This is a genomic window from Spiroplasma endosymbiont of Halictus nicosiae, from assembly GCF_978018445.1.
The window spans coordinates 346,029-461,371 of sequence record NZ_OZ389573.1 but is presented as its reverse complement, the minus strand read 5'-3'; the positions used below and the strand labels follow the sequence as shown (position 1 = coordinate 461,371).

Genomic DNA, 115,343 nt, shown 5'->3' with positions numbered 1-115,343 from the left:
TAATTCACCAAAAATTAAAACAGTTAAACCAATAACTCCTGTTGCTACTCATGTTGCTGTTTCAGCATTGATAATCAAAGACGCAAAAAATAAAGTTCTAATTGTTGCTAAAGCCGTATTAACTAAAGTATTTGCAATTAAAATAGTTGCTGAAGTAACACAGCTAATGCGGTGGTCATATCCATCATCATTTACTCTCCTTTAAAATCTGTATTATTTTTTATCATTATATACTTTTCTCTCATAATTATCTACTAAATAACACCATAAAAATATTTAGATTTAACTTTAAAAATATAAAAAATAATGTATAGTTATAGATAGACAATTATAAAAAATAATTCTTGGGGAGGAATAGAAATGAAAAAACTGCTAAATACAATGGCAGCAATGACACTCGCAACAACAACAGCAACAGCAACAATCGCTTGTTCAGATCAAAATATGGCTTATTACAACCAATTCATCAATGGTATAAACAATAAAGAAAGTTTTATTTTTATGGTTTCAGCAAAGAATTGCATTCATTGTCAAAATACAACAGATACAACAATTCCAGATTTATATAATAAAAATGGCTATGGTAATGATAAATATGACAAGTATTTAGCAGGTAATTTTGGTGCCCAATATGCTTTAAAAACATATCCGATTAGTTCTGATGAACAAGAAAAAATTAAAAACACTCGTTTAATTATTACTGATAACATTAAAGATTATAATGGTATTTGAAAAGAAAAATGAGCAAAAAAAATTGCTGATTGAATTCTAACACAAGAGCGAAATGCTCATAAAATTAATGGTAAAATTGACAAAACAATTACTGCTGCTTCATTAGGATTAACTCTAACGCCAACTTACGTCTATATTAAAAATGGAAATTATGTTGGATTCGAAACTGGTGACGTTTGAAACTTACAAACGGGGGCCAATTCTGACTTATGAATGAATCGTTTTATTAAACATATGGTCTTAGAAGATTGAGATATTGATCATAATAAATCATAATAAAAAATACTCAGACAACTTGCTGGGTATTTTTTTAATTAATCATTGTTAAAATTGCATTAAAAATAATAAATAAATGATTATAAATAATTTGGTGAGTATACATTTTGCGCTGATCATTAATAATAATCGGTGTTTTTGTTGTTAAATTAGTTTCTATAATCGGTTAATTTTCTTTTAAAATAAATTTAATATTATCTAACGGTAAAGTTTTATCAGTATGTTTTAAAACATTAAATAAATAAGTTTGATCTGTATCAATAATAATTCAAATTACAAGATCATCATCTCTTAATCGTTCTAAAAATTTTTTAGCAATAAATTCATGTGTTGTTACACTTACATCAAAACCAATTCCTAACAATTGATGATAAAAATTAATTAATAAATCTAAATGTGTATGTTCACCAATCAAATAAATTTTTTTTGTTGTTTTTAGCATTGTTTTTAATTCTAAAATTGATGATAAATTTTCATTTAATAAATTTGTCATCATTGCACTATGGTTTGATACTAAATCATTAACAGTATTTTTTGATGGATTAAGACGATAAAACTGATTAAGTTTTTTTAAATTTTCTAATTCATAGCGAAAAAAAATATAAAATTCTTTTCATCCTGTAAAACCTAAACTTTTACAAAACTTTGTCACCGCTAAAACACTTGTATGTGATGTTTCTGCAACATCATTAATGATAAAATTTTCATTTGATACTTTAGCAAAAATTAAAATAGTTTGTGCAATAATACCATTAACAGTATCATCATTACGATTAATAATTTCCTCTAACTTCTCAAGAATATTAGTTTTTAATTGCATATTACCCACCTATTCATTCCATGGTTTAATCCCTTCAGATTTCAATTAGATTTTAATAAAATTTAGATAACAATGGAATGAAAAAAATTGAGAGTTTAATGAAAATATTTTCCTAATCTACCTCATCGGTACGGTCTTTTACTACTTCCTCAATTTTTGCTAGCACAGTAAATAATTCTTCAAATTCAAACTTTTCAATTTGGTTACATACATGTTGGACATTATTTAAATCCATTTTAACCTCCTTTCAAGCAAAAAATTACCATCCTAAGTTAACTTTTCCTTGTAAATAAAAAACTTTGTTGTTAAACAAAGTTTTATATTACTTTAACATTAAAATCATATTGTTTCATAACTTCTGGTTTGTCCGTTACTAAATATGAAACATCTTTAACGTCATAAAATTTAAAAAACCCAATTTTATCAAATTTTGTACTATCAGCTAATAAAATTTTAACTTGAACCCGTGCTAAGGCTGCTAATTCAACCCGCGCTTCTTCTTCATTACTTTTGAAAACAGCGCCAGTTTTATCAATTGTATTTGCTGAAAAAATAACTTTTGAAAATTGAATTAATGATAAACTTTCCTCACAAAATGAACCATAAAAAGCTTGTGATTTTTCACGTAATTTGCCTCCAAATAAGACATTATATTGAACATTAGGATTATCTTTTGCCAATTGTAAAATTCGAAATGAATTAGTGACAATTTTTATTGGTTTATCAATTAAAGTAACAAAAATTTCACAAGTTGATCCTGCTCCGACAAAAATAACATCATTTTTTTCTAACAAATTTGTTAACTTTTTTCCGATAATCATTTTTTTATCAAAATTAATACTACTTGTTCGAACATTAATATTACATGTTTTATTATGAACTCCTAAAAAATTAATACCACCATAATACATTGTAATAATTCCTTCATTTTCAAGTTCTTTTAAATCACGGCGCGCAGTTGTTGCTGAAATATTATATTTTCGAACATATTCAAGAACATGATTCATTTCGTGAAAAAGTTTTTGACACAAATATGCTAATAATAAATCTTTTCGTTGGACTCGATGGATAATTCTCTACTCCTTTCATTGTTTAATTCTGTACTTAATTATTATACCGAAAAAAAGTTATTTACCAAAATGTTCCAAAAATTTTCTTAAATTTTCAATAAGTTTTTTATTATGCAATAATTGATATAATTCAGCATCACTTGCTTTTTGAATTGCACCAATACTTTTAAAATGGTGATTTAATAATTTAATTCGTTGTTTTCCAAACCCTGGGATTGTTTTTAGAATACTTGTTGTCAAAGCTTTTGTTTGCCGGCGGCGAAAACTAGTAATTGCAAAATTATGAACATCATCTTGCATTCTTGTTAAAAATAAAAATAAACGGCTACTTTTATCCAAATATACTTTCTCTTTTTTAAAATTAAATAAATGGTCAGTTTTATGATGATCATTTTTAACTAAACCAATCACGGGAATTGATAAATCTAATTTTGCTAGTTCTTTTAAACAAGCATTAACTTGTTGAATCCCACCATCCATAATAATTAAATTAGGAAGGGCTTGTTCTTCTTGAATAATCTTTTGATAACGACGAGCAACAACCGCCGCAATACGGTGCGTATCATCTTGATATGGAATTTCTAAATTATACTTACGATAATCATTTCGTGATGGACGACCATTTTTATAAACAATAACCGCACCAGTCACAAACTCATTATTAATATTAGTAATATCAATCATTTCAATTAAATATGGTAATTCTGATAAACCTAATAGCATTTGTAACTCTTTTAAAACTTCAGCATTATTTAATTCTCGTTGGGCAGTTGTCTGGTATTGGACATAAGATTCATAACTATTTTCAGTGGCTAATTTCATAATTGTTTTTTCAATTGATGTTTTAGGATGAAAAACACGATTATCAAATAACAAGTTTAATTCTGGTAATGCAATTGCCTCGTTAACAATTATTTTTGTGGGTAAAATATTTTTTTGATAAATATTTTGCAAGTATAAGCGGTATAATTCTTGGTAATCTTCAGCAAAATCAAGATGATAATATTCATAATCTTTATAGCTTAATTTTCCAGAACGATAAAATAAAGTTGTTAACACTAAATGCTCAGTAGTTTGATATAAACTAATCACATCTAAATTATCATTTTGATTTAACATTTCAACTGTTTGTGATGATAAAGTTCAATCTAAGTTTCGAATTAAAACTTTTAATTTATGTGCTTCTTTAAATTGTAAGTTATCTGCGGCTTGAAACATTCGTTTCTCTAGTAGTTTTTTTGTTTCAGTAAAATTACCTTTAAAAAAATTATGAACTTTTTTAATCATTTTTGTATAATACTCTGAAGGAACTGATTTAAAACAAGCACCTGAACATTGATTAATATGATAATAAAGGCAAGGTTTTTCAAGATTTCCTTTGCAACGACGTAAAGGATATAATCGTTCTAAGACTTTAATAATTTCCTGCGCATGACTCCCTTCTGGGAATGGTCCATAATAGCGAGCATATTTTTGATGAACATTACGAACATACAAATATTGAGGGTCTTTTTCTTTTGTAATTACAATATAAGGATAATGTTTATCATCATTTAACAAAATATTGTATTTTGGTTTGTACTGCTTAATTAAATTATGTTCTAAAATTAGTGCTTCTTTTTCAGTTTTCGTAATAATTGTTTCTAAACGAACTATTTCTTGAACTAAGCGGGTTGTTTTATAATTATACACTTTGTTAAAATAAGAACTAACACGACTTCGTAAGTTTTTTGCCTTTCCAACATATAATACTTGATGATAATTATTGTAAAATAAATAGCATCCTGGTTTAGTTGGTAAAATCTCAACTTGCTCTTTTAACGATAATTTTTCTGACATTTTTCATTCTTTCCCTTATGTTTGTTAATATTTTATGCTTAATTAAAACAATTAGCAACTCATCATAAAAAATCCAAGATAAGAAAACGGACTTAATATTAAAATAAAAAACTACTTTTCAGAAAAGTAGTTTTGTTAATTTTTTAACGCTTGTTTTGATTTTTCTACTAACACTTTAAATTCACTTGGATTATGAATTGCTAATTCTGATAACATCTTACGATTTACTTCAATGTTAGTTTTATTTAAACCATTCATAAATTGTGAATACGACATATCATGTTCACGTACTGCAGCATTAATTCTTTGGATTCATAATGAACGAAAATCTCTTTTACGTTGCTTACGATCACGAAAAGCATACGCTCATGATTTCATTACTTGTTCTTTTGCTTTTTTATAATGCGTTGATTTTGTTCCAAAATATCCTTTTGCTTCTTTAATAATTTTTTTACGACGTTTTCTTGTTGTTGGTCCGCCTTTAACTCTTGCCATTTGTTAATACTCCCTTCTCTTTCTTTATCCTTGTAATAGTTGTTTTAATCGACTCTGATCAGTTTGATCCATTAAACCAGCTTTACGTAAATGACGTTTTTGTTTTGTTGTTTTATTTTGGGCTAAATGTGAAGTATATGCATGCGCAATCTTTCATTTTCCTGTTCCTGTTATTTTAACTCTTTTTGTTAAAGATTTTTTCGTTTTCATTTTTGGCATAAATTTTCCTCCTTGTCTTTTCTTTTAAAAGTTAATTTAATTAATTATTTTTTTGGTACAACATACATATCTAAAAACAAGCCATTTAACTGGGGTTCTTTTTCAATCTTTGCCAAATCTTCAATATAACTAAAAAATTTATCTAATGTTTCTTTGCCATATTCAGGTCTTGCAACTTCTCGACCACGAAACTTTAAAGAAATTTTAACACGGTTTCCATCAGTTAGAAATTCACGCACTTTTTTTGCCTTAAATTCCAAATCATGTTCACCAATTCCTGTTCGTAAACGCATCTCTTTATTTTCAATTACATGTTGATTTTTCTTATTTTCTTTTTCTTTTTTCTTTTGTTCGTATTTATATTTTCCATAATCAACCAATTTTGCTACCGGTGGATTTGAAGCAACTGATACTAACAATAAATCTAAACCTTTTTCTTCAGCAAAACGAACTGCTTCATTTCGCCCTAAAGGGCCAACTTTATTACCATCATCTAAAATAATTAAAACTTCACGTGCTCTAATATCATAATTTACTTGCTCGATATTTTTATTGTTTTTAGTGGGTTGATTCATCCAATACCTCCATTTTAATTAATTAAAAAAACGATCAAAAATAGCGCTTTCATTAACAAGAATTATCTTCTTAAATGATTAAAATATAATCATTAAAAACTTTAATTTTATCTTGTAAAACCTATTAACCACACTAAAGGGCATAGGTGAGCATTAGCTACTTTAACATTTTTCATTATTGATTATATGATGTTTTTTTAATTTAGTCAATAATATTAATAAGATATTTTAAATTAACTTACTAATCCAAATCATTGTATTCTTCTACTCTAATTGTTGCTGAAACTCTTTTAAAATTTGTTATTCTGCTTTTGACAACAAACCATTAGTTATTACTAAACTTTCAAAATTAGTTAATGTATAAAAAGGAACTTGTAAACTTTCAAAAGCAATAATAGCTTTTTTTAATTGATAACTAAAAATTGCTAATACCGCAACAACTTCCAAACCTGCCGCTTGTAAAGTTTTCACAACTTCAATAACTGACCCACCGGTAGAAATTAAATTTTCAATGACCACAACCTTTTGTCCCCTTTCATAAACTTCTTCAATTTGATTTTGTTTTCCGTGACCTTTTTTACTACTACGAACATACCCAAATGGTAATTGTAATAAATGGCCTAATAGAGCAGCATGGGGAATTCCTGCTGTTGCTGTTCCAAAAATATTATCAATTTTATCTTGTCCGAAATTAGTATTAATAAATTCAGCAAACCTTTCAGCAATTGTTCACCGCAAATTAGGATAACCCATCGTTAATCGATTATCAATATAAATTGATGCTTTAATTCCCAATGCTCAAGTAAATAATTCAGTAGTATTAATACTAATTGCTTTAATTCTAATTAATTCCGTAATAATGTTTTTCATCTTCATTCGTCCTTTCTAATCTGCCAATGTTGTTACAATTTGTTGATAAACGGCTACCGGATCAGCAGCGCTTGTAATTGCATGACCAATTACTAAATAATCAGCTCCTAATTCTTTTGCAAGAACTGGTGTTGCCACCCGTTTTTGATCAGTTTGTTTAGTTACTAATTGAATTCCAGGGGTAATTGTTTGTAACGATGGAAACTGTGTTTTAATCATCTTTGCTTCTCAAGGGGAACAAATCACACCATAAAAATGATTACCTACTGCTAATTTTGCTAAATTTTGTACTAATCGCTCCGTTGTTAATGTTGAAAATAAAAATAAAGTTTGAAGATCATCATTATCAAGACTAGTTAATACTGTTACACCTAATAATTTAATTGAAGTATCTTGCACAATCTGATGCGCTAATTATAATGTTTTTTCACCACTTGTTAAATGAATTGTAACAAAGTCAACTTGATATTGTTTAAATGCTTGTAAAGCCTTTTCAACTGTAATTGGAATATCATTTAATTTTAAATCAAGAAAAACAATATGACCGTGCTGTTTTAATTTATTAATAATTTCAAAACCAACAGCATAAATTAATTCCATCCCAACTTTTAAAAATAATGATTGTGGCCGAAACTTGTTTAAAAAAGTTCATAATTGTTCTTCTGTATTAAAATAACACGCAATAAATATTTTTGGCATAATTATTTCTACTTCTGGTGCGCGATTCCCACAATATGGCTTAAAAGTTGTAAATTTTGTTCTTTACAATATGCTAACAAATCTCTTTTAATCTCTAAAACAAGGTTTGGATTAGTAAATAAACTAGTACCAATTGCAACAATACTTGCTCCAGCCATTAAAAATTCAAGAACATCCATCATTGGCATAACTAACTCCCCTCATGCCAATAATTGGGATTTTAACTACCTTAGCAACTTCATAAACCATCCGAATTGCGATTGGTTTAATACAAGGTCCACTTAACCCTCCTATAATGTTACCTAAGGCCGGTTTTTTCGTTTTAAGATTAATCTGCATTGCAGGAATAGTATTAATTAGACTAATTGCATCTGCTCTTTCTTCTTGACAAATAATCGCAAATTTCTTAATATCACTAACTGATGGTGATAATTTCACAATTAATTTCTTTTTTGTTAAAACACGGCGAACTCTTTTAACTACTTGTCGTGTTACCACCGGATCAGTTCCAAATAAAATACCGCCTTCTTTAACATTTGGACAAGAAATATTTAATTCAACAAAAGCAATTGCATCAATTTCATTAATAGCAGTGGCTAATATTTCGTATTCTTCAATTGTTTTTCCATTTAAGTTCACAATAATTGGAATCTGAAACGCAGCAAAGGTGGACACAATCTTCGCTGTAAAATAATCTAACTCTGGGTTTTCTAAACCAATAGAATTAATTAATCTCGCTGTAACTTCAGCTAACCGCTGTGCACTATTGCCTAATCGTGGCTCTAAAGTAATTCCTTTTGTTATTAGCATTCCCAACTCATTAACAGAAAAAAAGTCTTGGTAACATTCACCATAACCAAATGTCCCACTTGCTGTTGTTAAAGGACAATTTGTAAATTGTACTATGAAGTGTAGCACCCTACTTAATTTTATTTTAGAGTTTATTATATTAGCAACTTCTTGATAATAATTTCTTGAATAAATACTTAAATCAATTCCTTTGGAAAATCAATGTCTAAAATCACGAATTGCTCTTTCAACTTTGGGTTTTTGAGTTGGAGTTCCAGCATCACAAAAATATACTTTAGCATTTGTTATTTTTTCAATTTTTTCTCAATCAGCAAATTCTTTGCCTTGATCTGTTATTGTTCCTTTGCATCTATCTTTAAAAAATCTGTTAGAAAAAATTCGTTTTAATGCGTTTGTAACTTCTTTTGTTGTTTTTTCTTTTAATGGTTCAATAATTTTAAATTGGGTTAATTCTTCGATTAAAACTAAACAAACACTATTATTTTTACCAACCATAGTATACATTTGAAATCAACCAAATTCATTTTTATCATGTTTTGCTTCTTCAATAGTTCTAAAATTTCTTTTTTTTCCACAGTTATCAATTCTATTTTTTGCTTTATATTTTCTACCATGAAAATATAAATTATCTTTCTTGAAATTTAAAAATCCCAAATGAATATATTTATATAAAGTTTTAAAACATACCGGAAATTTAATACCAAACTCTTTTTCATATTTTTTACAGATTTGTTCTGGTGAATCATGAAATTTGTTATATTCTTCATCTAGTCATTCTAAAATATTTAGCAATAATGATGATTTTTTAAAACATTTTTGTCGTTTTTGTAAATAATCTTCGTGTGCTAATTTAGCGTCATATTCATTATCTTTTAACCTTTTTATTTCTTGTCTAATTGTATTGCGATTTTTATGCAATATTTTTTCTATTTTAGATATATTGGATTTACCATTTTTTAAAAGAATCAAATTCTAATAAATCTTTTAACATTACTCTTTCTTTAAAAGTAAAATGATGCTTTGTTTTATCCATTTTAAAAAATCCTTTCTTTTATATACAAAGCTAATTATATAGTTTTTTGAGGTTTTGGGCGAGCGGTTGATTTTCTTAAATTTTTGTGATAAAATAATTTATAAGTTAAAAAAGATTTTGAGGTTCTTTCAAACAAATTTGGGAACCTTTATAAAATTCTTCGCTTAACGCTTAGAATTTTTCCCAAGTATTTTGAAAAGCGCGGCAAAAGTTTTTTAAACTTTAAGGCATTTTTCACAAACTTATGAAAATTCTGCGAGCCCAGATTTAGTACAGTATAATCACAATAATAATCATTTTAAATAATTGCCTTTCTCCAATATGCTTTAAAAGTGCTTATATATAATGTCAATAGATCTTGAAAAAAAGTTTCAAGATAAGAAAGGAAATTATAAAAAATGAAAAAACTTTTAAATTTATTAAGTGTATTAACAGTTAGTGGAACTGCTGTACCAACAACAATTGCAGCTAGTCCTTATCAAAAAGAAGAAAAATTAAATAAATTAGAAAATAGTGGGTTTGATTATACTGTTTTATCACATTTAGAAAATAATAACTATTCTTTGTGAGATTATGCTTTTTCTCTTTGAAAAATAGGAACTAAAAAAATTGAAGAAACTAAAGATTATATTACAGAAAATTATGATAAAATTAAAAATAATATATTAGAAAAAGTTGACAATTTAAAAAATAATATTATTAATTCTATTAAATTAAATTTTTTAATAAAAGAAATTAACATAGAATTTGAAGAATTTAAAAACAATCTTTATTTTTTAACTAGAAAAACTAATAATTTATATAAAATTACAGAAAAGGGAAATTTACAATTAATACATCAAGGTGATGAGTCCGGAAGAGATGGAAATATTCATGGTTTTTCATTATATAAAAATATAAACAGAAATATTTATATTTTTACTAATAAAAAACTTTATAAAAATAATATTTATAATATAAAAGATGTAATTAGTAATTTTCGTTTTAACCATTTTTATTTAGATAATGAAAATAATATTATTCTTAAAGTCCATAGTTATGATGAAAATATAGATTTTTTAAATTTAATCAAGCATAATGAAGAAGATATTCCAAAAAATATTGATGATATTAAAAAATTAAGAAAAATTTATATTCCAAATATTGTTGATATTAATTCTTTTAATTTCGATGAATATAATAATATTTATATAAAAGTTAGAGATGAATTATATTTACTTAGAAAATATGATATTAATCCCATTAAAATAAGTGGAAAATTTAGTTATGATAATTATACGGGATTTAAATTTTATGCTATAAAAGATAATATTTTTATATTTTCTGATAAAAAATTTTATCATCTTAAATCTGGACAAACTTCAATTGAAGAAATTTCAATTCCAAATATTAATGATCATTATTTAGATAATAAACAAGAAAATTTTTATATTGCAACTGAAAAAGGAATTTATAGATTTAACATTATTGATCAAGAAAGTGATAAATTTAGTAGTCTAATTAGCACAAAAATATCTATTTATAAAAGTAATAATATATTTATTAAGACCAATAATGAGTATTGATATAATCAATTATTAGTTTTATTGAAAAAAGATGATGAAAATTATGAAGAATATAAAATTTTAAATAACCTAAAAATAGGAACGTTTGAAAAATATTTAGTATTAATAAAAAATTTATTTATTTGCAAATACAAATAGTACATTTAAAGTATTTTATTTTGATAGATTAAATGAGTGAATTAGTAACGAAGAAAAAGAAAAAAATGAGATAGAAAAAAAGCAAATAGATTAGAACAAGAAAGATTAGATAAAGAAAGACAAGAATGAATCGGCTAAGAAGGAGAAAGAAAAGCAAAAAAATGAAAAATAAATAAACTAAAAGAAGTGGAAGAATATTTAAAAAAACAAAAAGAGCAAGGAAAATTAAGTTCTTTTAAAGAAAAAATTCTTTCTTGTTTGTCTAAGCATATTTCTGATGGATTTGCATTAGGATTTGGTGTTTTGGGTGGCGCAATAGGAACTGCTATAGCTCCTGGTTCGGGTACAATTTCTAGATCTACAATAGGAACTGCATAGCCAAGAACAATTGAAAGAACAAAAAGAGAACCATAAAATAAATAGAAAAGATGGTATTTTAAAATGAATAGTACCACAAGAAAAACCATTTAAAGAAATTGATAATAAATGATATTTTGTCGTATGAAGATATGATGAAAATAAAGATTGAAATCTTGTAAAATTTAAAAACAACACCAATGAAAATTTTGTTAATGCCATAACACTTGAAAAAGTAGATAAATATTATTTATATTTAGGAAATTATTTTAAACCATCTCTAGATATAGGTGCCGGTTTAACTTATACTAACTTGTATATATATAAACCAGCAACTTTTCCTTATGTATATCATTGAGATAAAAATGATAATTATTTTAAATCAGTTTATCGTTGAAATTTAGATACACAAGAACCTAATTTAATAGTTGATAAAGGACGGTATGGTAAAAGTTAATGAATAATAAAAAGTCATTTTAATAAATGACTTTTTATATTTCTAATGTAATTAATGATAATTTTTCATTATTTCTATTAAATAATTGTAAATTATTAATATTAATTTGTTCTTTTGTTGGTGGATAGGAAAATATTACACTATTTGATTGTTTTATTAAAAAATCAACAACCGCTTTATTTAAATAAGAGTTTTGATCTTCAATACCATTTTTATATAAATATCATGTATCATCTTCGATTAATTGCAAATATGTATTTCTATCTTTTCCACTGATTTTAGTTCCAATAGGAGAATTTTTTATTAATTCTAAGTTAATATCTTTTCCTTCAATAATTTTTTCATTTGGTTTTTCAATAAAAATATTTATATCATAATTACCATAACCCCATATTCCAGATATTTTAATTTGATTTAAAATAAATACTTTTTTATCATAAGTTATTTTAATAGTATCTTCAACTAAATCTTTAGTCATATTTGCTCAAATTCCCTTAGAATAAAGTAATTTATATCATTGAGAAAAATAGTTTAAATAGTTTTCTATTTTGTCATTAGAAACAATTAAATTAGTTAAATATTTACCATATTCACCATCTGATAATTTAATTTTAGCAGTAATAAGAGAAGGGATATTATTTGTTTCTAATTCATTTGTTATTGATAATCAATTAAAATAATTTGTTTCTAATTGATAAATAGGGTTTTCTGAAATATCTTTGTTTTTAATAGTTAATTTAATTTCATCATTACTATTAATATTATTTTGTTGTTTTAAATTTTAATCTGTAATTTGTCCAGTTTTAAGTGATATAAATGGCGTATTTGGTTCACTGTGATTATTTCAACGATAAACTGATTTAAAATAATTATCATTTTTATCTCAATGATATACATAAGGAAAAGTTGCTGGTTTATATATATACAAGTTAGTATAAGTTAAACCGGCACCTATATCTAGAGGTGGTTTAAAATAATTTCCTAAATATAAATAATATTTATCTACTTTTTCAAGTGTTATGGCATTAACAAAATTTACATTGGTGTTGTTTTTAAATTTTGCAAGATTTCAATCTTTATTTTCATCATATCGTCACACGACAAAATATCATTTATTATCAACTTCTTTAAATGGTTTATCATATGTATAAACCTCTTCTCAATAGTTTATTGGAGTTGGTGGCGTGAGGCCACCAATAAAATTAAAATATGATGAATTTAATTTAACTTTACAATCTTCAAATTCTCAATATCCAGTTTCTACCTCTCTTGGATTAGATATTAATTCAAAATAATAAGGGGCAAATAATTTAACATCATCATTATAGCCTTTATTAATTGCATTTTTACTATATGTATAATTTGATAAGATGTATATCACTTGTTTAATTCTTTTTACATATCTTTTATATAATTCACTTGGATTGTCTAATTTTCAATTTTCAAATAAACCATCAATAACATCTTCTGGTTTTTGTCCTTCGAATTTTTGACGTAATTCAGCCGCTTTATTTGTAGGATTGCATTTTTCATCGTATTTTGCCCCTTGAAATTTTCGATCATAATTATAATGATAAGTTAAATAATTTAATAAAACTTTTTCTAAACCATTATTTTTTATTAAACTTAAAATATCATCTGGTTGAATATATATTTTTGCAATAAACCACGGTAAAAAACTTTCGGTAAATCAATATTGAAATACTCTTAAATTAGGTTCTGTTTCAATGGGCATAGATAGCAACGATACTAAACTAACATTTTCAACTATTGATGAAGGATAAGAATAAACACCATTAATATTACCTCAACATTTAATATTTCCAAATAACATTGATTTAGGGTATTTAATCTCAATCCCAGTAAATACTGTATCTTCGGGTAATGATTTTTGTAATACTAAATGAATACTATTTTGGTTTTTTCATTTAAAATCAGTTACCTTAACTAAATGAGTAGATTTAATAATATCAACACCATCAGATGAATAAGGTCTTTTATATTCTTCGATAATATAACATTCATTTTTATTGTCTTCGGTAATTAATTCATTAATAGATACTATTTTTAAGTCATAGGATTCTAAAAATTCTTTATCTTTTTTTGAAATATCATTAATTAAAATATCTTTTTCATCAATCATTACATAACTTGTGCTATTATCTTGGACTGTGATATTTTGTTGAATTTGTAATTTAAAATTAAAATCACTAATTTCATAACCAGTTATTTTAATATATTCATCTTTGTCAATAAAACCTATTTTAACGCTATTTTGAGAGTAGTTTAAGATTGGTTTTTGCTTTGTCTTAACAAGATTTTTATTAATTTTATAAATATATAAGGTTCTAGCACGGTCTTCAGTAAATAATTGTTCTAAATCAGGGTCGCTGTACTGCGATTGACTAGCAAAATCTAATGGAATACTATCAATTGAATAGTCAATTGGTTCATCATTTTCTGCTAATTGTGCTAACATTTTTTCAGATGGTTTTAACATTATTCTTGTTCTCCTTCTTCATTAGGCATATTTATAATAGTTTCATTGTTATTTAATTGTCTGTTTAAAGTAGCATTTACACTGGTAAGCGAACATAAATAATTAAATCATCAATATTTTTAATATTAAATGTTCTACTGTTTAAAATAGCATTATCATATTTAATTAATTTAATTTCTCTAATATATATCATTTGTTCGTATGATGCGTTTGTTTGAATATTTACTCCCCCAACTTCTGCTTGTGTTTGTTGGGCTCCCTTGGCAATTGCGGGAACATGGTGGCGATTTATTTTATAGTAATTAGTTAATAATTAATCATATATTTTGGTTAATTGTTCACCTTTAAAATTACCAGCAATATAGTCTACTGGTTGAAAATTACTATCAGGGTCTCCTTCAACTAATAACAAGTCATTTTCAATAAATGAAGCCAACATTTTACTAATTTCTTGGTCAACCACACCAGTAACACCATTAGTATTAATGGTAAATTTACCACTATTTAATAATGGATCTAACATTATCTTTTCAGCAATAATATCTAAAATACTAGCAAATTATTTACCATAACGAGCAGAAGGATCAAAATTAGGGTTATTAGGAATAATTTCAATTGATATAAAATTAAGTGGTAATATTTCTTTTCTTTGTAAAGTTGTATAGTTATTTCATTTAGCATCATCAATATATAAGTCGGTAATAGTGCTGTATAATCGTGTTTTTAACTTTCTAATAACTTTTACTTGTTTAGTTACATAATCAATTTCTAATTTTTCAGTAATAAAAACACTCTGGTCATTTTTAATATAAGGGTCATAATCAAATGTACAAGATACTAAATTACCTAATTCGTCATATTGGTTATTATAAAAATCAATAGTAATAAAATTAAGTTTTAAATTATTAGCAAAAATAAAATATGCACCTTTACCATTCTTATTAATTTTATATTCGTTATATCAATTCTTATTAGTAAAGTCTTGCATTTTTAAAAAGTTATTAATTAATTTAGTATCTATCTGTTTATTATTAATTGGATTATAAATGCTAATTTCTAAATCTCGTGGATTTAAAAAATTAGCATTATCTTCACAAATTCTTTTTTCTAAAATCTCCTTATGTTTTTGAACAGTAACATTTTTACGATTAGTAATCGTTGATGCTAAATTAAGATAATAACTATCAATATCATATTCTTTTTTTAATTTCTTTTTTGCTGGTAACAATACCATTTATATCACCTCTTTATTTCATATCTTCTTTTTTAATAACATCTTCAATACTATCTTGTTTTTGTTGTTTGTTATGAGTTTTGATAAATCTAATAGTTTCAATAATTAAAACTATAATTCCTGCTCCTATAAGCATTGCTGAAACAATAACATATGCTGGTCAAGAAATACCCAATGTTTTTTCTCCGATAAAACAAATAATAATTCCGGCAATAAAAAACAATGATGAAACTCCAAAGATTTTCAAAAACATAATCATATCTTTAATAGTTACTTTTGGCATAATACCATCTCCTTCCTAACTTACTTTTTTTTCTTTCAATATACAATCCTTTAATTTCAACACTATTTGATATTGATGATAATTTAAACTCACCGTCGCAAAATAATTGAATGGTAATTCAACGACTTGGATTATTTCCATATGATATTCCACTTGCTAATTGACCTTTAAAGTTTATATGCGTAATTATATATAGTTCTATCTCAAGCGTTGTATAACACCATAAACGATAATAATATTCTGACTTATTAAAATTTTTAATTTTATATCCTTTAGAATCTTGAACAAAATGACTAGTATCAACAACTTTTCAATCATTTGATATTTTAGGTAAATCTTTTTTCTGTAAATAAAATTTATTTAAATATTTAGTAGTACCAAATGTATCATCAGTACTTTCAATTCCCGCAACTGTACTATCAATAATCATATAATCAGCAGTATTTTTACCACCTTCAAAACTAGGGTTTCAAATTCTTAATTCCTCGTTTTCAGCATTAAAATCAGCATTAACACGACCACTACTATTAGGTAATAAAGTTATTTTATTTTGTTTTAAATCTCAAACCATTAATTCATCAGCAGTATTTTTAATAATTGTTTTATTATCAATTTTAATATCATTACCGCCACTTTGTTTTGCTTTTCAGACACCATTTTTTTCATAAATAGTATCATTATCAAAGGGAACATTTATTTCATTATTGTTATTTTTAACAATAGTTTTATTGTCAATCTTAGTTTTTTCTTTTTCTATTAAAGCATCAACTTCTAATTGAGTATAATATGATTCTAAATCAATCATTGTTAAATCAATACCTTCTTCTTGAAAAGTACGAAACATTTTCTTTAAAGTTGTTAAATTAGCCAATAATTTTGCATAGGTAGGCAATAGACCTTGTCAAGTAATCATAGGGTCATTTTGCGATGAATAATTAATATCACCAACACTCATATTTGCCGAAGCAAAAAACTCAATTGGAATGCGGTTAAATGTTCAATGCTCAATCGTAATAAACACCATATTAATACAAATTTTCTTTAATAATGGATCTTTAAATGTTTCAAACTTTAGTTTTGAAAATGGATAGTTTAAGTAAGAATTAATCATATTTTGGGCTCTTAAAGCAAATGTTTTAAATCATAATTCTACATCACCTTTAAAGAACTTATTATAACGAACTGGAACTTGTGTAATTTTACCTGTCATTGGAATAAAATTATTATAATTTTCCAAAGTAACATTTTGTCATAATTCATTTAACATTTAATCATCTCCTTATCATTTACTTTTTTTAGAATATATTTTCTTTAATATAAATTTTTTACTATTTAGTAATGTTTTTGTTTTAATTGTTTTGTTTAAATCTTGTTTTGTTCTGAGTTGTTTATATGCTTGAAATACTAGTCCATTACCTAACAAACTAGTAACCGCACTATCTTCTAGCGTATTTAACAATTTATCTTTATTAAAGTTATTTTTAAATTGTTCTTGCATTTTTAATATCTTAGCAATTGTCCGATATATTTTAAAACTATCTTTTACTACTTGCTGATAAGCAAGTGGGACAAAAGAAACTAAATTAAACAAACTTGTTTTTTTAAATCCCCAACCAATAAACCATTCACTGTTCATATAAAATTTAAACGGTTCAGGAGCCAAAACAAACTGTTCTGCTTTGATTAAAGTTGTCATAACGACAATAGGGGCATATTTAGGATTTTTATAATATCTTGTTAAAGCAACTTCACCCGCAACTGATAATGGAACAATTTTAACTGCTAAAAAAACATCAGAACCATAAGCAAAAGGTAATAATTGACCTTTTTAATAGCCTTAGTTTCAAATTTAGATAATATTTTTTTAGTTTTATCAGTAATTTTACTAATTACTTTTTGTTTAATAGTAATTATTTGTTTTTCAATTGGGGCTAATATTTTTTTAGTTACTTTTTGAATATAAAAATTTGGGTTTAAATGATTTAAAATTTTATTTAATTTAATTGGTGTTTGATGAAAAATATTTAATAATTTATTATTATATATTTTACTGCCCCGCATTAAATTAGCATTTAATATTAGGTTTTTACCAACACCTTTTTTATGAAGATTAGTCATTATGTTATATCACTCATTAGTATTAATTTTGCTTATTTTATCAATATTTAATCTATATTCAGACAATCATTTATTAGCATTTATTTCATTTATGCGTGGTATTTTTTGAACTAATGTAGGACTTATTTTTTGAATATTTTTTTCAATTTTTAATAAATTATTAATTGTTTCTAATTTAGAAACTTTAAAACCCTTATAAAAATCATTTCGGGATAATTTTCCAATTGTATATAATAAAGTTTCATTATTAGCTTGTTTTGTAAAATCAAATATTAATTTATCAGATAAAATCTTTTTACCTCTAACTTGTCTTACAACATCTTCTAAATTATTAGCAGTTATTACACCTAATTTTTCAAGTAGTTTAGTTTCTTTCGCTAATTTTAAAATTCTAGTTGTTCGAACAGCACGCGTTAATTTACCAATTCCACCAATTGCTGGTAACAAATTTAAGGGGGTACTTTTTGCTGTTACTTCTGATGTTAATTTATCGTATATTTGATTTACGGCAAAATCGGTTGCTGTTTCTACTCCAAACAAGATAAATGCTGCGGTAAAATTAGATAATCCCGCATCAAGACCAACAGCCGAAGCAATACCACCAGTTAAAACTGATAAACCAAGAGCTAAAACTTGAATTCCTAAAAATTCTAATAACTGTAAACCAAAATTTTTTTCTTGTTGTTGGATTGACAATCTAGTTGGATTTTTTTAACAGCATAAATAAGGGCTGTTTTAGATGTTCCAATTGGCATATATATCAAACAAAAAAGTACTATTTTTTAGTACTATTAAGAATTTTTAATTTTAACATCAATCGAATTTGTTTGACCAGTAGCGTTGTTTTTACCTTCAATTTTAACTTCAACAGTTTTATCATTTGTAATATTAATTGGTCAGTCTTCACCTTTACTTTCAATAAAGTAATCAAAATCACTTTCAGTTAAAGAACTATTTACTGCTTTTACTGCTTTTAAAACAACATCTTTAAATTGTGATTTTAACTGTTCGGCTGTTGCTTTTGTTGGGTCTGCAACATGAATATTTGCTTTATCTATTTTATTAATTTTACTAATATCAATTTTTGAAACAATATGTTTAATAATTCCCTTAGGTTCAACTACTGCCCCACCTAAATATAAAACTCTTTCCATAATCAAAGTATTACCCATTCCAGTACCTAATGCAGCTGCACCAACTCTTAATGGAGTATGGTCTTTTTTACGTAAGATAAGAGGGTCATACTTTTTACTAAATTTAAAGACAATTGCATTAACACACCATCTGGTAATAGAGTAATTGTTCCTTCTGAACCATCTTTATTAATAATAATTGGTAATTTTTTAGGAACCATATAATATGTTGTTCCTTCAACAGTTTTCATTGCTCCGCTTGTTTCAATTACATTGTTTATTTGGTCATTTGCTCCAAGTTGTAACTGTAATTTATTACGAATTCCACGAATAAAATCAGCCGAACCCAAGACAACTGTTTCTGATGGGGTAAATCCATTTTTATATATTTTATCCATAATTTCATCGTGAATTTGTAAAGCATTAGTATCATCTGCTTTTTGGCCTTGAATGGTTGTAACTACTCCTTTATTAATAATTTCTAAAATTTTATTACGTTTATAAGCAACCTCAGTATCCATTGCTTGTTCAATATCAGCAGCCCAAAGATTAGGGTTAAAATCACTTTTTACAGGGTCTAATTTACGAGCAAAAGTTAAAATTGTATCTAATTCAACAATTCCATCATCAAATTCTACTTCTGAATAATTTAATAATTTATCATCAGTATTAAATACTTTCCCATCTTTACCAGAACCTTCATTATATTTAATATTTTTCTTTCTTTTATATGCTAAACTAAATTTACTTGCATCTTTTCATGCAAATAATGCTTCTCAACTAAATTTTTGTTGATAAGTTTGTAAATATCATTGTTCAAATGTTTCTCGATCTCGTTTTGTTGCTTGATTAGCAATATCTCCGAAAATTCTTTGTGGGTTTTGTGCCATAATTTACTTCCTTCTTTCTATTTATTAAATACATTGTCTGTATCTAAAATATTTTTTTCTTTGTTTACTACTTTTGGTACGCCCCCAGTATTAACTGTTTGTACCTTAATTAATTCATCATAAACACTTTGCAATTGTGTTTTAATGATTTCAATATCATCAGTAATATCATAAGATTTTAATAAAACATTTTTAAATTCTTCATTATCAGTTAAAGAATTAATAAAGTCAATTACTTCAATTTGTTTTAATTGAATTGTTTGTTGTTCAATTTGTGAAGTTAATTCAGTATTTTTTGTTTGTAGTTCGTTGATTTGCTGATTACTATTTTCTAAATTAATTGCATTAAATTCTTCAACTTCAGCAGTATCTTCTAAAATAATTTCAGCAGTTTTAATATCTAAACTACCATCTTCATTTTTAATAGGTTCACTATTTTCATTAATAAGAACATATTTTACATTTTTTAATGCCATTGTTTTTCCTCCTATTTTTTAATATTTGTATTTGTTCTTTTTCTAATCGCTTTTTGTATAATTTCAAAACTATCTACTCTAAAAGACAAAAAATAGCGTTTAATTTTTATATTTAACTGATTAAATACTGAGCCTTTAATTTTTATCTCATCATCTTTTTTTAATTTCAAAAACTCAGTTAAAATAGATGGGTTATATATTGATAATGTTGAGTAATTTAATCCTTCTCACTGACATTTAGCCGAACAAGAATCAACTTCAACACCACCAGCAACCAGTGCCTTAATCTTAGTTTTAATCGGATTTTTATGTAATCTAACAGTTAATTCTAACTTATTAATTTTTTTATTTTTTATTTTAGGTTTATTAGTTATTGTTTTTTTAGGTAAATTACTTTTTGTTTGTGCCATTTTTATCAACTCCTTTTGCTAAAAATACCGTAAATGTTTTCAAGCATCGTGGTTCGTGCTTTGACATTTTAATATTTCCTTTATAAATATAATTTTTCTTAATGACTGGTGATTGTAAAATATATTTTAAATTAAATAGATATTTGCATAAAACTTTTAAATTACCAATAAATTTAGGAGTAGATAATGGATTTTTTATTTTTAAACACTTATGAAGTTGATAATCTTCAATTATTACAATAACTTTATTTAAATAAGAACAAATTTTATTTTTAAACTCATTTAATATTAAATACATATTATTTATTGCTTCTTCTTCATTTTTGGAATTAAAAGTAATATTATTAATTATTTTCTTTTGCAAAACATTATAAATAATAATACCAGTTTGTCCAATTCCAGCAGGGTCAATTGCAATAATATATTTTAATTTATTTGTTTTATTTTTTTGTCAATTTGTAATATTTTTCATTTATCGGATGCTAAATCTAAAATATCGTTAATTTTATAATATTGCGTATATGAAACAATAACATCTCACTTGTCTTTAAATAAATTTAAGTACATTTTGGCTCATTCTAAACATTGCAAATCATAATGCTTTTTATGATGTGAAATACGACAATTAATAGGTTGACAATTAACTCAATCAAATGATGTTGTTATTTCATTTCAAGTTTCATTAATATATTTACTTTTATATTCTGTCATTTATCTATACTCCTTAATTCTTTTTATTTGTTGCTCAAATTTCATCATTAATATCATTTACTGTTACCAGATAAGCTTGTATCATTAATTCTTGTAATTTATTTTTAATTTTTTTATTTCATTTTTTTATCAAATATTTTCCTTTCTGTAAAAAAACATAATATTCCTTTATTGGTTAATATTTTGATATTTAGTAAATAATTTATTTTAATATTTAATTACTTCGCCGCCCGCTCAACTTTGAAGGTGGGCGGGGGCGGATAGGATATTTTGATAGAGTTTACCCCATACGGAAATAAACAAAAAACAGTTTACCCAGTTATTAATTACGCTTCATTTATCCCTACACAACTTTATATAAAGAAAATAACCTTTTGGAGTTCCAACCCTCTTGTTTTTTAGTGTCCGATATTGTTTTTTTCGGTTTAACAACACTCTTTTTATGAAAACAAATCAAAAAACACATTCTCTGACATTTCGCAAGTGATTAATCTTGCCGAGAATTAAAGAAATAAATAGGAGTAGTAAATGCAATCGCTTTCACACTTTCTTTAAGGCTTCGTGCCATAGATGAGTTATCCATCTTTAAGCATCAAAAAATATTAAGTTTTAAAGATTGAATTTTGGATTAATCGTTAGATAGTATCTTTTTTTTATCTCATTATCTTTTTTAATTCTTTGTTTATTAAATATATTTTTTAGTAATTATATTTAACAATTAACTAACAACTAAATAAAGCAATTATTCAAAATTTTTTAAGAAAAGAAAGGATGGATTTTTCTGAAAAAACATATTTTGTTAAGTGTAAAAGATACTATCTAACGATTAATCCAATAAATATAAGTATTTTTTACAAAATAAAAAGCACTTTATTTTTTTCAATAAAGTGCTACATTTGCATTTACAATTTACATTAATAAAGAAAAATATAATTAAAATATATTATTTGTTATTTAAAACAAATAATATATAAATGATTATTATTAAAAATCATTTTTAAACAAAAATTTTCAATATAGATATTTTTTTAATACATTTGATTTAAAATATTAATTTCAAAAAAACTGGTGAAGATGACATAATTTGACTAATACTTGCGATACAACGTATAATCATTTTTCCCTGAGGTTTTAATTTACAAAGAACCTTAATTTTGTTTGTTAAAGCAAAATTTAAATTTAAACAAAGATTAAAAACTTCTGTTGCGACAGTCGGATTAACAATTTTAAGTTTAAATGAATCTCATTCTTTTTCTAATTGTCTTTGATGATAATTAACCCGTAATTTATAAACTTGGATTTCATTTTGATATAAAATAATATCTGTCATTTCTGATTGTTTAATATAATTTGAACCTAAATAAGAAAAAAATAATTGTAAATAATCAATTTCAAAAAGATTAACTGCCATTTCTTCACCAATTTTCCTCATATTATTCTAACCTTATCATAAATACAATAAACTAGCAAATATCTTGTGTTAAAAATAAAGTTAAAATTATGTTATCAAATAGAGGGTAATTGTTTTTCTTAAAATTAATTAATACAACAAAATACTTATTTTTGATTAATTGTAAATTTATAACAATTAAAGTAGTAATCCTTTTTAGTTAAACGACCTAACATCATAATCCTAGTTTTGTTTTATAATATTTATTACGAAAATTAAACATAAATATTAGCAAATATTTATCCATTAAAAAATTTTTTCCACTTTTAGTTTATCATAATTTTAGGGGTTAAAAAAAGGAAATATAATTTTCCTGAAAAAAATATTTTTTTAAACTTTATTAACAATTTGTTCATTAATTAAAATAATAAACTTATCAAAAGTAGTAGTAATTTGGTCTTCTTGTCCATAAATTCGATAAGTAATCATTTTTTTATCTCGTTCTTGGTCACCAATCACAATTTGATATGGAATTTTAGCAACTTGTGCTTCTCGAATTTTATAACTTAAACGCTCATCACGATCATCAATCATTGTACGTAATTTTAACTTTTTAAATTGCTGATGTAATTCATTAACATATTCCAAATAATGCTCATTATTAACTGGGATTATGACAATTTGTTTTGGAACTAATCAAAATGGTAAAACCCCTTTTGTTTGTTCTAATAAAATTGCGATAAAACGTTCATAAGTTCCAATTAAACCACGATGTAACATTACTGGTCTTGCTTTTGCTCCTGTTGCATGAATATAACTTAAATTAAATTTTTTTGGTAATAAAAAATCAAATTGTAGAGTTGAAACAGTAATTTCATGGTTTAATGCTGTTTTAATTTGAATGTCTAACTTTGGCCCATAAAACGCTGCTTCACCAATCATTGGTACATATGGAATTTTTAAATCATCTAATGCTTCTTGTAGCATTTGTTCAGCATGATTTCACATTTGATCATCATCATAATATTTTTCCTTATTTGCTGGATCACGTAATGATAATGAATAATAATCAACATTAATTTTTAAATCTGTTAAAACTTCATTAATTAATTTAAAACAACGTTTAAATTCTTCTTTTAACTGGTCATGACGTAAAAAGATGTGTGAATCAGTTAATTGCATCATTCGTACTCGCTCGAGTCCTGTTAAGCTTCCCGATGTCTCATAACGATGTAAAATGGCATGCTCAGCAATCCGTAATGGTAATTCACGATAACTACGTTGTTTATAATTATAGACAGCAATATGGTGCGGACATGCCATTGGCCGTAAAACACTAATTTCATTATCTTGTGCCATTGGTGCAAACATATTTTCTTGATAATGATCCCAATGACCAGAAATTTTATACATTTCACTAGTTCCAATAACTGGTGTATCAACCTCAATAAAATCATATTCTCATTCTTTTTCTCGGATATATTCTTGTAGTACTTTTTTTAATGCCATTCCATTTGGTAACCAAATTGGTAAACCAGGTCCAACTAATTTATCAAAAGTAAAGATTTCTAAATCCTTTCCAATTTTACGATGATCGCGTTCTTTTCGCTCTTCATATGCTAATAATATTTGTTCAAATAATTCACGCGAAAAATGTGAACTTCCAGTTAATCGTTGCAACATTTTATTTTTAGCATCATCTTGTCAATAGGCTCCTGCTAGACTTCAAAGTTTTAATACTTTAATATGTTTTAAAGTTGTAACTGGATAAGTATTAGGTAAATATAATTCATTACCAATTAAGTATCCGGCTTGTTCTGCCCCTGTTTCTAGACAAAAAGTTAATAAATAAGGATTATTCCTATATCATTTTTTTGCATCGGTCAGGGTCCCTAAAACAGGTGTAATAGCAAGATTATTATTAATTAATTTTGTTACTTCCTGTTCTAAAGCACTAAGATCGGTTTCTTTTAAATGTGGTTCAACATCAAAGTCAATTAAAAAGGTATCATCTTTTACCACAATTTTAGCAATTTTAGCGGTTGGATGTAAATTAGTAATTGCTTTTGCTGCTATTAATGCTGTTGTATTATGCAAAATTGATAAGGCTAGTGGTGATTTATCAGTAATAATTTCTAATGGCCCATCAATTGTTACTAAATATTCTAAACTATGAATTTGACCAGCAAAAACCCCACCAAAGGCAGCTTTCCCTAGACTTGATGAAATACTACTGGCAATAGCATGAATTGTTTGTGGACTTTTAAATTCACGAACTTGCCCATCTGGTAATGTAATTTTAATCATTTGTAATCTTCCTTTCCTAAAAATAAAACTCGCTCCCAATATTATTAAAACAATAATACTAGGAGCGAGGTCTTCGCGGTACCATCCTAATTAAATTAGGATTTAACCTAATTTATCTTTCACACTTAATAACGAAAAGTGCTTAAACGTAAACTAACCGTTGTTACTAGTAATCTAATCGTTCTTTTATTAAGCTTCCATCATCCTTAACTTGCTGAGAAAAGAGGAAGATTAGACCATGCGTAACTAATTTAATTATTTAATTTTAATTTCTTTAATTTCTTCGTTGCGCGCAAATAAAATTGTTGAACCAATTTTTGCTCCTCATTTTTTTGCAACTTCATAAATTGCTTTTTCATCTGTTTTAAATGCTTCATAATTATCAACTTTATTCATAAAAATTGAATGCCATGATCCAAAGGCAGTATACAATTCTGGCAGTGGACTAACTCCTAAAATTACTACATTCGGACGGAATTTTGAAATTGTTTTTAATAATTCTCCGGTGTTTGAAACAACAACAGCATATTCATATTTTCCATCTTTACATTTATTTGCTAATTTTTTAGCAATATCAGCGCGTGGTCCTGTTGTTGAATTCATAGCATCTTCTAATTGCTTTTCATAATATAATTTTGAATAAAATTCATGCTCTGCTCGTTTATTAATCATTGCCATCGTATGAACAGTAATAAATGGATAGTCACCATTTGCTGATTCACCTGATAACATTGTTGCATCAGATCCTAATTCTGTTGCAAAATAAACATCAGTAACTTCTGCTCGTGTTGGCGATGGATTTTCTGTCATTGTTTCTAACATTTGTGTTGCAACAATAATAATTTTTCCTGCTTCACGACATTTACGAATAATAATTTTTTCTCAATATGGAACATCATAATAAGGAATTTCTAAACCTAAATCTCCCCGCGCAACCATAATTCCATCCGATGCGGCAATAATTTCATCAATATTATTAATTCCAATTTGTGATTCAATTTTAGCAATAATTTGAACATGTTCAGCTTTACACTCTTTTAATAATTTTTGAATTTCTTTGATATTACCAGCTGTGTTAACAAATGATGCTGCAATATAATCAATTCCTTGTTCAACTCCAAATTTAATATCATTAATATCTTTTTCAGCTAAAAATGGTAATGTAAAGTCGACCCCCGGTAAATTAATTCGTTTATTTGTTTTAACAATATGATGATTGAAAGCTTTTGTTTCAATAATTCCTGGCTTAACACCAGTAACATTTAACTGTAATTTCCCATCATCAACTAATACTACGTCACCAACTTTTAAGTCTTGTGACATATCATATGAAACAGTAATTTCCGTTCCAGTTCCTTCACGGCTTTGATATTCCTTTGGAAATGAATAAATCGTAACTGTTGCATCAGCAACAATTTCTTGTTTCCCATCTTTCATTATTCCAACACGAATTTCTGGACCTTTCGTATCTAATAATACTGAAATTGGTTTACCAATTTTAGCACTAACTTCTCGTGCTCACACAATTCGTGCTCCTTGTTCAGCATGATCTCCATGTGAAAAGTTTAAGCGAATTGTGGTCATTCCTGCTTTAAACAGTTCTTCAAGGGCACCTGCTGAATGCGTACTTGGCCCAATTGTTGTAATAATTTTTGTTCTTTTCATTTTCTCGTTAATATTAAAGTTATCCATTCTCTTAACAATCTCCTTCTAAAAATATTTTACCACTTTATTTTATCGTAAAATTATGATTTTTGATAAATATTCTGATTTAATTCATCAAATTTAGCTCAAATTTCTTTCCGTGATGGTCGTGGAATACTTAATGCTTCCATAATTGGACGAGCAATAATTTGATCGCCGTGATTGCCAATTGCTAAACCATCTGCTCCCGCAATAATTTGTTCAACAGCAAATTGTGCCATTTGAAAAGCACGATAACGCTCCATTGCCGTTGGATTACCACCTCGTTGGGTATGTCCTAAAACTGTCGCACGGGTAATATAACCACTTTTACTTTCAACTAATTTTGCTAATTTATGCACATCGGGATAAATCATTTCACTAACAACAACAATAACACTTCGTTTTTGTGCTTGATGTAATGTTGCAACCCGCTCAGCAATTTCTGTCTCAGATAAAGCAGCTTCGTTAATTGAAATAATATCTGCTCCACCAGCAATCCCAGCATATAAAGCAATATCACCACAAGCATGACCCATTACTTCCACAATTGAACATCGATTATGTGATTGCATTGTATCACGCAAGCGGTCAATTGCTTCAACAACAATATTAATGGCAGTATCAAAACCAATCGTATAATCTGATGAAGTGATATCATTATCAATTGTTCCTGGTAAAGCAATACAATTAATTCCCATCTCTGTTAACCGTTGCGCTCCTTGATAACTGCCATCACCACCAATAACTACTAATGCTGCAATTCCTTGTTTTCTTAAATTAGCAACAGCTTTTTCTCGTACCTTTGGGTCTTTAAATTCCGGTAAGCGTGCACTACCAATCACAGTCCCCCCTAAACGCATAATACTATCCGCAAAATTATTATCAACAACTTCCATTCAATTATTAATTAATCCTAAATAACCATCACGAATAATATATGTTTCTAATCCTTTAGCATGTGCTGTTTTAATAACCCCTGCAATTGCCGCATTCATTCCTTGTGAATCACCACCAGATGTTAAAATTCCAATTTTTTTAAGCATGCTTTTTCTCCTTCTCTTTTGTTTTTTTCATCTTGTTTATATTAATTTTAGTTGATATTCTACGATTGTAAAGATTTTTTTAACTAAAAAGCATAAAAAAACACTTTGTAAGTGTTTTTTTTATTTTGTTACAAATAAGAAAAAGTAATTCTTATTAAGCTTTTGTAGCTGTTACTTTTGCATTGAATTTAAATTAACCAGTAATTTTTCCTGAACTATCCTTTGCTTTAACTTTTACTTCAACAGGTTTCTCTGCTGAATAGTATCCGGTTGCACCACTATTTGTAATTTCAAATTCACTTGCTTCTCCACCTGGTACTTTCGCTTTTTTATCATCTAAAACAGCTTTTGCAAGAGCTGTATCTTTATTAACTGTTTCTAATTCAGTTTTTGTAACGTTTTGTGGATCGTTTGCTTTAATTCCTACAGTTTGATCAGGCACTGTTACATCTGAAATATCTGCTTTTGTTACTTCACCATTTTTGATAAAGTTACTTTAATATATTCTGATTTACCAATAACAACGGTTTTATCTTTTGCTGGAGTAATTTGAACATATACATCAACTACTTTACCTTCTTCTAAATTAACAGTTTCTAACGCTTTACCGTTGTTGTCTGCATAAACTTCATATACAAAGTCAGTTGCTTGTGCTGTTTTTACAACGCCTTGTACTGCTTTTAAAACATTAGGATCTAATGCTTTTTTAATTTCATCTTTTATAACTTTTGTTACATCTTTTGCCGCTACAGCTGCAGGTGCTGCAATTGTTTTAACTCTTGATAAGTTGTTACTTTCAGTTTTGTTACATGCGATTACTGATGTTGTCCCTACAGCTGATACACCAAAAACTGCTAAAATCGATAAAAGTCTCTTCATTTCTTATATTTCCTTTCTCTATTAAGTAGTGTTTTTATAAAAGCAAATGTAATTAAAATTACATTGAATATATAAGAGAAAAATAACATTAATAATAATTATTAATTGCTTCTAACCCTACTTTATACAATTTATATTTTTCTTTTTTTCCCTTATAGAAGCAATTATACAATAAATATTTCTTAAAAAAAAGATTTTTCAAATAAATTGTTTAATCTTTTTCTGTATTTTTAGCTTCTTTTGATTCAGAAACCGGTTCTTTGCTTACTTGTTGTTCACTAACTTTTAATTCTGGTTTGGTCTATTCTGGAACAAATGGCATAATTTCTTGATTTAATAAATTAACATTATTAATCATAAATTGTCCTGCTTGACTTGCTAATGAAAAACAACATTTCTTTTTACTACGGGTTCCTTCGGTATGATAAATTACTAATTGATTTGTTTTATCATTGCGTTCAACACGAGTAATTTTTCGAATTAAAATTCGCTCCCCTAAAAAAGCAATTTCCTTTTCATCAATTCCAACAGCAATTAGTTGTAAAAATAAGAAAATATAAACTCCTACCCCAACTGTCAAGCCAAAAGCTGACACAATCATAATAATTAATGGTGCAGTTGTTGAGAAATCAATAACAAATTGGAATAAAAATCCAAGAATAACAACTGGTAAATTAATTCCTAACACTGTAAATAAAATAATTAAAATTTTTTTATTAATAAAACGTGATTTAAATTCTCGTTTTGTAAAACTAATTAAATAACCAATAATTGATAAACTAACTGCAACAAATAAAAATGCTGCCATCGAGATTGCAATTATTGTTCCTTTTTCAGTATTTTCCATTTTTAGGCTTTCCTTTCTATCACAATGATTCTTATTTGCGAACTTGTGCCATTACTTCTGAAGCAAAATCAATTTCTTCTTTTTCAATTCCTTCGCCAACTTCATAACGAATCATATCAACAACATGAACATTATTTGCTTTTATAACATCACTAATTTTTTGATCAGGATTAACAACAAAAACTTGGTCTAAAAATGATATTTCTGCTAATTGTTTATTTAAACGCCCTTCAACCATTTTTTCTAAAATATTATCTGGTTTTTCAGCATTTTTTGGATCATTTTTTGCTTCAGCCGTTAAAATTGCTTTTTCACTATTTAAAAAATCCGTTGAAATATCATCACGTGAAATAAATTGTGGACGCATTGCCGAAACATGCATTGCTAATTGTTTTCCAATTGTTTCATCAATTTTACCACTAAAAGTTAAAACAGTTGCAATGCGATTATTAGAATGTAAATAAACTCCCATTGATTGATTTGCTTTTAAATGAATTATTTTAAAACGACGTAAGGTAATCTTTTCACCAATTGTTGCAATAGCATGAACAATAACAGTTTCTAATGGTTCACCATTAACTGATATTTTTAATGCATCTTCCACAGTTTTTGGTTCATTATTAATTAAAGTTTCTCCTACAGTTGCCATTAAATCTAAAAATTGCTTATTTTTTGCAACAAAATCGGTTTCTGAATTAACTTCGAAAATAACTGTTTTATCACCTTTAGTTACTAAACCAACTAATCCTTCAGCAGCAACTCGATCAGATTTTTTGGCCGCTTTGGTAATTCCTTTTTCACGCAACCATGTAATTGCTTCTTCAATCTTTCCATCAGTAGCTTCTAATGCTTTTTTACAATCTAGCATTCCGGCTCCTGTTCTATCTCTTAATTTTTTTACTAATTGTGCAGTAACTGCCATTCTAATTCTCCTTTCAAATTTAAGGGTGCTTGTATTGAAACTAACCAATTAATACAATTTAATTTTATGTTATTTTTTTACTATTTTATTATCAACAATTGTTAAATGTTTACTTAATTCACTAACCATTTCAGCTTTTTTTGCTTTTGGTAAGGCAAATCCTTCACTAAGAATTTCTAATTCATCAACTTTTAATTTTGATAATGATTTAGAAAAAACATTATCAACTACATTAATTGTATCGAAATTAAAACTTGGTGGGGGAACTGGAACTGGTTCTTCTTTAACTGCGACAGATTCTGCTACAGCAGATGCCTCTTCTTTTCTTGAAGGTTGTACTTTTTGTGCAGAATATGTTTCTTTTGCACGTTCATTTCTTCCACCCATTCTTCGATTATCATATTGCCCACCACGTGAATTACGATTGTCATCACCATCACGGCGCGTAAATTCATTTGGTTTAAATTGAGGTTCTGGCATTTTAATTCCCATTGCATCACCATATAAATCAGCAATATGATGAGTAATAATTGCAATTGAGCGTGAAGTATCATCATTTGCTGGAATAATATAGTCAATTGGGTCAGGGTCAATATTTGTATCACAAATAGCAATCACTGGAATTCGTAATTTGCGTGCTTCCCGAACGGCAATATGTTCCTCTTTTGGATCAACCACAAATAATGCTTGTGGTAATTCTTTCATTCCTTTAATTCCACCTAAGAATTTTTCTAATTTGTCTTTTTCTTTTTTAATTAACATTTGTTCTTTTTTTGGTAATAATTTTAATTCTCCATTTTTTTCTTGGCGTTCAATATTTCATAATCTTTTAACACGTAAATGAATTGTTTTTAAGTTTGTTAATGTTCCACCTAATCAACGTTGATTAACATAAAAACATTCGCAACGTTCCGCTGCATCCTTAACAATCCACTTGGCTTGTTTTTTTGTTCCAACAAATAAGATTTTTCCCTTACGTGCAGCAATACTTGCCATTAATTTTTTAACATCTTCTAATCTTCATAATGTTTGTTGTAGATCAATAATGTGAATCTTATTCTTTTCACCATAAATGTATGGTTTCATTTTTGGATTTCATCGTTTTGTTTGATGCCCAAATTGAGCACCAGCTTCTCATAACATTTCTCTTGTTAATTCTTTTGCCATATTTCTATTTAATTCTCCTTTTCGTTAAAACATCCATTTATTTCTAACATTTACCACTATCTTATTAAAACAAATAGCACTGGGCAAATGAATCCATAAATGTGTATTGTATATCATTAATTTTATTGAATACAAGCAATAAGATTATAACATATTTTGTTTTAAACAAATAAATAAAAATGTTATTTTTCAAAGATAAATAACATTTTTGGCTGTTCATTTGAATTCTGTTCATTTTTCTATGTATTGTGTTTTAATTAAAAATTGTTTGTTTTTCAAGGTTTCATAATTTTTAATAAATTAAAAATAAGTAAATCAAAAACAAATATTTTTAATTTAACATTTTTAATGTCCAATGGTTTGGATTAATTTCTTCCTTTGAAAAATTAATTAATGGTAAATTTGGATTAAGTTGTTGCAATGTTAAAATTTTAATTAAATCTAAATTTTCAATTTTATGAATTTCATCTCTTGAGCGAGTTAACATTTGCTGCAAATATAATATCAAAATAAATAAGGCAAATAAATCGACAATTAATGTTGTAATAGAATAAATTTGTTGGAACAATTGACGCAATTTAATATTTTCTTCTAATATCATTGGAATTGATAATTTTGAAGTATTATTAATAATATTGAAAAGAATCAAAATAATAGCAAAACGAATAACATTGTTTTTTTCATCTTGACGGGTTAAAAGACCACATAATTGTAAACTAGCAATAAAAATCGTTATTACTAAAATAGTTAAAATAATAAATAATTCTTTATCATAACGAAGATTTACATCATTAAAATTATTAAGAATAACTGGTCCAATAATAACAAATGGTGAAGCATAAACAATATATAACAAAAGTGAAACTAAACGCCGACTATTGAAAATCATAGCTAGGGTAATCGTTAATTGTACATATGAATATCCTGTTAATAATATTCGATAATAACTTAGATCAATTGAATAATCTGGTACTAACACTAAATTTCAAATTAATTTACTAAAGAAAAAGGTACTAATTCCTCCAATAATTGAAATACAATTTAGTAAACTACGCGAAGCACTAATTTTTTTACTTTTATAATGTAAAAAAGTTCATTATGAAAGAATTGTAAATAAAAAAGGAAGCAAAAATAAACATTCATAAAAAGAACTTAAAGACACTATCACTGACATATCTATTTTCAAGAATTCATTGACGAATAAAAGGGTTGCTACAAAAGTCTTTAAATAAAATATCATCAAATGAATAATTCATTAATGTTTTCTCCCCCTTTTTGTAAATTTCTCCACTATCATTATACTCTACTTTTGCAGAAAAAAAGAAAAACAATTATTAAAAAATTGAAAAAATGGCAAAGCCAACGCTATACTCTCGTTCATGACTAATTGAAACATGAACAAGTTCATTTTGTTTTAATGAAAGTCCTTCAACATGAAGGTTATTATCATCTTTTAAACAAATTGTTACTTGGTTTAAAATTAACTTACTTTCTAATGCTTTAACTAAAGCTTCTTTTGCCGCTCATCGTCCTGCTAAAAATTGTCGTTGAGCATTTTTATCAAAAAAAGTTGCATATTGTTTTCTTTCAACTGGGCTTAATACTTTTTGAATGAATTCTGTCGATAATTTAATTCGTTTATTTTGAATAATATCAATACCAACATTTTTAATCATAATTTTTTTCTCCGTTTTGATAACTTATTAATATTTTAACAAAAAAGGTTGAAAAACGATATAATAATTGTATAAAAGAAAATAATGAGGGCCATCATATGAATAATATCAGTTTTAAGAAAGTTGATTCCACAATTATTAAAGCAATTATTACTACTTATCAAAATTATGCAATTCATAATACAGATTCCAATAAAACTAATGTTTTTAATAAAAATGGGATTATTATTACAATTTATAAAACAAATAGTGTTTTGTTTCAAGGCTATCAAGCTGAAAAAGAAGCAAAACGTTTTTTTCCAACCTTAATGAGTCCTTTACCAAATAAAAATGTTTCTATTCCAATGACATATTTTCAAAAAGATGTGATTGGTAACGATGAAGTTGGTGTTGGCGATATTTTTGGCCCGCTAGTTGTTACCGCTTCTTATCTTCCGCTTGCAACTTTTAATGAATTAGCAAAGTTACCAATTAAGGATAGTAAAAAGATGACAAAACAGCAGATTTTAAGTTTAGCCCCAATAATTAAAAAAATGGTCAAAAGTGTTACTATTATTATTAATAATGAACTTTATAACAAATGATATGCTAAATATCAAAACGCCCATATTATTAAAACCTTAGCGCATAATCAAGCTTTAGTCCAATTATTAGCAAAACATCAGTTGAATAATAAAACAATTTTTATTGACCAATTTGTTAACCAAACAAAATATTTTGAATATTTACAAAAAACTAAAACAAGTACAATTATCAAAGATAACCTTGTTTTTATTACTAAAGGAGAAGAAAAATCATTAGTCATTGCTTGTAGCGCGATTTTAAGTCGTGCCGCCTTTCTAATTAAAATTAATGAACTTGAAACAAAATATCATTTATCGTTTTCCTTAGGGGCTAGTGAAGATGTTAAAGCGCTAGCACGTAAATATAAAGAACTGCTACCAGCAACTACTTACACTCAATTTTTAAAAGAACATTTTAATTTAACAAAAAAATAATCCTTTTAGAAGGATTATTTTTCATCTTCATCAAAAGCAATTATTTCATTAAGAATTATTTTTGCTTTATATTTTAATGGTTGCTAATGTGTTGCTAAATAAGCATCCAAATCTGCTTTCGAATATTTATGATTATTTAAACATAATTTTGCAATTACAATATCAAACACAGGACCAAAAATTCAAATTCAATTAAAACATACTAAAGCAATTGAACAAAAGCCAACCACAATTCGAGCTCAATAAAGATTTTTTAATCCTAAGATGGCAAAAACTAAGGTAATAATACTAAAAATGCTAATAATAATACTAAAAGCTAAGACAAGTTCTTTTTGATAAGGATAATTTAAGATTTTTGACCACATATCACGATAAACATAATATAAAACGGAAAAAATAATATTAAAAATAGCAACTACATCGCTAGAATCATAGCAATTTTACCTTTTTGATCTAATTGGCGATGTTGTTTAATATTTATCATAATTTTAATTTGATCAACTTTGGTAATATTATTTTCTTTAATTTGCTTACGAAAATAAAATAAGTTATTAATTAAAATATAAAAATATTGAAATGAAGTACATAAGATAAAAATTAACATTGAACCAACAGCAGCTTCAATTCCGGTTGGTGATCACTATGACGAATATAACCACGAATTAAAATACAAATTAAATATAGGGTTGGATATAAACAAATTAATCAATAATTAGTTTTATGATGGGTTTCAAATTTGTAAAATGTATCATCAGCGGTAACAATATAACTTAAAATCATTGCAATAGGAATAATGGTATGCAAAATAAATGTCGAAATTTATTTATAAACACTCATATTTGTTACTATATCACCTTGCACTACTAATCCTAATCAAAATACTAGCATTGTCATTGTAATATAAACTGTTACCATTAACCGAATAATAAAATCTGGTTTTGTATTTTTAAATTTTTTTTGAAATAAACAAAAAACAAAATAAACAAAAACTAGATAATTTGTTTGCGTTGTAAAATATGAATAATAATGGCTTAAGTGCTCTCCATAACTTGGTAACTGCCCATAAATTCCACTTTTTGTTTTTAACGCTAAAATAAAATCACAAACTAAAAAAGCAAAAATTAACATAATACCAATAATACGATAAATTAATAATTTCCCATCTGTAAAAAATGCTTCATCTTAAAAACCTTTCTTTCTCCAATATTTTATAAAAATAAGTTAATAAAGGATTTTGATTTTATTTGATAATTTATAGTTTTATTTGTAAATTTAATTATTTTTCCTCTTGTCGTTTAACTATAACATTAATAACTGGTAAACAGCGATAATGCACTTGTGCTTGATTAAACATTCGCTTTGCTGCTTGATTATCATTGCTGCCTTCATATTTGTCATCATCATAAATAACTTCTTTAATCCCGGCCTGAATAATGATTTTTGTACATTCTGTACAAGGAAATAACGTTGTATAAATTCGACAATTTTCCAAATTTGTTCGTGCACTTAAAATGGCATTTAATTCAGCATGAGCAACATAAGGATATTTTGTTTCTAAATATTCCCCTTCCCGTGCTCATGGAAAATCATCATCATTTAAACCACGGGGTAAACCGTTATAACCTGTCGCAATAATTTGCCCAATTTGGTTAACAACACAACTCCCAACTTGTGTATGTGGATCTTTGCTTCGCATTGCACAAACATGCGCAACACTTAAGAAGAAATCATCTCATGATAAATAATCATTACGTTTTTTCCCTGTTACTGTTGTCATAAATTAAAGATTCCTCCTTTAAAATTGGAAAAGATATCACTAAAACTAGACTGACTTTGTAATAAAAAGATTGGTCAATTTGCTCTTGGATAAAAATAATAATTATTTAACATTTCCTCAATTGCACTCTTTTCCATTAAACCTGCACATCAATAACTTAATAATGCATCAATTACAGCACGATTATAGGGTGGAACATAACGTATTCATAATAATGCAATTGTACTAACCACTATCATTGTTACAATAATAAAAATTGGATATAATATTGTTCAATTAACACGATGTGAACGGTTAAATTCTAAACCATAACCAAGTGCATTACCAACAAAAAAACCAACAAAATTAATTAAATAAAATGAATAACCTAAAAAGATTGGCATTATTAGCAACCACAGCATAATAATTAAAGTTCGTTGGTTTGCAATTAACGCCCCTAAATCCTCTTTACCATAGTTATAACTAAGCAAACTTCCCCATAAAATAGCTAATAAAATAGTTGACCCGCCAAAAATTCAATTTGGTAATACGGCTGCTAAAAATACTCCGGCTAAGGGGATCCCAACTACTAAAATGACTGATAATCGTCAACGCCCTAACAAAGCTTCTACATAACGAGCAACACTAAAAATCATAAATAAATTTAAAACTACTAACAATGGGTTACTTGAAAATAAAACATATGTTCATAATCGCCATCATTGATTATTTCAAATTAATAAATCACGAGTAACACCACCATAAACTAATTGCATTGCTCCTTCGCTTAAGCCTTGAGTATTAAAAATTTGTGCACCAAAAAAGATTCCAAGAATTGGAATAATTAATAATAAAGCAATTAAAACTCACGTAACACCTAGGTTATTGACACTTAATTTATCACTTAGTTGCTTTAAATTTTTTGTTAATTTACTATTAGGGTCTTTAATCCCATCTAAAATTTCCTCAGTTGTCATACCCGCCATTGAAGTATCATTTTCATTATTTTCTTGCAACATTGTAATGTTCGGATAATAAGTACTTAAACGGTCAAGATAATTATTTTTGTCAACAAATAATGTTACATCGCCACTATCATCTTTATAAATCTGCGAACGATTTTCAATTAAAATAATTGATAAAATAGTAAGTTTTGCGCGTTGAAATTTTTTATTTAAAAAAGTCTTTAACGTTTGCACAACCTCATCATTAATGATGAAGTCATTAAATTTACCACTAAAATTATCAATAATTTTAATAATTTGAAATTCTTTACTATCAACTTTATATAAATAAACATTATTATTATTGCGTGGTTTACTTTTATAAACATTGTATTTTTCTTGTTTTAAAAAATAATCAACTAGAGATAATTTATCTTTATCAAAACTCATTGTTTTCTATCCTTTCGCGCCTAATATTGCTAATCTTTGTTCAAATTCTTGTGGTAAGGCTGCTGTAATGGTCAGAGCTTCTTTAGTAACTGGATGAATAAATCTTAATTGATACGCATGCAGATATTGTCCAAAACTTTCTTTTTTATCAGCGACTGTGCCATATAACGGATCACCAACAATAGGATGATTAATGTATTTTAGATGGATTCGAATTTGATGAGTTCGCCCGCTTTCCAATTCACACTCTATATAAGTATAATCATTAAAGCGTTCAATTACAAGAATATTAGTTACTGCTTTTTTAGAATTTTTTGCTGTAACTGTCATTTTCTTGCGATTATTAGGAACACGGCCAATTGGCGCATCAATTTTAGCTCGATTCTCAATAATTTGACCATGAACAAGTGCTAAATAGCGGCGTTGTAATTGCTTTGTTTGAATTTGTTGTTGTAGTTGATGATGAACAACATCATTTTTAGCAATAATTAAAGTTCCTGTCGTTTGGCGATCAATGCGATGGACAATTCCCGGGCGTTGCTCACCACTAGCAGTTGACCATTGCACTCCTCGTACTAATAAGGCATTAACTAAAGTATCATTCTGGTGTCCTGGTGCTGGATGAACAACTAAATTATTTGGTTTATCAATCACCATTAAATAACTATCTTCATACAAAATTGTTAATGGGATTGGCATTGGTGTTAATTCACTTGCTTTAGGATTTGGAAATTCAATGCGAACATGGTCTCCAATTTGACTAACATAATTTGCCAGCACAACTTGTCCATTAACTTGAACTTTCTCTTGCTTAATTAATGCTTGGATTTTAGTTCGCGAAAAAGGAGTCGGATTTGTTTTAAAATAATCAGTTAAAATTTTATCAATTCGAGCTGATGAAGAAACAATAAAGGTAATCTTAGTCATTTGGTTCAGAATGCTCTTCGCGTTTGCTTCGTGCTCGCTCACGATAAAACTGAATAATTTCAATAATAATAGCAAAAATTAAGACAATAACACCAAAGGTTACTCAAGTATCAGCTAAATTAAACACACTATAAGGGGGAAAAAAAATTCATGCTAGAAAATCAATAACCCCACCATGGTTTCACATACGGTCAATTAAATTACCAAACCCACCAGTTGTAATCATCATTAAACCAACAGCAGCAGTTTTATTATTAATATATAAAAAAATACTAAATGCAAGCAAAGTAATAAAAACTGCACCAATAATAACAAGCGGAAGATTATCAGCATTTGTTCCAAAAGCAATTCCTTTATTAACCATAAATTTAAAATTAATAAATCCATCCAAAAATTTAACTTCGGGAGCTGCTGGATCATGGGACAATAAATGAAAAGCTAATTGCTTCGTAATAATATCTAATATTAATAACGAAATAAAAATTGGTAGACAAACTTGGAGTTTATATCTTCAAATATAATCTCGATTTTTAAAATGGTCTTTAAAATCATATCAAAATTGTTTTGTTCGTTCTTTCATTTGCTTTTGACTCCTTTTTCGTTTTATACATTATCGCACATTTTTTTCCGATAAAACATTAAAACAACGATCACAAATTTCATTATTTTGGACATTTAAATAATTATAAATCATTCAACAACGTTGACATTTTAAACCAGTTTTTTCTTGAACTTTTAAAAAACTAGTTTCATATTCTGTTAAGTTCTGATGGTCAGTAGTAAAAATAATTTCACTAACAATAAAAATTTGATATAAATTCTTAATTGTTGCTAAACTTGCATAGACTGGTTTTAAAGCAATCGTTACTTGACATTCTAATGATTTTTTAATTTCTTTTTGTTCACGACGACGTTCTAATTCTTTATTAAGATCATCTCGTAATTTTAACACTTGGCCTCATTTTGCAATTAATTTATCATTAATAGCCATTGTTAAGACAAAATTTTCTTCTAAATGAACCGAGCTTTGTTGGTCGGGATATGTAATAAAGCGATGACTTTCTTCAACTGTATGCGGAATAATTGGTTTTAAAACATCAACTAAAATACGATATAAATAATATAATGTTGTTTGTACCGCACGACGACGTGGTGATTTCATTTCCTCAATATATAAAATATCTTTTGTAAAATCTAAATAAAATTTTGATAATGTTGTGGTAACAAAATTTTTAATTAAAGTATAAACATTATTAAAATTAAATTCTTCATAACTTTTATTTACTTTTTGTTGAAATTCCTGCGCTAAATGTAACACATAATAATCAACCTCTCCTAATTTTGATTGTAAATCAGTTGCTGGATTAAAATCATTTAAATTTGCTAATAAAAACCGTAATGTATTACGAATTTTTCGATAAGCTTCCGCAATTTGTTTTAAAATTTCTGGCCCAATTTTAACATCATCACGATAATCAACCGAAGCTACTCACATTCGTAAAATATCAGCTCCATACTGGTCAGTAATTGCTAATGGTGAGATAACATTTCCCAATGATTTACTCATTTTGCGGCCTTTTTCATCATTAGCAAAACCATGTGATAAAACAACTTGGTAAGGAGCATGACCTGTCGCCACAACCGAAGTAATTAATGATGAATTAAATCATCCTCGAAATTGGTCAATTCCTTCCAAAAAAACATTAACAGGATGGGGTAAATGATATTCTTTTGTTACTGTTAAATTACTAACACCACTATCAAATCAAACATCCATAATATCTTGCTCTTTTCGTCAATTGCGATTTTGATAAGCTGGTAGCAATAATTGATCAGCACTTCATTCAAATCAAATGTCAGTTGTTTTTGCTTTGGCAAATAAATTAATTACATGTTCAATTAATTCTGTTGTAAATTGTGGTTGATTATTTTCATCGTAAAAGGCAATAATTGGTACACCCCATAATCTTTGACGAGAAATACATCAATCTTGACGATTTTCAATCATTGTTTCCATTCTTTTTGCTGCTCATTGTGGATTTCATTGTACTTGTTTAATTTCTTTTAATAATTCTGGTTTAATTTTTTCAATTGAAACAAATCATTGTGCTGTTGCACGATAAATAACTGGTTTTTTTGTTCGTCAATCAATTGGATAACGATGTTTTGTAAATTTTAATTTTAACAAAGCGCCAGTTTGTTTTAATCGTTGACCAATCATTTTATTTGCATCTTCATAATAAACACCAACTAAACTATCATCTGCTACTTCTGGAGTATATTTTCCAGTATCATCTAATGGTGCAAAGATTGGAACATTGTTCGTACGGGCAATCAAATAATCATCTTCACCAAATCCCGATGCGACATGGACAATTCCTGTCCCAGCTTCAACAGTAACATGGTGGCCAAGAACAACAGAATTATCGCGGTCATATAACGGATGTTTTGTAATAATTCCAACTAATTTAGCACCAACCACTTCTTGTACAATTTTAACTTTTTTCCAATTTAATAATGTTTGCAACTCGTCAAATAAAGCCTTAGCAAATAAGTATTTTTCACCTTCAACAAGAACTTCAACATAAACAACATCTTTTCCAACCGCTAACAATTGATTCATTGGAATTGTTCATGGTGTTGTTGTTCAAATTAAAAATTTTGTTCCTGGTTTAATCACCTTATTTCCTATTGTTACTGTAAAAGTTACATAAATTGATGGTGATGTTAAATCAGCATATTCAATTTCTGCCTCCGCTAAAGCTGATTCACTTGAAGGTGATCAATAAATTGGTTTTAATTGCCGATAAATTAATTTTTTTTGAACCATTGTTTGAAATAATCTTAATTGTTCTAATTCATATGGCAAATCTAATGTTACATATTTTTGCTGAAAATCACTAAACAAACCTAACCGACTAAATTGCGTAATTTGTTTTTCAATTTGGTCTAAAGCATATTGACGACAAATTTGGCGAAAGGCAACTGGTGGAGTTGTTTTCCGATCAACCCCGCTTTTAACAACAGCAGTTTCAATTGGCAAACCATGCGTATCTCAGCCACAAATTCATGGACTATAAAATCCTTTTTGATTATAATAACGAACAATAAAATCTTTTAAAATTTTGTTTAATGCATGACCAACATGTAAATCCCCATTTGCATAAGGAGGGCCATCATGTAAAATAAAGGGTTGGTTGTTAGTATTATGTTGATAGCGTTCTGAAACAACATTTGTTTTAAGTCACTCTAACTGAATTTGCGGTTCTTTTCTTGCCAAGTTAGCTTTCATCTCAAATAAGGTATTGGGAGTTAATAATGTATCTTTATAATTCATCAGTGTTTTTTCCTTTCTGTCATAAAAAAAGTAAGACTATAAGAGCGCAAATGCACGGTACCATCTTACTTTATAAATATTGTAATAATATTTACCTTTTTTCTTTATTCTTAAATTGTAAAAACAAGAGATAATTATTTGTCTTTTATGATTAGCTCACATCATCCTAATCTTGCTGTAATAAAACAAGCAAATAATTGTGGTTTGTTTTCTTATAAATAAATATTACACTATTTATTTAATTTTATTAATAATTTCTTTTTTAATCAATTCTGTAATTCGTTCACCATCATTAATGGAAAAGGCATAAATACGCTTATTTCGTTCTAAAAAATCATCAATTACTTTTAGCACATTCTGGGGATTATGCCGATTATGATCAATGTCATCAAGTAATACTGCAATTTCTTCTTTAAAAGCATAAGAAAAATCAATTGCTTTCATAATAATCCGTCCTGCATTATGACTTGCAACTTCAAATGCTTCGCGTGATTTTTCAATATTATACCGTGAAATATGCTCTAAATGTTGTAATTCTTGTAAACGCAACATTAATTGGCGATTATCGTATGTTAATTTTTCTATAATTTCATTTTGTTCATAAATAATTATCCGTAAATCTTTCTCTTGTTCTGCCATATTTTCCCCTACTTTATGCAAACTTTGCAATTGTAATCCGATAATGTTGATTTTTTGATGGTAAAATTGCATTAATTTTAAAACAACCATACCGTTTTATTGATATCATAATATCACAAGCAACTTGAAAAGTCTTATTATTTACCACTGAAAAATTAACATAAACATAATTTTGTTCAACATAATTTTGTGCTTGTTGACGTGAAACATTGCAAAGGGCACTTACGACAGCATCTAAGCGTAAACTTTTTAATGTTTTTGTAAAAACAGTAAATTGATATTCAATAACAACAGGGGGCAGGGTTAATAGTTCAAGTTAATAAGTTCTTTTGAATAATTAATGGAGCATTAATAAACACTGGCATAATTTTCTTTAAAACACTTAAATATAAATCATTTGCTGTGATATATAAATCACCAATCACTCGCATTTCTAATTGTAATTGGTTTAAAATAAAACCAAGCACCTGATGATGTTGAAAAAATGCGGTGTTGATTGTTTCGCATGTAAAATAACCGTATTATCATGCTTAGCATTAAAACTAACTGTTGCTCGAAAACCATTTGTTAATGATTTATGAATAAAATAATTAGTAATGTTTTCTTGTATCAAGATTGCTTGCAAAATTGCAATTTGACGTAAATCAAGAAAATCTGTGTTAACAACTTGCCCACGGTGGGCTTGTTCACATCATCCTTTAATTTTATTAATTAATTCATAATCTTGCTAATAATATTGCAATAATTGTGTCTTATTAAGCATCTTTTTGAATTGTAAATTGATAAGTTCTATGTTCAATTTTTTGAACATCACCATTAAAAGCATACATCACACCACTAATAAAATCTAATAGCCGTACCCGTTCTCCTTTTGGTAACTTCTCTAAATGAACAATTAATTGCCCTTTTGTCAATAATAAATCAGCCATTTTGGGAGCATCATTATAACTATCAGCAATAAAACCAGTTGTAAGCACACTTGTGTTACTACTAACTTCAGAAGAAGGCTGTACTTCGCTTTCACGCTCAAAATTTACCTTTTGAAAGGGTGTTTCTGGGGCAAGAACAGGTTTTGTTAATGGTTGATCTAATGGTTGATCACTATGGACAATTGGTGCGGTTGGGCTATCATTAAAATCAATTCGTGGTTGAGATTCGTAAATACTTCGTTGTTTTTTCTTAAAAATGCTCATTATTATCAACTACAACGAACAAATGGTGGTAAATCATCATCTTCATCGTCATGTTCAACGACTTGATTATTATTAACATGTTCTCGTCATGCATTAATCCGACGGTTTGCATTCGCTGTTTCACGTTCAGCATTTTCAGATAAATTAGTGAAATAACTTGACCGTTTATGAGCAACATCTTGATCATTGTAATCACTAACCTCAGCATCCCGTGTTGGACATGGTGCTGGTGCTTCGTATTCTTCCATTGAAGCACGATAACCATTATCTGGATTAGTAAAATTTTGTTCTTCATCGAACCCAGTTGCGATGACAGTTACAATCATTTCATCATCTAAATGCTCATTAACTGCTGTTCCAAAAATAATATTAACTTCGCCACCAATTGCTTGTTTAACAATATCAACAGCATCATTAGCATCATTTAAGGTTAAGGTATTACCACCAGTAACATTAATAATAGCATCACGAGCACCACGAATTGATGCTTCTAATAACGGAGAAATAATTGCTTTATTAGCAGCTTCAATTGCTTTATCTTTACCTGAACCAATCCCAATGCCAAATAAAGCATTCCCTTTATTTTTCATCACGGTCTTAATATCTGCAAAGTCTAAATTAATTAAGGATGGTACTGCAATTAAATCAGTAATGGTTTGAACTCCTTGGCGTAAAATATTATCTGCTTCTTTGAATGAATCTTTTAATGGAGCACCACCAATTACTTCTAATAGGCGATCATTTGAAATAATAATTAATGAATCAACATGTTTACGTAGTTCTTCGGTTCCTTGAATAGCATAACTATTGCGCGCACGTCCTTCAAATGAAAATGGCGTTGTAATAATTCCAACGGTTAAAGCACCTTGTTCTCTGGCAAGTTTGGCAATAATAGGAGCAGCCCCAGTTCCAGTTCCACCACCCATTCCAGCGGCGACAAAAACCATATCTGCCCCTTTTAAAGTGTCTTTAATTTCCTCTGCTGATTCAATTGCTGCTTGACGACCAACATCAGGATTAGCACCTGCTCCTAGCCCTTTTGATGTTTCTTTACCTAATACAATTTTATTTTTTGACTTTGAAACACTAATAATCTGGGCATCAGTATTAGCAACAATAAATTCAACCCCTTGTACGCCTGCTTCAATCATCCGATTGACAGCATTATTACCAGCACCACCAATACCGATAACTTTTATTGACGCGACTTGTTCATAATTATCAAAATTGTCCATAACCTTAATTCCTCCATTTTTTATATATTATACTATTTATTTAATATTTTGGTAGTATTTTTGTTGATATTGTTGCGAACCGTTTAAATGCTGGTTACTTAGCGGCATAACCCCTTGTGCCGGGTTAGCATTGCCACCTGGTTTATGATGCTCACCATATTTGTCATTTCGTGGTCCTTTTTTATCACCATTATTATTTAAATAACGAATATAACGATGATTAACCGATTGAATATTTGTTGCACTAACTTTATTTGCTAAATGTTGATAATAAATATTTCCTAATAAGCCAGTACATCATGTTTCTTTTGCTCCTAATGTTGAAGCAATATAAACGGTAACATTTTTATCTTTATTTAACGCCAACAAATTTTCTTTAAACCCACTAATTCGTAAAATTTCACCAACAACAACCACTGGATAGTTATAGCGCCCTAAGCTATTAGCTAACTTTTCACTCAATGTTTCCATTTCTTCTGTTAAAACATGATTAACAATTCGTTTTAAATCATAATGGGTAAAATTTAATTGTGTTTGTTGCTGTTGATCATATTTGCTATAAATAATTAAATTATCTTTACTATTATTATTTAAATTAATAATTTTATATAAATATTTTAGTGCTTGCTTATTATCACAACTTAAGACATTACGTAATCGCGTAATTATTTTTTTAATCCCACCCGGAATAATAATTTGTTCACATAAAATTTCACGAACAAAAACATAAGCGATAATATTATCATAATATCAATTAATAATTGTAATTCCATTTTGCAAATCAACTGGTGATGCAATATTTCACGCAAGACTAAACCCTTCTGGTAGGATACCCATAACTTCAATTTTGGCATATTTAAGTGTCGCAAAAATACTTTGAATAATCTGTTTTTTTGTTACATAAACAATTGCCTTAATACTTACTTTGTGCGCCGCATGCCTTATTGGTGGCGCTGATAATGCTTTTTGTTCATTAAGAATGTAACGATATGGTCTAATAAAAAAAGCAGTTTCATCATCTAATAAAGGAACTTCTTTTGCTAATGTAATTAATGAATCAATATCATTCTTCGTAATTAGACGATCATGTGTTAAATTTAGCATTTTGGTTGAAGTTTTAATTGTCATATTATTTGCTAAAATACTAATTGCCACCCGTTTAATTACAATTCCTAATTGTCGATTTGCATCTTTAATTAAATTAACTAATTCTTTAGCCACATTTTTTTCATCAATAATGATACCATTATCACAAAAATGATATTCAAGATGCCTTTTATAAAGCACTTTAATTTGTGATTCAGTATAAACACCAACCATAAAACTAAAACTATAATTTTTAATTTCTAACACAGCATATACTTCTTTTAACTTATAATCCACTTCGTTCACCTCCTTTTCAAATTTTAGAATATTATTTCATCCGTTCTAATATTCTTAATTTAGCACTTGTACTTCGATGGTTGTTTGTTTGTTCAGTTACCGAAGGCACAATTGCTTTCTTAGTAATAATCTGATAATCACTTTCAAAATGTGATATTATTGGTAGCTGTTGATTTATTTCATAATTAGGATCTTTTGTTAAACTTTGAAAATATTTTTTAACAATACGATCTTCTAATGAATGAAACGAAATTACAACTAACCGACCATGCACCGCTAATAAAGTTATTGCTTGTCGTAATGATTCTTGTAAAACAAATAACTCTTGATTTACTTCAATTCGTAATGCTTGAAAAACTCGTTTTGCTGGATGTTTTGCCTTTTTTAAAATCTTTTGTGGCAAACTTTTTTTAATAATTTCAACAAGATGAAAAGTAGTAACAATTTCTTGTTCATTACGAGCAATAACTATGTTTTTTGCAATTACTTTTGCAAATGGTTCTTCACCATAATCTTGAAAAAGTTTTACTAAAGCTTCTTGCGAATAAGTATTAACAATGATTTTTGCTGTTAATCCTTGATGTTGATTCATCCGCATGTCCAATGGACTATCATAGCGATAACTAAAACCACGGTTATCATCATCTAATTGTGGTGATGATACTCCGAGGTCATATAAAATCCCATTAACTGCTTTAACATGTCGTAGTTGTAATTCAGCAGCTAAATTAACAAAATTATTTTTAATAATTTCATAATTACGATATTTACTCTTCTGCAAAATTTCTTCAGAAGCAACAATTGCTGCTTCATCTTGCTCAAAGCAATATAACTTTCCATTTGAAAGATGCTTTAAAATTTCAAGACTATGTCCGGCTCGTCCTAAGGTACAATCAACATAAATTCCATTGTTTTGAACATTTAAACCGGCAATTGCTTCTTGTAATAAGACTGTCTGATGTTTAAATTCCATACGTTAAATTTTTTCCTCAAAATTTTTTGCCGCTTCTTCGATTCCTGGCGCTTGTTCAATGTATACTTCTCAAACTTTCGGATCTCATAATTCTAAGTGGTCATTGTTTCCAATAATAACAACATCTTTTGTAATATTTGCTTTATTTTGCAAAATGGACGAAATTTTAATTCGTCCAGCATTATCGAAAGTAGTTTCATCAGACATTGACATAATTTTTCGTGTCAAAGCTCTTCCTTCGGCTGTTGCTTGTCCAGTTGAAGCAACTTTTTCTGTTCACTTTAACCATTCAGCTTCATTACGAACATCAATACAACCATCAAAACCAAGAGAAATAAAAACTTTATCATCTTTAAACTGTTCTCTCATTTTAGAAGGAATTGTTAATCGTCCTTTATCATCTAATGTATGATTGTAAGTTCCTAATAATGCCATTTTGCCCCATTCTCCCCCACTTTCATACATATTGTATTATACTCTTTCCCATATTGCAACACTTTTCCCAAAAAATTTTTTACAAAAAAATAGTCCTACTACTGGACCAATAATTTAAAGGCTTTTTTAAACAAGATAAATTATAAATACAACATTAGTTAAAAAAAGATTCTCTTGATCCTTCCTATAATTAGTTATTATAACCTAATCAACTCTAATAACTTCTTTATCCTTATAGTATCCACATTCACGACAAACTTTATGTGGTTTAATTAATGCTCCACAATTTTTACATGCTATCAAAGTTGCTCCAACTAATTTAAAATGTGTTCGGCGTTTTCTTTTTGCCTGTTTGGATGTTTTTCGAAATGGTACCGCCATTATTTCTCCTCCTTTGTTGTTTTAACTAATTTTTCGTGTAATTGTTCTCATCGTGAATCCGCTTGAGCTGCTTGATACGCTGCAAATTCTTCCTCAGAAAAAACTTGCCAAGTTGAATCACCACTAATTATTTTATCACTATTTTTAGATAAATTAATAGGAATATTCATAATTATTTCATCTCACGTGTATTTTATTATATCAAAATTTTGCTCATTTAAGTAATTAATATCACTTTTTTTATAAAATTTAAAACTATACTCATCATTTCATTTTAAATTAATTGGAACAGCAAAATGTTCTAATGTCTGAGCATCCTCAACAACAACTTCGCCAATAATTGTTGCAACAATATTAATTGCATTAAGATTTTGGTAGTCGGAAAAAAGCTTAGGTTTTATAAAAATTATAAATAAAGTAATTAAATACAAATTAAAGTAATCGCTTATTAGAACGATTTTTTTATTTGCATTATTCATCAGATAGTATCTTTAAAATTAAAAATTAACCTATTTTGCCCTACAAACTAGTTAATTTTTATAATTTCCTTTCTGTGATTTATTATATTTTTTCGGTTTAATAACTAATAATATCATTTTTAATAAAGGTACTATCTGATGAATAATGCAATACTAAAACTTAATATTTTGATGCTTAAAGATGGATAACTCATCTATGACACGAAATCTTAAAGAAAGTGTGAAAGCGATTGGATTTACTCTCCTATTTATTTCTTTAATTCTCGACAAGATTAATCACTTGTGAAATGTCAGAGCATGTATTTTTTGGCTTGTTTTTATAAAAAAAGTGCTGTTAAACCGAAAAAAACAATATCGGACACTAAAAAAACAAGAGGGTTGGAACTCCAAAAGGTTATTTTCTTTATATAAAGTTGTGTAGGGATGGATGAAGCGTAATTAATAACTGGGTAAACTGTTTTTTGTTTATTTCCGTATGGGGGGAAACTCTATCAAAATATCCTATCCGCCCCCGCTCACTCCCCAAAGTGGAGCGGGCGGTGAAGTAATTAGATACTAAAATAAATTACAAAAATTAATGATATGTGCTTATCCAGTAACTGCAAATAATATTAATGATGAAATTTGAGCAACAAATAAAAAGAATTAAGGAGTATAGATAAATGACAGAATATAAAAGTAAATATATTAATAAAACTTGAAATGAAATAACAACATCATTTGATTGAGTTAATTGTCAACCTATTAATTGTCGTATTTCATATCATAAAAAGCATTATGATTTGCAATGTTTAGAATGAGCAAAAATGTACTTAATTTTATTTGAAAACAAATGAGATATTATTGCTTCTTATATGCAACATTACAAAATTAACGATATTTTAGATTTAGCATCAGATGGATGAAAAATATTACAAATTGACAAAAAAATAAACCAGATAAATTAAAATATATTATTGCAATTGACCCTGCTGGAATTGGACAAACTGGTATTATTATTTATAATGTTTTACAAAATAAAATAATTAATAATATTACTTTTAATTCCAAAAATGAAGAAGAAGCAATAAATAATATGTATTTAATATTAAATGAGTTTAAAAATAAAATTTGTTCTTATTTAAATAAAGTTATTGTAATAATTGAAGATTATCAACTTCACAAAGGTTTAAAAATAAAAAATCCATTATCTACTTTTAAATTTATTGGTGGTTTAAAAGTTTTATGCAAATATCTATTTAATTTAAATTATGTTTTACAATCACCAGTTGTTAAGAAAAATTATATTTATAAAGGAAATATTAAAATGACAGAGCACGAATTAGATTCTTGAAAACATTTACAATATTTTTTAAAAAAGGAAGTGATAAATAATGACAATAACAGAATCAATTAAATTTAACAAACTTAAAGAAGAAAATGAAACACTTAAAAAAGAACTTGCTGAAAAAGAACAAGAAATAAATAGTTTTAAACAACAAATAGATATGGCACATAATTTTAATCAAAATTTAGGTAGTGAAATTAAAGAATTAAAACAACAACAATTATATAAAGAAGATTTTTACAAAAATCCATATTAAACAGGTTCTATCTATTGAATATTAGTTGACAGTTCAAAATATGACAAATTATCTAATAAGGATGTTAAATAATGTCTCAAACAAAAAATAATTTACCTAAAAAATAAATAACTAATAAATCTAAAATAAAAAATAAAAAAGTTAATAAGTTAGAATTAACTGTTAGATTACATGAAAATCCTATTAAAACAAAAATTAAGGCTCTTGTTGCTGGTGGTGTTGAAGTTGATGCTTATTCGTCTAAATGTCAGTAAGAAGGATTAAATTACTCAACATTATCAATATATAACCCATCTATTTTAAATGAGTTTTTGAAATTAAAAAAGATGATGAGATAAAAATTAAAGGCTCAGTATTTAATCAGTTAAATATAAAAACTAAACGCTATTTTTTGTCTTTTAGAGTAGATAGTTTCGAAATTATACAAAAAGCGATTAGAAAAAGAACAAATACAAATATTAAAAAATAGGAGGAAAAACAATGGCATTAAAAAATGTAAAATATCTTCTTATAAATGAAAATAATGAACCTATTAAAAATGAAGATGGTAGTTTAGATATTAAAACTGCTGAAATTATTTTAAAAAATACTGCTGAAGTTGAAGAATTTAATTCAAGTAATTTAGAAAATAATAATCAGCAAATCAACGAACTACAAGCAAAAATACTGAGTTAACTTCACAAATTGAACAACAAACAATTCAACTAAAACAAATTGAAGTAATTGATTTTATTAATTCTTCAACTGATAATCAAGATTTTAAAAATGTTTTATTAAAATCTTATGATATTACTGATGATATTGAAATCATTAAAACACAATTGCAAAGTGTTTATGATGAATTAATTAAGGTACAAACAGTTAATACTGGGGGCGTACCAAAAGTAGAAAACAAAGGAAACAATATTTTAGATACAGACAATGTATTTAATAAATAGAAAGAAGGAATAAAAATATGGATCCAAAAACAATTTTTGGCGATATTACTAATCAAGCAACACAAAGAGACCGAGAAACATTTGAACAATGATATTTACAAACTTATCAACAAAAATTTAGTTGAGAAACTTTATTTGTGTGAAAAGAAGCAAATAAATTTGGTTTAACATATAAAAGAAAGAAAAATATTAAATATAATGAAGGTTTGGAAAAAGATGGACAAGTATTTAATACCGATGATAATCTTCTAAAATATTCAACAGTAGAATTTGAAGATGGAGTTGTTGAATTAGATACAATTTTAACTTTTGCTTGTAAATTAGACCCTGTAGAAAATGATTTTAATCCTAATCTTTGGGCTGCCGATATTGAGCAAGCAATGGACACTGAGGTTGCTTATAAACGCAATAAAATTTTAGAAATTATTAATAAAGGAACAGTTACAACTATTCAAGGCAAAAAAGCAGATGATACAAATGCTTTACAAATTCATGATGAAATTATGGATAAAATATATGAAAACTGTAGTATACCACACACATTTTGGAGATTGCAAGAAAACAAGAAAAAATAATAAAATATATAATTTAAAATATAAAAACATCATTAAAAATGATACATATTTAAATAAAAATTCTAAAATTGACACACTAAAAAATAGTTTAAATAAAACTTTATAAATTTAAAATTATTTAGTTAAATTATTTAAAAATTCAAATGGTGTCTGAAAATTCAAAGATTTATGCACTCTTTCAAAATTATAAAAGTAATAATAATCATTTAGTTTATTTTGTAAACCAGCTGCATCCAATATTTTTTTATCAAATACAAATAACTTAGTATAATTTTGATGAAATCTTTCAATTTTACCGTTTGACTGCGGAGAACGAACGGGTGTTGTTTGATGTAAAATATTTTTATCTGTTAAAAATTGAGTAAAATTATTTTCTTTAACAGTACTTTTTTGATTATTCCGATGACTATTAATAAATTCAGAACCGTTATCAGTTCTAATTCGTGTTATTTTAATACCAAATATTTTTTTAAAATCACGGATTGCTCTTTTAACAGCATCAATAGCATTCTCAGTGCATAATTTATCATAAATATAACCGAATACTCCTCTGATTCTTTCATCAATAAAATCATAAACATAATACTTTTTATCAACTGGAAATTTACTTGGCATAAAATATTTAGCATCCATTTGTAATAATCCTAATTCTTTAACTTCATATCTTGGGTGTTGTCTTTTAATTTCTTTAATTTTATTTTTTATTTTTAATCAACGTTTATCTTTTTTAAGTCAACGAAAAAATGTTTTTAAATTTTTTGGTGCTTCACTTTTTAATTCTTCGCCGTGAATTCCTTTTTTTAAATTATAAAACAAAGATAAAACACCGCCACCGTGTTTATTACAATACTCAAAATATAAATCACATATATTTTTTCGAGTATCTTCACCATATTGATAATTAATATTATTAGGAACTGTTGATTTTAATAATAAATATTCAAAATTATTATTTGCATATGCAAGTAAAATTTTATTTGCTCAATAATAAAAAGTTGAAAATTTATTTTTAAAATATTTTTTAATTAAATCTTTTAATAACAACTTAGTTTCAAGAAAAAACTCCTTACATAAATTAATATATGCAAATATTTTCTTTTTTATTCTTTTATAATATTTATTTTGACAATTTTTACTTAAAAAATCTTGCAATTTTGCTTGTAAATCACTTAAATTAGAATCATTAATAATATATTTCATTAATTCACCTCATTTTTTTAAAAAAATAATATAGTATAGTTATATCATTTAAAATAATTTTTATAAAACTTCAAACTTTTTTAAACAATCATAATCATAAGTAAGTATCGTTTCTAAAATATATTTAAAAATGCTTATATATATATAATGTCAATAGATCTTGATAAAAAGTTTCAAGATAAAAAAGGGAAAATACAAATAATGAAAAAACTTTTAAATTTATTAAGTATATTAACAATTAATGGAACTGTAATACAAACAACAATTGCTACAAGTACAGCTACAAGTACATATGAAAAGCAAGAAAATAATTTAGAAAATTTAATCAGAAATAAAAGAGAAAACAATAATTTATTTAATGTTAATTTAGAAGATATAAGAATTAACATAAATAATCCTAATTCTTTTAAAAATTGACATAATAAAGTTTTTCGTGCTTTAATACAAGCTGACATACTACGTATTATATTTAATATAGAGAATGATCAGCCTAGTACAAGTACTGTTATAAATGATAATAGTGAGATTGTTGTCTTAAATAGATTTAAAGTTGAAGATAATACTACACCCAAAATGGGAGATAGATTTAAAGGTTCAGTAAGAGGTAAACCAACATATAAGTTTGTAGGCACACCTTACAACGTTTTTACTGTTCCTGTTATTATTGAGGAAAATTCACAATCTCAAAGAATTGATTTAGTTTTTAGAACTAGGGATCTTTATTTGGAGGGGTTTACTGTAAAAAATAAATATTATTATTTTTCAGAAGCTGATATAAGACATATAGATTCTATAGATAATATTAATATTAGTAGTTCCACTCCTTTGAAATTTAAAGCTGATTATAGAGATCTTTTCGTTGATGGAAACGGAAATGGAATTAATTTAAATATTAATTGAAGCACAATTGTTAATTCCTTTAAAACATTATCTAACTACCAAGGAGAAATTAATAGAGATATTAGAAATTCTTTAGGGATAATTGCTGTAGTTGTTGCAGAGAATTGACGATTTAGAAAAATAAATAATGAAATTAACAATAAAGTTATTGAAAATAAACAATCTATTGTTTTTGGGAAAGGTGAGCAAACAGAAGAAAATCTTTATAAAATTGCAATGGACTAAAATCAACAAGGTAGCAGTATTTTGAGATTAGCTTGAGAACGTTGAAATTATGGTATTCAAAGCCACCCGTACAGTAATTATTTTGACGAAAATCATCAGCCAATAGGAGTTATTAATAGAAATATATAGAAACACATGAAGAAATTGATTTTATGAACAAGTACTATCTTATACACCAATAAATGTATTTTCAGATGAAATTTATAATTCCCATACTTTAAGAATTTTATTTTTAATAGCTGTTAATTATATAACTACCTCATGCCATCATGGATCAAACCAAAAAGAGATATAAATGATAATTTAAATCAAAAATTTTGTGATTTAGAATCAGATATTGCAAAAATTAAGGGAGATATAATTTCAGTCCAAATTTTAGATAAAAATACTAAGGCTGTAGATAGAGAGGTTAGAGATGCTTATATCAGAACCACTGAGGACTTGTATTTAATCCGTAATAAAAATGGGAATGTTTTAAAATTAGAAAAATTAATGGATTGTGATTATAGATTAATGAGTAGTATTACATTTCCATTACAAAATTATTGTTCAAATGAAAATATTAGAAGTATAAGAGAATCAAGTGAGGTCACACAAAGTGGTAAAGTATATTTGGTTGGTTATAATCTTTTAGATAGAGATGCTTATTTGCTACCAAGTATTCCAGACAATGTTACTTCAATGGCTTTATTACATAAGGATAGTGCTGGTGAATTAAAAACAAACGCAGCTTATTTTGGAACAACAAATGGTGTTTATTATAGAAAAGGCAATGGTAGTGATGAAGTAAAAAAAGTATCTGGCCTAAATGAACCAATTCAATCAATCACTGTTGATAATGATGGTTCTGCCTGAGTTCTTACCGAAATTTTTAAAAATAAAAAACTAAGAGATAGTGGTTTTAATGATAATGGTAGTTTAACTTGTTTACCAATTAGTGATGAAAATCCATATTATGATTCTAAAAATGATTTTTTTAAAATAATTTGAAATTATGGTCATAATGGACTCGTAGTTAAATTATCATTAAATACTTCTCGCGTTATTGAAAAAATTTTCTTTGAAAGAAGTACGTCTGATTTTAAATCATATTTATTTAAATTAATTTCAAAATTACCAATAAGATTTTCAGCCGAAAATATGGAGACGGGGTATATAAATTATATTGTAGATATTATTTACTCAGGATTTTTTGAATTTCATAACGAGGTGATTAACCTAGTTAAAAGTGGTAATCCTGACAATAAATCAATTTTTGTTGTAACACGAAATACTTATGGTTGATCAAATTTAAGTTCTGATGAAAGACAAAAAGCCATTTACGCAGATACAACAGACTCTTATCATTTTGGTTAATATTTTATAGAATTAAAAATATGAAAAAAATATTAAGTCTTTTAGGAACAATCATTTTAACTGGAACAAGCACAACATCATTAATTAGTTGTGAAAAACCAAATAATAGTGAAAACGGGGAGGGCAATAAACCAGAACCATAATATAATCCACAACAACCACCCAAAAATAGTAATTGAAAATTAGTTAATGATTATAATTCATTTGTTTTTAATAAAGAAAATAAATTTTATTTTTTTGTTTTTCAACCTTTTAATGGTAAACAATGAAAAATATTAAAATTTAAACATGATACAGATTTTGCTAAAGAAATAAATGGTATTCCTTTTATTCCTAGTGATATAAAAGTTTATGCTGAAGCAAGTAAATTAAAAGGTCTTTATTGTTGAGATGGTAATGGTGAACCACAAATACCAGCAATTAATAAAACCATTGGTGAAATTACAGATTGAAAAGGTTAAAAAGGAACTATTTTTAAGTTCCTTTTTAAATTAATCGCACAAATTTCATAAATATAATTAATAAAAATAAATTAGTTATTGCACTATACAATGCAGGACTAAATTTTCATACTTCAAATGTTTGACTAAAAAAACTATAAATTGTTTGAAAAATCTTACCAACACCACTCGCTAGTTCGTTTACTTGTTTAATACCAGGGATATTATTAACTATTCAAATTGCCACATTTCTGATATGACACGCTAAATTATATCAACTACAACTTTCATATTGTGCTTGTCATCATTGACTATAAGGAAATAATCCACCGTTATTAATTTCTTGTCAGTTATAAATACCAAAATTAAAATCATAATAATAATACATATCATTATCTTTTTGTGCTTGTAATTCAAAAACATTATAACCGATTTTTTGTTCTTCCATTTTCTTATATTTTAAACCATACTTGTTTTTTAAAGTTCCTTCAAAAACATAATCCTCATTTTGATTAATATTATAATCATTTGCAACAGAAAAATCATAATTAAATACATCTCCATAATTAGTGTTATAAAATCGATTTTTATAAGCAGAATACATCTTAAAATCTAATAATTTATATTTATCAGAAAAATAAAAGTAACGAGGATAAATTTTAAAACCATTATTTGCTAATAAACCATATTTTTTATTATATCCTTGTGTATAAGTATTATTTTCTAAATCAAAAATTGTTCGTAAATAATCTTTATAAAAGTTTTGTGAAACTGTAAACATACTATTTAATAATTTTTCAAATCGATTTTTATTAATATTATTTTCATCAATTAAAACATCTCTAAAATTAACTAATTTTAAACCAAAAAAATTAATTAAAACAGTATCATATTGTAAATTATCAATATAACCACTTTCAATAAAATTACTACGATTTTGAAACACAGGTACCAAAGCATATGCAAAAAGTCTTTTAAAAATTTATTAATATCAATTTGACCTTTCATCTGTTCAAAAACTTCTTTACCAGTATTAGGAGTATTACCCTGATAATAATTATATGTTTCAGCACTAAAATTAAATGTATTTTCTTTATCTTTCATAAAAGAAAATAAAAAACCTAAATCATCAGTATATCGATAACTATTATAATCATATCCATTCCAATATTGTTTAAGATGTATTAATTCTAAACACCAGCAATAATATTATTATCTTTATCAATTGTTAAAACCATCCGATAAATTGATTTTTTAGTTAAAATAGTATCAATACTAGACTTGTCCAAATTATTAATAATTTCAAAATCAAAGATTATTCGTTGTGTTCCAACAATGGGAATCTCATAATCAGGATTACCGCCTTGCTGTACTCTAATATTTTCTTGAATAATAACATCTAAGTAATTATTTAAAAAATCTTTAATCTTATTTTGACTATTAATATTTCAATCTGTAATTTCACCAATGGTTTTATTAATTGCTGGTATTTGTGGTTCACCATTACCATCTCAACGATAAAGACCTTTTAATTTACTTGCTTCAGCATAAACTTTTATATCACTAGGAATAAAAGGAATACCATCTATTTCTTTAGCAAAATCTGTATCATGTTTAAATTTTAATATTTTTCATTGTTTACCATTAAAAGGTTGAAAAACAAAAAAATAAAATTTATTTTCTTTATTAAAAACAAATGAATTATAATCATTAACTAATTTTCAATTACTATTTTTTGGTGGTTGTTGTGGATTATATTATGGTTCTGGTTTATTGCCCTCCCCGTTTTCACTATTATTTGGTTTTTCACAACTAATTAATAATGTTGTACTTGTTCCAATTAAAGTGATTGTATTTAAAAGACTTAATATCTTTTTTATTATTATAATTCCTTTCGCTAAATCTTTTTACAATAACAATTATATATACAAGGACTATTTAAGAGTTTGAAAGGAAATTATTTAATTTATTATATGGAAAGGGTCAATCTGGGCTCGCGGTGATTTCCATAAGTTTTGCGAAAAATTACTTAAAGTTTAAAAAATTTTTTGTCGCGCTTTTCAAAATACTTGGGAAAAATTCTAAGCGTTAAGCGAAAAATTTTATAAAGGTTCCCAAATTTGTTTGAAAGAACCTCAAAACTTTTTTAACTTATAAGTTATTTTATCAAAAAAATTTAAGAAAATCAACCGCTCGCCCAATTCCTGCAAATGATTTTTATAGTCTTAATGATATAATTAAAGCATTTAAAGAAAGGAAGTATATTTAATTTTATGTATAAAAAATGAAATAAAGTTAATGTTAAAATAACAAACATTATACCTTATGGTTCTTTTTGTAGAACAGAAAAGGCTGATGGTTTAATTCATATTAGTGATATTTCAGATTACTTTGTTAGAGATATTAGAGATTTTTTTGATGTTGGTGATGAAATTGAAGTTGAGATACTAGATTTTAATTCAGTTAGAAAACATCTTAAATTAAGTTATAAAAATTGTCATCCTGAACTATTAAAAAATGATGATGGTAATAAAATACAAGAAAAATCACCTAGTTTAGAAAAAACATTAAATACTTAATTATTTAATAAATAAAAAGTAAATAAAATTTATAAATTTTAGAAGGTTTTTAAAACCTTTTTTATATTCCCATTTTAAAAGGATATGGATAAGAACCATAAAACAAAGCATCATATGGGTCATGGTACATTTTACTATCGGGTGTGTTTGTTTTGGTATCACTAAATCTTAGTTCACTAATGCACTTATCTAAAAATGGGAAGTTATCTAATATGCCATATATTTTACCTTGAACAAACATTTTTCTTATTCAGGTTACGCGATTGATTATACCTGCTTCTTTATTAAGAGATGTCTGATGTTTTTTTGCTTTAAACATCTTAATTTTATAGCCTAAATAAGGGTAAATATATTCTTGTAATTTTTGCATAAAGTCGTGTGCATTAATATCATAATGAAATGTAGCATATTCAAAATCATCAAATTTATCAAATGTATTAATTATTCATTGCCCGTAATGTTCAACTATTTCATTTAAATTCATTGCGTTTTTTTGGTGTAACAACATTTTCTTCAATTAAATATTTATCATATTCATTATTTTCATTAATTTTATAACCACTAAATAAAAACACCATGTGGTCTTCACTACCATTAGCATAATCCACACCAATTGAATAACTATCAAATTGATACTGTTTTGTATTGAAATTATAAAAATTTTGTAAATTATACTCTTTAATATATTTACGATAATTTCGTAAAACATAAATACTGGGGTCATTATCGTTATATTCAAATCCGTAGTATTCAAGTTCAAATAAATCAGGTCGCTCTTGTTTGTTTGTTAAAACAAGTTTTTTAGTAATATCAGGTATTTTATTTCAAACAGCACCCATTGTTAATCGTAAATTAAAAATACCCAAACCATTAAATGCTTGTTTGTTTTCTGAATATACTTGATTGTGTTCTTTTAAAATATTTTTAATTCTTTCATTTAAGGGTAAATATGGGGTTACAAATTTTTCATAAAAGACATGGTATTTATCAAAAGGATTAAAAGTAAATTGATTAGAATATGTTTTATGAAAATATGTTATTACTCTTATGTATTGTTTTGCTATGTTGTCTCATTCTTGAAATGTCCAAGATAATTCTTTTACTGGAATAGGATTATCTAAATTATATTGTTCATTATCATTTTCAGGAAATTCGCAAATTATTATAACGTTTATCTAATTCTTTATCAGTTAAAATTTCTTTTTCTTCAGCATGTATCATTTCATCTGTTCACGCTGATATAATACCACTACCTTTACCAACTTTTCCCATAATTTTATTACCATTAGCATAACCCGCAAAAGCAATGCGAACACCACTAGGAAAAACAATTTCGCCACCTTCTTTAACATTTTTAGGTCAAACAATGCCATTTTCATTGTCGGGTCCTATATCAATCCCATATTTATCGTATAAATAATTACATACATTAATTGTATCGCCAAATGTAGTATCTTCATGGGTATTGGCATATCTTTGTAAAATGTTAGATAAAGCATCAGTAAAATTACAAGCAAAAAATAATTTTTCTGCTATGTGATTTCATGTCTTATTAGTACTAGGCCCCGCTGAAACAAACTTAAAAAAAGTTGGTCAAGTAAAATATCGGGAATAACTATCACCAACAAAGTCTTTAAATACTTCTCAATCAAAACCAAAATTATAGTCACTAAAATTCAAATCATATTTTTTATTTAAATATTTATAACTAGTAATCCGTTTTTTGTTATTAATTTTGGTAAAATCCTGCATTTTTAAATAGCCTCCTTTTTTGAAAAGATTATGTGAAGTATTGAGTATCATATTTTAAAATAATTTGTTTATATGACTTGTTTGAAAGAGATAATGAGATATTTAAATTATATCAACAAGGACAAATATTACAAGGATATAAGGTGATATCAAAATTGCCAAAAACAATTAAAACAGAATATGCAGATATTCCTATTAAAAGAAGATTATATGTTAAATATGATGAAGAAAAAAAGAAAATATAAATCGTTATCCTTTAGATCAAGAATTAGGTTTAAAAAAATACGAAAGAATTGAAATAAATTTAAAAAATAAATATATGTCTTTTATAGGTGATGGAAAAAGATATAAAGATATTTTACATACAACAGAGAATGTAAATATTAGTGAAAGAACAATATCTAATATTTTTAAAAATGCCGATTTAGAAGAAACCGATTACATTAGTAATAAAAATAACAATAAAATTAAAATTCCAAATAATCTTTTGTATATTCAAATTGACGGAGCTTGAACCAATGCGAGAAAATAAAAAAATTGAAAATAAAATATTTCTTGCGACTATGCATGTTGGTGTTGATCAAGAAAAGTCAACAAAAACCAGAATAAAAATGAAAAAGAAAAAAGGCGTTTTTCAAATGATGAATAAAAATCATAAGAATAAAAATAATAAATCTAATATTGATAATTTTATTGATAAAATTTTTAAATCAATGGATACTTATGATATTAATCAAAATACTAAAATATTAATATTAAGTGATGGTGAAAAACAAATTAAAAAAATTTATAGAGCAGTAAAAGCAAAATATAAAAATAACACTGTATCATATAGTTTAGATAAATTTCATTTATCAAATAGATTTAAACAATTATTCCCAAATCGAAATAGAATCAAAATTCATAGAATAAAATATAAATTAGCAAAAATATATTTCTTTACTGGAAATTATAAATTATTATTAGATTTTTTAATATGTCATTTACCATATGTTAATGGTAATGTAAATTGTAAATGCAAATGTAGCACTTTATTGAAAAAGAATAAAGTGCTTTTTATTTTGTAAAAAATACTTATATTTATTGGATTAATCGTTAGATAGTATCTTTTACACTTAATAAAATATGTTTTTCAGAAAAATCCATCCTTTCTTTTCTTAAAAAATTTTGAATAATTGTTTTATTTAGTTGTTAGTTAATTGTTAAATATAATTAAAGATAATGAGATAAAAAAATAAAGATACTATCTAACGATTAATCCAAAATTCAATCTTTAAAACTTAATATTTTTTGATGCTTAAAGATGGATAACTCATCTATGGCACGAAGCCTTAAAGAAAGTGTGAAAGCGATTGGATTTACTACTCCTATTTATTTCTTTAATTCTCGGCAAGATTAATCACTTGCGAAATGTCAGAGCATGTGTTTTTTGGCTTGTTTTCATAAAAAGAGTGCTGTTAAACCGAAAAAAACAATATCGGACACTAAAAAAACAAGAGGGTTGGAACTCCAAAAGGTTATTTTCTTTATATAAAGTTGTGTAGGGATGGATGAAGCGTAATTAATAACTGGGTAAACTGTTTTTTTATTTCCGTATGGGGGTAAACTCTATCAAAATATCCTATCCGCCCCCGCTCACCTTCAAAGTGGAGCGGGCGGCGAAGTAATTAAATATTAAAATAAATTATTTACTAAATATCAAAATATTAACCAATAAAGGAATGTTATGTTTTTTTGCAGAAAGGAAAATATTTGATGAAAAAATGAAATAAAAAAATTAAAAATAAATTACAAGAATTAATGATACAAGCTTATCTGGTAACAGTAAATGATATTAATGATGAAATTTGAGCAACAAATAAAAAGAATTAAGGAGTATAGATAAATGACAGAATATAAAAGTAAATATATTAATAAAACTTGAAATGAAATAACAACATCATTTGATTGAGTTAATTGTCAACCTATTAATTGTCGTATTTCACATCATAAAAATCATTATGATTTACAATGTTTAGAATGAGCCAAAATGTACTTAAATTTATTTAAAGACAAGTGAGATATTATTGTTTCATATATGCAATATTATAAAATTAACGATATTTTAGATTTAGCATCCGATGGATGAAAAATATTACAAATTGACAAAAAAATAAAACAAATAAATTAAAATATATTATTGCAATTGACCCTGCTGGAATTGGACAAACTGGTATTATTATTTATAATCTTTTGCAAAAGAAAATAATTAATAATATTACTTTTAATTCCAAAAATGAAGAAGAAGCAATAAATAATATGTATTTAATATTAAATGAGTTTAAAAATAAAATTTGTTCTTATTTAAATAAAGTTATTGTAATAATTGAAGATTATCAACCTCATAAGGGTTTAAAAATAAAAAATCCATTATCTACTCCTAAATTTATTGGTGGTTTAAAAGTTTTATGCAAATATCTATTTAATTTAAATTATGTTTTACAATCACCAGTTGTTAAGAAAAATTATATTTATAAAGGAAATATTAAAATGTCAGAGCACGAACACGATGCTTGAAAACATTTACAATATTTTTTAAAAAAGAAAGTGATAAATAATGACAATAACAGAATCAATTAAATTTAACAAATTTAAAGAAGAAAATGAAACACTTAAAAAAGAACTTGCTGAAAAAGAGCAAGAAATAAATAGTTTCAAACAACAAATAGATATGGCACATAATTTTAATCAAAATTTAGGTAGTGAAATTGAAGAATTAAAACAACAACAATTATATAAAGAAGATTTTTACAAAAATCCATATTCAACAGGTTCTATCGATTGAATATTAGTTGACAGTTCAAAATATGACAAATTATCTAATAAGGATGTTAAATAATGTCTCAAACAAAAAGTAATTTACCTAAAAAATCAATAACTAATAAACCTAAAATAAAAAATAAAAAAGTTAATAAGTTAGAATTAACTGTTAGATTACATGAAAATCCGATTAAAACAAAAATTAAGGCTCTTGTTGCTGGTGGTGTTGAAGTTGATGCTTGTTCAGCTAAATGTCAGTGAGAAGGATTAAATTACTCAACATTATCAATATATAACCCATCTGTTTTAACTGAGTTTTTGAAATTAAAAAAAGATGATGAGATAAAAATTAAAGGCTCAGTATTTAATCAGTTAAATATAAAAACTAAACGCTATTTTTTGTCTTTTAGAGTAGATAGTTTTGAAATTATACAAAAAGCGATTAGAAAAAGAACAAATACAAATATTAAAAAATAGGAGGAAAAGATTAAAATGGCATTAAAAAATGTAAAATATGTTCTTATTAATGAAAATAGTGAACCTATTAAAAATAAAGATGGTAGTTTAGATATTAAAACTGCTGAAATTATTTTAGAAAATACTGCTGAAGTTGAAGAATTTAATGCAATTAATTTAGAAAATAGTAATCAGCAAATCAACGAACTACAAACAAAAAATACTGAATTAACTTCACAAATTGAACAACAAACAATTCAATTAAAACAAATTGAAGTAATTGACTTTATTAATTCTTTAACTGATAATGAAGAATTTAAAAATGTTTTATTAAAGTCTTATGATATTACTGATGATATTGAAATCATTAAAACACAATTGCAAAGTGTTTATGATGAATTAATTAAGGTACAAACAGTTAATACTGGGGGCGTACCAAAAGTAGAAAACAAAGAAAACAATATTTTAGATACAGACAATATATTTAATAAATAGAAAGAAGGAAGTAAATTATGGCACAAAACCCACAAAGAATTTTCGGAGATATTGCTAATCAAGCAACAAAACGAGATCGAGAAACATTTGAACAATGATATTTACAAACTTATCAACAAAAATTTAGTTGAGAAGCATTATTTGCATTAAAAGATGCAAGTAAATTTAGTTTAGCATATAAAAGAAAGAAAAATATTAAATATAATGAAGGTTCTGGTAAAGATGGAAAAGTATTTAATGCTGATGATAAATTATTAAATTATTCAGAAGTAGAATTTGATGATGGAATTGTTGAATTAGATACAATTTTAACTTTTGCTCGTAAATTAGACCCTGTAGAAAGTGATTTTAATCCTAATCTTTGGGCTGCTGATATTGAACAAGCAATGGATACTGAGGTTGCTTATAAACGTAATAAAATTTTAGAAATTATTAATAAAGGAGTAGTTACAACCATTCAAGGCCAAAAAGCAGATGACACTAATGCTTTACAAATTCACGATGAAATTATGGATAAAATATATGAAAATGGCTTTACTCCATCAGAAACAGTTGTCTTGGGTTCTGCTGATTTTATTCGTGGAATTCGTAATAAATTACAGTTACAACTTGGAGCAAATGACCAAATAAACAGTGTAATCACAACAAGTGGCGCAATGAAAACTGTTGAAGGAACAACATACTATATGGTTCCTAAAAAATTACCAATTATTAATCAAGATGGTTCAGAAGGAACAATTAGTTTATTACCGGGTGGTGTTAATGCAATTGCCTTTAAATTTAGTAAGAAATATGACCCCCTTATTTTACGCAAAAAAGACCATACTCCGTTAAGAGTTGGTGCTGCTGCGTTGGGTACTGGAATGGGTAATACTTTGATTATGGAAAGAGTTTTATATTTAGGTGGAGCAGTGGTTGAACCCAAAGGAATTATTAAACATATTGTTTCAAAAATTGATATTAGTAAAATTAATAAAATAGATAAACCCAATATTCATGTTACAGACCCAACAAAAGCAACAGCCGAACAGTTAAAATCACAATTTAAAGATGTTGTTTTAAAAGCAGTAAAAGCAGTAAATAGTTCTTTAACTGAAAGTGATTTTGATTACTTTATTGAAAGTAAAGGTGAAGACTGACCAATTAATATTACAAATGATAAAACTGTTGAAGTTCAAATTGAATGTAAAAACAACGCTACTGGTCAAACAAATCCAATTGATGTTAAAATTAAAAATTCTTAATAGTACTAAAAAATAGTACTTTTTCGTTTGATAAATGATATGCCAATTGGAACATCTAAAACAGCGCTTATTTATGCTGTTAAAAAAAATCCAACTAGATTGTCAATCCAACAACAAGAAAAAAGTTTTGGTTTACAGTTATTAGAATTTTTAAAAATTCAAGTTTTAGCACTTGGTTTATCAGTTTTAACTGGTGGTATTGCTTCGGCTGTTGCTCTTGGTGCGGGATTATCTAATTTTGCCGCAGCATTTATCTCATTTGGAGTAGAAACAGCAACCGATTTTGCCGTAAATCAAATATACGATAAATTAACATCAGAAGTGACAGTAAAAAGTACTGCCTTAAATTTGCTACCAGCAATTGGTGGTATTGGAAAACTAACGCGTGCTGCTCGAACAACTAAAATTTTAAAATTAGCAAAAGAAACTAAACTACTTGAAAAATTAGGTGTAATAACTGCTAATAATTTAGAAGATGTTGTAAGACAAGTTAGAGGTAAAAAGATTTTATCTGATAAATTAATATTTGATTTTACAAAACAAGCTAATAATGAAACTTTATTATATACAATTGGAAAATTAGCCCGAAATGATTTTTATAAGGGTTTTAAAATTTCTAAATTAGAAACAATTAATAATTTATTAAAAATTGAAAAAAATATTCAAAAAATAAGTCCTACATTAGTTCAAAAAATACCACGCATAAATAAAATAAATGCTAATAAATGATTGTCTGAATATGGATTAAATATTGATAAAATAAGCAAAATTAATACTAATGAGTGATATAATATAATGATTAATCTTCATAAAAAAGGTGTTGGTAAAAACCTAATATTAAATGCTAATTTAATGCGGGGCAGTAAAATATATAATAATAAATTATTAAATATTTTTCATCAAACACCAATTAAATTAAATAAAATTTTAAATCATTTAAACCCAAATTTTTATATTCAAAAAGTAACTAAAAAATTATTAGCCCCAATTGAAAAACAAATAATTACTATTAAACAAAAAGTAATTAGTAAAATTACTGATAAAACTAAAAAAATATTATCTAAATTTGAAACTAAGGCTATTAAAAAGGGTCAATTATTACCTTTTGCTTATGGTTCTGATGTTTTTTTAGCAGTTAAAATTGTTCCTTTATCAGTTGCGGGTGAAGTTGCTTTAACAATATATTATAAAAATCCTAAATATGCCCCTATTGTCGTTATGACAACTTTAATCAAAGCAGAACAGTTTGTTTTAGCTCCTGAACCGTTTAAATTATATATGAACAGTGAATGGTTTATTGGTTGGGGATTTAAAAAAACAAGTTTGTTTAATTTAGTTTCTTTTTCCCCACTTGTTTATCAGCAAGTAGTAAAAGATAGTTTTAAAATATATCGGACAATTGCTAAGATATTAAAAATGCAAGAACAATTTAAAAATAACTTTAATAAAGATAAATTGTTAAATACGTTAGAAGATGGTGCGGTTACTAGTTTGTTAGGTAATGGACTAGTATTTCAAGCATATAAACAACTCAGAATAAAACAAGATTTAAACAAAACAATTAAAACAAAAACATTACTAAATAGTAAAAAATTTATATTAAAGAAAATATATTCTAAAAAAAGTAAATGATAGGGAAATGATTAAATGTTAAATGAATTATGACAAAATGTTACTTTGGAAAATTATAATAATTTTATTCCAATGACAGGTAAAATTACACAAGTTCCAGTTCGTTATAATAAGTTCTTTAAAGGCGATGTAGAATTATGATTTAAAACATTTGCTTTAAGAGCCCAAAATATGATTAATTCTTACCTAAACTATCCATTTTCAAAACTAAAGTTTGAAACATTTAAAGACCCATTATTAAAGAAAATTTGTATTAATATGGTGTTTATTACGATTGAGCATTGAACATTTAACCGTATTCCAATTGAATTTTTTACTTCGGTAAATATGAGTGTTGGTGATATTAATTATTCTTCACAAAATAACCCTATGGCAACATGACAAGGTCTACTACCTACTTATGCAAAATCATTAGCTAATTTAACAACTTTAAAGAAAATTTTTCGTACTTTTCAAGAAGAAGGTATTGATTTAACTATGATAGATTTAGAAGCATATTATACACAATTAGAAATTGATGCTTTATTAGAAAAAGAAAAAACCGAAAGAATAGAAAATGATGATAAATTAGATAAAAAAATTGATAATTTATCAAGTGAAACAAAAGAAAATTTAGATAAAAAACAAGATAAATTAACAAAAAATTCTAATATAGAAATTGATTATATAGCTTGTAAAAGATATGTTAGTTCTAAAAATATATACATATATGGTGATTTAAGTTTTCATAATGACCCAACCCCCGAAGATATACCAAGATTTACAAAAATAGTCAGAGAAGTACAAAATAATATTCAAGTACCAATAACAAAAATCATTAATGATAAGTCAACAGATGAAGAAGTACCAACATCAAAAGCAGTCTACAATTCCATTACATATGATAATAATCATTTATGGAAAAAAATTATTAATCATACTACGGAATTAATTAATGATAAATTTTATGTAATAGTATTAAAAGGATTAAATTGAATTAAATTTTCTGGTTTATTTCAGAAAAATTCAAAATTTTGAATATCATATTTATCTTGTAAAACACAACCATTTGGCGAATTAATGTTTGGTATCGCTCCTAATTCTTTATATTTTAAATTTAGTAATGATAATGGAAAAACTTGAAATGATTTATCTGGTTTTGACCCTAGCATTTATGAATATCAGGGTGAAGGGACACCTATATAGAAAGGAGATGTTATTATGCCAAAAGTAGAAGTTAAAGATGTAATTATGTTTTTGAAAATCTTTGGAGTTTCATCATTGTTTTTTATTGCAGGAATTATTATTTGTTTTATAGGACCAACTAAATTAGGAATTGGTTGACCTGCATATGTAATTATTGGTACAATGCTTAATGGTTTTGGGGTTGTTGTTTTAATTATTGAAACTATTAGATTTATCAAAACTCATAACAAACAACAAAAAGAAGATAGTATTGAAAATGTTATTAAAAAAGAAGATACAAAATAAAGAGGTGTTATAAATGGGGTTATTACCAGCAAAAAAGAAATTAAAAAAGAGTTATGATATTGATGGTTATTATCTTAATTTAGCATCAACGATTACTAATCGTAAAAATGTTACTGTTCAAAAACATAATGAAATTTTAGAAAAAAGAATTTGTAAAGATAATGCTAATTTTTTAAATCCGCGAGATTTAGAAATTAGCATTTATAATCCACTTACTAATCAAAAAATAGATACTAAATTAATTAATAGTTTTTTAAAAATGCAAGACTTTACTAATAAGAATTGATATAACGAATATAAAATTAATAAGAATGGTAAAGGTGAATATTTTATTTTTGCTAATAATTCAAAACTTAATTTTATTACCATTGATTTTTATAATGACCAGTATGATGAATTAGGTAATCTAGTATCGTGTACTTTTGATTATGACCCTTATCTTAAAAATGACCAGAGTGTTTTTATTACTGAAAAAATAGAAATTGATTATGTAACTAAACAAGTAAAAGTTATTAGAAAGTTAAAAACACGATTATACAGTACTATTACCGACTTATATATTGATGATGCTAAATGAAATAACTATACAACTTTACAAAGAGAAGAAATATTACCACTTAATTTTATTCCAATTCAAATTATTCCCAATAACCCTAATTTTGAGCCTTCTGCTCGTTATGGTAAACAATTTGCTAGTATTTTAGATATTATTGCTGAAAAGATAATGTTAGATCCATTATTAAATAGTGGTAAATTTACTATTAATACTAATGGAGTTACTGGTGTGGTTAACCAAGAAATTAGTAAAATGCTGGCATCATTTATTGAAAATGACTTGTTATTAGTTGAAGGAGACCCTGATAGTAATTTTCAACCAGTAGACTATATTGCTGGTAATTTTAAAGGTGAGCAATTAACTAAAATATATGATTGATTATTAACTAATTACTATAAAATAAATCGACATCATGTTCCTGCCATTGCTAAGGGAGCACAACAAACTCAGGCAGAAGTTGCTGGTGTAAATATTCAAACAAACGCATCATACGAACAAATGATATATATTAGAGAAATTAAATTAACTGAATTTATTATTAAGTTAATTAAATATGATAATGCGATTTTAAACAGTAGAACATTCAATATTAAAAATATTGACGAGTTAATTGTTGATGTTCGCTTACCAGTAAATGCTACTTTAAACAGACAATTAAAAAACAACGAAACTATTATCAATATGCCTAATGAAGAAGGAGAACAAGAATAATGTTAAAACCATCTGAAAAAATGTTAGCACAATTAGCAGAAAATGATGAACCAATTGACTATTCAATTGATAGTATTCCGTTAGATTTTGCTAGTCAATCGCAGTACAGCGACCCTGATTTAGAACAATTATTTACCGAAGCTAGTGCAAGAACCTTATATATTTATAAAATTAATAATCTTGTTAAGACAAAACAAAAACCAACCTTAAACTATTCTAAAAATAGCGTTAAAATAGGTTTTATTGACAAAGATGAATATATTAAAATAACTGGTTATGAAATTAGTGATTTTAATTTTAAATTACAAATTCAACAAAACACCACAGTCCAAGATAATAGCACAAGTTATGTAATGATTGATGAAAAAGATATTTTAATTAATGATATTTCAAAACAAGACAAAGAATTTTTAGAAAGATTAGACTTAAAAATAGTATCTATTAATGAACCAATTATCGAAGATAATAAAAATGAATGTTATATTATCGAAGAATATAAACGCCCTTATTCACCCGATGGTGTTGACATTATTAAATCTACTCATTTAGTTAAGGTGACTGATTTTAAATGAAAAAACCAAAATAGTATTCATTTAGTATTACAAAAATCATTACCCGAAGACACAGTATTTACTGGAATTGAAATTAAATACCCCAAATCAATGTTATTTGGCAATATTAAGTGTTGAGGTAATGTCAATGGTGTTTATTCTTATTCATCATCAACAGTTGAAAATGCTGGTTTAGTACCCTTGTTATCAATGCCCATTGAAACAAATCCTACTTTAAGAGTATTTCAATATTGATTTACCGAAAGTTTTTTACCGTGAAACATTGCCAAAAACTATATTCAAGGAAAAGATATTTTAGATTTATTAGATATTAAAGAATTAAATATTGTTTTGTTAAATTATTTAACATATCGTTATAACTATGATCGAAAATTTCAAGGGGCAAAATACGATAAAAAAGGTAACCCCACTAATAAAGCTGCGCAATTACGCCAAAAATTCGAAGGACAAAAAGCCGAAGATGTTATTGATGGTTTATTTGAAAACTGAAAATTAGATAATTATAAATCTTTAAATGATAATGCTGTTAAAAGATTTAAACAAATTATCTATATGTTATCAAACTACACATATAGTAAATACGCAATTAATAAAGGTTATAATGATGATATTAAATTATTTTCTCCGTATTATTTTGAATTAATGTCTAACCCAAGAGAGCTAGAAACCGGTTATTGAGAATTTGAACATTGTAAAGTTAAATTAAATTCATCATATTTTAATTTTACTGGCGGGTCTATTCCACCAATACCAATAAATTATTGAGAAGAGGTCTATTCTGATGCTAAACCATTTAATATGGTTGATAATAAATATTATTTTGTTGTTTGGCGTGGTAATGAAAATAATGATTGACACATTATTAAATTTAAACATTTTGAACAAAAAGAAAAAGTTTTAGATAAGTATGATAAATATGAACTTAAAACATCACATTTTGGCGGTGATTTATTTATTTATAAAAATGGATTTGTAAGTTATGATTGAAATAAAGATAATGGAACTTATTTTAAATCAGTTTATCGTTGAAATAATGACGATGAACCAAATACACCCTTTATTTCACCAAAAACAGGACAAATTACAGATTGAAATTTAAAAAATCAAAATAATATTAATAAAAATGATGAAATTAAAGTAACTGTTAAAAACAAAGATATTTCAGAAAACCCTATTTATCAATTAGAAGCAAACTATTTTAATTGATTATCCATAACAAATGAATTAGAAACAAACAATATTCCTTCACTTATTCCAGCAGAAATTAAATTATCAGATGGAGAATATGGCAAGTACTTAACTAATTTAATTATATCTAATGATAAAATAGAAGAATATTTAAACTATTTTTCACAATGATATAGATTACTTTATTCTAAGGGAGTTTGAGCAAATATGACTAAAGATTTAGTTGAAGATACTATTAAAACAACTTATGATAAAAAAGTATTTATTTTAAATCAAATTGAAATATCTGGAATATGGGGTTATGGTAATTATGATATAAATATTTTTATTGAAAAACCAAATGAAAAAATTATTGAAGGAAAAGATATTAACTTAGAATTAATCAAAAATTATCCTATTGGAACTAAAATCAGTGGAAAAGATAGAAATACATATTTGCAATTAATCGAAGATGATACATGATATTTATATAAAAATGGTATTGAAGATCAAAACTCTTATTTAAATAAAGCGGTTGTTGATTTTTTAAAACAATCAAATAGTGTAATATTTTCCTATCCACCAACAAAAGAACAAATTAATATTAATAATTTAGAATTATTTAATAAGAATAATGAAAAAATATCATTAATTACATTAGAAATATAAAAAGTTATTTAGGTTTATAAACCTAAATAACTTTTTAATTTATTTTCAACATCTTTATTTGGTTCATCGTTATTATTTCAACGATAAACTGATTTAAAATAAGTTCCATTATCTTTATTTCAATCATAACTTACAAATCCATTTTTATAAATAAATAAATCACCGCCAAAATGTGATGTTTTAAGTTCATATTTATCATACTTATCTAAAACTTTTTCTTTTTGTTCAAAATGTTTAAATTTAATAATGTGTCAATCATTATTTTCATTACCACGCCAAACAACAAAATAATATTTATTATCAACCATATTAAATCGTTTTTCTTGTGGTGCTATTCATTCTAAAATATTTCCATTTATATTTATATTATTTTTTTCCTTTTCTTTTTTTAATTCATCTTCGGTATATTGTGGTGTATTACAAGCAACCAAACTGGTTGTACTTGTTCCAATTAAACTGATTGTACATAAAAAAGTTAATATTTTTTTCATATTTTTATTCTTCTTCAATTATAAAATAACTGCCCACAGTATTTGTAATAATTTTTCAACCATGATTATGATTAGATAAAAAATGATTATTTATTTCTTGAAAATGATTGTAAAGAATATTGATTAAAGTATTAATATCATTATCAGTAATTGATCCGCCTCAGCCGCTATGATCTTCTTTATGAAAATTACTAATTTTTGATTTGATTTTATTTTTAAATTGTTGATAAATATTTGCATTTTCTTGATAAATTTGTTTAATTTTATTTCATTCATTGATATTAATATCTAATTTTAGTTGATCATGAGCTAAAAATTTATAGTATTTTTCAATTTCATTATATTGATTATGTGATTCATGTTTAACTATTGTATGATTAGAATTAATTCATCAAAGAATAGCAGTTCCTGCAATTACTAATCCCCCAATTATTAATGATAAACCTAAAGTTTCGGGAGCTAATGCTGCCGCAGCACCAGCTTCTGTTCCAATAACTGCCCCTTCGGTGACCACAACTGCGGATTCTTCTGCAACTGATAAAGTTTCAGCCGCTGTTAAACCTTCTGCTACAGTACTTTCTGATAAAAGTGGGGTCATTTCTACCGCCCCCCCCGTTTCTGATGAAACAACAGTACGAGTGATTGATAAGCCTTTTATTGGTGATATTCCGGTCATTTTTGAAATACCTAAAATTCCAGCACCAGAAATTCCAGTAGAGGTAAGTCCTAAACCAACATCTCTTAATTTATCTTTAAATGCTTTTTGTTCATTTTTGGGTAATGATTGATAATGTTGATTGATTTCATTTAATTTTTTTTGTTTAGATTGTTTTGATAAATTATTAAATTTATTAATAATATCTTTTATTTTTTGATTGTTATTTGAATTTGAATCATTATCTTTTTCATTATCACTAATTTTAATTAAATTTTTTTTATCTTTATAATTTAAAGTAAAGAAAACTTCTAAATTTCCTATATATCTAGAATTTTGATTAGATATTATTATTGCTGATGTAGTTGTTATATTTGAAATTGAAATTTGATTTCTATTTATATTAACATTTAATTCAATAAAACGATTTAAAATAGTATCTGATAAATTATCTTGTAATTCACCTAAATTTGTATTTAATAAAAGATTGTTTAAATTTCTTGGTGGCTTTTGGGGGGCAACATTACTTTTAATATTTCTTTGACTTTTAGGTAAAACTGTTACATATAAAGGTTCTTTTGTTTTAGTTGGCGGAGTTGGTGGTGCTATTTTTGGTCTTTGTATTTTTTTATTTTTCTGAGTTGTTATTCCATTATTATCAACTTGTTCGATATTTGAATTATCAAAAAATCTTGAATTTCCAACTAATCTACCATTATTTTCTATAGAACTATTACTTGTATTTGGCAAAACATTTTTACACTCTCAATTAGAAGAAGAATCATAACTTTCTTCATTAGAAGGAGTATAAAAACAAGAATGACCAACTATTTTAGCACCAACAGAAGAAGCTAGTTGAAAACCAACTCATATATAATCATCAGAATTTTCATTATTATTTCATATAACTCTTGCACTAATTTCTGAAATATTAGTAATCTTTATATTTCTTTTTTGTATTTTTTTATTTAATTCACAAATTTTATTTAAAATTGTTTCTTCATCATTTTTATCTAAAATACCTAAAAATCAAGTTTTTAATAAATCATTTAGTTTTTTATCATTTTCTCGTTTATTTCTAATTATTTTTTTTAAATTAATTTTTTGTGAATAATTAATATTATCAACACTTAATTTTTCTTTTTTGTAATGACTAGTGGCAATTGTTGTTGTAGCACTTCCACCAATAGTTAATACACTTAATAAACTAAGTAATTTTTTCATACTTGTTTTTCTCCTTTTCTTAATATTGAAACTTTTTATCAAGATCTATTAACATTATATATATATATATATATATATATACAAGCGCTTTTAAATATATTTTAGAAAGGAGATGAATTATAATGGTTATTATTTTGATTATATTGTACTAAATCTGGGCTCGCGGAATTTTCATAAGTTTGTGAAAAATGCCTTAAAGTTTAAAAAAACTTTTGCTGCGCTTTTCAAAATACTTGGGAAAAATTCTAAGCGTTAAGCGAAGAATTTTATAAAGGTTCCCAAATTTGTTTGAAAGAACCTCAAAATCTTTTTTAACTTAAAAATTATTTTATCACAAAAATTTAAGAAAATCAACCGCTCGCCCAAAACCTCAAAAAACTATATAATTAGCTTTGTATATAAAAGAAAGGATTTTTTAAAATGGATAAAACAAAGCATCATTTTACTTTTAAAGAAAGAGTAATGTTAAAAGATTTATTAGAACTTGATTCTTTAAAAAGAAAAAATGGTAAATCCAATATATCTAAAATAGCAAAAATATTGCATAAAAATCGCAATACAATTAGACGAGAAATAAAAAGGTTAAAAGATAATGAATATGACGCTAAATTAGCACACGAAGATTATTTACAAAAACGACAAAAATGTTTTAAAAAATCATCATTATTGCTAAATATTTTAGAATTACTAGATGAAAAATATAACAAATTTCATGATTCACAAGAACAAATTTGTAAAAAATATGAAAAAGAATTTGGTATTAAATTTCCGGTATGTTTTAAAACTTTATATAAATATATTCATTTGGGATTTTTAAATTTCAAGAAAGATAATTTGTATTTTCATGGTAGAAAATATAAAACAAAAAATAGAATTGATAACCGTGGAAAAATAAGAAATTTTAGAACTATTGTAGAAGCAAAACATGATAAATATGAATTTGGTTGATTTCAAATGGATACTATGCTTGGTAAAAACAATAGTGTTTGTTTAGTTTTAATCGAAGAATTAACCCAATTTAAAATTATTGAACCATTAAAAGAAAAAACAACAAAAGAAGTTGCAAACGCAGTAGAACGAATTTTTTCTAACAGATTTTTCAAAGATAGATGCAAAGGAATAATAACAGATCAAGGCAAAGAATTTGCTGATTGAGAAAAAATTGAAAAAATAACAAATGCTAAAGTATATTTTTGTGATACTGGAACTCCAACACAAAAACCCAAAGTTGAAAGAGAAATCCGCGATTTTAGACATTGATTTTCCAAAGGAATTGATTTAAGTATTTATTCAAAAAATTATTATCAAGAAGTTTCCAATATAATAAACTCTAAACTTAAAAAATCTTTACATTGACTATCTTCAAAAGAAGTTTTTATACAAATGTTTAATTTTCAATATAATTACCTATAAAAATTTTAATCATTTTATTTTTCAGTGTGCCAAAATTCATAAATTTAAAACAAAACTACTAAATTTTTTTAAAATAAATTATATTGAACATTTATTTTATTGGTGTTATAATAAAATTAAGTAGAGTGCTACATTTCATAGTACAATTTACATAATAAAAAAATATTTTTATTAGAAACCATTGAATTAATTAAAAGTAATGAAGAAGGTATTGTAAATCAATTATTAGAATATAATATTGGTTGTCATGTTGAGGGTGATGTATCGCATTATATTAAGGCTGTTAAAGGGCGTGGCGTAAAAATATATTATAAAGAGAAACATTTATCAATATGTTAATTGCTTCTATGTTAAGACTTAATAATCAAATTAATGATGAGTATATTTAATTTAAATCAATTTCAAAATCAATTTTTATCTTTATAAAAAATAAAAAACCTTTTAAAATTAGCAATAACTTTAAAAAGTATTTTTTAGTATGTCAAAATTCATAATTTTATAAATTATTTTTTCAACTAAAAATTATATTTTTAAAAAAGTTGAATTTTTTATAAATTTTGTTATCATTTAGTCATAAGCAAAACTTAATTTGTTTCTAATTACATAATTTTATTAAAAACCTAAGAATAATGAATACTACCAAGATTTGGATGATAAGTAATTATTCCCTTAATATTAACATCTTTGATTCCTCTAATATTAACCGAATAATCTAGTAATTCTGGGCTAATATTTAATAGTATATCGACACTAACTTGCGGTTGTTTAATAAAATCTGTTTCTGTATAAATCATTTTGTTCCCTCATTATTTTATTGACTTTTGTTGCCAAATTTGAATAATCTTACTCTAATAAATCTTTTGTTAAATTATTCATTAATATAATATAATATAATTACATATTTATTTTTATAAAATATAAATGTGCTGTAAAAAATGAGGAGCCAAAATGAAAATTATAACATACGAAAAAGAAAACCAATTAACTGATTTGCAAATTCAATTAATTGAAAAATTAAATAATGACATTCAGAGTGTTCTAGAGTTAACTATTAACGAATTAGCAGATAGTCTTTTCATCAATACTTCGACCTTAAGTCGTTTAATTAAAAAATTGGGGTTTGAAAATTATAGTAAATTTAAAGTATGAGTTGCTGGAAAGTATAATAATATCAAGGAATTTGATATCCAAGAAAATGAGACAACTCTTCATAATATTATTGATAATATTTATAAACTGCATACTTATGCATTAGATGAAACTTATCGAAATTTAAAAGTTAATCAATTAGAAAAATTCATTGATACAATTCATAGGAGTCAACGAATTGTTATCTGGGGAATTAGTCGCCATACTTTAATTTGCGAAAATTTAAATTTACACTTAAATGTTTTAAAATATAACTCAACTTATCTTGTTAATTATTATGCCACAATTCAATTAATTGAAACTCTTAGTGAAAATGATTTATTAATTTTAATTTCAAAAAGCTTACAAGATGCTGAATATCATTTCTTAATTGAAATTGCAACAAAACGAAATGTTAAAATTATTTTATTAACAATTAATAAAGAATATAAAGGACCACCTAATTTACAAAAACTAACCTTAGAGAATACTGAAATTCTAAATTTTTATGTTGATAATCCCCGTTATGTTTCACGGTTGATGCTAATTAATATTGTTTTTGGAATGTTAATTGCAAAATATCATCCTACTCATAATGAAGAATATCAAGATTATTATGCAGCCATTGATGAATGACACGAATATATTAAAAAAATAAAATAACTAGTGAACATCTGCTTCAAAGGATGTTCTTTTTATAAAAAAATAAACCAAGTTCTAATTAAAAGGATTAAGATTTAGTGTTCATAAATTACCTTAATCCTCAAATACATAAATTTTTTTCTAGCGAATTTGTAATTGTAATTTCTTCAAATTCATTTTAATTTGTTCAAATTGTTGATTAATATCTGTTTCAGTTAGCTGTTTTGTCATATCATTAAATGCAAAACTAATTGTTAAAGCAACATGATTAAGCATTTCTTTATGATCAAAATACTGGTCAATCACTTCTATTGCAACAACATTTTTAACTCCTGTTAAAATCTTTTTCTTAATTTGTTCGTAGGTTACTGTTACTGGTACTCAAATTGAAATGTCACGACTACTTGTACTAAATTTAGAAGGCGGTGTGAAAAATGTTTGTTTCTTATGCGGATAATTAAACATTACTTTAAAATTAATTTCGCCAAAATAAGTTGTAGTTTTTAAATCAACTTCTTTTTGATAACTAGGATGAATTACACCAATAATTGCTAATAATTGTTTTTCTAAAAAAACATGACTAGTTTGATAAGGATGGTAAATTTTATTTTTTGGTGCTGATTGATATGATAATTCATCAATATCAATTTGTTCACTTTGCAAATAAGATTCCAATAAACTTTTAATATAATAATACGAATTAGAAAGACTATCGCCTGTTATTTTATTTTGGACAATTTCTGCTTGACTTACAAATGACCCATGATAATAACTTTTCTCATTTACATAAATTTTTTCAACAGTAAATAACTTAACATTTTTTTGATTTCGAGCATTATTATATTTAACACTGTTTAATAAACTATTTGTTAAACTTAACCGCATTACGGCATGTTTTTCCGATAATGGCGATAGTAATTGATATGGTTTTTGATAATTAAAAAAGTTAAAATGAGTAATTTCTTCTTGTTTAACTAGCGCATATGTTTTTGCCTGATAAAAACCATTATTTAAAAAGAAAGTTTCAAAATTTTTAATTGTTTTTTCAGTAGGACGTTTAGCCTTAACTAAATTTGGTAAGACTGGTGGTTGAGCAACAATGTTATTATAACCAAATAACCGGGCAATTTCTTCAATCAAATCAGCTTTCTGAAAAATATCGGTACGAGTTACTGGTGGTGTCACAAATAATTGTTCACCTTCTGTTTTAAATTGGAAAGCTAATGATTCTAATAAAGCTTTAATTTCTAATAAGGTAAAAGAATGACCGATAAATTGATTAATCTCAAGTAAAGTAATGTTAATTGGCTCAACTGTTTTCTTATATTCTTTAATAAAGTTTAAAACTGATAACTCGGCTAAAAAACCATTAATTTTTAATAAATACAAATAACGTGATAATCCTAAGCCAACAGTAGCATAACTAAGGGGTTTGATATAACGTTGTAAATTAATGTTACTAATACCAACTTTTCGTTGTTGTTGACGCATTATAATATGATTTAAATGGAGTGCTAACACTGTTATCTCCGTTGTTGTAGCACTAATAGCATAAGTCGGATTAACGCGAACACCAATTAATTCTACAAATTCATTCCCATCAAGAACTACTAAATCACCTTTTTTAATATTAAAAGTTTTATTTTCATAATCATCAGTAATTTTTAAAGGGTTTTTAATTTTATTAAAATCATAAAGTAATAATGGTTGCCCTGTTTCAAGGGTTGCTTTAATTGCTAAATCGCCAAATGGATCTGCTACATTTGATTGATATTCATTAATTTTTAACCAAATTCGATCTGATAATTTTAGCGGAGTTTTTTCCGGCGTTAATTTAATATTAACACTAATTGCTGATTCAACTGCTGATGTTGCAATTTCTACTTTTAATGGATTTTGATATTCTTTTAAATTTTCTGTTGATTCTAATTCTAACGGAAATAATTCACGTTTAAAATAGTGGGCTAATTCACGGGCTAATTCATAAGCACTTAAGCAATCACTGCGGTTTAATGTTAAATCAATCTCAAACAAATAATCAGTTAAACCAATTTTAGTTAAAGCATCTTCAGCACCAATTATATCATATAAACCTTCTTTTTCATTAAAAGTTAAAATAATTTCATCTTGTTCGGCTGGCGTTAAATATTTTTCAGCAATTCCTAATTTACTTAGTGAACACATCATTCCTTCCGAAGGATATCCTTTAATTTCACGTTTTGCAATTTTTGTGCCATCGGCTAACACTGCCCCTGGACGAGCAACGACAACATATCCATTTTCCGCTGGGTTACTAGCTCCGCAAACAATTGGATCAACTAATTCTTGTCCTGTATCAACTAGACAAAACTTTAAATGCGTATCAGGAATTTCATTAACAACTTGAATTCAACCACAAACAATATTACTATTACGATCAAAATTATGCGTACGTTCTACTTCAAACCCTAAACTATTTAAAGCAGCAACAATATCAGCATTACTAATATCAGTAAAATCAATATATTTATTTAATCATCTTCTTGTAATAATCATTTTAAACCTCCTAATCAAATTTCTTAAATTGTTCTAAAAAGCGGATGTCATTTGTATAAAAACAACGAATATCATCAATCCCATATTTTAACATTGCAATTCGTTCAATCCCAATGCCAAAGGCAAAGCCAATTAATGTTGGATCTTGTCCACATGCTTGATAAACAAGCGGATTAATCATCCCAGAGCCCATAATCTCAATTCAACCAGTTTGCTTGCAAATTAAACAACCTTTACCTTGACAATTAACACAAGTAACATCAACTTCAACAGATGGTTCTGTAAATGGAAAAAAACTTGGCCGTAAACGGATTTGTGTTGCTTCGCCAAACATTCGTTGACAAAAGTATTGAATTGTTCATTTTAAATTAGCAAAAGTGATATTTGGGGCAACTAAAAAACCATCAACTTGCATAAATTGATGTGAATGTGTAGCATCATCATCATCACGGCGATAAGTATTTCCAGTTGAAATCATTGCAATTATTTCATTTTTACTTTTCATCTGTGAAATTGCACGGGCTGTCATATTGGTACAGTGTGTTCGTAATAATGTGTTTTTAGACAAATAAAATGTATCTTGCATATCACGAGCTGGATGTCCTAATGGTAAATTTAAGCGTTGAAAATTATATTCATCATCATCAACTTCAGTTCCAAACACAATATCATATCCTAATTCTTGAAATAATTGCGAAATTTCATCAATAACTTGGTTTAATGGATGCTTTGTTGCTAATACTAAATTATATCCTGGTAATGATAAATCAATTTTTTCTTGTTCAATTGTCGCAATTAATAAAGCATTTTCTAATTCGGTTTTTTTAACTTGACATAATTCAGTTAATTCTCCTTTAATTTGATTTGCTTTTTGACCAATTGTTAAACGTTCTTGATGTGTTAAATCTTTCATTTTTTTCAATAAATGATTCAACATTGATTTTTTCCCTAAATATTTTAATTGAACGGCATTAACTTCCGCCACTGTTTTTGCTGCTTTAATGTTTTTTGTTGCTTGGGTAAATAATAAGTCTAATTCTTTTTTCATTGTTTAATCCTTTCTTGCTGAAGTCTAATTAAGTTAGAAAAATCCTTGTCTATATTAAAAAAATATAAACAAGGAGCAATTTCTTACGGTACCATCCTTTTTTACTAATAAATAGTCTTAATTACGTTAACGAATCATTAATATTAATAATCCGGCTGGGATTAGCAGCTCTCATTAGGTGAATTCCTTAATATCTCACCAGTTATTTGCACCAATCATAACCTCTCTGACGATAAGCATATTAATTACTATTCCTAAATCAACGATTTAATCTGAAATTTTATAATTTTATTATAACCTATTTTACTCAGTTAATTCATTTATTTTTTGTTTTTTTACTAAATACATAGATAATAATCATGATAGAACTAAAATAATACTAATAATAGTCCCAACTTTTAATGGTGTTTGTCAATTTAATGGTAAATTAATAACAAATTTAAACTGTTCTAAAATAATGTTAACAGCAAAGTACCAAATTAGTGAGGAAATAACATATGCCAGGAAGAAGGTAAATAAAACACCAAGAACATAATTACCAATTACAATAAAGTTTACTTGCCGTGGTTTATATCCTAAGGCTCGCATTGTTAAAATAACTGAGCTAGCTTCATCAATTACCGAAGAAGTAATAACTGCTAAAATAATAAAAATAATAATTCCATTTAATATTTGTAAAATTAACAATGAATCATTTAACATCTCCAAGCCTGCCGATGCTAATAATTTTTGCAAGGTAATTAATTCAACATTATTTGGACCCGTAAAGATATTAATATCACTACCATCACTAGTTATTGTTGTCATAATTTTTCCTAATTCTGCCATAATATCATGGTTAAAAATATTAATTGTTAAGTTTTGCAATGTAATCTTATAATCTTGTTTCCCCATTAGCAATTCTTTTGGGTTGATCTTATCATAAATCATTTTTTCCTTTGAAATAACTCCATCATAAAAATCATTTGGGACTGGTTTTTCGTTAAAATCATAAAATAAAAACCGAATAGTATTAGCATTAATAAAAACATTGCTTCGTGTTGTATCATTTTTATTAATTCCCTTTACAACAATTGATATATTATACGGAGATCTTACATTTTTAACAGTAAATTCAAAAGTGTCATTAATTTTTAAATTATTTAATTTAGCTATTTTTTCTGAAATAATTGCAGGAATTTGTGTTCTTGTTAATGGTGCTGCAAACAATTCGTTAATAACCGTTTTGTTAACACCTTCCATTTGATAAAACTTTGTCCAAGTATTTGGTTCAATCCCTTTTAAATTAAGATCACTAATTACTGCTGTTTCACGATTACTTGGAGTTACAGCTAAATTAAGAACTGGCAATTCAGTTTGAGGATTATAAAACAATGTATTAAAACTAACAACTGTCTTAATATGTGTCTGGTCAATCAGATTACTTAAATTAACAATATTTTTTCCTCAATCTGGTAAATTTCCTCCTTTTATATTTGTTATATCTTTAACAACTTGAATTAAATCAGTTAAATAAACTGACTGATAAATTGGCTGATAAAGAAAGAGTTTTTGTCATAATTCCATATCCATCGGATTATGATGAATGGCTGTTGCTAATGCATTAAATTTTGCTAATGAAACAGCTTGGGTTTGTTCAACATCACTTGTTGGTAACACTCGAAAATGATTATTATTTATTAATTTTAATTTTTCTTCTCCTGTTGGAGTTCGATGCCTTATTGCCATTGTTAATAAATTTGAAAATTGGAAGCGATGGTCAACATCTTTTTGATAAAGATTACTAAACGAATAAACAATTTGTCGAAAAATATCAGATGCATTAAATTGAATAATAAAGAGTAATGATGAAATAAAGAAAATAAACATTACAATCATTCATTTTCAAAATCCTTTTAAAGTAAATGCTAATTGAATTCGAAACAAGAAACTTGTTTTACTAAAAATTTTTTTAATCCCAATTATTAAACCATAAAAATGCATTTTTCCAGCACCATTAATTAATACTAAACTTGGTTTTTTTAAATAACTCATTGTAAATAAAAATGATAAAGTAGTAAAAAAGATGGGGATAACTAAAAACAAAATTAGCATAAATCATCAGGAAACATAAATTAATTTAAATGGAATTAATAATCCTGTTGTATATAATGTATTAACATATAACTGAATAGGAATACTAACACAATATCCTAAGATAATACCAAATAGCTTCGTGACAAAAAACTTTGTTGAAAAAATTCATGATAATTCCGTTGTTTGATAACCAAAAGCTTTAAAAATTCCAATTTGGCGACGAGTTTTATTCATCTCTTTTTTTATTGTATAATTAATAAAAATAAAACCTAAAAATAACAACACCGAACCAATTGCACTATACAAAATAATTTGAATATTAATATTTTGCGTTTGCATTGCAATATCACTATTTTCATATGGAATTAAAGTTGCTGTTGGATTAATATAACCCTGTGCTAAATTTTCTTTTAAAGTTAAAATTGCATTTGTTGAATTTAATTTAATTAAAATTTTTTGACTTGGGTTTAAAGTAATATTCCCTAACTCACCACGAACATTTGCATCCTGCAATTGAGTTTGGAAACGCTCAGTTGTAAATAACACACCGTATTTCCGAATATCATTGCTACTATTAATTTTTAAACTTGTCCGCTTAATAAAATTATCTAAATTATTTCCAATTCCAACAATTTTTAAATTAAATTTTGGGTTGTTCGAAATGACTGGAAAAATATCTCCAATTTTTAAATGATTTTGCTCTGCAAATAAACTACTAACAACCGCTTCATCATCTACTGTTGGCAACTGTCCTTGGTATAATTTCAATTGGTTAAAATTAACCGCGGCTGTCTGTTCTAGATTTTGTACTACATTTTGTACTAGCGCAGGAGTAATCTTTAAAGTATAATTTGAACCGCTTTCTTGTTTAAAAGAAATAGCTTCAAAAACACCAACAGAATATTCTGGCAAAGTTTTTTGTCGTAATAACCGTGTTACCATTTCTTTTGGTTGGTTTCAATTAAATTTTTTAAAATAAAGATAGCCAATCGGATTAACACCATCAATATTTTGCTTCATTTCTCGATATTGCGCAACTTCCGCTAATTTAGTAATAATTTGACTTGTTGAACAAATTTGCTGTAATTCTGGACTTGCAAGAGTACCACACACACTTTTTGTTGTTTTTCACCAACTACTGTTTTCATTTAAAATTGCTTGGGGAAATCCTGTAACATTAATTTCTTGCTTATTTTTATCAATAAACTTATTATGTAAATAATAATCTTCCATAAAATTAGGTTTATAATCTTCAACACTGAAATTATAATCTCATTGTTCAGATGTATATACTAAATCATTATATTTTATTTTATATTGTAAAGCACCTGATAAAATTCCGGCAATTGTTGCAATAATAATGATAATAAAAAGAATTAAACCTCCGGCTTCAATTCAATTTTTAAAATATGATTTTAAATAACTTTTTAAAAGTTGGCGCATTATTATTCTCCATCTTTCATTTTAATCAATTATAACAAATTTAAAAGTTATCGAAATAATCAAAATAACTATTTTTTGAAATTAAGCGAATCGTCACTTCCAATAAGTTTTGCTAAAACAAAACCAATTTGATCAATAATGTCTGTTGGTAACACTGGTTTTTTGTATTGTGAAATTTCATCACCAGCTAACCCATGTAAATACGTTCCAACAATTGCTGCTTCAAACAATTCATAACCTTGACCAACTAAACTAGCAATTAAACCAGTTAGCGTATCACCCATTCCAGCAACAGCCATATATGGATTACCGGTACCGTTAATATACACGCGATTACCATCCGTAATAATTGATTGATATCCTTTTAAAACAACAATAATTTTATACTTATTAGCAAATTCTTTTGCAATATTAATTCGATTACTTAAAATTTCTGGCACACTTTTATTAATTAAACGTGATAATTCCAATGCATGGGGTGTTAAAATTGCTCGTCCACGTAATTTACGTAATAATGGGACATCTAGAACATTAATTCCATCAGCATCAACAACAATTGAACCTTTATAATTATCTAAAATATAATTTAAAATATTATATGTCCGTTCTGTTTTTCCTTTTCCCATTCCATAGGCAACTACATTAACTTTGTTTGTTAATAAATCTAAAATTCGGGCTCGATCAGAAGCATCACAAAACGTAATTTCTGGAGCAGTATTATTGGTTTTTCCTAATAATTCTGGGGATAATGCTCAAATTACTAGACCAATTCCAGCATTTAATGCCATATTAGCAACTAAAGTCCCAGCATTTAAATATTCTAAACTTGAAGCAAAAATAAGTAAATTTCCATAAATGCCTTTGTGTGAAATTAGTGAGCGGGAATGTAATTGGACACTATCCGTATAAAATAAGTTGTTATCAATTAATTTTGCGCAAATCCTATTAATTTCTTGCTTATGAAACTCCAATTGTCATACAACAACCTTTCCTAAGTAAGGAATAATATCATAATTAATAAAAGCTGATTTATAAGTAAAAAAAGTAACAGTTTTATTAGCCTTAATTGCAATTGTTGGAATTGTTGCACTATCATTTTCAATTCCACTTGGAATATCACATGCTAAAACATATTTTTGACTTTCATTAACTTTTTTAATAATTTCAGCAATGGCAGGTGGAATTTTTCCATGATAACCAATACCAAAAATGCAATCAATAATAATATCAGTTCATAAAATTACTGCCTCAATATTATCATCAAGAAAGGTCATTGTTACATTTCGCAACTTTTTAACTAATAAATAATAATATGCCACTTCTGGGGTTTTAGCAGTATCAAAGGTTTTTTTATCAGTGCAAATATGAATATGGATCTTTTTTGTTCCATCATAATCACTAATTAATTTTGCTAAACAAAAACCATCCCCACCATTATTACCAATGTTAGCTAAAATTAAAAAACTATGAACTGCTAAATTCAAATGATGAAATAAACCTTGGGCTGCTTTCGCCATTAATTTAACTGCTGAAATATCAAATTGATTAAAAATAAAATTTTCAAGATTTTTAGTGTCTTGTTGATTACTAATATAAAGCATATTTCTTAATTCCTTACTTATTTATGTTAAATTAAAAAGAAAACCATATTAGATTCCTGGTTTTTTTAAAATTTCAACTTTTTCACGATAATTTGGCATATATTTTTCAACATGATATCAAAACGCCTTAGAATGATTATGATGAACTAAATGTGATAATTCATGAATAATTACATATTCCAATACTGTCGAATCAAAATGAATTAACTTTGTATTTAAAACAATTTTTTCCGTTTGTGGATAACACACACCTCATTTGCGAACCATTGCTTTAATTGTTAAATTTTTATAAGATAAATTCATTATTGTTGCTCATTTATTTAATAACTGTTCAAATTTATAACTAAATTTTTGTTTTAAAAAATGGTGTAACTTTTTAACATTTTCATCATAACTACCAGCATCTTTTAATAAAAAATATTGTCGATTAATAATTTTTGTATGAATATTTTCATTGGTTAATTGCAACGGATATTTTTCATTAAAAACATAAACATAACCTATTCCGTTTGGATTAATGACAATCTTTCGATAATTATCGTGAACATTAATTACCGTAATAATTTTTTTAATATTTTTATAAATTAGAGCTTCAATTTCCCAATCATGGGCATAACTAGGGGCCGATACTTTAATTTTGCCATTATTAACATTCAACACAATATTCTTCTGTTCTTTAATAATTAAATCATATTTAATTAAGTTGCCCTGATATGGTAGCACTTTTTCCAATGCCATGCTATTCCTCCCCCTATCATAAATATGGATTAATTAATGATTATCATCTATTTTATCATCATTTTCATTTTCATTCTCAAAATTATGGTTTAAATCCGATGATTGTAAAGAATTATTAGTTGCTGGTTTTTTTGTAATATCTTCGCGGTATTTTTTTCCTGCTGTTCAAATTTTATCAATATCACCTAAAAAAACTTTACCATCATAAGAACTATCAACACGGGCATTGGGATTAATGCGTTGCTTACCACTTGGTTTTGGAACCGAACCAATTCATTCCGCTAATTCTGTTTTATTTAATGACATATGTTGTTTTGATTTTGGAATAATAATTGAATCATAGGCATTGAAATTTCCTTTTGAAGGCGAAGCTTCCGCACTAAAAATAGGGGCTGAATAATCACGATGTTTAATAATATCACCTTTTTTCACAAAATCACCTTCTTGTTCAATAAGTAATCCTGCTGGTGATTCATCAACAATTCCTTTACCCTCTTTAATTGTGCGTAAATATTGGCCTTCTGCACCAACACGAATTGTTGGTTTTGAATTATCAGAATTATTATCTTCTTCCTCTGGAACAAGATGTGCTTCACCTTGCTCATGAAAAAGAGCATTCCGAGCCATTTTTGCTTTCAATAATGCCATTTTTGCTTTTAAATCATTTGTTGTTGCAACTGATTTGTTGTTAAGAGGAGTTTTTGTTTCTTCAATAGAAGTAAGTTCAGCTTGATTAACCATTTCTTTTTGTGGTGTTAACCCACGAGCACCAATTTTATCAGTTTCAAAATTAATCGCTGTTAAACGATTTTTTTGATCTTGTGTTAATGATTTTGCTTTTCGTGTTGTATGATAATAAGCTATTGCAAATCAACTACCAAAGAAGGTTAAGACTGGTCCAATAAATAGTAAAATAAAACATGAATTAATTGGTAAATTTAACTTAAAAATATTTAAACCAGTTTTAGCACTTATTGGTTGACCAGCAAACACAACAGCCATTGTTAATAAAATGCAAGATATTAATCCAATAACAAAAGCGCCACTTATGCCAAAAATTTTATAACCATTATTTTTTGATAAATAATTTGGAATTAAATACAGTAATACTAAAAAACTAGAAATTCAAATTAAAATCCCCCCAACTAATTCTGGGTTTGCCATCACATTATGATATACTGTCATATTTGAAAACTGTAAAACTAAAAGAGCAATATCGTGTAATAGCATATCTGCAGAATTATAAAGGAACATTTCATTATTAATTTTATTTGCTAGCATAATTAATATTCCGAACAGTAACGCACTAAAAATTCCGCCAATTGTTAAGAAAGTTAATGACACTCTACGTAATTTCTCCATTTTTTTCACCTATCTTTTAACCATAACAAACCATACATATATTATTTAGGTATATACCGTAATTATACCCTATTTCTATCAAAACCAATAATAAAATGTAAAAATCGTTTGTTATTTATCATTTTAATTAAAACAAAATCCAACAGAAAAAACAATTTAAAATTTTAAAAATAAAAAAGATACTAGTTTTAAATTAAAACTAGTATCACTTCACATAATTGAAACACAACTTTCACTCAGGGTAATGTTTATTATTTTGATAATTATATTTGTTCAGAAATAATTAAATAATTCAGGGTATATATATTATGTTTATTAAAAATTGATTTGCTACTTAGTTTAAAGGATAAAAAAAGAATGGACATATTTGTATCACAAATCATTTTACAGACTAGTTTGTTTTTTATGAAATAGACAAGGGAATTATTTTTAATTATTATTCTGAAACGATTGAAAGTTAATAGTTTTGTTAATTGATATTTGATATTTTAATACATTAAAAAAATATCTATATCCTTTCGCTTAACATCCCAACCACCCTACCAGAACTCCAGAAGATTGATAAATTTAAAAATAAAATGAATTAGCTACTAATTGCTAACTAACCATTAAATAAATGTTAAACTTTATAATCCTGCATCAAAGTAACGTATATCCAATTACATTATATAATATATTATTTTATTTTCAACAAGATAATTTACTTTAAAAATTAAAAACTAGTTTTATTTAAAACTAGTTTTATCCTAACACTTTTTTCAATTGTAATTACTTTTTTTATTGTAATGTTGCAATAATTTCATAAAACGGCTGTTTTGTTAAAATTGATGCCATTTTATCAGACGATGCTAAAATTTTTGAATCTGGTTTTGCTCGAAAAACAAGTTCTTTTTTATCTGGATTATATGGTTTGTCAACTAAAAGTTCATCATATCATAAGTCTTTATATTGCTCGGCAAAATCTTTTCCCAACAGTTCTTTAACAACAGCATAACGAATGTCATTTAAATTATTTCCAGTATATGTTTCAGTTAGGCTAACTTTAATTTGTGCCATATTTTTTGGTTTTTTATTATTATAATTTAAATATTTACGGTGATCTAAAATAACATGAAATTCAAAAGTAACATTCGAATCATTGAAAATATTAGGGACACTACCACTTAAGTAAAAAGTACCCTTGAATTGATCATCAATGGTAATATCTAAGATACCGCCTTGCATAATAGCTTGACTATAAAAAGCAGAAAAACGATTACGATCATCAGTAAATTCCATTAGGGCTGATGCCATAATTAATTTATTTCCGGTTGGATCTTTTTTCCAATTATTATATATAACGCTATTTAAATAGACATTTCCTAAGTTAAAAACTGAATACACTTGGTCAAAAGTAACAGCTTCTGAAATAATTTCTAATTCACCAGTAAAATTACTGCCTTCTTTTGCAATCATTTTATAATTATTACCTTCCATAATAATTTGGACATCATCACTCATAAAATTTGTTCCATTTAAGACATTAATCACTGCTAAAACACGAGCAGGATCAGCGGGTTTACCAACTGCTTCTTCTGAATATGGTAATGAAGTGAACGTAATAATTTTTGTTAAATCATTTGTTGTTCAATCCAAATTAATTTTTTTTGTTAAAAATGGTTGATTCGTAACATCTGGCATTGAACAAATTATTGCTGTTTTCATCCCTGGGGCAAGATCAACATCAAAATTATCTGCATTATAATTTAACTTTTGAATAGTTGCTTTAATACTAGCAACATTTGGGATGACATGATAATTGGTTTTTTGTGTAATATCAACAACATTAGTACAACTAACAACTGAAGTAATAGAAGCCGAAGTAAATGTTAGGGATGCTAAAATCATCATTAATTTTTTCATACCTAAAAGCTCCTCTATTTTAAAAATAAATTATTTAAAAATATTATTATAAACAAAGCAAGGCTGGACAATTTTCCTTTTTGAATTGAATTAATAATTTTGTTTTTCGTAATTGCGCTTTTAAAAATGTGCGACAAATGAGTAATTTAATAATTACTACAATCTTCATTTGTTGTAAAAATCGAATCAGCGCAGCAAATGGATCAATTGTAAAATTATTTATAAATAATTCATTATAAATTTCCGTGTTAGTTCAAATAACAAAAAAAGTAATTTTTTTAAGATAAAATCCATAAATAATAACTAGTGTAATTGCTAATAATAATGATAAACCAATAATAAGATAAAAAATATAAAATAAATTTAATAAAATTAAATACGGAATTCGTGCTAAATGTTGATTTTGAACTAAATTAATATAACGTTGAAAATTATAAGCTAATGTTATTGTTAATAAAATTAAATTTAATAATCATGTTAAAAGAACAAATCAATTTGTTTTAATCAATAATTTATAATGGTCAAATGATCATTGATATAAGCAGAAATTAATTAAAATTTGCATTAAAATCCCTACGACAAAAACAGAAACAAAGGAAATTAATACTACATAGGCTAAATTAAAAAGAACATTATCGAAAACAAAATTATTTACTGGATAAATAATTCCAATTCCTCAAAAGAAAAAAATATAAAATAATAATGCTAATAAAAAGAAAATAAGAAACTTATGATAAAAATTATTATGTTTTAAATTCATTGTTATCACCTTTTATTATAATTAATACCTTTAAATAATTATATCACTTTTTATTAATAAAAAATTGCTAACAATAGCAATTAATCATCTAACTTTAAAACAGCCATAAAAGCTTCTTGGGGGACTTCAACTGAACCAATTGCTTTCATTCGTTTTTTTCCTTCTTTTTGTTTTTCCAATAATTTCTTTTTCCGAGTAATATCACCACCATAACATTTTGCTAAGACATTTTTACGCATTGCTTTAATATCTTCTCGTGCAATAACTTTATGATTAATGGCTGCCTGAATTGGAACTTCAAAATTTTGCCGAGGAATAATTTCTTTTAATTTTGCACATAAGGCCTTACCACGTCCATAAGCAAAATCACGATGAACAATAATTGATAAAGCATCAATAATTTCATTGTTTAATAAAATATCCATTTTAACTAATTTATTAGGACGATAACCAATAAAATCATAATCTAACGAAGCATAACCTTTACTAATTGATTTTAACCGATCAAAAAAATCAAACACAATTTCATTTAATGGCATTTCATAAGTTAAAATTCGCCGTGTATTATCAATATACTCTAAATTAACATATGTTCCACGTTTATTTTGACATAATTCCATTAATGAACCAATATATTGCTCAGGAGTCATAATCGTTGCTTTGACAAATGGTTCTTCAATGCGATCAATTTTTTGCACAGCTGGTAATTTACTTGGATTATCAATACTAATCATTTCCTTATTTATTAAATAAACATGATAAATTACCGATGGAGCAGTTGCAATTAATTCTAAATTATATTCTCGTTCTAACCGTTCTTGAATAACATCCATATGTAATAATCCTAAAAAGCCACAACGAAAACCAAAACCTAATGCTTGTGATGTTTCTGGTTCATAAACAAGGGAAGCATCGGATAACTGAATTTTTTCTAAAGCTTCTTTTAAATCTTTATATTTAGCGGAATCAATTGGATATAATCCACAAAATACCATTGGGTTCATTTTTTTATATCCTGGTAATGGCTGTTGAGCTAGATTAGCAACGGTTGTAATCGTATCACCAGCCCGAACATCACGGACCATTTTAATACTTGCTGCTAATCAACCTACTTCACCAGCAACTAATTGGTTTTTTTTAATTTCTTTTGGTGTTTTAACTCCTAATTCAGTAACTTCATAAACAGCACCAGTATTCATTAATTTTATTTTTTCACCAACGCGAACAATTCCTTGTTTAACTCGAATTGAGACCATTACACCACGGTATTTATCATAATATGAGTCAAAAATTAATGCTTGCAAAGGATTATTATCATTGCCTTCTAACGGCGCAGGGATATCCTTAACAATTGCTTCTAAGACCTGTTCAATATTTAACCCTGTCTTAGCACTAATTAATGGTGCATTTGTTGTTGGAATTGCAATTAAATTTTCAATTTCTTCTTTGACACGGTCTGGATCAGCAGATGGTAAATCAATTTTATTAATAACAGGAATAATTGCTAAATTATTATCAATTGCTAAATAAACATTTGCTAATGTTTGGGCTTCAATTCCTTGTGCTGCATCAACAACTAAAATTGCTCCTTCACAAGCTGCTAAACTACGTGAAACTTCATAGGTAAAATCAACATGCCCTGGTGTATCAATTAAATGAAAAATATACTCTTGTTGATCTTGAGCACGATATTTTAACTGAACAGAATTTAATTTAATTGTTATTCCTCGTTCACGTTCTAAATCCATTGAATCCAATAATTGTTCTTGCATTTCTCGTTTTTCAACTGTCCCTGTTAACTCTAAAATCCGGTCTGCTAAGGTTGACTTCCCATGGTCAATATGAGCAATAATTGAAAAATTACGAATTAATTTTTTATCCATTTAAAATTAAAACCCTTTCTATAAACAGTTACATCTCTGATATTATTATACATAATTTTAGCAAAATAACCTGAAATAGCAGGTTTTAATAATAAATAATTATAGTCACATTGAATTTTTAAAATAAATACGATATAATATATTATATAATTTAAAAAATGAAACTCTGAAACAATTATTTTTAAAAAAAGATAAAATTATTAGTATTTATTAATATCACGGAATGGGGAATACTTATGAGTACTAACTTTACAGAATATTACAATCAGTTAATGGCTGAAGTAACTTTAATTACGAATGTTGAAAAAATTTCTGATACAAAAAAAGATTGGTTGTATACATTATAATGTTAAAATTGTTCATCATCTCAAATTTTATTTGTACTATCCTCATTAATTCGAACAAAAACAATTGCTAACGTAATTCCCATTATTGTTGCAACAGCAATTTGAATTGCATCAGCAATTAATTCAACAATTGCAACATCAAGCCCAAATAAGAAATAACTATACAAAACATATAATAATAACATTAAAGAACTAACAAAAATAGCACCATAGCGACTTAAAATGCGAGCACCAAAATAAGTAATTAAAAACATTAAAATTCTAATTAAAATTGAAATAGGAATAAAAATAAAACCGCCGGTAACAAGATCAATAATTGTTACATACAAAATACCACTAATTAATAACATTGGCCCTTTGATTAACGTTATTAAACCTAAAAATAACCCATCTGCTAACTGAATAATCCCTTTACCAACACCAAAATTGAACTGAATAAATTGGGAAATATAAGCAATAACTACTAACAAAGCAGTAATTAATCCTGTTGTTGCTAAATATTTTAGTGATTTTAAACGATACATTTTAAATAAAAATATTTCCAACCATAATTTCTGACGAGGCATTATGATAGTAATTTTTAGCATCAGTTACTTTTTTTCCCTCGCGTTGTAAACGCGTAATTAGCAAATAACCATCTTCAACTTTAACTTTAATCCCTAATTTTGAAATATCAATAATTGTCCCATTTACAAAATCAGCGTCTTTTTCCGCTAATGGCTCTAAAGTAATCATTGCTTGGTGCAATTTATAATGAATATTATTAACAGTTGTATAAGCAATTGGTCATGCATATAATCCACGAATTTGGTCAACAATTTTTTGTTTTGGTAAAAACCAATTTACTTTTTCTTCATCACATGTAATATTATAAGCAAATGTTGCTTGACTATTATCCTGTGGTGTTCCTTTAATTTTATCAGTAATAATATCTAATAAATATTTTTCAATCATTGTACCTGCTAAAACCATTAACCGGTCATGCAAAGATGAGGCTGTTTCGGTGGCACTAATTGGAATTGCTGTTTGAACATACATTTCTCCTGCATCCATTTTTTTAATCATTTTCATTAGTGTAATCCCTGTTTCTCGCTCACCATAAATAATAGCCTTATGAATAGGAGCCCCACCACGTAATTTTGGTAATAATGAAGCATGAACATTAATACAATTAATACGTGCTAATTTTAAAATTCGCTCTGGAATAAATTGCCCATAAGCACACGTTACAATAACATCTGGTTGGAAAGTTCCTAACTCTGTATAAAGATCATTAATTTTTTCTGGTTGAAAAACAGGAATCTTATTTGTTAAAGCAAATTCTTTGACTGGGGAAAATTGAACGAGTTGCTGGCGTCCAATTTTACGATCAGGTTGGGTAACAATTCCAATTATTTCAATTGTTGGCGCTAACTTTTGTAAAGCTTTTAAAACAGCTGTTGCAAAGATTGGCGTTCCCAAAAAAATTACTCTATATTTCTGCATCTTTTTTCCCTCCCTTAATTGATGTTAAAGACCCCATTAAACCAACAATATGTTGATAAATAACAATCATTGCTAATGTATCCCGATTACAATATTTTAACATTTCTCCTCGAAATGATTTTTGTCAAATGGTGATTGGAATATTATTCTCCACGCGGCGACGAAAGATTTCACTCGCCATATCACCTTTTTGTACCTTTAATGCTTGATAAGTAAATTGATTATCAAATGCTGGTTGTGTTTTTTTAATTGAAGCTGAACCATAAAATTCTTTTTTATAAATCATAAAGTCCTGAAAAAAATCCAATAAGTCAATTGTTTTATTTCGAATAATCCTTAATTTTTTTTGGCAATCTTGATAAGTTCTCATAAGTTCCTCATTGCGACTTTGATTAATTAAGATTGTTAAATAACTAATTAATTCGGCTAAAACCTTACATTCAAAACTCTTATAATAAGCAACATAAACTCCTCCGCCATGTCTAAATAAATCAGTAACTAAATGTTTAATTAGTGCTAAGCGTGGATCACCTTCACCATCTGCTAAAAAGGCATAATGTTCCATTGTCGTTTCATCTTGATAATCAAAGTGATTATCTTTAATAACATGGACTGAATATTGAAACGGAATTTGCTGATAAGAATATGAATAATCAAAGCGAGGAACTGCCGCTTTCATTGTTTCAAAATCATACATATATATTGGATACTGATACTGTTCTAAAATTTTATTAATAATAGCAACCTTCTTTGGATCAACAACTGGGGTATTATCTTGAACAGCAAGAATTTGGCGTTGTTGTTTTTCTGAAAATAAAATTGGTTTTTTTTGTCGCGTTGATTGCTTAAAGGTAAATGGTAACACAATATCTTTTAACAAATCAATGTGTTCTTGATATTTTAATAATGTCTTTTTTTCCATCCCATGGGTTAACTCAAAGACACTATGATGCGGTAGTAAATAACTAGTAACATGTTGGCAATAACCATAACGATCACCTTTTCCATTGAAACATTGTTCCTTGCTAAATAACGGAAAAATTGTTTCAACTGGTTGCATAAAATAATGTTTAATTAAAGCTAAATCATCAGTAATGATGCGATTCTTTTCAACACGTTTGGCAAATTGTCCAGTCATCATTTGCTGACAAAATTCTAATAAATTAATAGCCGGTAAGGTTTTCGTTGGCAATTTATAATAATCTTGAAACATAAACAACTGGTCATCATCAATATCACCAATCCGTTGATACTCCGAATTTAACAACATTAACGAAACTTGACTAATTGTTAAGCCTACCCCAGTTAAAACATAATACTGATAGGCAACATCATAACCATATTCATCCTTAACATCCTTGTCAACATACATTTGTGCTTCTTTATCATATTTCCGACCAGTTGAAGCTTTAACCTCAATTAAATGATAAGTACCATTTGGAAGTTTCTTTAAAATATCACACTTTGTAATACAATTGTTATAAACAAAAGATGGTTCAAAATAAACATCATAGTTTGGATTTGCTAACAGTTCAGTTGTCTTTGCAAAAGCAATTTTCTTGCTGTAATGTTCTAAATTAAAATAGGTATAATCACGCATAAAATATTCGCGCGCGCGTTGACCAACTTCATTCCCATCAGCAATTGTTTCACCGGGATAAAAATCAATTTGAACATCTGCCATCGTTGTTTGAATCTCATCTGGTAAAGTTCGAACATCATTACTATCCGTGTCCTCAGCTGCTGGTCAATAAGTTTCTAGCGCTAAATCATACAAATGTGGTTGAAATAAACCTTTTCCCTCCTCATTTTCTTCATCATCAATAAAAATAGCTTTATCAATTTTGGCACTGTTAATATTATCTTGCAAGTCAAAAAAGACCGAAATTTTTTGAGCTGTCACTCATTCTTGCACTGTTTTAAAATTACTTCGTGAAGCTAATGTTCAAGCAATTTTAAAACATTTTTTAAATCGTTTAAAATCTTCTTTTTTTAAAGTGATTTTTAAATCCATTATTGCACTTCACTTTCGTTATTTTGGATTTGCTTTTTAAAGACAAAGAAAATAAGATAGAACTTATTTTCTAGGGACAAATTTCTCTGGTTTTGGTTTTGGGCGTTCATCAACAGGAAGTTGTCCAGCTTTTCGCAATTTCCGTTCTTCTTCACGCTTTTTAAGCATTTCAGCACGATGTGCTTCATATTCTTTTCTTGCCGCAATTTTTGCTGCTTTTTTTTCTTCTTTTGTTAACTTAACTTTTTTTTCACTAATTTCAATTCGATGTTTTGTTTCTTCTAAATCAATTTCTTGGTTAACAATTCAAGTTGTTTCATATTGTTTTTTACTAATTTTTTTTGAAATACCTTCAATTTCAAAAGCTTTTTGTTCTAAAAAAGCATTTGTTTTTGCTTCATAAATATCAACAATAACATCAAAAATATCGCGATATTTAAATTCTTTTCCTTTACGAGCAATAACTTTTTCATATTCTAATCTTAAGTTTTTACGATTATCAGTATCTTTAATATATTGTTTAATTTTATCTTTAACTTGTTTTCTTCGTTTTTCTCGTTCAATGCGTTGTGCTTTTCGTCCCATAATTGAAGAAACAATTGCAAAAATAATAACTGCGACTACAATTACGACTAAAATCACATTCATTGTCATACTACCACCCAAAAAATTTGACATTATTATCTAAACTCCTTTTTTACTTTACTATTATTATGCACTATTAGCGATAATTTTTCAATTGTTTCTAATTTCCCAAGTTGTTTTCCTGCTTTTCACTCTGAACTAAGCAAGGAAAACATTATGATAAACATCTTGCACATCATCAATGTCATCTAACATATTTAACATTTTTTCAAATTGTTCAGCGTCATCACCATGTAAAGTAATCCGGTCATGGGGAAGCATTGTAATTTTTGCCATTTGAAATGTTGTAATCCCGGCTTGATCTAATGCCGTTTTAACACTATTAAATGCTGTTCCTGGTGCATAAACAACAATTTGTCCATCTTCAGCAACAACATCATTAATATCACAATCTGCTAGTAATAATAATTCTAATACTTCTTTAACCGTTTTACCTGTAAAAGCAAACACTGCTAAATGATCAAATAAATGCACGACAGCCCCATTAACTCCTAGTTTACCACCTGTTTTAGTAAAACAATTGCGTACTTCTGTCACAGCGCGGTTAACATTATTTGTCAATGTATTAACAATAATTGCACTGCCCCCTGGTCCATACCCTTCATAACGAATTGCTTGGTAATTTTCATTATCGTTTCCACTTGCTTTTTTAATCGCACGTTCAATAACATCACGTGGAATTTGTTTTGCTTTTGCCTTATCAATTGCATTCCGTAACGCTAAATTAGCATTGGGATCAACACTTCCTTCGCGTGCTGCTAAATAAATTTCTTGTGCAACACGATTATATAATACTGCTTTTTTCGCAGCTGTTGCTGCCATTGACTGCTTGCGAACTTCAAATGCTCTTCCCATTTTTCTCTCCTTTACAACCTAATTTTTTCTTATATATTATACCGTAAAATTAAATAAAGTTAGTGATGATAAACCATTAAGTATCCATTTTCTGCACCATAATATTTGGCAATTGTTTGAATAATCTTAAACCCATGCTTTAAATATAATTGTTGAGCAACCAAATTATGTTCATTTACTTCTAAAAAAATTTGTTGATATGAAAAATGTGTTAGAATATATTTTAATATTTGTTGACCATAACCTTGATGGTGATGACGCTTTTTAACTGTTAAGCGTATTAATTCAAAATCATCCCCACTATGCATTAAAATAAAATAACCATAGAGATTATTTTTGACAATTAATTTATAAACAAGATAATTTGTATTATTAATCATTTGAATTAAATTACGATATTTATAATAATTATGTGGATAATTTTCTTGTTCTAATAAAAATAATAATAAAGCATCACTATTATTAACTGGTTTTAAAATAACCATTTAACTTCAATCCTTTTTTAAATACTGTGGCTCTAAAGCAAAAATATCTTCAACTAATGTAAAATGCTTTTTTAGAACAAGATAATTTTGAACAAAATTAATTTCTTGTAAATCATAACGAAACTCATAACCTGGAAATTGCTTTGTAATTTCAATACAAGTTTCATAATCAAGAACTTGCCTTGGAATCACCTCTACACCATTACTAATTACCGCAAAATATCGTTTTCCACTCCGCGCATCAAGCATTGAAACAACATTATCTAGCCCAGCCTGATAAAGTAATGTATTAATTGTATAAACATTAATTGCTGGATTAATTACTTTAACTGTTTTCACAATCGTCATTGGAATCCGAACACCAGTATAACTACCTGGACCAGTTGTTAAATAAAAATTATTAATGTCTTTTAATTTTAGTTGATGTTGACCTAATAACTGGGTAATTCTTGGTAATGTTGCTTCAGTATGACGACAAGCATGGTTTTGGTGAACTTGACCAATGATTTTTTGTTCTTTTTCTAAAATTAAAATTAAAAAATCAGTACTAGTATCAATAAATAGATTTAACATCTTATTCCTCTTTTCCTAATGTGCTTTGTAAATGTTTATTGTTGGTTTTAATAGTAAAAATTCGTTCATTCTCATTAATTATCTTAATGGTAATTTTAATTACCTCGTACTTTGAACTTAACTGGTTACTAATTCCCGCTGGTCATTCAATAATATTAATACTATCAGAAAAATGTTCAAAATACATTTCTCACTCTTCTTCTTGTTCTAAGCCTAACAATCGATAGCAATCCATATGATTAATAATAACCTGCTGATTTGTCCTATACTGTTGCATAATTAAAAACGTTGGTGAAGTAACAGGAGTAGTTACCCCTAACCCTTTTAATAAATATTTTGTAAAAGTTGTTTTCCCAGTGGCTAACGGTCCATCTAATAATAAGCATAAATTAGGATGTAAAAACGGAGCAATTTTTTCAGCTAAAAGTTTTGTTGCTATCTCATTTTTAACAATTATTTTCATCAATATCCCACTCTCTTTTACTAATTATATCTAGGAATTAATTATTGTGCTAGACTTTTAGAAAAATATGTAATAATTAAAGTGCAGAAAAATTAGAAAGGTTGTTATAAATAAATGAAAGATATTTTAATTATTGGGGCTGGGCCGGTTGGATTATATGCTTGGAGTTGTGCTGGCATGTTAGGATTAAGTGGCTATATAATTCAAGGAAATGATAGTCCTCGTGGACAACCATGAGAATTATATACAGAAAAACCATTATATGATATGCTCGGATTTGGCGAAATCAAAACTAAAACATTTATTGAGAATTTAATTAACCAAGCAAAAAAAATACGGGTCAAATAACATACATTGGTAAAACTAACATTAGAATATCCTTACAACAACTGATGAATTTACTATTACTTTAACAACTAATGAAACATTTACAGTTAAAACAATTTTAATTACAAGTGGAAATGGTGTTTTTACCCCCATTCGCTTAGAACAACTTGACCCTCACCAGGAATATAAAAACTTATGATACGCTGTTAAAAACCCAACTCTTTTAACAAACAAGAAAATTGTTATTCTTGGTGGTGGTGATAGTGCTGTTGATTGGGCAAATCATTTGATTGAAGATAAGATTAGTAAAGATGTTACAATTATCCATCGTCGAACATTATACCGAGCTAAAGAAAACAATGTCCAAAAATTACAACAAAATAAGGTGATCGAATTAAAACCTTATCATGAAAATATTATAATATGGTAACTGGATTTGGTGAAGCTATTAATGCGCTTTATAATATTACAAAAATTATTCATGGTCAAAAATACCATCCTGGTTATTTAAGTGATATTAAAAAATAAGTTAGGAATAACTTTTTTTTAGCCTGTTAACTTATAAATTTCTTTATTAGGTTCATCCTTTTCTATTTTTTTCGTATTTTTACGTAAAGTTTCTTCTCGTTCTCACATTTTTTGATATGGCATTTCTGATTCCGTTAAGGTAATAAAATCATCTTCATATTTTTTACGACGTAGAATTCGCATTTTATCTTGGCGTTTAGTTCAAATTTTATAAACAAGTGGTAACCGTAAGAAGATGCCACGAACAGAACCAGGTGCTCAAAAGATTGAATTAGCAAAAATAACAAACAAGGAAGCAAAGATTAAACCAAAGAAGAAATTTAATAATTTTTGTCATCCTCAAACTGGCTGTAAATCAATATTATAAATTTGATTAGGATTATGTGTTTTTGATAAAAATAAATAATTAACTAAAATAGCAATAATCATTGGCACTAACAAAATCATTCAATTTCGAAAAATACCTTTAAAGTTACTATTATAAGTTAAAAATATTCAATTATAACATCACAAGTATAAAAACCGCAAAAAACTCATTAAGCAAGTAATAATTAAAATACTATATAATGCAGCTGCTAAATTATTAAAGCCAAAACGTCATAGTAAAGCACTAAAAAAACAAAAGACAATGTTAAGACAGCCAATAATGAAAGTCGGAATTGCGGTTTGTTTATAATTTGCTTTAGCATATACCAAAACATTTGCAGGTTCAGCTAAGACAATAAAAACAGAACTTAAAGCAACTAATAAGGAGAAGGTTGGTTGATAAAAGATGCTTTTAAAAATTTCGCGTTCTTGTGATGTTCATGGATTTAATGTTGAATCGCTAGTTCGAATTTGTTCAATAATTTGTGGCGCATACAATGTTGTCACAAAATATGGTGATAAAATAAACTGATTAACAAACAAGAACCCAGCTATCATAAAAGCGTATGTTTCAAATTTCATATAACTCTGTCAATCAACCCTACCATTTTTTGCTGTTCATGCGGCAAAAAACTCACGGAAGGAATTAATTAAAATCATCATAATGCTACGAACTCCAACCGTAATTGTCATATATAGCGATAAGGTTGATGATATTCGTAACCCTAATAACAGCGCCGTAATAATAACATCACCGTTAATTAACAATGTTTCTCCAATATTTTTAAATACAACAATATTACTTGATTTAACTAGTTGCATATTATCACGTTGGCGAGCAATACGAACTCAAGGATAATGTAACTTAATAAATAAATAAACTAAACTTCCTTTTATAACAGAATAAAGTAAGAAAATTAAAAAGACAAAAACAGGATCCACTGCAATTGAAATTAAGTAGAAAATAATTGAATATGAGATTAAATCACAAATCATTAAAATTAAACGGCGTAAATGATTATTTTGATCAGCTTGCATTAAGTTTTCATATGCTGCCGTTCAAAATAATGCAATTAAGTTTTTTGACCCAATAATAAATATAATTAAAATCATTTTTCATAACGGATAACTAATTGTTTTATCATTTTGTAAAATACTAAAATTCTTTTCAAATAAATAAATATAAGCACTATACCCAACAGCAATGCCAATTAATAAAATAATGCCAATGTACCCTGATATTTTATATTGATGCTTTGCTGTATTAATCATTTCATTTGTTTTAATTCAATCTTTTTGTAACAATGGTTTTACTAAAAAAATAACAGTAATGGCTCCTAAGCCACCTTCCACTGTTCCTAAAAAAGCAACAATTGCAACGCTATTCTTTACAAACCCATTAAACTGCGAACCATAACTACGAATTAATAAATACATTAGCGTAAATTGAAAACATGTTCCAATTAACGAAATAAAAGCCCCGATTAAAATACTAAAAATTCCTCTTCTTGTTGACAATTACTTCACCTCGTTCCTAATATTTTTATTTTATAATATTTTCTGGAATTTTAATAATCTTTTCATTTAAATAACTTAAATGGTCTGGCAATTGATGAAAGATTAAGGTTGTTGCATATAAAGCAATCATATACTTCTTTGTTTCTTGTTTTGCTCCATATTTAACATCATTAATAATGGGGTGATGTAAATAACTTAATGAAGCCCGAATCTGATGTTTACGACCAGTTATTAATGTTGTTTCCAATCACGTTGCATTTGATATCTGAGCTTGAATTTTAAAATGTGTTTTAACTACTTTAGCCTGTGGTTGCTCTGTTTTAGTAAAAACCATTTTTTGTTTATCTTCATCTTTATATAAATAACCACTAAGGGTAAAATCAGTTTCTTGAATAATTCCTTCACACTTTGCTAAATATTTCTTTTCAATAAATTCTTTTTGGTTAATTTTAGCTAATAACAAATCTAATGTAATTTTATTTTTCGCATATAGCACTAATCCTCGTGTTAATTTATCCAATCGATGAACATGGGAAATGACAAACGACTGTTCATCCTGTGGATTATATTCATCTTTTTGGATTAAATAATGTTGCATCATAGCATCTAATGAAGTATGAAACTTTGAGTGCATTTCTACTCCATGTGGTTTATCAACAACAAGAATGTTATCATCTTCATAAACAACTTGTAATGGTAATGGTGCAAGATTATTATAAGTTGCTGTCTGGTTTCGTTCTGTTACAACTAAATTTTTATCAAAAATAATAATTTGGTCTCCTAATTGAAGTTTATAATTTCGTTCTTTTATTACTTTGTTATTTACTTTAATTTTTTTATTACGAAATAACTTATAAATAACTGATAACGGAGTTGTTTGAAACATTTTTTTAATAAAATTAAAAATTGTTTGATTAACATCATTTGCTTTAACTGTTAAAGTAACAACTGTTTTTGGTTCCATACTTCCCCCGTTTTCCTAGTATTAATTATATAATGAAAGTTAACCATTATCCGAAGAAAAAACATTCTAAGCTATTATTTTAGAATGTTTATCATTTTTTGCTTTCTGTTTTTCTTCAACTTTTAAGATATTTGCTTTAATTTCTGCAATTTCAGCCACATCTGTAATTTGATTAAATAAATGATATAACATATAATTTTTTTCTTTTTCTTTCAAAAGATGTTTATCAAAGAAAACAACTGTCTCATCAATTGTTTTCATTAACTCATAAGCTTGTTCACGAGTAATGCTATTATTTGATAATGGCTTTTTCACCAATGTTGGTAGTTGTGTTACAAAAGCATAGTCTTCCAATACTTTTTCTTTTTCAGTATAATAGAAAATTCGAAAAGCACTTACTTTTGCTCCAATTGTTTTAATAACATTACGAACACCAGTAACTTTTGTTGACAACATATTTTTGATAAAGACTGCAATAATAACAGTAATTGTCCCAATTGGAATAATAATTGAAACAATCAAGTCTAAATCAACACCAAATTTTGTTGCAAACATTGCTTTAATTAAAGTAAAACCATTTTGAATTAGTAAAACAGTAATAAAGAAACTAAAGTTAGTTGCTTTTCATCATTTATGTGGAACTAAAACTTCTGTTTGACGGTTCAACACATATCAGAAGAAATATGAGACTAAGACTAATAAAATGCCATATATTAAAGTAATTAAGGTTGTTAAAAAGTTAAAAAAACTAAAAATTATTTTTAAATTTGTTAAAAAGTTTAAATACATTCGCGGATTAAAAATAACATAATCATTTGGAAAAGTTGTGGATAATCCATAACGAACTTCAAAGCGATGACGTTGTGCTATTTTAATAATAATGACAATATAATAGCATAACGCAATCAAGGCAATCATTTCCGTAATAAATAAATATGAATAAGCCATATTAATATTTGTTGCACGTTGATTTCATGCTGCACTTCAATCGGTTACATTATTGTTTTCTCTAAAAAAATTAAAGGATAACAATGAAAAATCAATTAATGGATATGTAATACTCATTAAATTCTTATATGTTTCTTGCACTTGTTCAGCTGATTTTTTTCCAGCTGCAATTTCTGCTAAAGTTTTTGAAACATCGTTTTCACTATTAATCCGATCACGTTCATTAATAAATAAAATTAAAAATGTAATAATTACCTATTTTTTTTAAAAAACTATAATTTTAAATGTTAAATTTTTAATATTATTTTGATAATAGATGTTAATTTGTTTGTACTATAAAAATTGTAACAAAAAAAAGAAAAAATACAAATAAATTCTACTTGATGCAATATATTTTATATCGGTTGCAATTTTTTTATTATATTTCAATTATGTGATAAAATGAAAAAAAGTTAATAAGTTTTGTAATACGTCTTTTATTAATAATTTTCACAAGGCAAGTACTATTATTTTGATAATATTATTTTATGTATAATATTTTTAATTTTTATAGGAGAAAAATATGAAAAAATGATTAATTTTATTAGGAACATTTGGGATTGTTGCAACTTTTGGAACAACAATTTTTTGATGTAGTATAAAAATGAAATTAACTGAAGAAGAAGCAGAAAATGAATTATCCGACGATTTACACACATTAGAAAATATTAGTTTTGAAGTAAAAAATTGGTAATATTCATTATTCTTAGGTTTTTAATAAAATTAAGTAATTAGAAACAAATTAAGTTTCGCTTATAATTGAATGATAACAAAATTTATAAAAAATTCAACTTTTTTAAAAATATAATTTTTAGTTGAAAAAATAATTTATAAATTTATGAAATTTGACACACTAAAAAATACTTTTTAAAGTTATTGCTAATTTTAAAAGGTTTTTATTTTTTTATAAAGATAAAAATTGATTTTGAAATTGATTTAAATTAAATATATTAAATTCAATTTTTTCTTTATTATTTTTATTAGTTTTATCAACTTTCTCATCATTAATTTGATTATTAAGTCTTAACATAGAAGAAATTAACATATTGATAAATGTTTCTTTACAATATATTTTTGCGCCACGCCCTTTACCTTTAACAGCCTTAATATAATGCGATACATCACCCTCAACATGACAACCAATATTATATTCTAATGATTGATTTACAATACCTTCTTCATTACTTTTAATTAATTCAATGGTTTCTAATAAAAATATTTTTTTATTACCATTAACATATGGTAAATGACATATTAAAAAATCTAATAATAATTTATAATTTCCAGTAAAGAAATATATTTTTGTTAATTTATATTTTATTCTATGAATTTTGATTCTATTTCGATTTGGGAATAATTGTTTAAATCTATTTGATAAATGAAATTTATCTAAACTATATGATACAGTGTTATTTTTATATTTTGCTTTTACTGCTCTATAAATTTTTTTAATTTGTTTTTCACCAACACTTAATATTAATATTTTAGTATTTTAATTAATATCATAAGTATACATTGATTTAAAAATTTTATCAATAAAATTATCAATATTAGATTTATTATTTTTATTCTTATGATTTTTATTCATCATTTGAAAAACGCCTTTTTTCTTTTTCATTTTTATTCTGGTTTTTGTTGACTTTTCTTGATCAACACCAATATGCATAGTCGCAAGAAATATTTTATTTTCAATTTTTTTTATTTTCTCGCATTGATTCAAAAGCTCCGTCAATTTGAATATATAAAACATTATTTGGAATTTTAATTTTATTGTTATTTTTATTACTAATGTAATCGGTTTCTTCTAAATCGGGATTTTTAAAAATATTAGATATTGTTCTTTCACTAATATTTGCATTCTCTGTTGTATGTAAAATATCTTTATATCTTTTTACATCACCTATAAAAGACATATATTTATTTTTTAAATTTATTTCAATTCTTTCGTATTTTTTTAAACCTAATTCTTCATCTAAAGGATAACGATTTATATTTTCTTTTTTTCTTCATCATATTTAACATATAATCTTCTTTTAATAGGAATATCTCCATATTCTGTTTTAATTGTTTTTGGCAATTTTGATATCACCTTATATCCTTGTAATATTTGTCCTTGTTGATATAATTTAAATATCTCATTATCTCTTTCAATCAAGAAATTTTTAGTTTCATTGTTTGTTTCTATTATTTTATCTTTTTTATAATCTTCTAATAAATTTTGTTTTAATTCTATTTTATAATTTCCTTTCATATAAACAAATTATTTTAAAATATGATACTCAATACTTCACATAATCTTATCAAAAAAAGGAGGCTATTTAAAAATGCAGTATTTTACCAAAATTAATAACAAAAAACGGATTACTAATTATAAATATTTAAATAAAAAATATGATTTGAATTTTAGTGACTATAATTTTGGTTTTGATTGAGAAGTATTTAAAGACTTTGTTGGTGATAGTTATGCCCGATATTTTACTTCACCAACTTTTTTAAAGTTTGTTTCAGCGGGGCGTGCGTGGTACTAATAAGACATGAAATCACATAGCAGAAAAATTATTTTTTACTTGTAATTTTACTGATGCTTCATCTAACATTTTACGAAGATATGCCAATACCCATGAAGATACTACATTTGGCGATACAATTAATGTATGTAATTATTTATACGATAAATATGGGATTGATATAGGACCCGACAATGAAAATGGCATTGTTTGACCTAAAAATGTTAAAGAAGGTGGCGAAATTGTTTTTCCTAGTGGTGTGAGAATTGATTTTACGGGTTATGCTAATGGTAATAAAATTATGGGAAAAGTTGGTAAAGGTAGTGGTATTATATCAGCGTGAACAGATGAAATGATACATGCTGAAGAAAAAGAAATTTTAACTGATAAAGAATTAGATAAACGTTATAATAATTTGCGAATTTCCATGTTTAGATCAAAAAGCTTAAAAGTATCTTATGAAAAATATACTGATGAAAATGATAATAAACAATATAATTTAGATAATCCTATTTCAGTAAAAGAATTATTTTGGACATTTCAAGAATGAGACAACATAGCAAAACAATACATAACAGTAATAACATATTTTCATAAAACATATTCTAATCAATTTACGTTTAATCCTTTTGATAAATACCATGTCTTTTATGAAAAATTTGTAACTCCATATTTACCCTTAAATGAAAGAATTAAAAATATTTTAAAAGAACACAATCAAGTATATTCAGAAAACAAACAAGCATTTAATGGTTTGGGTATTTTTAATTTACGATTAACAATGGGTGCTGTTTGAAATAAAATACCTGATATTACTAAAAAACTTGTTTTAACAAACAAACAAGAGCGACCTGATTTATTTGAACTTGAATACTACGGATTTGAATATAACGATAATGACCCCAGTATTTATGTTTTATGAAATTATCGTAAATATATTAAAGAGTATAATTTACAAGATTTTTATAATTCCAATACAAAACAGTATCAATTTGATAGTTATTCAATTGGTGTGGATTATGCTAATGGTAGTGAAGACCACACGGTGTTTTTATTTAGTGGTTATAAAATTAATGAAAATAATGAATATGATAAATATTTAATTGAAAAAAATGTTGTTACACCAAAAAACGCAATGAATTTAAATGAAATAGTTGAACATTACGGGCAATGAATAATTAATACATTTGATAAATTTGATGGTTTTGAATATGCTACATTTCATTATGATATTAATGCACACGACTTTATGCAAAAATTACAAGAAGATATTTACCCTTATTTAGGCTATAAAATTAAGATGTTTAAAGCCAAAAAACATCAGACATCTCTTAATAAAGAAGCAGGTATAATCAATCGCGTAACCTGAATAAGAAAAATGTTTGTTCTTAGTGCAGCAGCAGGAACCGGTGCTGCAATTGGAGCAACAGTTGGTACAGAAACTGTTCCTGTTTTAGGGACTGCAATTGGAGCTATTATTCGTACATTATTAGCTTTAACAATTAGAGTTTTTAAATGTGATTAAATGAAAAAAATATTAAGTCCTTTAAGTTCAATCACTTTAATTAGAACAAGTACAACAAGTTTAGTTGCTTGTAATACAACACAAGAATATACAAAAGAACAATTAGCAAAATTAAAAGAAGAAAATCAAATAAATACAAATAAGCAAGAAATAAATGACAATTTAGAATGAATGGCGCCACAAGAAAAACCATTTAACAAAATTGATGATAAATATTATTTTATTGTGTGGCATGGTAATCTAAATAATGATTGAAAAATTATTAAATTTAAATATGATAAGTATGAAAAAAATAAAGTACTTAATAAGTATAATAATTATGAACTTCAATTATTTCAAACCGGAAAAGCAGGACAAGGTTATTGAAAAAGTATTTGTTTAGTTGATAATAATGGAATATTTAAATATTTTTCGTGAAGTTTTTATGCTAATTATTTTAAATCAGTTTATCGTTGAAATAATGATAGTAAACCAAACACACTAATTATTGATCCAAAAACCGGACAAATAAAAGTTAAAAGAGAATAAAAAAATATAAAAAGTCATTTATTAAAATGACTTTTTATATTTCTAATGTAATTAATGAAATTTTTTCATTATTTTTATTAAATAATTGTAAATTATTAATATTAATTTGTTCTTTTTCAGTAAAAATTGTAATATCATAATTTCCATAACCCCATATCCAGATATTTCAATTTGATTTAAAATAAATAGTTTAACATCATAAGTTATTTTAATACTATTTTCAACTAAATTTTTAGTCATACTTGTCCAAACCGCCTTAGAATAAATTAATCTATATCGTTGTGAAAAATAGTTTAAATATTCTTCTATTTTGTAGTTAGAAACAATTAAATTAGTTAAATATTTGCCATATTCTCCATTTGATAATTTAATTTCAGCAGGAATAAGAGAAGGAATGCTATTTGTTTCTAATTCATTTGTTATTGATAACCAATTAAAATAATTTGCTTCTAATTGATAAATGGGGTTTTCTGAAATATCATTATTTTTAACATTTACTTTAATTTCATTATTTTTGTTGTTATTAATATTAACTTGTTGCTTTAAATTTCAATCTGTAATTTGCCCAGTTTTAGGTGAAATAAAAGGTAGATTTAGCTCAATATCATTATTTCAACGATAAACTGATTTAAAATAATTAGCATAAAAACTTCACGCAAAATATTTGGATATTCCATTATTATCAACTAAACAAATACTTTTTCAATAACCTTGTTCTGCTTTTCCGGTTTGAAATAATTGAAGTTCATAATTATTATACTTATCAAGTACTTTATTTTTTTCATACTTATCATATTTAAATTTAATAATTTTTCAATCATTATTTAGATTACCATGCCACACAATAAAATAATATTTATCATCAATTTTGTTAAATGGTTTTTCCGTTGCATCAACTTCTTCTCAATAATTTATTGATGTTGATGTAGTAGAGTCACCACTAAAATTAAAATATGATGAATTTAATTTAACTTTACAATGTTCAAATTCTCAATATCCAGTTTCTACCTCTCTTGGATTAAATATTAATTCAAAATAATAAGGGGCAAATAATTTAACATCATCATTATAGCCTTTATTAATTGCATATTTACTATATGTATAATTTGATAACATGTATATCACTTGTTTAATTCTTTTTACATATCTTTTATGTAATTCACTTGGATTGTCTAATTTTCAATTTTCAAATAAACCATCAATAACATCTTCTGGTTTTTGTCCTTCGAATTTTTGGCGTAATTCAGCCGCTTTATTTGTAGGATTGCCTTTTTTATCGTATTTTGCCCCTTGAAATTTTCGATCATAATTATAACGATAAGTTAAATAATTTAATAAAACTTTTTCTAAACCATTATTTTTTATTAAACTTAAAATATCATCTGGTTTAATATATATTTTTGCAATAAACCACGATAAAAAACTTTCGGTAAATCAATATTGAAATATTCGTACATTAGGTTTTGTTTCAATTGGCATTGATAGTAAGGGTACTAAGTTAGCATTTTGAATAATTAATTGTGGATAAGAATAAACACCATTCACATTGCCTCAGCATTTAATATTTCCAAATAACATTGATTTAGGATATTTAATCTCAATCCCAGTAAATACTGTGTCTTCGGGTAATGATTTTTGTAATACTAAATGAATACTATTTTGGTTTTTTCATTTAAAGTCAGTTATTTTAACTAAATGAGTGGATTTAATAATATCAACACCATCAGGTGAATAAGGGCGTTTGTATTCTTCAATGATATAACATTCATTTTTATTGTCTTCACTAATTGGTTCGTTAATAGATACTATTTTTAAGTCATAGGATTCTAAAAATTCTTTGTCTTTTTTTGAAATATCATTAATTAAAATATCTTTTTCATCAATCATTACATAACTTGTGCTATTATCTTGGACTGTGCTATTTTGTTGAATTTGTAATTTAAAATTAAAATCACTAATTTCATAACCAGTTATTTTAATATATTCATCTTTGCCAATAAAACCTATTTTAACGCTATTTTGAGAGTAGTTTAAGATTGGTTTTTGCTTTGTCTTAACAAGAATTATTAATTTTATAAATATATAAGGTTCTAGCACGGTCTTCAGTAAATAATTGTTCTAAATCAGGGCCGCTGTACTGCGATTGACTAGCAAAATCTAATGGAATACTATCAATTGAATAGTCAATTGGTTCATCATTTTCTGCTAATTGTGCTAACATTTTTTCAGATGGTTTTAACATTATTCTTGTTCTCCTTCTTCATTAGGCATATTTATAATAGTTTCATTGTTATTTAATTGTCTGTTTAAAGTTGCATTTACTGGTAAGCGAACATCAATAATTAAATCATCAATATTTTTAATATTGAATGTTCTACTGTTTAAAATAGCATTATCATATTTAATTAACTTAATAATGAATTCAGTTAATTTAATTTCTCTAATATATATCATTTGTTCGTATGATGCGTTTGTTTGAATATTTACTCCCGCAACTTCTGCTTGTGTTTGTTGGGCTCCCTTGGCGATTGCGGGAACATGATGGCGATTTATTTTATAGTAATTAGTTAATAATCAATCATATATTTTGGTTAATTGTTCACCTTTAAAATTACCAGCAATATAGTCTACTGGTTGAAAATTACTATCAGAGTCTTCTTCAACTAATAACAAGTCATTTTTAATAAATGAAGCCAACATTTTACTAATTTTTTGGTCAACCACACCAGTAACATCATTAGTATTAATGGTAAATTTACCACTATTTAATAATAGATCTAACATTATCTTTTCAGCAATAATATCTAAAATACTAGCAAATTGTTTACCATAACGAGCAGAAGGCTCAAAATTAGGGTTATTAGGAATAATTTCAATTGGTATAAAATTAAGTGGCAATATTTCTTCTCTTTGTAAAGTTGTATAGTTATTTCATTTAGCATCATCAATATATAAGTCGGTAATAGTGCTGTATAATCGTGTTTTTAACTTTCTAATAACTTTTACTTTTTTAGTTACATAATCAATTTCTAATTTTTCAGTAACAAAAACACTCTGGTCATTTTTAATATAAGGGTCATAATCAAAAGTACAAGATACTAAATTACCTAATTCGTCATATTGGTTATTATAAAAATCAATAGTAATAAAATTAAGTTTTAAATTATTAGCAAAAATAAAATATGCACCTTTACCATTCTTATTAATTTTATATTCGTTATATCAATTCTTATTAGTAAAGTCTTGCATTTTTAAAAAGTTATTAATTAATTTAGTATCTATCTGTTTATTATTAATTGGATTATAAATGCTAATTTCTAAATCTCGTGGATTTAAAAAATTAGCATTATCTTCACAAATTCTTTTTTCTAAAATCTCCTTATGTTTTTGAACAGTAACATTTTTACGATTAGTAATCGTTGATGCTAAATTAAGATAATAACTATCAATATCATATTCTTTTTTTAATTTCTTTTTTGCTAATAACAATCCCATTTATATCACTTATTTATTTCGTATCTTCTTTTTTAATAACATCTTCAATACTATCTTGTTTTTGTTGTTTGTTATGAGTTTTGATAAATCTAATAGTTTCAATAATTAAAACTATAATTCCTGCTCCAATAAGCATTGCTGAAACAATAACATATGCTGGTCAAGAAATACCCAATGTTTTTTCTCCGATAAAACAAATAATAATTCCGGCAATAAAAAACAATGATGAAACTCCAAATATTTTCAAAAACATAATCATATCTTTAATAGTTACTTTTGGCATAATACCATCTCCTTCCTAACTTACTTTTTTTCTTTCAATATACAATCCTTTAATTTCAACACTATTTGATATTGATGATAATTTAAACTCACCGTTGGAAAATAATTGAATGGTAATTCAACGACTTGGATTATTTCCATATGATATTCCACTTGCTAATTGACCTTTAAAGTTTATATGCGTAATTATATATAGTTCTATCTCAAGCGTTGTATAACACCATAAACGATAATAATATTCTGACTTATTAAAATTTTTAATTTTATATCCTTTAGAATCTTGAACAAAATCACTAGTATCAACAACTTTTCAATCATTTGATATTTTAGGTAAATCTTTTTTCTGTAAATAAAATTTATCTAAATATTTAGTAGTACCAAATGTATCATGAGTACTTTCAATTCCCGCAACTGTACTATCAATAATCATATAATCAGCAGTATTTTTACCACCTTCAAAACTAGGGTCTCAAATTCTTAATTCCCCGTTTTCAGCATTAAAATCAGCATTAACACGATCACTACTATTAGGTAACAAAGTTATTTTATTTTGTTTTAAATCTGAAACCATTAATTCATCAGCAGTATTTTTAATAATTGTTTTATTATCAATTTTAATATCACTACCACCACTTTGTTTTGCTTTTCAGACACCATTTTTTCATAAATAGTATCATTATCAAAGGGAACATTTATTTCATTATTGTTATTTTTAACAATAGTTTTATTGTCAATCTTAGTTTTTTCTTTTTCTATTAAAGCATCAACTTCTAATTGAGTATAATATGATTCTAAATCAATCATTGTTAAATCAATACCTTCTTCTTAAAAAGTACGAAACATTTTCTTTAAAGTTGTTAAATTAGCCAATGATTTTGCATAGGTAGGCAATAGACCTTGTCAAATAATCATGGGGTCATTTTGCGATGAATAATTAATATCTCCAACACTCATATTTGCCGAAGTAAAAAATTCAATTGGAATGCAGTTAAATGTTCAATGCACAATCGTAATAAACACCATATTAATACAAATTTTCTTTAATAATGGATCTTTAAATGTTTCAAACTTTAGTTTTGAAAATGGATAGTTTAAGTAAGAATTAATCATATTTTGGGCTCTTAAAGCAAATGTTTTAAATCATAATTCTACACATCACCTTTAAAAAACTTATTATAACGAACTGGAACTTGTGTAATTTTACCTGTCATTGGAATAAAATTATTATAATTTTCCAAAGTAACATTTTGTCATAATTCATTTAACATTTAATCATCTCCTTATCATTTACTTTTTTTAGAATATATTTTCTTTAATATAAATTTTTTACTATTTAGTAATGTTTTTGTTTTAATTGTTTTGTTTAAATCTTGTTTTGTTCTGAGTTGTTTATATGCTTGAAATACTAGTCCATTACCTAACAAACTAGTAACCGCACTATCTTCTAGCGTATTTAACAATTTATATTTATTAAAGTTATTTTTAAATTGTTCTTGCATTTTTAATATCTTAGCAATTGTCCGATATATTTTAAAACTATTTTTTACTACTTGCTGATAAACAAGTGGGGCAAAAGAAACTAAATTAAACAAACTTGTTTTTTTAAATCCCCAACCAATAAACCACTCACTGTTCATATAGAATTTAAACGGTTCAGGAGCCAAAACAAACTGTTCTGCTTTGATTAAAGTTGTCATAACGACAATAGGGACATATTTAGGATTTTTATAATATATTGTTAAAGCAACTTCACCCACAACTGATAAAGGAACAATTTTAACTGCTAAAAAACATCAGAACCATAAGCAAAAGGTAATAATTGACCTTTTTTAATAGCCTTAGTTTCAAATTTAGATAATATTTTTTTAGTTTTATCAGTAATTTTACTAATTACTTTTTGTTTAATAGTAATTATTTGTTTTTCAATTGGGGCTAATAATTTTTTAGTTACTTTTTGAATATAAAAATTTGGGTTTAAATGATTTAAAATTTTATTTAATTTAATTGGTGTTTGATGAAAAATATTTAATAATTTATTATTATATATTTTACTGCCCCGCATTAAATTAGCATTTAATATTAGGTTTTTACCAACACCTTTTTTATGAAGATTAGTCATTATGTTATATCACTCATTAGTATTAATTTTGCTTATTTTATCAATATTTAATCCATATTCAGACAATCATTTATTAGCATTTATTTCATTTATGCGTGGTATTTTTTGAACTAATGTAGGACTTATTTTTTGAATATTTTTTTCAATTTTTAATAAATTATTAATTGTTTCTAATTTAGAAACTTTAAAACTCTTATAAAAATCATTTCGGGATAATTTTCCAATTGTATATAATAAAGTTTCATTATTAGCTTGTTTTGTAAAATCAAATATTAATTTATCAGATAAAATCTTTTTACCTCTAACTTGTCTTACAACATCTTCTAAATTATTAGCAGTTATTACACCTAATT

The 115,343-nt window shown here is 26.3% G+C and carries 129 protein-coding genes and 4 pseudogenes (2 of these 133 cut by a window edge); 37 read left to right on the top strand and 96 right to left on the bottom strand.

The window, feature by feature from the left end:
• Positions 1-93 carry the start of a CNNM domain-containing protein gene (locus ACZ91P_RS03125; RefSeq protein ID WP_465158946.1) on the bottom strand. Its footprint begins 213 nt before the window's first position, so only the first 93 of its 306 coding nucleotides appear in the window; the start codon lies at positions 91-93; its stop codon lies off the left edge, out of view.
• Between the two features lie 267 nt (positions 94-360).
• Between ACZ91P_RS03125 and ACZ91P_RS03120 the strand changes: the two genes are divergently transcribed.
• Entirely contained in the window at positions 361-1,008 is a 648-nt protein-coding gene (locus tag ACZ91P_RS03120) for a hypothetical protein (RefSeq protein ID WP_465157991.1), read from the top strand.
• 166 nt (positions 1,009-1,174) lie between these two features.
• Here ACZ91P_RS03120 and ACZ91P_RS03115 read toward each other — a convergent pair whose 3' ends face one another.
• From ACZ91P_RS03115 to ACZ91P_RS03065, 11 genes and pseudogenes are all read right to left on the bottom strand, one after another.
• Entirely contained in the window at positions 1,175-1,828 is a 654-nt protein-coding gene (locus ACZ91P_RS03115) for a MurR/RpiR family transcriptional regulator (RefSeq protein ID WP_465157990.1), read from the bottom strand.
• Between the two features lie 112 nt (positions 1,829-1,940).
• Complete coding sequence (locus ACZ91P_RS03110) at positions 1,941-2,063, bottom strand: hypothetical protein (protein ID WP_342255724.1); 123 nt, start codon at positions 2,061-2,063, stop codon at positions 1,941-1,943.
• 82 nt (positions 2,064-2,145) lie between these two features.
• A complete protein-coding gene (locus ACZ91P_RS03105; protein ID WP_465158945.1) occupies positions 2,146-2,871 on the bottom strand; it encodes a DeoR/GlpR family DNA-binding transcription regulator in 726 nt (241 codons plus the stop codon).
• Between the two features lie 84 nt (positions 2,872-2,955).
• Positions 2,956-4,737 (bottom strand): excinuclease ABC subunit UvrC, encoded by a 1,782-nt coding sequence (uvrC, locus tag ACZ91P_RS03100; RefSeq protein ID WP_465157989.1) that lies wholly within the window; start codon positions 4,735-4,737, stop codon positions 2,956-2,958.
• 135 nt (positions 4,738-4,872) lie between these two features.
• Positions 4,873-5,232 carry a 50S ribosomal protein L20 gene (rplT, locus tag ACZ91P_RS03095; protein WP_114565167.1) on the bottom strand — a complete coding sequence of 120 codons (360 nt, stop codon included), beginning with the start codon at positions 5,230-5,232 and terminating at the stop codon, positions 4,873-4,875.
• Positions 5,233-5,256: 24 nt separating this feature from the next.
• Positions 5,257-5,451, bottom strand: coding sequence for a 50S ribosomal protein L35 (gene rpmI / locus ACZ91P_RS03090; protein ID WP_465157988.1), 195 nt, complete (start codon positions 5,449-5,451; stop codon positions 5,257-5,259).
• Between the two features lie 44 nt (positions 5,452-5,495).
• Positions 5,496-6,026 carry a translation initiation factor IF-3 gene (infC, locus tag ACZ91P_RS03085; RefSeq protein WP_465157987.1) on the bottom strand — a complete coding sequence of 177 codons (531 nt, stop codon included), beginning with the start codon at positions 6,024-6,026 and terminating at the stop codon, positions 5,496-5,498.
• A 300-nt stretch (positions 6,027-6,326) separates the two neighbouring features.
• Positions 6,327-6,902, bottom strand: a complete 576-nt coding sequence (gene pyrE, locus ACZ91P_RS03080; protein WP_465157986.1) for an orotate phosphoribosyltransferase — start codon at positions 6,900-6,902, stop codon at positions 6,327-6,329.
• 9 nt (positions 6,903-6,911) lie between these two features.
• Positions 6,912-7,595 (bottom strand): annotated as a pseudogene (gene pyrF / locus ACZ91P_RS03075) (orotidine-5'-phosphate decarboxylase).
• An 8-nt stretch (positions 7,596-7,603) separates the two neighbouring features.
• A pseudogene (locus tag ACZ91P_RS03070) lies at positions 7,604-8,522 on the bottom strand (dihydroorotate dehydrogenase).
• Positions 8,499-9,438 (bottom strand): annotated as a pseudogene (locus ACZ91P_RS03065) (IS30 family transposase); the annotation flags it as partial. The pseudogenes ACZ91P_RS03070 and ACZ91P_RS03065, both read right to left, overlap by 24 nt.
• A 398-nt stretch (positions 9,439-9,836) precedes the next feature.
• Between ACZ91P_RS03065 and ACZ91P_RS03060 the strand changes: the two are divergent.
• The 3 genes from ACZ91P_RS03060 to ACZ91P_RS03050 all read left to right on the top strand — a co-directional run bounded on the left by ACZ91P_RS03060 (position 9,837) and on the right by ACZ91P_RS03050 (position 11,955).
• Positions 9,837-11,141, top strand: coding sequence for a hypothetical protein (locus ACZ91P_RS03060; protein ID WP_465157985.1), 1,305 nt, complete (start codon positions 9,837-9,839; stop codon positions 11,139-11,141).
• Between the two features lie 186 nt (positions 11,142-11,327).
• Positions 11,328-11,519, top strand: a complete 192-nt coding sequence (locus ACZ91P_RS03055; RefSeq protein ID WP_465157984.1) for a hypothetical protein — start codon at positions 11,328-11,330, stop codon at positions 11,517-11,519.
• Positions 11,520-11,529: 10 nt separating this feature from the next.
• A complete protein-coding gene (locus tag ACZ91P_RS03050; RefSeq protein WP_465157983.1) occupies positions 11,530-11,955 on the top strand; it encodes a hypothetical protein in 426 nt (141 codons plus the stop codon).
• Positions 11,956-11,989: 34 nt separating this feature from the next.
• Here the strand turns inward: ACZ91P_RS03050 and ACZ91P_RS03045 are convergent, their stop codons facing one another.
• Positions 11,990-12,433: a hypothetical protein gene (locus tag ACZ91P_RS03045; RefSeq protein ID WP_465157982.1), complete on the bottom strand. Its 444-nt coding sequence runs from the start codon at positions 12,431-12,433 to the stop codon at positions 11,990-11,992.
• A gap of 70 nt (positions 12,434-12,503) precedes the next feature.
• Between ACZ91P_RS03045 and ACZ91P_RS03040 the strand changes: the two genes are divergently transcribed.
• Complete coding sequence (locus tag ACZ91P_RS03040) at positions 12,504-12,635, top strand: hypothetical protein (RefSeq protein ID WP_465157981.1); 132 nt, start codon at positions 12,504-12,506, stop codon at positions 12,633-12,635.
• 101 nt (positions 12,636-12,736) lie between these two features.
• On the opposite strand, the gene ACZ91P_RS03035 is transcribed toward ACZ91P_RS03040, so the two are convergent.
• The 24 genes from ACZ91P_RS03035 to ACZ91P_RS02920 form a co-directional block, all read right to left on the bottom strand.
• Positions 12,737-14,455 (bottom strand): hypothetical protein, encoded by a 1,719-nt coding sequence (locus ACZ91P_RS03035; protein ID WP_465157980.1) that lies wholly within the window; start codon positions 14,453-14,455, stop codon positions 12,737-12,739.
• Between the two features lie 313 nt (positions 14,456-14,768).
• Complete coding sequence (locus ACZ91P_RS03030) at positions 14,769-14,978, bottom strand: hypothetical protein (RefSeq protein ID WP_252155190.1); 210 nt, start codon at positions 14,976-14,978, stop codon at positions 14,769-14,771.
• 36 nt (positions 14,979-15,014) lie between these two features.
• Positions 15,015-15,689 carry a hypothetical protein gene (locus tag ACZ91P_RS03025; RefSeq protein ID WP_465157979.1) on the bottom strand — a complete coding sequence of 225 codons (675 nt, stop codon included), beginning with the start codon at positions 15,687-15,689 and terminating at the stop codon, positions 15,015-15,017.
• A gap of 13 nt (positions 15,690-15,702) precedes the next feature.
• Positions 15,703-15,972, bottom strand: a complete 270-nt coding sequence (locus ACZ91P_RS03020) for a hypothetical protein (protein ID WP_465157978.1) — start codon at positions 15,970-15,972, stop codon at positions 15,703-15,705.
• The gene (locus ACZ91P_RS03015) at positions 15,953-17,239 is read right to left on the bottom strand and encodes a hypothetical protein (RefSeq protein WP_465157976.1); all 1,287 of its coding nucleotides are present in this window, start codon (positions 17,237-17,239) and stop codon (positions 15,953-15,955) included. Before ACZ91P_RS03015 ends, ACZ91P_RS03020 begins: the two co-directional genes overlap by 20 nt.
• Before the next feature lie 12 nt (positions 17,240-17,251).
• Positions 17,252-17,668 carry a hypothetical protein gene (locus ACZ91P_RS03010; protein WP_465157975.1) on the bottom strand — a complete coding sequence of 139 codons (417 nt, stop codon included), beginning with the start codon at positions 17,666-17,668 and terminating at the stop codon, positions 17,252-17,254.
• An 86-nt stretch (positions 17,669-17,754) separates the two neighbouring features.
• Positions 17,755-18,786, bottom strand: a complete 1,032-nt coding sequence (locus ACZ91P_RS03005) for a hypothetical protein (RefSeq protein WP_465157974.1) — start codon at positions 18,784-18,786, stop codon at positions 17,755-17,757.
• A gap of 95 nt (positions 18,787-18,881) precedes the next feature.
• Positions 18,882-19,262, bottom strand: a complete 381-nt coding sequence (locus ACZ91P_RS03000; protein WP_465157973.1) for a hypothetical protein — start codon at positions 19,260-19,262, stop codon at positions 18,882-18,884.
• Positions 19,263-19,291: 29 nt separating this feature from the next.
• Positions 19,292-20,113, bottom strand: coding sequence for a hypothetical protein (locus ACZ91P_RS02995; RefSeq protein ID WP_465157972.1), 822 nt, complete (start codon positions 20,111-20,113; stop codon positions 19,292-19,294).
• Between the two features lie 17 nt (positions 20,114-20,130).
• Complete coding sequence (locus ACZ91P_RS02990; RefSeq protein ID WP_465157971.1) at positions 20,131-20,589, bottom strand: hypothetical protein; 459 nt, start codon at positions 20,587-20,589, stop codon at positions 20,131-20,133.
• Between the two features lie 11 nt (positions 20,590-20,600).
• Positions 20,601-20,999, bottom strand: coding sequence for a hypothetical protein (locus ACZ91P_RS02985; protein ID WP_465157970.1), 399 nt, complete (start codon positions 20,997-20,999; stop codon positions 20,601-20,603).
• Positions 20,980-21,471 carry a hypothetical protein gene (locus tag ACZ91P_RS02980; protein ID WP_465157969.1) on the bottom strand — a complete coding sequence of 164 codons (492 nt, stop codon included), beginning with the start codon at positions 21,469-21,471 and terminating at the stop codon, positions 20,980-20,982. Before ACZ91P_RS02980 ends, ACZ91P_RS02985 begins: the two co-directional genes overlap by 20 nt.
• Positions 21,426-21,710 (bottom strand): hypothetical protein, encoded by a 285-nt coding sequence (locus ACZ91P_RS02975; protein WP_465157968.1) that lies wholly within the window; start codon positions 21,708-21,710, stop codon positions 21,426-21,428. Before ACZ91P_RS02975 ends, ACZ91P_RS02980 begins: the two co-directional genes overlap by 46 nt.
• Positions 21,711-22,752: 1,042 nt before the next feature.
• Entirely contained in the window at positions 22,753-23,142 is a 390-nt protein-coding gene (locus tag ACZ91P_RS02970; protein WP_465157967.1) for a hypothetical protein, read from the bottom strand.
• 348 nt (positions 23,143-23,490) lie between these two features.
• Positions 23,491-25,407, bottom strand: a complete 1,917-nt coding sequence (thrS, locus tag ACZ91P_RS02965) for a threonine--tRNA ligase (RefSeq protein WP_465157966.1) — start codon at positions 25,405-25,407, stop codon at positions 23,491-23,493.
• 255 nt (positions 25,408-25,662) lie between these two features.
• Positions 25,663-27,099, bottom strand: coding sequence for a pyruvate kinase (gene pyk, locus ACZ91P_RS02960; protein WP_465157965.1), 1,437 nt, complete (start codon positions 27,097-27,099; stop codon positions 25,663-25,665).
• Positions 27,100-27,152: 53 nt separating this feature from the next.
• Positions 27,153-28,136, bottom strand: coding sequence for a 6-phosphofructokinase (gene pfkA / locus ACZ91P_RS02955; RefSeq protein ID WP_465157964.1), 984 nt, complete (start codon positions 28,134-28,136; stop codon positions 27,153-27,155).
• Positions 28,137-28,329: 193 nt separating this feature from the next.
• Positions 28,330-28,578 carry a spiralin repeat-containing protein gene (locus ACZ91P_RS02950; protein ID WP_465157963.1) on the bottom strand — a complete coding sequence of 83 codons (249 nt, stop codon included), beginning with the start codon at positions 28,576-28,578 and terminating at the stop codon, positions 28,330-28,332.
• 26 nt (positions 28,579-28,604) lie between these two features.
• Complete coding sequence (locus ACZ91P_RS02945) at positions 28,605-29,015, bottom strand: spiralin lipoprotein (protein ID WP_465157962.1); 411 nt, start codon at positions 29,013-29,015, stop codon at positions 28,605-28,607.
• 301 nt (positions 29,016-29,316) lie between these two features.
• The gene (locus tag ACZ91P_RS02940; RefSeq protein WP_465157961.1) at positions 29,317-29,862 is read right to left on the bottom strand and encodes a hypothetical protein; all 546 of its coding nucleotides are present in this window, start codon (positions 29,860-29,862) and stop codon (positions 29,317-29,319) included.
• Positions 29,863-29,893: 31 nt separating this feature from the next.
• Positions 29,894-30,784, bottom strand: coding sequence for a translation elongation factor Ts (gene tsf / locus ACZ91P_RS02935; RefSeq protein WP_465157959.1), 891 nt, complete (start codon positions 30,782-30,784; stop codon positions 29,894-29,896).
• Positions 30,785-30,853: 69 nt separating this feature from the next.
• Complete coding sequence (gene rpsB, locus ACZ91P_RS02930; RefSeq protein WP_465157958.1) at positions 30,854-31,951, bottom strand: 30S ribosomal protein S2; 1,098 nt, start codon at positions 31,949-31,951, stop codon at positions 30,854-30,856.
• Positions 31,952-32,282: 331 nt separating this feature from the next.
• Positions 32,283-32,930 (bottom strand): hypothetical protein, encoded by a 648-nt coding sequence (locus ACZ91P_RS02925; protein ID WP_465157957.1) that lies wholly within the window; start codon positions 32,928-32,930, stop codon positions 32,283-32,285.
• A gap of 355 nt (positions 32,931-33,285) precedes the next feature.
• Positions 33,286-33,627, bottom strand: coding sequence for a holo-ACP synthase (locus tag ACZ91P_RS02920; RefSeq protein WP_465157955.1), 342 nt, complete (start codon positions 33,625-33,627; stop codon positions 33,286-33,288).
• A gap of 98 nt (positions 33,628-33,725) precedes the next feature.
• Here ACZ91P_RS02920 and rnhC point away from each other — a divergent pair, with 98 nt between their 5' ends.
• Positions 33,726-34,625, top strand: a complete 900-nt coding sequence (rnhC, locus tag ACZ91P_RS02915) for a ribonuclease HIII (protein WP_465157954.1) — start codon at positions 33,726-33,728, stop codon at positions 34,623-34,625.
• A gap of 83 nt (positions 34,626-34,708) precedes the next feature.
• On the opposite strand, the gene ACZ91P_RS02910 is transcribed toward rnhC, so the two are convergent.
• From ACZ91P_RS02910 to ACZ91P_RS02830, 17 genes are all read right to left on the bottom strand, one after another.
• Positions 34,709-34,990 (bottom strand): hypothetical protein, encoded by a 282-nt coding sequence (locus ACZ91P_RS02910; protein ID WP_465157953.1) that lies wholly within the window; start codon positions 34,988-34,990, stop codon positions 34,709-34,711.
• 50 nt (positions 34,991-35,040) lie between these two features.
• Entirely contained in the window at positions 35,041-35,229 is a 189-nt protein-coding gene (locus ACZ91P_RS02905) for a hypothetical protein (protein WP_465157952.1), read from the bottom strand.
• A gap of 215 nt (positions 35,230-35,444) precedes the next feature.
• Complete coding sequence (locus ACZ91P_RS02900; RefSeq protein ID WP_465157950.1) at positions 35,445-35,753, bottom strand: hypothetical protein; 309 nt, start codon at positions 35,751-35,753, stop codon at positions 35,445-35,447.
• A gap of 148 nt (positions 35,754-35,901) precedes the next feature.
• Positions 35,902-36,402 (bottom strand): deoxycytidylate deaminase, encoded by a 501-nt coding sequence (locus ACZ91P_RS02895; protein WP_465157949.1) that lies wholly within the window; start codon positions 36,400-36,402, stop codon positions 35,902-35,904.
• Entirely contained in the window at positions 36,390-37,775 is a 1,386-nt protein-coding gene (locus tag ACZ91P_RS02890; protein ID WP_465157948.1) for a rhomboid family intramembrane serine protease, read from the bottom strand. Before ACZ91P_RS02890 ends, ACZ91P_RS02895 begins: the two co-directional genes overlap by 13 nt.
• Positions 37,776-37,781: 6 nt before the next feature.
• A complete protein-coding gene (locus tag ACZ91P_RS02885) occupies positions 37,782-38,702 on the bottom strand; it encodes an RluA family pseudouridine synthase (RefSeq protein ID WP_465157947.1) in 921 nt (306 codons plus the stop codon).
• A complete protein-coding gene (gene lspA, locus ACZ91P_RS02880) occupies positions 38,695-39,282 on the bottom strand; it encodes a signal peptidase II (RefSeq protein ID WP_465157946.1) in 588 nt (195 codons plus the stop codon). The genes ACZ91P_RS02885 and lspA overlap by 8 nt, the downstream gene beginning before the upstream one ends.
• A 30-nt stretch (positions 39,283-39,312) precedes the next feature.
• Entirely contained in the window at positions 39,313-42,039 is a 2,727-nt protein-coding gene (ileS, locus tag ACZ91P_RS02875) for an isoleucine--tRNA ligase (protein ID WP_465157945.1), read from the bottom strand.
• Between the two features lie 234 nt (positions 42,040-42,273).
• Positions 42,274-42,678: a hypothetical protein gene (locus ACZ91P_RS02870; protein ID WP_465157944.1), complete on the bottom strand. Its 405-nt coding sequence runs from the start codon at positions 42,676-42,678 to the stop codon at positions 42,274-42,276.
• A 13-nt stretch (positions 42,679-42,691) separates the two neighbouring features.
• Entirely contained in the window at positions 42,692-42,916 is a 225-nt protein-coding gene (locus ACZ91P_RS02865; protein WP_465158944.1) for a hypothetical protein, read from the bottom strand.
• A 517-nt stretch (positions 42,917-43,433) separates the two neighbouring features.
• On the bottom strand, positions 43,434-43,871 hold the full coding sequence (locus tag ACZ91P_RS02860; RefSeq protein WP_465157942.1) for a cell division protein SepF: 438 nt from the start codon (positions 43,869-43,871) through the stop codon (positions 43,434-43,436).
• Between the two features lie 2 nt (positions 43,872-43,873).
• Complete coding sequence (gene ftsZ, locus ACZ91P_RS02855) at positions 43,874-45,106, bottom strand: cell division protein FtsZ (protein ID WP_465157941.1); 1,233 nt, start codon at positions 45,104-45,106, stop codon at positions 43,874-43,876.
• Between the two features lie 36 nt (positions 45,107-45,142).
• The gene (locus ACZ91P_RS02850; RefSeq protein WP_465157940.1) at positions 45,143-46,489 is read right to left on the bottom strand and encodes a cell division protein FtsA; all 1,347 of its coding nucleotides are present in this window, start codon (positions 46,487-46,489) and stop codon (positions 45,143-45,145) included.
• Positions 46,490-46,520: 31 nt separating this feature from the next.
• The gene (gene rsmH, locus ACZ91P_RS02845; RefSeq protein ID WP_465157939.1) at positions 46,521-47,462 is read right to left on the bottom strand and encodes a 16S rRNA (cytosine(1402)-N(4))-methyltransferase RsmH; all 942 of its coding nucleotides are present in this window, start codon (positions 47,460-47,462) and stop codon (positions 46,521-46,523) included.
• Between the two features lie 3 nt (positions 47,463-47,465).
• Entirely contained in the window at positions 47,466-47,897 is a 432-nt protein-coding gene (gene mraZ, locus ACZ91P_RS02840) for a division/cell wall cluster transcriptional repressor MraZ (protein ID WP_353486778.1), read from the bottom strand.
• Positions 47,898-48,101: 204 nt separating this feature from the next.
• Entirely contained in the window at positions 48,102-48,278 is a 177-nt protein-coding gene (gene rpmF / locus ACZ91P_RS02835; protein WP_465157938.1) for a 50S ribosomal protein L32, read from the bottom strand.
• A complete protein-coding gene (locus ACZ91P_RS02830) occupies positions 48,278-48,757 on the bottom strand; it encodes a DUF177 domain-containing protein (RefSeq protein ID WP_465157937.1) in 480 nt (159 codons plus the stop codon). Before ACZ91P_RS02830 ends, rpmF begins: the two co-directional genes overlap by 1 nt.
• Positions 48,758-49,419: 662 nt before the next feature.
• Here ACZ91P_RS02830 and ACZ91P_RS02825 point away from each other — a divergent pair.
• The 5 genes from ACZ91P_RS02825 to ACZ91P_RS02805 all read left to right on the top strand — a co-directional run bounded on the left by ACZ91P_RS02825 (position 49,420) and on the right by ACZ91P_RS02805 (position 51,853).
• Positions 49,420-49,704 carry a hypothetical protein gene (locus ACZ91P_RS02825; RefSeq protein ID WP_465157936.1) on the top strand — a complete coding sequence of 95 codons (285 nt, stop codon included), beginning with the start codon at positions 49,420-49,422 and terminating at the stop codon, positions 49,702-49,704.
• The gene (locus ACZ91P_RS02820; protein ID WP_465157935.1) at positions 49,659-50,153 is read left to right on the top strand and encodes a hypothetical protein; all 495 of its coding nucleotides are present in this window, start codon (positions 49,659-49,661) and stop codon (positions 50,151-50,153) included. Before ACZ91P_RS02825 ends, ACZ91P_RS02820 begins: the two co-directional genes overlap by 46 nt.
• Positions 50,131-50,340 (top strand): hypothetical protein, encoded by a 210-nt coding sequence (locus ACZ91P_RS02815; protein WP_465157934.1) that lies wholly within the window; start codon positions 50,131-50,133, stop codon positions 50,338-50,340. The genes ACZ91P_RS02820 and ACZ91P_RS02815 overlap by 23 nt, the downstream gene beginning before the upstream one ends.
• A gap of 480 nt (positions 50,341-50,820) precedes the next feature.
• Entirely contained in the window at positions 50,821-51,015 is a 195-nt protein-coding gene (locus tag ACZ91P_RS02810) for a hypothetical protein (RefSeq protein ID WP_465157933.1), read from the top strand.
• 280 nt (positions 51,016-51,295) lie between these two features.
• Positions 51,296-51,853: a hypothetical protein gene (locus tag ACZ91P_RS02805; RefSeq protein WP_465157932.1), complete on the top strand. Its 558-nt coding sequence runs from the start codon at positions 51,296-51,298 to the stop codon at positions 51,851-51,853.
• A 114-nt stretch (positions 51,854-51,967) separates the two neighbouring features.
• On the opposite strand, the gene ACZ91P_RS02800 is transcribed toward ACZ91P_RS02805, so the two are convergent.
• Positions 51,968-53,053, bottom strand: a complete 1,086-nt coding sequence (locus tag ACZ91P_RS02800) for a DDE-type integrase/transposase/recombinase (protein ID WP_465157931.1) — start codon at positions 53,051-53,053, stop codon at positions 51,968-51,970.
• 201 nt (positions 53,054-53,254) lie between these two features.
• Here ACZ91P_RS02800 and ACZ91P_RS02795 point away from each other — a divergent pair, with 201 nt between their 5' ends.
• The 3 genes from ACZ91P_RS02795 (at position 53,255) to ACZ91P_RS02785 (ending at position 55,677) form a co-directional block, all read left to right on the top strand.
• On the top strand, positions 53,255-54,178 hold the full coding sequence (locus ACZ91P_RS02795) for a ribosome-inactivating family protein (protein WP_465157930.1): 924 nt from the start codon (positions 53,255-53,257) through the stop codon (positions 54,176-54,178).
• A 261-nt stretch (positions 54,179-54,439) separates the two neighbouring features.
• Entirely contained in the window at positions 54,440-55,534 is a 1,095-nt protein-coding gene (locus ACZ91P_RS02790) for a hypothetical protein (protein WP_465157928.1), read from the top strand.
• Between the two features lie 20 nt (positions 55,535-55,554).
• Entirely contained in the window at positions 55,555-55,677 is a 123-nt protein-coding gene (locus tag ACZ91P_RS02785) for a lipoprotein (RefSeq protein ID WP_465157927.1), read from the top strand.
• Between the two features lie 343 nt (positions 55,678-56,020).
• Here the strand turns inward: ACZ91P_RS02785 and ACZ91P_RS02780 are convergent.
• Both ACZ91P_RS02780 and ACZ91P_RS02775 read right to left on the bottom strand, forming a co-directional pair.
• Positions 56,021-57,725, bottom strand: a pseudogene (locus ACZ91P_RS02780) (spiroplasma phage ORF1-like family protein); the annotation flags it as partial.
• A 6-nt stretch (positions 57,726-57,731) separates the two neighbouring features.
• Positions 57,732-57,845 (bottom strand): hypothetical protein, encoded by a 114-nt coding sequence (locus ACZ91P_RS02775; RefSeq protein WP_465158943.1) that lies wholly within the window; start codon positions 57,843-57,845, stop codon positions 57,732-57,734.
• Positions 57,846-58,247: 402 nt separating this feature from the next.
• On the opposite strand from ACZ91P_RS02775, the gene ACZ91P_RS02770 reads away from it, so the two are divergent.
• Complete coding sequence (locus tag ACZ91P_RS02770; protein WP_465157926.1) at positions 58,248-58,553, top strand: S1 RNA-binding domain-containing protein; 306 nt, start codon at positions 58,248-58,250, stop codon at positions 58,551-58,553.
• A 61-nt stretch (positions 58,554-58,614) separates the two neighbouring features.
• Here ACZ91P_RS02770 and ACZ91P_RS02765 read toward each other — a convergent pair whose 3' ends face one another.
• The 3 genes from ACZ91P_RS02765 to ACZ91P_RS02755 all read right to left on the bottom strand — a co-directional run bounded on the left by ACZ91P_RS02765 (position 58,615) and on the right by ACZ91P_RS02755 (position 60,305).
• Positions 58,615-59,037 carry a hypothetical protein gene (locus ACZ91P_RS02765; RefSeq protein ID WP_465157925.1) on the bottom strand — a complete coding sequence of 141 codons (423 nt, stop codon included), beginning with the start codon at positions 59,035-59,037 and terminating at the stop codon, positions 58,615-58,617.
• Entirely contained in the window at positions 58,991-59,419 is a 429-nt protein-coding gene (locus ACZ91P_RS02760) for a hypothetical protein (RefSeq protein ID WP_465157924.1), read from the bottom strand. Before ACZ91P_RS02760 ends, ACZ91P_RS02765 begins: the two co-directional genes overlap by 47 nt.
• 268 nt (positions 59,420-59,687) lie before the next feature.
• Positions 59,688-60,305, bottom strand: coding sequence for a hypothetical protein (locus ACZ91P_RS02755; protein WP_465157923.1), 618 nt, complete (start codon positions 60,303-60,305; stop codon positions 59,688-59,690).
• A 32-nt stretch (positions 60,306-60,337) separates the two neighbouring features.
• Here ACZ91P_RS02755 and ACZ91P_RS02750 point away from each other — a divergent pair, with 32 nt between their 5' ends.
• The 14 genes from ACZ91P_RS02750 to ACZ91P_RS02685 all read left to right on the top strand — a co-directional run bounded on the left by ACZ91P_RS02750 (position 60,338) and on the right by ACZ91P_RS02685 (position 72,076).
• The gene (locus ACZ91P_RS02750) at positions 60,338-60,550 is read left to right on the top strand and encodes a hypothetical protein (RefSeq protein WP_465157922.1); all 213 of its coding nucleotides are present in this window, start codon (positions 60,338-60,340) and stop codon (positions 60,548-60,550) included.
• Between the two features lie 74 nt (positions 60,551-60,624).
• A complete protein-coding gene (locus ACZ91P_RS02745; RefSeq protein WP_465157921.1) occupies positions 60,625-60,837 on the top strand; it encodes a hypothetical protein in 213 nt (70 codons plus the stop codon).
• On the top strand, positions 60,824-61,372 hold the full coding sequence (locus tag ACZ91P_RS02740) for a hypothetical protein (RefSeq protein WP_465157920.1): 549 nt from the start codon (positions 60,824-60,826) through the stop codon (positions 61,370-61,372). Before ACZ91P_RS02745 ends, ACZ91P_RS02740 begins: the two co-directional genes overlap by 14 nt.
• A gap of 818 nt (positions 61,373-62,190) precedes the next feature.
• A complete protein-coding gene (locus tag ACZ91P_RS02735) occupies positions 62,191-62,475 on the top strand; it encodes a hypothetical protein (RefSeq protein WP_465157919.1) in 285 nt (94 codons plus the stop codon).
• Positions 62,430-62,924 (top strand): hypothetical protein, encoded by a 495-nt coding sequence (locus tag ACZ91P_RS02730; RefSeq protein ID WP_465157918.1) that lies wholly within the window; start codon positions 62,430-62,432, stop codon positions 62,922-62,924. The genes ACZ91P_RS02735 and ACZ91P_RS02730 overlap by 46 nt, the downstream gene beginning before the upstream one ends.
• Entirely contained in the window at positions 62,902-63,183 is a 282-nt protein-coding gene (locus ACZ91P_RS02725; protein WP_465157917.1) for a hypothetical protein, read from the top strand. Before ACZ91P_RS02730 ends, ACZ91P_RS02725 begins: the two co-directional genes overlap by 23 nt.
• Positions 63,183-63,581: a hypothetical protein gene (locus ACZ91P_RS02720; RefSeq protein WP_465157916.1), complete on the top strand. Its 399-nt coding sequence runs from the start codon at positions 63,183-63,185 to the stop codon at positions 63,579-63,581. The genes ACZ91P_RS02725 and ACZ91P_RS02720 overlap by 1 nt, the downstream gene beginning before the upstream one ends.
• A gap of 15 nt (positions 63,582-63,596) precedes the next feature.
• Entirely contained in the window at positions 63,597-64,055 is a 459-nt protein-coding gene (locus ACZ91P_RS02715) for a hypothetical protein (protein WP_465157915.1), read from the top strand.
• A gap of 17 nt (positions 64,056-64,072) precedes the next feature.
• A complete protein-coding gene (locus ACZ91P_RS02710; protein WP_465157914.1) occupies positions 64,073-65,299 on the top strand; it encodes a hypothetical protein in 1,227 nt (408 codons plus the stop codon).
• A gap of 39 nt (positions 65,300-65,338) precedes the next feature.
• A complete protein-coding gene (locus ACZ91P_RS02705; RefSeq protein ID WP_465157913.1) occupies positions 65,339-66,934 on the top strand; it encodes a hypothetical protein in 1,596 nt (531 codons plus the stop codon).
• 12 nt (positions 66,935-66,946) lie between these two features.
• A complete protein-coding gene (locus ACZ91P_RS02700; protein ID WP_465157912.1) occupies positions 66,947-68,116 on the top strand; it encodes a hypothetical protein in 1,170 nt (389 codons plus the stop codon).
• 15 nt (positions 68,117-68,131) lie between these two features.
• Entirely contained in the window at positions 68,132-68,401 is a 270-nt protein-coding gene (locus ACZ91P_RS02695) for a hypothetical protein (RefSeq protein ID WP_465157911.1), read from the top strand.
• A gap of 13 nt (positions 68,402-68,414) precedes the next feature.
• Entirely contained in the window at positions 68,415-69,668 is a 1,254-nt protein-coding gene (locus ACZ91P_RS02690; RefSeq protein ID WP_465157910.1) for a hypothetical protein, read from the top strand.
• On the top strand, positions 69,668-72,076 hold the full coding sequence (locus ACZ91P_RS02685; protein ID WP_465157908.1) for a hypothetical protein: 2,409 nt from the start codon (positions 69,668-69,670) through the stop codon (positions 72,074-72,076). The genes ACZ91P_RS02690 and ACZ91P_RS02685 overlap by 1 nt, the downstream gene beginning before the upstream one ends.
• Before the next feature lie 14 nt (positions 72,077-72,090).
• On the opposite strand, the gene ACZ91P_RS02680 is transcribed toward ACZ91P_RS02685, so the two are convergent.
• Together ACZ91P_RS02680 and ACZ91P_RS02675 are read right to left on the bottom strand one after the other, a co-directional pair.
• Positions 72,091-72,567 carry a lipoprotein gene (locus ACZ91P_RS02680; protein ID WP_465157907.1) on the bottom strand — a complete coding sequence of 159 codons (477 nt, stop codon included), beginning with the start codon at positions 72,565-72,567 and terminating at the stop codon, positions 72,091-72,093.
• A 4-nt stretch (positions 72,568-72,571) separates the two neighbouring features.
• The gene (locus tag ACZ91P_RS02675) at positions 72,572-74,446 is read right to left on the bottom strand and encodes a hypothetical protein (RefSeq protein ID WP_465157906.1); all 1,875 of its coding nucleotides are present in this window, start codon (positions 74,444-74,446) and stop codon (positions 72,572-72,574) included.
• A gap of 420 nt (positions 74,447-74,866) precedes the next feature.
• Here ACZ91P_RS02675 and ACZ91P_RS02670 point away from each other — a divergent pair, with 420 nt between their 5' ends.
• A complete protein-coding gene (locus tag ACZ91P_RS02670; protein ID WP_465157905.1) occupies positions 74,867-75,859 on the top strand; it encodes an IS30 family transposase in 993 nt (330 codons plus the stop codon).
• A 620-nt stretch (positions 75,860-76,479) separates the two neighbouring features.
• Here the strand turns inward: ACZ91P_RS02670 and ACZ91P_RS02665 are convergent.
• Entirely contained in the window at positions 76,480-76,653 is a 174-nt protein-coding gene (locus ACZ91P_RS02665) for a hypothetical protein (RefSeq protein WP_465157904.1), read from the bottom strand.
• A 154-nt stretch (positions 76,654-76,807) separates the two neighbouring features.
• On the opposite strand from ACZ91P_RS02665, the gene ACZ91P_RS02660 reads away from it, so the two are divergent.
• Positions 76,808-77,650 carry a MurR/RpiR family transcriptional regulator gene (locus tag ACZ91P_RS02660; RefSeq protein ID WP_465157903.1) on the top strand — a complete coding sequence of 281 codons (843 nt, stop codon included), beginning with the start codon at positions 76,808-76,810 and terminating at the stop codon, positions 77,648-77,650.
• Positions 77,651-77,770: 120 nt separating this feature from the next.
• Here the strand turns inward: ACZ91P_RS02660 and pheT are convergent, their stop codons facing one another.
• The 17 genes from pheT to tsaE form a co-directional block, all read right to left on the bottom strand.
• Positions 77,771-80,164 (bottom strand): phenylalanine--tRNA ligase subunit beta, encoded by a 2,394-nt coding sequence (pheT, locus tag ACZ91P_RS02655; protein ID WP_465157902.1) that lies wholly within the window; start codon positions 80,162-80,164, stop codon positions 77,771-77,773.
• A gap of 10 nt (positions 80,165-80,174) precedes the next feature.
• On the bottom strand, positions 80,175-81,212 hold the full coding sequence (gene pheS, locus ACZ91P_RS02650) for a phenylalanine--tRNA ligase subunit alpha (RefSeq protein WP_465157900.1): 1,038 nt from the start codon (positions 81,210-81,212) through the stop codon (positions 80,175-80,177).
• A gap of 303 nt (positions 81,213-81,515) precedes the next feature.
• Positions 81,516-84,731, bottom strand: coding sequence for an ABC transporter permease (locus ACZ91P_RS02645; RefSeq protein WP_465157898.1), 3,216 nt, complete (start codon positions 84,729-84,731; stop codon positions 81,516-81,518).
• A gap of 68 nt (positions 84,732-84,799) precedes the next feature.
• On the bottom strand, positions 84,800-86,332 hold the full coding sequence (locus ACZ91P_RS02640; RefSeq protein WP_465157897.1) for an NAD(P)H-hydrate dehydratase: 1,533 nt from the start codon (positions 86,330-86,332) through the stop codon (positions 84,800-84,802).
• 48 nt (positions 86,333-86,380) lie between these two features.
• A complete protein-coding gene (locus ACZ91P_RS02635; RefSeq protein ID WP_465157896.1) occupies positions 86,381-87,070 on the bottom strand; it encodes a M48 family metallopeptidase in 690 nt (229 codons plus the stop codon).
• 33 nt (positions 87,071-87,103) lie between these two features.
• Positions 87,104-88,414: an MFS transporter gene (locus ACZ91P_RS02630; protein ID WP_465157895.1), complete on the bottom strand. Its 1,311-nt coding sequence runs from the start codon at positions 88,412-88,414 to the stop codon at positions 87,104-87,106.
• Positions 88,415-89,209: 795 nt separating this feature from the next.
• Positions 89,210-90,334, bottom strand: coding sequence for a hypothetical protein (locus tag ACZ91P_RS02625; protein WP_465157894.1), 1,125 nt, complete (start codon positions 90,332-90,334; stop codon positions 89,210-89,212).
• Positions 90,335-90,380: 46 nt separating this feature from the next.
• Complete coding sequence (locus ACZ91P_RS02620; RefSeq protein WP_465157893.1) at positions 90,381-91,094, bottom strand: hypothetical protein; 714 nt, start codon at positions 91,092-91,094, stop codon at positions 90,381-90,383.
• An 80-nt stretch (positions 91,095-91,174) separates the two neighbouring features.
• On the bottom strand, positions 91,175-92,977 hold the full coding sequence (gene lepA, locus ACZ91P_RS02615; RefSeq protein ID WP_465157891.1) for a translation elongation factor 4: 1,803 nt from the start codon (positions 92,975-92,977) through the stop codon (positions 91,175-91,177).
• A gap of 349 nt (positions 92,978-93,326) precedes the next feature.
• A complete protein-coding gene (locus ACZ91P_RS02610; RefSeq protein ID WP_465157890.1) occupies positions 93,327-93,869 on the bottom strand; it encodes an ECF transporter S component family protein in 543 nt (180 codons plus the stop codon).
• The gene (fmt, locus tag ACZ91P_RS02605; protein ID WP_465157888.1) at positions 93,850-94,809 is read right to left on the bottom strand and encodes a methionyl-tRNA formyltransferase; all 960 of its coding nucleotides are present in this window, start codon (positions 94,807-94,809) and stop codon (positions 93,850-93,852) included. Before fmt ends, ACZ91P_RS02610 begins: the two co-directional genes overlap by 20 nt.
• A complete protein-coding gene (locus ACZ91P_RS02600; protein ID WP_465157887.1) occupies positions 94,796-96,823 on the bottom strand; it encodes a DUF2779 domain-containing protein in 2,028 nt (675 codons plus the stop codon). The genes fmt and ACZ91P_RS02600 overlap by 14 nt, the downstream gene beginning before the upstream one ends.
• A 63-nt stretch (positions 96,824-96,886) precedes the next feature.
• On the bottom strand, positions 96,887-97,501 hold the full coding sequence (locus tag ACZ91P_RS02595; RefSeq protein WP_465157886.1) for a hypothetical protein: 615 nt from the start codon (positions 97,499-97,501) through the stop codon (positions 96,887-96,889).
• Positions 97,502-97,606: 105 nt separating this feature from the next.
• Positions 97,607-98,323 carry a YebC/PmpR family DNA-binding transcriptional regulator gene (locus ACZ91P_RS02590; RefSeq protein ID WP_465157885.1) on the bottom strand — a complete coding sequence of 239 codons (717 nt, stop codon included), beginning with the start codon at positions 98,321-98,323 and terminating at the stop codon, positions 97,607-97,609.
• A gap of 59 nt (positions 98,324-98,382) precedes the next feature.
• Complete coding sequence (locus ACZ91P_RS02585) at positions 98,383-98,808, bottom strand: GNAT family N-acetyltransferase (protein ID WP_465157884.1); 426 nt, start codon at positions 98,806-98,808, stop codon at positions 98,383-98,385.
• A complete protein-coding gene (gene tsaB, locus ACZ91P_RS02580) occupies positions 98,809-99,381 on the bottom strand; it encodes a tRNA (adenosine(37)-N6)-threonylcarbamoyltransferase complex dimerization subunit type 1 TsaB (RefSeq protein WP_465157883.1) in 573 nt (190 codons plus the stop codon).
• A 1-nt stretch (position 99,382) separates the two neighbouring features.
• Positions 99,383-99,844 carry a tRNA (adenosine(37)-N6)-threonylcarbamoyltransferase complex ATPase subunit type 1 TsaE gene (gene tsaE, locus ACZ91P_RS02575; RefSeq protein WP_465157882.1) on the bottom strand — a complete coding sequence of 154 codons (462 nt, stop codon included), beginning with the start codon at positions 99,842-99,844 and terminating at the stop codon, positions 99,383-99,385.
• Between the two features lie 114 nt (positions 99,845-99,958).
• On the opposite strand from tsaE, the gene ACZ91P_RS02570 reads away from it, so the two are divergent.
• Entirely contained in the window at positions 99,959-100,192 is a 234-nt protein-coding gene (locus tag ACZ91P_RS02570; RefSeq protein ID WP_465157881.1) for a hypothetical protein, read from the top strand.
• Between the two features lie 265 nt (positions 100,193-100,457).
• A complete protein-coding gene (locus ACZ91P_RS02565; RefSeq protein WP_465157880.1) occupies positions 100,458-100,601 on the top strand; it encodes a hypothetical protein in 144 nt (47 codons plus the stop codon).
• Between the two features lie 116 nt (positions 100,602-100,717).
• Here the strand turns inward: ACZ91P_RS02565 and ACZ91P_RS02560 are convergent, their stop codons facing one another.
• The 3 genes from ACZ91P_RS02560 to ACZ91P_RS02550 form a co-directional block, all read right to left on the bottom strand.
• The gene (locus tag ACZ91P_RS02560; protein WP_465157879.1) at positions 100,718-102,583 is read right to left on the bottom strand and encodes a transporter; all 1,866 of its coding nucleotides are present in this window, start codon (positions 102,581-102,583) and stop codon (positions 100,718-100,720) included.
• Between the two features lie 25 nt (positions 102,584-102,608).
• Positions 102,609-103,547: a pseudouridine synthase gene (locus tag ACZ91P_RS02555; RefSeq protein WP_465157878.1), complete on the bottom strand. Its 939-nt coding sequence runs from the start codon at positions 103,545-103,547 to the stop codon at positions 102,609-102,611.
• 66 nt (positions 103,548-103,613) lie between these two features.
• Positions 103,614-104,636 carry a hypothetical protein gene (locus ACZ91P_RS02550; protein WP_465157877.1) on the bottom strand — a complete coding sequence of 341 codons (1,023 nt, stop codon included), beginning with the start codon at positions 104,634-104,636 and terminating at the stop codon, positions 103,614-103,616.
• Between the two features lie 421 nt (positions 104,637-105,057).
• On the opposite strand from ACZ91P_RS02550, the gene ACZ91P_RS02545 reads away from it, so the two are divergent.
• On the top strand, positions 105,058-105,228 hold the full coding sequence (locus tag ACZ91P_RS02545; RefSeq protein WP_465157875.1) for a hypothetical protein: 171 nt from the start codon (positions 105,058-105,060) through the stop codon (positions 105,226-105,228).
• Positions 105,229-105,438: 210 nt separating this feature from the next.
• Here the strand turns inward: ACZ91P_RS02545 and ACZ91P_RS02540 are convergent, their stop codons facing one another.
• The 4 genes from ACZ91P_RS02540 to ACZ91P_RS02525 all read right to left on the bottom strand — a co-directional run bounded on the left by ACZ91P_RS02540 (position 105,439) and on the right by ACZ91P_RS02525 (position 106,785).
• On the bottom strand, positions 105,439-105,579 hold the full coding sequence (locus tag ACZ91P_RS02540; RefSeq protein WP_465157873.1) for a hypothetical protein: 141 nt from the start codon (positions 105,577-105,579) through the stop codon (positions 105,439-105,441).
• 447 nt (positions 105,580-106,026) lie between these two features.
• Positions 106,027-106,152 (bottom strand): hypothetical protein, encoded by a 126-nt coding sequence (locus ACZ91P_RS02535; RefSeq protein WP_465157872.1) that lies wholly within the window; start codon positions 106,150-106,152, stop codon positions 106,027-106,029.
• Between the two features lie 64 nt (positions 106,153-106,216).
• Positions 106,217-106,447, bottom strand: coding sequence for a hypothetical protein (locus ACZ91P_RS02530; RefSeq protein ID WP_465157871.1), 231 nt, complete (start codon positions 106,445-106,447; stop codon positions 106,217-106,219).
• Between the two features lie 74 nt (positions 106,448-106,521).
• Positions 106,522-106,785, bottom strand: coding sequence for a hypothetical protein (locus tag ACZ91P_RS02525; RefSeq protein ID WP_465157870.1), 264 nt, complete (start codon positions 106,783-106,785; stop codon positions 106,522-106,524).
• A 73-nt stretch (positions 106,786-106,858) separates the two neighbouring features.
• On the opposite strand from ACZ91P_RS02525, the gene ACZ91P_RS02520 reads away from it, so the two are divergent.
• From ACZ91P_RS02520 to ACZ91P_RS02510, 3 genes are read left to right on the top strand one after another with little or no spacing between them, the layout of a single operon-like run.
• Positions 106,859-107,062: a hypothetical protein gene (locus tag ACZ91P_RS02520; RefSeq protein WP_465157869.1), complete on the top strand. Its 204-nt coding sequence runs from the start codon at positions 106,859-106,861 to the stop codon at positions 107,060-107,062.
• The gene (locus tag ACZ91P_RS02515; protein WP_465157867.1) at positions 107,049-108,566 is read left to right on the top strand and encodes a hypothetical protein; all 1,518 of its coding nucleotides are present in this window, start codon (positions 107,049-107,051) and stop codon (positions 108,564-108,566) included. The genes ACZ91P_RS02520 and ACZ91P_RS02515 overlap by 14 nt, the downstream gene beginning before the upstream one ends.
• Positions 108,567-109,094: a lipoprotein gene (locus tag ACZ91P_RS02510; protein ID WP_465157866.1), complete on the top strand. Its 528-nt coding sequence runs from the start codon at positions 108,567-108,569 to the stop codon at positions 109,092-109,094. It abuts the gene before it with no gap.
• Between the two features lie 51 nt (positions 109,095-109,145).
• Here the strand turns inward: ACZ91P_RS02510 and ACZ91P_RS02505 are convergent, their stop codons facing one another.
• The 9 genes from ACZ91P_RS02505 to ACZ91P_RS02465 form a co-directional block, all read right to left on the bottom strand.
• Entirely contained in the window at positions 109,146-111,191 is a 2,046-nt protein-coding gene (locus ACZ91P_RS02505; protein ID WP_465157865.1) for a hypothetical protein, read from the bottom strand.
• The gene (locus ACZ91P_RS02500; RefSeq protein ID WP_465157864.1) at positions 111,148-111,336 is read right to left on the bottom strand and encodes a hypothetical protein; all 189 of its coding nucleotides are present in this window, start codon (positions 111,334-111,336) and stop codon (positions 111,148-111,150) included. The genes ACZ91P_RS02505 and ACZ91P_RS02500 overlap by 44 nt, the downstream gene beginning before the upstream one ends.
• Positions 111,336-112,589 carry a hypothetical protein gene (locus ACZ91P_RS02495; protein WP_465157863.1) on the bottom strand — a complete coding sequence of 418 codons (1,254 nt, stop codon included), beginning with the start codon at positions 112,587-112,589 and terminating at the stop codon, positions 111,336-111,338. The genes ACZ91P_RS02500 and ACZ91P_RS02495 overlap by 1 nt, the downstream gene beginning before the upstream one ends.
• A gap of 13 nt (positions 112,590-112,602) precedes the next feature.
• A complete protein-coding gene (locus tag ACZ91P_RS02490; RefSeq protein ID WP_126821249.1) occupies positions 112,603-112,872 on the bottom strand; it encodes a hypothetical protein in 270 nt (89 codons plus the stop codon).
• 15 nt (positions 112,873-112,887) lie between these two features.
• Entirely contained in the window at positions 112,888-113,442 is a 555-nt protein-coding gene (locus tag ACZ91P_RS02485; RefSeq protein ID WP_465157862.1) for a hypothetical protein, read from the bottom strand.
• Positions 113,442-113,675: a hypothetical protein gene (locus ACZ91P_RS02480; protein WP_465157861.1), complete on the bottom strand. Its 234-nt coding sequence runs from the start codon at positions 113,673-113,675 to the stop codon at positions 113,442-113,444. The genes ACZ91P_RS02485 and ACZ91P_RS02480 overlap by 1 nt, the downstream gene beginning before the upstream one ends.
• Before the next feature lie 21 nt (positions 113,676-113,696).
• A complete protein-coding gene (locus tag ACZ91P_RS02475) occupies positions 113,697-113,981 on the bottom strand; it encodes a hypothetical protein (protein ID WP_465157860.1) in 285 nt (94 codons plus the stop codon).
• A gap of 170 nt (positions 113,982-114,151) precedes the next feature.
• On the bottom strand, positions 114,152-114,628 hold the full coding sequence (locus tag ACZ91P_RS02470) for a hypothetical protein (protein WP_465157859.1): 477 nt from the start codon (positions 114,626-114,628) through the stop codon (positions 114,152-114,154).
• A 26-nt stretch (positions 114,629-114,654) separates the two neighbouring features.
• Positions 114,655-115,343 carry the 3' portion of a hypothetical protein gene (locus ACZ91P_RS02465; RefSeq protein WP_465157857.1) on the bottom strand. Its footprint extends 343 nt past the window's final position, so 689 of the gene's 1,032 nt are visible here — the last part of the coding sequence; its start codon lies beyond the right edge, outside the window — the gene reads right to left on this strand; the stop codon is at positions 114,655-114,657.